Raw genomic sequence first — 115,343 nt, forward strand, 5'->3', positions numbered from 1 at the left:
TAGGTGTAGGGGCTGGCGGGGTTGGTCTTCTGGTACTCGCGGGCCAGTTCGCCGATGATCTTGGTCGCGCCCTGATCTTCGTTCTGGACGGACAGGAACGTGACGGGGGCCGCGAGGGTGGTGCCGAGGACGAGCAGGGCGGACAGGGCAGCGGTGCGGGTGGTCATGGTGAACTCCTGGGTGAAAAACAGACAGGCGAAGCCATCCGTGCTGGAACCTCCAGACGGTGACGGGACGGGGTACGGGTTCAGGCGCGGTTCATGGCGTCGGCCTTGATCACCCCCCCGGTGTCGAAGGCATGCTGGATCGCCAGACTGGCCGCTCCCTGCGCCCAGGGCGTGAAGTCCTCACGGTCCCACGGCACGGTCTCGAAGGGCAGGTCGGCGGCCAGGCCGTCGAAGGCGAGCGCGGTCAGGGTGTCCTGCATGGGCTGGAAGTAGGCGTGCCCGAGGGCGGCGCCCTCACCGCCCACCACGATGAGTTCAGGATTGAGGGCATTGACGAGGTACGACAGGTGCAGTCCGAGCAGTTCGCCTGCTGCCCTGAAGACGCTCCGGGCGTCGGGGTCGCCGCTGCTGGCGAGCGCCGTGAGGGCCTCGATGGTCAGGCCGGTCCGGTCCGGGTGCAGCTGAGAATACTGGTCGAGCAGCGCCGGGAACGCCGTGTACGCCTCCAGGCACCCGTGGCGTCCGCAGCTGCACGGGCGGCCTCCCGGCACGATGACGTTGTGTCCGAATTCGCCCGCACCGCCGTTCCGTCCCCGGTACACCTCGCCGTTCACCACGAAGGCGGCGCCCAGGCCGCGGCCCACGGCGACCGTGATGAAATTGGTGGCCTGCCTGCCGTGTCCGAACAGACGTTGCGCGGCGGCAAAGCCGTTGACGTCGTTGTCGACCCAGGTGGGCAGGCCGGTCTGCTCCCGGACGAGGTCGGCGATCCGGACGTCGTGCCAGCCGAGCAGCGGCGCGTGAACGGCCATTCCGTGCCGCGCGTCGATCACGCCGGACAGACCGATCCCGATGCCGATCACGTCGGTGGGTGAGGTGCTGGCACTGCGGCAGAGCGTGCCGCAGATGGCGGCGATCTGAGCGGCGACGCCTTCCGGGGTCTTGGATGTCAGCGTCTCGCTGAGATGGCCGTGCACGCGGGTGGCGAGGTCGGTGAGGACGGCGTCGATCCTGTCTTCGCGCAGTTTCAGGCCGATGGCGAAGTGGGCGTCGTAGGCGATGTCGAGGTAGATGGGGCGGCGGCCTCCGGTCAGGCCCGCTGCTCCGACGCTGGTTTCGGTCAGCAGGCGGTCCTCGATCAGTTCTGCCGTGACGCCGGTGATGGAGGCGGGGCTGAGACCGGTGAGTTCGACGAGTCTGGTGCGGCTGGTGGGGCCGAGGCGGCGCAGGTGGTACAGGATGTTGCGGCGGTTGAGCGCTCGGAGTGCGCTTGGGTCTCCCTTGGAGATCATGATGTCCCTCGCAGTTGGTTTATTTACCTTGTGAAGTAACCAGAGCGTAACAGGTTCCCGGGAACAGGTCAACACCAGGAACAGACAGGGCCGCGGAACGTCCCAGAACCGTCCGGAGGGATGCCCACGAACGGTTGCCGCCTCATCCGGTGTCGGTCCGGTGACAGGGATGGCGGAAAGGGGACCGGCGTCCCTGCCTGTGCAGAACAGCGCCCATGACTGGCACAGCTCCGAAGGAGACTGGTACAGCTCCAGAGGAGAGGACGCCTGCCCGCTGCCATCTCCTCCAGACCGCAGGTGTTGGTGCTCGCAGCCGGGCGGCAGCTTCACGTTCCGCTCGGCTGAACTTGAGGCGTTCAGCTCCATTGGGGATCATCTACCGCAACCGTTCAACGGACCTGCCTGCCTGTTCCGCTGGCAGCACCGCCCGGCGTCGTGTGCCCCAGGCCGCGTCACGCCCTCTGCTGGGGGCCGTGGTCGTCCGGCCCGCCCGACCACGCCGGGAGGTGCACGGTGACGCTCAATCCCCCCCCATCGCGGGCCTGGGCGAGAAGGCGCCCACCGTGCGCTCCCGTGACGGCGCGGGCGAGGGCCAGGCCCAGGCCGGTCCCGCCGCTCCGGCGTGCCCGGGAGTCGTCCACGCGGTAGAAGCGTTCCGTCAGGCGGTGCAGGACGTCACGGGGGACACCCGGACCTTCGTCGGTCACGCGGACCGTGAGGGCGGCGGGCGTGAGGGCCGCGTGCACGTGGACGGCCGTGCCGGACGGCGAGTACTTCAGCGCGTTGTCGATCACGGTGCCCACTGCTCGCCGGACCAGCACGGCGTCCACGTGCACCTGCCCCTCTGCGGGGAACGTGAATGCGAGTCGGATGCCGCGCCGCGCCGCGACCGGCTGGAAGCTCTGCTGCAGCGGCGTCAGCAGTTCGGGCGCGCCGAGCGTGGTCCGGTGAAGACGCAGGTGGCCCGCGTCGGCCAGGGTGAGGGTCAGGAGCGACTCGGCGAGCGATTCGAGCTGATCGACCTGCGAGAACATCGGGGCGAGGTCCCCGGGAACGGCCGTGTAGATGCCGTCCTGCAGGCCCGCCAGCCGCAAACGCAGGGCCGTGATCGGCGTCCGGAGTTCGTGCGCGATCGCGGCGCTCTCGTACTGCCGTTCCTGCTCCAGGTGATGCAGGCGGCCGGCAGTCACGCGCAGGTGGTGGTCCAGCACGTTCAGTTCCCAGATGCCGTACGTCGGCAGGACCTGGGGCGGGGCCGTGAAGCGCCCGGTCGCGAGGGCCTCCAGTCGCCCCGACACGTCCTTCACGTACCGACCGTACCGCCGCGCGAGCAGCAGGGCCACGCCCGACGACAGCAGCAGCAGGGCGAGCAGCACGAAGGTCAGTTCACGGTCCACCACGCCGATCAGTTCAGCGAGCCCGGACCAGAAGTGCTCGCGCAGGCGCTGCCGGACCTCCACGAACTCCTGCTCCGGCAGGTGCGCGAGGACCGTCCCGATCCGCAAGAGCGCCGCGACGATCAGCACGGTGGTCACCGTGCCCAGTACCACGAGGTTCGTGACGGCCAGCCGCACCCACAGGCGTCTATGCCACACGTCCCCTGTCGGACCTTCAGTGGGTGGCATAGCGGTACCCCACGCCGAACACCGTCTCGATCCCGTGGTCCGCGCCCAGCTTGAGGCGCAGGTTGCGGATGTGCACGTCGACGGTGCGTTCCAGCGTGTCGCGCGGCTCGTCGCTCGACGCGAGCAGCAGTTCGGAGCGGCTGAAGACCCGTCCCGGCGCGGAGACGAGCTTGAGCAGCATCGCGAACTCGGTCGGTCTGAGTTCCAGCGTCTGCGTGCCCAGCAGCACGCGGCGACGCTGCACCTGGATGCTCAGGCCGCCGCGCCCGGCGACGTCACCGTTCACGCCGCTGCGCCGCAGGACGGCCTTCACCCGCGACACGAGTTCCTGCGGGTAGAAGGGCTTCGTGACGTAATCGTCCGCGCCGAGCGCGAAGCCTTCCAGCCGGTCCTCCTGCGTGACCCTGGCCGTCAGCGCGATGACGGGCGTGTCGTGCAGCAGCCGGATGGCGCGCAGCACTTCCCAGCCGGACAGGCCCGGCAGCATCAGGTCCAGCACGATCAGCGCGGGCCGCACACGCTCGAAGGCACTCAGGGCGGCAGGCCCGTCGTGCGCGAGTTCCACCCGCAGGTCCGCACGTTCGAGGTACCGACCGACCGTGGCCGCGATGTCCGGCTCGTCCTCCACCACCAGCACCAGGGGCAACATGCCAAGAGCATAGAGGGCCGGTGTTCACAACTTTTGAACACCTCTGCCCCACCGTACCGGGCGGAGGCAACACATGACACCCGATTCACGATCACTCGTTTCGTCCGCACCGAACGTCCCCCGCCCCGAATTCGAACGCCTGGGCGCCTGGGTGGCGCTTCTCGGCATCCTGAGCACCTTCTTCGGCCTGAGCTGGGACATCCAGTGGCACGTCGATGTCGGCCCCGACACCTTCTGGACCGTGCCGCACCTGTTCGTGTACTCGGGCGCGGCCCTGAGCGGCCTGGCGTCCCTGCTGGTCGTGCTGCTGGCCACGGCCCGCGCGTCCAGCGAGGCGGCCCCGCACTGGATCACCATTCTGGGGGGGCGCTTCCGTGGGCCGGTGGGCTTCTTCGTGAGCGGGTTCGGGGCGCTGGCGTTCCTGCTGTTCGGCCTGTTCGACCAGTGGTGGCACCTCGTGTACGGCTTCGACGTGGTGCTCGACTCGCCCCCGCACATCGGTCTGCTGCTCTCGATGGTCGTCACCATGATCGGCGCGGCCCTGATCTTCGTGCAGGGCCGACAGGTGCAGGTGTGGGGCTTTGTGACGAGCCTCGCCGTGAGCGTCGCCTTCGCGCTGCCGGTGTTCTCGCTGATGATGGCGCAGCTGGAGCAGACGTGGGCGTTCCTGGTGTTCCCGGGCCTCTTCATGGGGCTGGCACTGGCGCTGGCGGTGTCGGTCACGCGTCAGGTGCGGTGGGCGCTCGTGCTGACGCTGCTCGTCGCGGCATTCCGGGCCATCAACTGGTACGGCGTTCCGTGGGCGGACACCGTGTACGCCCACGCGCTCGGGTACACGCTGCGCGAGTCGGCGGAAGGGTACGCGTTCGTTCCGGCGCTGGCGCCGCTGCTCTCACCGCTGGTCGGGCTGGTCGTCACGGGCGTCCTGGCGTTCTGGCGGGCGCGGCGCTGGAACGCGCAGATCGGCATGGCGGCCGCGCTGGCCGTCACGGGACCGCTGCTGTTCGTCGGTCATCCCTTCGTGCCCGTGACGCTGGACCCGGTGGTGCTCGCGGTCGGCGCGGCCGTGGCCGGAGCGGCCGGCTGGCTCGGCTGGCAGCTGGGCGTCGTGATCCGCCACGCGAACCCGCGCCTGGAGCGGCGCGGCACGCAGGGCGTCACGTCCGGGACGGTGCGCCCGTGAGGGGGGCACGCCGCAGCGCGCTCGGCGCGTGCGTCCTGCTGGCGCTCACGGTGCCCGCCGCCGCGTCGGCCACCCCGGCCACCCCGGCCACGCCGACCACCCCTGCGGCCACGGCGGTCCGCTTCGCGCCGAACGTCGTGCACACCGAGACCATGCGGGTGGGGGCGAGGGAGGTGTCCGTGCAGTTCACGGGCGACTGGCCGCCCCTGGCGCAGAAATCGCTCGACATCATCTTCGCGCCGGGTCAGGGCACGCGAAACCTGCACGGCAGCTTCAGGGTGCTCGGACCGGACGGCCGGACGGAACTCGCGCAGCCGTACCTGCCGCGTTACCCGCGCGACGCGCGCTACTGGGGTCTGGACTCCACCGCCATTCCCAGCCAGGGACCGCACCGGCTGGTGCTGACGATCGGGCAGGACTCCGGAACCCTGACGTTCCCGGTCGGTCCCGCCCCGGACGGTCCGCCCCGGCCGCTCATCACCCTGATGGCGCTGCTGCCCGCCCTGGGCGTCCTGCTGCTCGCGGTGCGCGCGTGGTGGCGGGTCCGGCCGCTGCGGCACGTCGACGCGAGGCGGCTGTGAAGGGGCGGCTGTGACGGGGCCGCTTCGCGCGGCGGCCCTCGCCCTGACATTCGCGCTGGGCGTGGCGGGCGCGCACATCGTGCCGCTGGACGTGACCGTGTCCCGCGCCGGGGCGGGCATCGACGCCCGGGTCCGCAATCCCGACGGGACCGACCTGAGCGGCGTGCGGCTCGCGTACCGGCTCGGCCGCGACACGGCCCCCGTGCGCTTCGACGAGGTGCGGCCCGGCACGTACCGCTCGGCGGGACCGGTGCAGGTGCGGGCGGCCGGTCCCGTGACCCTGATCGACCGGACCTTCCCGGGCGAGGAGGCGGAGGTGCGCGTGACGACCGCCTGGCCGCCGCCCACGCCCACCTCCGCCAGGATTCCCGCGCGGCCGCTGCGCGGCGTGCCGGTGCAGCTCGGCCCGGAGATGCTGGTGCCGGTCGGGGTGGCCGTGGTGGGCGCCGTGGGGCTCGGGATCGCCGTGCGCCGCTCCGGGCGGCGGGGCGGGACGCCGTGAGTGCCCGGCGTTCTCCGGCCCTGATCCTGCTGCTCGCGTCGCTGCTCGTCGCGTGCGCGCGGCCTGGCACGGCTCCGCTGCAGCTGAGCCGCGTGGACGCCGCCGCCCTCCGCACGGGCGGGACGGCCGACCTGCGGCTGCGTGTCCGGGACGTGAACGGCGCGCCCGTGCAGGCGACGCACCTGACGGCGCACGCCGACATGCTGCACCCCGGCATGCCCAGCGTTCCCGGACGGGTGAGCGCCAACGCGGACGGGACCGTGACCGTGAGCGGGCTGGCGCTCGGCATGGCGGGCGACTGGGTCCTGACGGTCCGTACCGACACGCCCGGAGGTGAACGCGAGGGACAGGTGGCGTTCACCGTCCGCCCGTGACGACCCGCCCCGGCGTCCGCCCGGACCTGCTGCGCCTCCCGCTCGTGCGGGGACTGGTCCGGTGGCGGTATGCGCGCGCGCTGCTGCAGGTGCCGCTGCTGCTGCTGGCCGTGCTGGCCGTGTACGACGGGTTCACCGGTTCGGTCCTGCCGGGCCTGAACGTGGCGACCGTCAGCGTCTGGGTGCACTACCGGGGCCTGCTCGTGATCGCGCTCGCGCTGATGGGCAACCTCTTCTGCGCCGCGTGCCCGCTCATGCTGCTCCGCGCGCCCACGAACTGGCTGCGGCGGCATCTCGGGACGCGCCAGTGGCCCCGCCCACTGCGGAACAGGTACCTCACGCTCGGGCTGACGCTGGCGTTCCTGTACACCTACGAGGCGGCGCAGCTGTGGGCCAGTCCGGGCATCACGGCCGCGCTCATCGTGGGGTACTTCCTGGCGCTCCTCTTGACGGACGCTGTGTTCCCGGCAGGGACCTTCTGCCGGTACGTCTGCCCGCTCGGGAACTTCAACATGCTGCTGAGCGGCGTGTCGCCCACCATGATCCAGGCCCGCGACCCGGACGTGTGCCGCACCTGCACCGGGAAGGAGTGCGTGAACGGCGCACCCTCGCGGCCCACCGGCGGGATCGACGTGCAGGGCCTGCAGGTCCTCCCGATGCTGCAGGCGGCAGGCGAGCACGCCCGGCCCGCCCGGGTCCCCGCACCGACACCCGCATCCGCGTCCCGGCGGCCCGGCTGCGAGACGCGGCTGTACGTGCCGACCATCCGGAGCAACCACGACTGCACCCTCTGCCTGAACTGCGTGCGCGCCTGCCCTCACGACAACGTGGCGCTGGTCCTGCGGTCGCCGCTGCACGAGACGACCCGGCGCCTCCCGAAGCGCGACACGGCCCTCGCCCTGCTCGTCCTGGCATGGGGCGGAATCGTGAACGCCTTCGCCATGACGCCGCCCTTCACGCTCCTGCTGGACCGCCTTTCGGCGTGGCTCGGCAGCATGAACGTGCCGCTGCTGCTCGTCCCGGCCCTGCTGGGCCTGATCGGGGCCGGAGTCGCGGTCAGCGTCCTGGCCGCCCGGCTGGCGCGCGTGTCGTTCCGGCACGCCGGGCCGGTCCTGCTGCCCGCCTCGCTCGCCGTGTGGGGCGGGCACTACCTGTACCACTTCCTGCTGGGTGCGGGCACGCTGTGGCCGGCCGTGAGCGCGGCGCTCGCCCGGCTGGGCCTGCCGCTGCCTGAAGGGCCGCCCGCCTCCGTCCCCGTCGCGGATCAGGCCTTCGTGTGGCAGCTGACCCTCTGCGAGATCGCCCTGGCAGCCGCCCTCTGGAGTGTCCGGGCGCGCGTCCGGACAGCCATGCAGGTGGCAGGCGGGGAGGGCGTGCGCGCGTGGCCGCTGTTCGCGCTGTGCCTGCTGTACGTGGGTCTGGCCGTGTGGGTGTTCTCCCTGCCGATGCAGGTCCGCGCCGGACTCTGAGGCGCGGCCCACTCCGACGAGAAGAAGGTCCCACACTGCGGAAGGAGCGCCTCAGGGGGCCGTACCGACCGGTGTCGCGCGGGCCGGAGGTTCCGGGAGGAAACTCAGGGCGATCAGGGCGAGGCCCGTCCACTGCACGGCGCTGAGCGTGTGGCCCTGCAGCAGGTCGATCGCGATGGCGGTCGCGGGACTCAGGCGCGTGAGCAGGGACACCTGAACCGGCGTGGAGTGCCGGATGGCCCGGAACCACAGGGCGTACGCGAGTGCCGTCGTGACGACGACCAGGTAGGCGAGGAGTGGCCACTGCACGCCGACCGGCAGGGCCGGGACGCCCTCGGTGAGCAGGGCGGCGGGCACGAGCATCAGGCCGCCCCAGGTGAGCTGCCACGCGGTGACGGTCAGCGTGGAGGTGCCGGGCGGCGTGCCGTACCTGCTGCTCAGCACGTATCCGGCGGACGCCGAGGCGACGCTGACGAGCCCGGCGATCACGCCCAGGGGGTCCATGTGTGCCCCTGGTCCGAGGACCAGCAGCGACACGCCGAGCAGGCCGCACAGGGCCGCGCCGAGCACGTGCCGGGTGGGGGTGCGGTGCTGGGCGAGCAGGCCCCAGGCGATGATCAGGAGCGGTCCGACGGCACCGATCGTGGCGGCGACCCCCCCGGTCAGGCGGCTCGCGCTGAGGAAGAGGGTGCTGAAGAACAGCCCGAAATTCAGTGTGCCGAGCAGCAGGCTCTTCCACCACCACGCGCCGCGCGGGAGTTCACGGGCCACGATCAGCAGCAGCAGTCCGGCCAGCAGGGCGCGCAGCATGGCGACCGTGACGGGTCCCAGTGGTGCGAGCTGGCCCAGCACGAGGTAGCTCGTTCCCCAGCTGAGCGGGGCGAGCGCGGCGAGTGTGAGCGGGTGAATACGCTTCATTCCAAAAAATTTTATATCTAAAATATCTGAAGGGCAACCACACGGCCCGCTACACTGCCCGCATGTCCACCCTCGCCCTGCTCGACCGCATCCGGCGTGACTGGAAGGACCGCGAACCGCAGCTGCACACCGCGCCCATGTTGACCTTCATCACGCTGGCCCGTGCCCAGGCCCTGCTCGGGGAGGCCGTCCGCAGCACCGCCGCGCACGCCGGCCTGACCTCTGCCACCCGCGACCTGCTGTTCAGCCTGTACCGGTCCTCCCCGGAGGGCGGCCTCACCGCCGGTGAACTCGCGGCCCTGCTGGCCGTGTCGCCCGCCACCGTCACGGGCAGCACCGACCGCCTCGAAGCGCGCGGGCTGCTCACCCGCACCCTCGACCCGGACGACCGCCGATCGTGGCGCATCGCTCTCACCGCGGCCGGACAGGCACTGGTGCAGGCGCATCTGTCCGAACACCTCGCCTTCGAGGAACGCCTGCTCTCTCCGCTGACGCAGGACGAGATCACGACCCTGGAAACCCTGCTGCGGAAACTCATCCTGCACGCCGAAGCGGAAGGACTCGTCTGAACGGCATTCCGTGCGGGGTGCGTCCCGTCCTGCCGTCCGACGCGTGGACCGTCGCCCTGCACCGGTACCCGGAGGAGATGGATGCGGCAGAGCGGGGCGTGTACGCGGCCTGGGTGGAGGGCACGGTGCGGCGGGGCGCATACCTGGGGTTCCTGGCGGTGACAGGCGCAGCGGGGCAGGAGGTGGTGACGGCGGGCGCGGGCCTGACCCTGCTGGAGTGGGGGCCGAGCCGGGGGGATCCTCAGCCGCTGCGGGCGCGTCTGGTGAACGTGTGGACGCATCCGGAGTGGCGGCGGCGCGGGCTGGCGCGGACGCTGGTGTCGGCGTGCCTGGACGCGGCCGTGGACCGGGGGGTGACGCGGGTGAGTGTGGGGAGCAGCGTGATGGCGCGCGGGCTGTACGAGGGACTGGGGTTCCGCGCGAGCGGGCACGAGCTGGGCGTGCTGCTGCCGGGGGCCGGGGAGCGGACGGGCGGCTGAGCGGGGAGGTGGAGCAGGAGCGGGAAGGGGGGGGCGTCTTGACAGTGGGTGGTGCGGTCCATACACTGGAGTTAATCGCTTAACCCACAACCCGCTTTTCCTCTCAATATCTCCAGGCACACCGTCCTGGAGCGGAGTTTCCCTTGCAGACCCGCAGCAGAATCACCATGGCCGACGTGGCCCGCGAGGCCGGTGTCTCCACCGCCACCGTATCCTTCGTGCTCAACAACACGAAAGCCGTGACGCCCGCCGTGCAGGCCCGCGTCGAGGCGGCCGTGCAGGCGCTCGGGTACCGGCCCTCGCACGCCGCGCAGGCCCTGCGGACGGGACGCAGCCTCGCGCTCGGCCTGATCATCCCCGACCTCACCAACCCCTTCTTCCCGAAACTCGCGCAGGACATCGAACAGGAGGCGCGCACCCGCGGGTACGCGGTGCTGCTCGCCGACTCGCACGACGACCCCGCCCTGCAGCAGGAGCATCTCGGCACGCTTGCCCAGCGCGGCGTGGACGTGCTGCTCGTCGTGCCCGCCGTCGGCACGGACGACACCCTCACGGCCGACGTGCCGCTCATCGCCATCGACCGCGCCGCGGGCGACACGCCCCTCGTGCACAGCGACAAACGCCAGGGCGGGCAGATCGCCGCGCAGCACCTGCTGGACCTCGGGCACCGCGAGTTCGCCGTGCTGGCGGGCCCGTCCCGTCACGGCGGGGTGGGGGAGAGGGTACGCGGCATGCTCGGCACCCTGGAACGCGCGGGCGTACCGGTCCGGAAAGGCCGCATCTACGAGAGCGACTACAGCCTCCTGGCGGGCCGCGAGGGCGCGCGTCACCTGCTGCAGACCGCGCCGGGCTTCACGGCCCTGCTCGCCGCGAACGACACGCTGGCCCTCGGCGCGCTGAGTGCCCTGACCGAGGCGGGCATCACCGTGCCGGGGCAGGTGTCGCTCGTCGGCTTCGACGATATCCCGTGGTCGGCGCTGAGCGCGCCGTCCCTCACCACCGTCCGGCAGGACACGCGGCAGATGGCGCGGCAGGCCATCGAACTCGCGCTGCAGACGGTCAACGCTCCGCAGGTCGCGCCGCTCCCGGTCGGCACGACACTGACGGTGCGCGGATCGACCGCGCCCGTCACCACCCCCGGCCCCCTTCCTCCCGGTCCTCTTCCCGACCCTGGGCACCGTCCACTGGAGAACGCATGAACAGCAGCGCCACCCCACCCGCCCACGCCCGGCAAGTGCCGAGGAACGCGCAGGATGTCCGCCCCCCGAGGGCCGCGTGATCCTGGTCGCCGGCAGTGCCAACATCGACTTCGTGACGCAGGTCGCGCATATCCCCGCGCCGGGCGAGACGGTCCTCGGCGGCGACTACCGCCTCTCGCCGGGCGGGAAGGGCGCGAACCAGGCGGTCGCCTGTGCCCGCGCGGGGCAGCCGGGCGCGGCGGGCGTGACGTTCCTCGGGGCGCTCGGGCACGACGCGTTCGCGGACACCCTGCGCGCGTCCCTGGCGGGCAGCGGCGTGGTCGACCGGACGCTGCTGCTGGACCGGCCGACCGGCGCGGCCTTCATCAGCGTGTCAGGCGCGGGGGAGAACGCCATCACGGTCGCGTCCGGCGCGAACGCCGCGCTGCTGCCGGAGCACCTTCCGTCCCTGCAGGGCGTGACGCACATGGTGCTGCAGCTGGAAGTCCCGCCGCAGACGGTGGACGCGTACGCGGCAGCGGCGCGGGCGGCGGGCGCGCAGGTGATCCTGAACGCCGCCCCGATGCGGGCGCTGAGCGCGGACCTGCTGCGGAACGTGGACCTGCTCGTGGTGAACGAGGGCGAACTGCGGCAGCTGCTGTCCGGGTCGGGCCTGGAGGCAGGCGGACCGGACCTGCACGCGCAGCTCGCAGCGGCGCTGGACCTGGGGCCGTCGGCGGTGCTGGTGACGCTGGGCGAGCGCGGCAGTCTCGCCGCGCGGCGCGTGGAAGGCAGCCTCTCGCTGACCGAGGTGCCGCCGCATCCGGTGCGGGTCGTGGACACCACCGGGGCGGGCGACACGTACGTGGGCGTGCTGGTGTCGGCGCTCAGCGAGGGCCTGCCGCTGGAGCGGGCGATGCGGCGCGCGAGCGTCGGGGCGGCGCTGGCCTGCACCCGCGAGGGCGCGCAGCCGAGCATGCCGCTGCGCGCGGAGATCGAGGCGGCCATGAGTTCACCGTAGCGGAACCGGGCCAGTGTCCCGGTCCACCTGCACAGACACACTACCAGCCCACGCCACAGGGTTAATCGATTAACTCACGCTTTCCATTCCCAGACAGGAGCACCATGAAACACCAAGGACTGCTGCACCCCGAACTGAGCGGCATCGTCGCCGGCATCGGCCACACCCAGACCATCGTGATCGGCGACGTGGGCCTCCCCGTCCCCGACGGTGTCCGCCGCATCGACCTCGCCGTGAGCGCCGGCGTGCCCTCCCTGCTCGACGTGCTGCGCGCCGTGCTCAGCGAACTGATCGTCGAGGGCGTCACCGTCGCCGAGGAGACCCGCCTCTACTCGCCGGATTGGTCCGCGCAGCTCGAACCGCTGCTGCCCGCCCCGCGCCGGGAAGTCCCGCACACCCGCTTCAAGGAACTCGTGCAGGACGCCTACGTGGTCGTCCGCACCGGCGAGGTCACCTCCTACGCCAACGTGATCCTGCACTGCGGCGTGAACTTCTGGGAGGACCCCTACAAGGCCAGCAGCGAAGAGATGGCCGGGCAGCAGGGCAAGGCCCCATGACCGCCCACGCCGTCCACGTCACGCCGCCCACCACGCCGCTCAAGGCGGTGCTGGAAATGCGCGGCATCACCCAGCAGTTCGGCCCGGTGCGCGTGCTGCACGGCATCGACTTCGAGGTCCGGCCCGGCGAGGTGCACGCCCTGCTCGGCGAGAACGGCGCGGGCAAGAGCACCCTGATGAAGATCCTGGCGGGTGTGCACCCGCCCACCGGCGGCAGCATTCACCTCGCGGGCCAGCCGGTACAGTTCCGCAGCGTCGCCGACGCCGCCCACCACGGCGTCCGGATGCTCTTCCAGGAATTGAGCCTCGCGCCGGACCTGAGCGTCGAGGAGAACCTGTACCTCGGGCAGATGAACGCCCTGGTCAGCGACCGCGACCTGAGAACCCGCGTGCAGGCGCACCTGCAGGGCCTGGGCCTGCGTCTCCCGCTCGGCCGTCCCGTGAGCGAACTGAGCGTCGGCGAGCGCCAGATGGCCGCCATCGCCCGCGCCATGCTCGGCGACGCCCGCGTGCTGGTCTTCGACGAACCCACCGCGCCCCTCACCGGGCACGAGATCGGCAAGCTCTTCTCGTTCATCGAGCAGATCCGCGCGCAGAACGTCGGCGTGGTGTACATCTCCCACCACCTCGACGAGGTGTTCCGCATCGCCGACCGTGTCACCGTCCTGCGCGACGGCCGCACCGTCGCCACGAGCGCCACCTCGGACACCAGCAAGGCGCAGGTGATCGAGTGGATGGTGGGCCGCAGCGTCCTCACGGTGTCGCGCGTGAAGGCGGTGGACGGCCCGGTCCGGATGCAGGCCGAGGTGCGCCCGAAGGCGCTCCCGCCCGCCCGGCTGGACCTGCGCGCCGGGGAGATCGTCGGTCTGGTCGGCATCATCGGCAGCGGACGCAACGAGTTCTGCCGGGCGCTGGCGGGCGTGAACGGCGAGAGCACCTGGACCGGCCTGCAGGGCGAAGGCCAATCTCAGGAGGTCCGGAGCCTCGCGGCCGCCCTGAAGTCCGGCATCGGCTTCCTGCCGGAAGACCGCAAGCACGAGGGCGCGGTGCTCGACGGAACCATCGGCGAGAACATCAGCCTCAGCAGCCTCGCGGAAGTGAGCCGCCTCGGCGTGCTCGACGCCCCGCGCGAACGCAGCCTCGTGCAGAGATGGATGAAGGACCTGCACATCCGCCCGCAGAACGCCGCGTACCTCACCGGCTCGCTCTCCGGCGGCAACCAGCAGAAGGTCGTGCTGGGCCGCGTGCTGGCCGCGAAACCGCAGGTGCTGATCCTGGAGGAACCCACGCGCGGCGTGGACATCGGCGCGCGCGAGGAGATCTACGGCGTGATCGCCGACCTCGCCCACACGGGCCTCCCCATCGTGCTGTCGTCCGGCGACGCCGCCGAAGTGGTCGGCCTCGCGCAGCGCATCCTCGTCTTCCAGGACGGCCGGATCGTCCACGAACTCCACGCCCCCACCACCCTCGAGGAGGTGATTGCCCATGTCACTGGCGCAGTCTGATACGCCCCGCACCCGCTGGACGCCCGCCGAGATCTTCTCCCGGTTCGGGCTGTGGATCATCTTCGCGCTGCTGATGATCGTCACGAGCCGCCTCTCGGACAGCTTCCTGACCTTCAGCAACCTCAGCAACGTCGCGCGGCAGATCTCCATCAACGCGCTCCTCGCCTTCGGCATGACGGCCGTGATCCTCACCGGAGGCATCGATCTCTCGGTCGGCGCGCTCGTGGCGCTCGCCGGAGTCAGCAGCGTCATGCTCGACAAGCTCGGCCTCCCGTTCCCCGTCACGTTCCTCGGCACGCTGCTGATCGGCGGCCTCGTCGGCAGTTTCAACGGCCTGATCGCCGCGTACGGCCGGATCGCGCCGTTCATCGTGACGCTGGCCGCCATGACCATCCTGCGCGGCGTGACGCTCACCCTCACGAACGGCTCGCCGCTCACAGGGCTGAGCGACCCCTTCACGGCGCTCGCCAACACCGACTTTCTCGGACTGTCCGTGCCGGTCTGGGTGACGCTGCTCGCCCTGGTCGCCACGTGGTTCCTGCTGCGGCGCACCGCCTGGGGACGCGGCGTGTACGCGCTCGGCAGCAGCGAGAGCGCCACGAGCTTCGCGGGCCTGCCCGTGAATCGCCTCAAAGTCACCGTGTACGCCTTCTCCGGCCTGATGGCGGGCCTCGCCGCGCTGCTCCTCACCTCGCGCCTCAACTCCGCCCAGCCGACCGCCGGGGAGGGCTTCGAACTCGACGCCATCGCCGCCGTGGTGGTGGGCGGCACGCGACTCGCCGGCGGACGTGGCGGCGTGATCGGCACGCTCCTCGGGGCGCTGATCATCGGCGTCCTCAACAACGCCATGAACCTGCTGAACGTCAACCCCTTCTTCCAGATGATCGTCAAGGGGGTGGTGATCCTCGGTGCCCTGCTCCTCGAACGCGTGCTGAACGGCCGCAGAAGTTAACGACCGTCCTCCCCGCATTTCACTCCAGTTCTTCCCCTGCCCTTCACTCAGACCCAGGAGGTCCAATCATGCGTAAGTCCCTGCTCACCCTGTCCCTGCTCGCGTCCTTCAGCTCCGCCCTCGCTGCCACGCCCACCATCGGCCTGAGCATCAGCACCCTCAACAACCCCTTCTTCGTGGACCTGAAGACCGGCGCCGAGACGGCCGCCAAGGGCAAAGCCAACCTGATCGTGCTCGACGCGCAGAACAAGCCCGACAAGCAGGTCAGCGACCTCGAAGACCTCATCACCCGCAAGGTCAGCGTGATCGTCGTGAACGCCACCGACAGCGACGCGATCGTGCCCGCCATCAAGAAAGCCAACGCCGCGCACATCCCGGTCATCACGGTCGACCGCCGCGTGAACGGCGGGCAGCTCGCCTACCACATCGCGTCGGACAACGTCGCGGGCGGCAAGCTCGCCGCGCAGTACATCAGCAAGCTGCTCGGCGGAAAAGGCAACGTCGTCGAACTGCAGGGCATCCCCGGCGAGAGCGGCACCCGTGACCGCGGCGCGGGCTTCAACACCGTCATGAAGGCCACGCCCGGCGTGAAGATCGTGGCCGCGCAGGCCGCCGACTTCGACCGCGCCAAGGGCCTCACCGTGATGGAGAACATCCTGCAGGCGCAACCGAAGATCGACGCGGTCTTCGCGCACAACGACGAGATGATCCTCGGCGCCATGCAGGCCGTCAAGGCCAGCGGCCGCAAGATCATCCTCGTGGGCTTCGACGCCATCGACGACGCCGTCAAGGCCGTCAAGGCCGGCGACATCAATGCCACCGTCGCGCAGCAGCCGAAACTGATCGGCCAGATGGGCATCGAGAAGGCCCTCGGACTGATCAAGACCGGCAAGGTGCCCGCCACCACCCAGAACGTCGTCATTCCCACCAAACTCGTCCTGAAGTAACCGGAGCAGGAAGGGGCGGAACGACCGATGATGGTCGTTCCGCCCCTTCCGCATGCCGTCAACCGGTCTGGTGCACGCTCCGCCCGGCGGAACTCCAGGCGTTCAGCTCCATCCGGGATCAGTAGCGGTGACCGACCACCTGCAGGGTCGCGAGGGCCTGCGTGATGTCCTGCAGGTGCGCGGCGCCGAGGACCAGGTCAGCAGCGGCGTTGTTCTCGTCGAGCCGCGCGGTCTTGCGGCTCCCGGGAATCGGGACGATCCACGGCTTCTGCGCCAGCAGCCACGCGAGCGCCACCTGGGCGGGCGTGGCGTTCAGGTCCTGCCCGACCCGCTGCAACAGCCGGACCACGTCCTGGTTGGCCTGCATCGCCTCGCGCGTGAAGCGCGGGTTGCTGGCGCGGATGTCATTGCTGGCGAACGTCTGGTCCGGCGTGACGGTGCCGGTCAGAAAGCCGCGCCCGAGCGGGCTGTACGGCACGAACCCGATGCCCAGGTCCTCGCAGGCCGCCAGCACGCCGTTGTCCTCCACCTCGCGCCACCACAGGCTGTACTCACTCTGCAGGGCCGCGACAGGCTGCACGGCGTGCGCCCGGCGGATGGTGGCCGCGTCCGACTCCGACAGGCCGAAATGCCGGACCTTGCCCTCCTGGATCAGGTCACGGACGGTGCCCGCCACGTCCTCGACCGGCACCTGCGGGTCAGGGCGGTGCTGGTACAGCAGGTCGATGGTGTCGACCCGCAGGCGTTTCAGGGACGCTTCCGTCACTTCCCGGATGCGTTCCGGACGGCTGTTCGGGCCGTTCTTCGGGCTGGGCTGTCCGTCCGGGCCAGGCTCGAACCCGAACTTCGTGGCGATCACGACGAGGTCCCCGTACCCGGCGAGCGCCTCGCCGACGAGTTCCTCGTTCGTGAAGGGTCCGTACACCTCGGCCGTGTCGAAGAACGTCACGCCGCGCTCCACCGCCGTGCGCAGGAACTGGATCATCTCCTGCCGGTCCCCGACGGGCGCGTCCCCGTAACTCATGCGCATGCAACCCAGACCGATGGCCGAGACGACCAGACCGCTGTTCCCGAGAGTTCTTCGCTGCATGTTCCTTCCTCCTGCTCAAATGGTGGCGGGCCACCCGCATCCCCGTCATGGGGCGGCCGTGCGCGCGGGCGGGACGGACCCCGCCAGTATGGACCTCCCGGCCCCCTGAAGGCAGAGGTGCGCGGCGGGTATGCTCTGAGCGTGCGTCCACTCCTCCCCGCTCGCTGCCTGCGCGCGCTCGGCCTGACTGCGTGCTGGCTGGCCGTCACGGGACTGACGGGCCTGAACGCGGCCCGCGCCCTCACCCCGGCCGACACCCGGGCCGCAGCGGCGCTGGTGGCCGCCTACCCGGCTTTCCTGCAGGGCGTCACGGACAGGGACCTCTTGTGGCGCGACGGGACGCGCATGGCGCTCGCACGCGCCCCGGCCGGAACGTACACGCAGCGGCTGGACGCGCCGGGCCTCCTCGACCAGCTGGACGCCCGGTACCCCGCCTGCTCACCCCTCAGCGCCCCGGCCTTCCTGGCGGACCCGGGGCGCACCCGGTTCACGGCCCTGTTCCAGAAGATGTACGGCGGGACAGCCGCCGCCGTCCGCGCGCACCTGCGGCCCGTGGACTGGCTCGGCCAGACGGTCCTGGTGACGGACGTGAACGGCGCGGCCAGCTCGCTGCGGGCGGTCGCGGCCGAGGTCGCCCGGCACCCGGAGTGGCGCACGTACGCTGTCCCGAGCGCCGGGACGTTCCTGTGGCGCACGGTGGCCGGCACGCCGCGCCGCAGTGTCCACTCGTACGGCGCCGCGATCGACCTGCACACCGCGCACGCTGCGTACTGGGCATGGGACGGGTACCGGGAAGGGGAGAGGGGCGTCCGCTGGCGCAACGCCTTCCCGGTGGGCCTCGTGCAGACCTTCGAGCGGCACGGCTGGATCTGGGGCGGCCGCTGGTACCACTACGACACCATGCACTTCGAGTACCGTCCGGAACTCACGCGGGCCTGCCACTCCTGAATGGCCGGCCCACCCCGGGGCGGCTGGCATCCTGACAACAGGGACCTGACGTCAGGGGCGCCCGGCGAAGAGGCGCAGGTCGTCCACGAATTCCTGCATCTTCAGTTCCGCGGCCGCGCGGCCTGCCTGCCGGATCAGGTCGTACCCGTCCAGCGTGCCGGAGAGCACCGCCTCCTGAATGCGGGTCAGGATGCCCTCGTTGCCCGCGCCGCGCAGCAGGAACTTCAGGGTGGACACGGCGCGCGCCGCCTGCACCTCCACCGGAAGCGCGTAGAATTCCCGTTCCTCCGCCTGCTCCTCGGCAGGCGCCGCCACCTGCGGGACGACAGGCGTGAGCGTTGCCGCGCCGGACCGCGCCTCACGTGACGGGCCGGCGGTACGGGCGGGCAGCACCGTCTGTGCGAGCGGCGCGGCGACCTTCTGCGGAACGTACTTCCCGCCGTCGTCCTTGATGATATCCACCAGCAGGGCCGCACCCTGACGCACCGGGTACCCGGTGCGGATCATGCCCTCAAAGTGCTCCAGCCGCGTGGTGACGTGCAGTTCCCCGTAGTCCTTCAGCAGCTTCACGGCGACACTGCGGGCCACCTGGTGCTGCACGAGCGCCTGCAGCAGCGGGGATTCCAGCACCTGCGGTTCCGGGGACGGGTCGCCCTCGCTGCCGAACACGTACCGCACGGTCGCCTTCGAGCCGCGCCCCTCGTACTCGACCTTCTTCAGGAACTGGCGGCGCAGCAGTTCGTCGTGCGCCTCCTGCAGGTTGCGTTTAATGCGGTACGTTTCCGTCTCGGTGAGCTTGCAGTCCTGCGCCCAGTCGGACACCAGCACCGTGAACTCCTGATGGGGATGGGCGGGATCGTGCTCGTTGTGCTTGCGGCTGCTCAGCAGGCGGTACAGGGCGCGCGCCAGGGGGCGTTTCAGGCTGATCTGGAAGGCGATGTCGAGCGGGTGCGTGTACTCGTTCCGGATGGATTCCGCGACCGGGTCGGCCAGCTGGATGCTGAGCGTCGTTCCGCGGCTGATGCCGCGCACTTCCGGTGTGCTCTGACGGATCTGGCTGATGTAGCTGAACGTCACGCTGGCCCAGCCGTTCGGGCCCTCACCGCGCCGCCGCCATGCCCGGCCGATCACGTACTTCGCGACGGTCAGGCGACGCAGGGAGTTGGTGAGGCGCTCGTAGTTCGCGCCGTTGTCCTCGAAGCCCGCGCGCTGCAGCAGCTGGTACGCGGTGGTGTGCACGTACCCGTCAGTGGGCGCGCCCTGCTCGACGTACATGGTGTTGAGGGCCGTGACGAAGTCCCCGTCCACGCCGTGCGGGACGCCGCCCACCTGTTCCGGCGAAAAGCAGGAGAGTTCTCCGGCGTGTCCGTTCGTGTCGAAGGTCGTCTTCCAGGTGGTGTAGCTGTCCGCGATGCGTTCCTGCGCGCTGATCAGCCCGAGACGGGCGAGGTTGGTTTCGTCGAAGTGGCGGATCTCCCCGCTGGGTTTGGGAGCGGCATTGGACTTGGTGATCCGCTTCGCCATGATGACCGGGAGTATACACATTCCTTTCCCGGAAAACCCGCCGTGTCCACCGGTAGGCCTCGCGCGTGATGTTGATTTTTTAGTGATGTTTAAAAGATGTTCTAAAAGATTGATGATCAACATCAAGGGCGGCGGCGCAAATCGCGATAAACACGCACTTTTCCGGATTTATCCGCCGTGTCCACCGGTATAAACCGCCGTGTCCACCGGTAGTTCGGGGCCAGAAACCGCCGTGTCCACCGGTACAAACCGCCGTGTCCACCGGTAGGGTGTGGAGCAAAACCGCCGTGTCCACCGGTAGTGCCCTGGGAGAAACCGCCGTGTCGACCGGTAGTCGAATCGCAAAAACCGCCGTGTCCACCGGTACTGTTTTTCCAGAAACCGCCGTGTCGACCGGTAGTCGAATCGCAAAAACCGCCGTGTCCACCGGTAGTGCCCTGGGAGAAACCGCCGTGTCCACCGGTACTGTTTTCCCGAAAACCGCCGTGTCGACCGGTAGTCGAATCGCAAAAACCGCCGTGTCCACCGGTATCCGAATCGCAGAAACCGCCGTGTCCACCGGTACACTATGTCTAGACAAATGGCACTCTATAAATGGACTCGCTTTGTCTCTGATCCATAGAAACAGACCACTCAGCAGTTCTGTACCCTTCGTGCGCGCACGCCGTCCGCCATACTGAAATGAAGGACATCCATCCCGTATGCCCACCCGCGACCGTTGATCCGAACCGTCCCGGCCCTGGCGTACCCTCCATGCCGTCCACGCGCTACCGTACCTTCATGACGCTGCCCACCTCGGTCCGTGCGCTGGCTTCCTACCTCCCCTCCTGGCTCGAATACCAGCGCGATCTGGCGCGAATCCCGGGCGTGCAGGTGGCCGTCCGCGTGCACGGCGAACTGCTGGCGTCCTTCGCGCTCGGCGTGGCGAACGAGGCGACCGGCGAGCCCCTCACGCCCGCGCACCTCTTCCGGATCGCGTCGCACTCGAAGACCTTCACCGCCACCGGCGTCTTCCAGCTCATCGAGGACGGCGCGCTGCGGCTCGACGATCCCGCCGGACGCTGGATTCCGGAACTGCACGGCTCCCCCGCCGCCGGACTGACGGTGCGGGAACTGCTCGGCCACCAGTCCGGCATCAACCGTGACGGCGCAGACAGTGACTACTGGCAGCAGACGCACCCCTTCCCGGACCGGGACGCGCTGATCGCACTGTGCCGCGCGGACGCCGTGTTCGCCCCGAACGAGCACTTCAAGTACTCGAACATGGGGTACTCGCTGCTCGGCCTGATCCTCGAAGCGGCGTCCGGACAGTCGTACGCTGAGGTCATGGCCGCCCGTATCACCGGTCCGCTCGGCCTGCGCGACCTCGGGCCGGAACTCCCGGTGGCGCGCGAACCGGAACTCGCGGCCGGGCACAGCGGACGCCTCGCCGGGAACGACGCTCGGCGCGTGCTGCCGTCCACCGACACGCGCGCCATGGCGGCCGCCACCGGCTTCTACGGCACGGCCGAGGACGTGACCGCCTACCTGTCCGCGCACGTGCACGGCCGGACCGAACTGCTCACGGACGCGTCCAAGCGCCTGATGCAGCGCAGGGAATCCGGCATGACCCGCTCCCCGAACCGCTGGTACGGGCTGGGCTTCATTCTCGAAACGGTCGGCGGACGCACGCTCGTCGGGCACTCGGGCGGCTTTCCCGGACACATCACGCAGTCGTGGCTGGACCCTGAAACGGGTCTCGCGGTGGCGGTCCTCACCAACTGCCTCGGCGGGCCCGCCACCGAATGGGCGACGAACCTCGTCCGGCTGATCGACCTGACTGTCAATCCGCCCACCCGGAAGGACGCGGACGCTCCGGAAGTGGACCTGGACAGCTTCACCGGCCGTTTCGCGACGGACTGGGGCGCGTACGACGTGGTGAACCTGAACGGCCGACTCGTGTCGCTCGCCCCGCAGGGCGACCCCGGCATGAGCGTCACGGAACTGACGGTCGTGGACGCGGATACCCTCGCCCCGGCCCCAGAGTCGGGCTTCGGCGCGGTCGGGGAGGCCTACCACTACGAGCGCGACACCTCCGGCCGCACCGTATGGGTCCGGCAGGGCGGAGGTCGGGCCTGGCCCATCGCGGCGTACCGCGAACGGGCGGGCCTCGCTCCGCTGGCCTGAGTCGTCGGGCCTGCCCCGGTGCGGCCCCCACTCAGGGTGCAGAGGCCCACGCGCCATGACCGCCGGGCGCCCGGTCTGCCCGGCACCCCTGGACTTCCGCTTGACCTTGCCCCAGGGGCAGGGCTCAGCATGGGGGCACCTCCGGAGGTTCGACCATGACCCGACCCCTCACCCCGATGACAATCGGCGCGTTCTCCCGCGCCACCCGTCTGAGTGCGAAAGCACTGCGTCTGTACGGTGACCTGGGGCTTCTGACGCCCGCCCAGGTGGACGACCAGACAGGCTACCGCTTCTACCTGCCCGCCCAGCTGGAGACCGCGCGACTCATCGGTCTGCTGCGCGGACTGCACATGCCGCTCACCACCATCCGCGCCGTTCTGGACGCGCCTGTCGGCGCCCGACCCACCCTGGTCCGGGGGTACTGGAACGCGGCCGAGCAGCAACATCATGCCCGCTGCGCGCTCGCCCGGTACGTCCTGACGACCCTCGAAGGAGACACGCCCATGAACGGAACCTTCACCGTCCACACCCGCGAACAGCCTGTTCGGCAGCTCGCGACCCTTCAGCGCCGCGTGTTCCAGCCGGAACTCGACGGCTTTCTGGCGCCCAGCATCGCCCGGTTGACCGGGTTCGTGCCCGCCCGGGGGGCCGCGCTCACCGGACCGCCGTTCGTGATCTACCACGGTGCCGTGACTGCCGACAGTGACGGTCCCGTCGAGGTCTGCGTGCCTTACGAGGGCACCCTGGCGCCCGGCGACGACATCGTCCTGCGTGAGGAGGCCGCACACCACGAGGCGTACGTGACCGTCACGAGGAGGCAGTTCGAGTTTCCTGCCATTCTCGAAGCGTTCGACGTCACCGCGGCGTACGCCGACGCGCACGGCACCCGTGGTCCACTGATCTGCCGTGAGGTCTACCCCTACGACTGGGACGCCGCCGGGCCTGACGATCCGGTCGGAGAGGTCGCCTGGCCGTACGTCCCGGCCTGAAGGCACCCCGCAGGGGCGCAGCGTCAAGGCCGCCCGGCGTCCACCCGGGCGGCCCTGACTCGTGCGTCCTCAGCGCAGCTGTTCGAGGATGGTGGGATCCTGAATCTTACGGTCCTCGGCGAGGAGCAGCACCTTGCTGACGACCTCGGCGGTGCGCGGGTCAGGATCCGCGAACGGCAGGAACACGCGGCCCTGCTGCCCGTTGTGTACGGGAATGATGCACAGGGATCCGCCGGGCTGGCGGTGAACGGTGCCGCTGCCGAGGTGCACGGTGTACTGCGCGTGGTGCCCGTCGATCAGGGCGTGGTCGTGCTGCACGCGGACGTTGCCGAGGTTCAGGAGGCGCAGCGTCTCGCGCAGCAGGGCGGCGCGCATCTCGGTGGTGCTCTGCGTGGCTTCCGGGTCGACGCCGCCGACATGCGCGACGGACACGACGAGGTCGAGGTCGCGCATGGTCTCGCTGAACACGCGGGGCGGCACCTGCGAGAGGATCAGGGGCTCGGTCGCGCCGTGCGGCAGGAAGTACGCGGCGTTCAGCGGGGTGCCCTCGACCTCGTTCGGGGTGCCGTAGCCGAGGCTGGTGTCGATCCAGACGTTGAGGCCCTCGGCATGCCAGGTCTTGCGGACGCCTTCCTCGGGCACCGGTACCCAGCCGCGCGTCTTGAGGAGCGCGGCGGCCTTGCCGGGCTGCACGTGATGGCCGTCGAAGCGCGTGCTGCGTTTCGCGTCCGCTTCGGCCGGGGTGGGCGGGTAGTACTCGCGGAACACCTGCTTGAACGGCTGCGTGACGCCGCGCTCCATGACCTGTGCCTGGAAGGTCGGCCACTGGCGGAGCGTGAACAGGTCGTGCGGGTGCGCGAGGCGCAGGGCGTGATCACCGGTCGGCTGCGGGCCTGCGGGCGTGTCCAGGGTGTCGCCCTGCCACCACCCGGCGTGCTCCTCGTTCATGACCCACACGAGGCTGCGCAGCATCGGCGCGATGACGGGGTGCGCGGCGAGGTCACTCAGTTCCTGCGGCTGCAGGTGGTCGCCGCGGATCATGGCGTCCTCCAGCGCGGCGCGCATGCGGCCCCGCGTGGCGTTCAGTTCCGTGACGCTCTCCCGGAGGGCGATCACCTCCGGCACCTTCTTCAGGGCAGGCGGCAGGGCTTTGAGGGCTTTCTCGCCGCGCCGGACGGTCATGCTGGCCTCCCCGGCGTCCGTGAGGGCGATGCCGAGCGTCACGCCGTCCACGGTGACGGTCTGCGTCCAGTCAGGCGCGGTGCGGGCCTCCATGGCCCACACGAGCCGCTGCGGGTCCGTGTACCCGGCCGTGCGGGCGAGGTTGTGCAGGCCGATGTCGGCCGCGCGGCGCTCGCTCGCCTGACGCTGCGCGCCGAACTGCCGCGCGCCGCGCTGGAACTCGCTGATCACGCGGTAGCGTTCCGTCACGTGACGGGCCGCTACCGCCTTCGCACGTGCCAGCGGCAGCAGGCCCAGGGCGCGCACGGCGTCCTGATTGCGCTTGTCTTGAATACGGCCGCGCAGTTCCGCCTCGTCCAGCTCGCCGAGGACCGCACGGGCGAACGTTTCGGCGCGCTTGTGCCCGCCGCTGCTGCTGGCGTACTTCGCGGCGTCCAGCAGCGCCGCGAACCGCTGCGCGCCCAGCGCCTTGAAGGTCCGCCGGAACCACGCGACGTCCACGGCGCCCTCGGTCAGATCGGCGGCACTCAGGGGGGTGCGTTCGGCGATCTCGGCCTCCCACGCCTGCCGCACGTCCTCCGGGACGCTCCAGTTGCTGTCGCGGGTGTGCGCGTGCAGCCAGTACACGCCGTCCTGCAGGCCGCGCCAGCCGAGCGCGCCGGACACCAGCGGCGCCCACTGCGGCGCGAACATGGCGAGGTCCAGCAGGCGCGCCTCCGGAATTCCGAGCGCCTGCACCTGCGCCTGGAAACGCTGAGGCGTGTCACCGGGCAGTGGGAACGACACGCGGATCAGGTGGCTGAACGTCACGTCGCGGCTCTCGTTGCGGCCCTGATACCCGCGTTTCAGAGAATTTTTACCCAGGGCGGCCAGCAGGCGCAGCGGCAGGTCCGCGCCGTGCGTGCCCTGCAGGGCCAGCGCGGGCAGCGTGGCGGGCGTTTCGAGGTCGCCGCGCGCGAGTTCGACCTCCAGCACCCGGTCCCGCACGGCGTTGACGGCCGTCAGCCAGTCGGGGTGGGTGGGCAGGTCTGCCCTGACGGTCCGGCGCGTGTAGGCGCCCAGGTCCCGGAAGTCGTTACCGGAGGAATACCCCCCTTGTTCCGGGCGTCCCCCGATCAGCTGGTCGAGCAGGTCGTCACGGTTCGCCCAGCCGTGCGCGTACGCGTGCAGCAGCAGGGCCGTGTCCGGCCGCTGGCGCGGCAGGTTCGGGAACGCCTGCCCACGGTACAGGATCAGGTTCCACAGGCGCTGCACCTGCTCCGCCGTCCAGGTGACCCAGGAACCGCGCGGCATCAGGGGGTGCAGCAGGTCGCGGGGGTCCTCGCGCCGCCAGGTGTACTGCGGATCCACGTGCACCCGCACGTCCGTCGGCAGGTACGACAGGGCCGTCTCCCAGGCGTCCAGTGCCATCTCGGTGTCGGTGGGCGTGGCGTGCTGATCGTGCAGGGCGTCCACGATCACGCGCGCGAGATCCGGGTGCGCCAGACGCAATGAGACGAGCGGGCCGAGCGTGCGGTGCAGGGTGCGGCGGCGCAGGTCCTGACGCACCCCGGCGGCGTCCACGGTCGCGCGGTGCTCGGCCAGTTCGTCCTCGTCGGCGTCCTCCAGCAGGTCCTGAAGGCCTTCCGGGTCGAGGCCCAGCAGGTCCAGCACCTCGGCCTCCAGTTCGCTGGCGTCCGGGGTGGCGTCGGAACTGGTGGCTTCAGGGCTGGCGGCGTCGGTGCCGTCCAGTTCGCTCTGCAGTTCGCTTTCGGTGGTGTCGGTGCGGGCGACGAAGTGCGCCAGCGTCCAGCGCATGCGGGTCAGGTCACCGTCCTGCGCGTCCGGGCGGGCATTCCACCACGCCTGCCACAGGTCGTCGAGCGGCATGGGTTGCCCGTCCCGGCCGGGCCGCAGGTGCCAGGGGCTGACGTTGCCGAGCAGTACGGTCTCGCTGCCGTCCCAGCCGACGCCCACCAGTGGTGTCTCGCGGTGCTGGACGATCAGGGCGTCCAGGCTGCGCAGCAGGGCCGCGCCGCGCTGCAATTCCGCCGGGTAGTCCCGCGTGCGCGCCTGCAGGGGCGCGGGGCGGGTCAGGCGGGACGGGTCGAACAGGCCGAGTCCGTCCTGCAGGCTGACCTGTGAGCCGGGGTCCGTCAGCCGCGCGAGCAGGGTTTCCTCGGTGATGTTTTTCGGGCGGAAGTCACCGGGCAGGGCGCCGCCCGTCTCGATCAGGAGTTGCAGGCCCGCCTGCCGCTGGTCGGTGTTCCCGCCGAGCAGGGTGTGGGCGCTCGTCTGCGCCTGGACGGGATCGCTGGCGAGCAGGCGGATCAGGCCGCGGCGCAGGTCGGCACTCCTGCGTTTCAGCAGGGTGTGCACGGCGCCGATCTCGGCGGGATCGGGCGTGAAGTGCGCCATGACGGTCACGGCTTCCTGCGAGACGCTGCTGTTGCGGTCCTGAAGCAGGGTCAGCAGCAGGGCGCGGGCCGGGCCGTCCAGGGGCGCCTTCCCGGCCTGCTCGCCCAGGGCGCGCAGCACGGCCGTCTTGCCGTACACGCTCATGCTGCCCAGGTGCGGGGCGAGGACCGTGAAGGACCGCTCGCCGCGCAGGGCGGGCAGGGCGTCCAGGGCGGAGTCGCGGGCCGGAATCTGCCCCAGCCACGGGAACAGGATCGGGTCGTGCCGCGCCGATTCCGGCAGGCGCAGGGCGTACGCCTCGTACGCTTCGAAGGTGTAGCCGGGGTTCACGCTGCCCCAGCGGTTCAGGATGCCGCCCGCCAGCGCGGCGATGCGCAGGTCCGGGTCACGCAGGAGCGTCAGGCGGTCGTCGTCCGTGAGGAGTTCGGCGGCCAGCAGGTACTGCGCGGCCGCCATGCGTCTCGCTGCGTCGGCGTCCGTGAGCAGCGGGCGGGCGAGGTCGGCGGCGTGCACGGCGTCGCGCATGGCGAGCGTGAACAGCGCCAGGTACGCGTCCACGCCGGACCCTGACGGCACGGCCGCGCGGGCTGCCGCCGGGTCGTCCAGGTAGGCGAGCGCCTGCGTGAGGTGGGCGCGCACCGTCCTGACATCGGTCACGTCGTAGTTCAGCCCGAACCATACGCACGCGGCACGCAGGGTCGCAGCGAAGCGCAGCAGGTCCTCCTGCAGGATCAGGCGCAGGGTGCGGGTGAAGGCGTCCGGGCTGGCCTCGTCCACCGTCTCGAGGATCACCTGACGCAGGCCCTCCTGACGCTGCGCGGCGAGCAGCAGGCCCTCCGCGAGCGTCCAGGCATCCTCACGGGTGCTGGACAGCAGGGCGCCGGGCACGTGGCGGCCCATGCGCGCCACCGGGTGCTGCGTGCCCGCCGTGTCGCGCAGCACGCCGTACACGTCCTCGTTGCCGTCGCTGATCGCCTGACCGAGCAGCAGGCCCAGGCCGTGCGACTGCCAGGCGTTCAGCAGGCCCGCGTGCACCGCGAACCACTCGATGGGCTGTGGGTACTCACGGGTGGCGTTCCAGGCCTGCCACAGCCACGTCTGCGCGTGCGCGGCGGCCAGCCGGTGGCCGGGAGCGCGGAAGGCGCGGCGGGCGTAGCCCTGCGGGTACGGGTGGCGGGTGAGCAGGGCGTCCAGCGTGCGGGCCGCCACGTCCGGGAACTGCGGGAAGAACACGGCCGCGATCATTCGCCGGGTCTCGGGCGTGCTGGCGTGCAGAAGGTCCGTGACGGCTTCCTGTGTCAGCTCGCGCTCCCAGTGATGGTTCGAACTTCGCTGCGACGCCTCGAGAGGCGCGGACAGTTCGGGCGGGAGCGTGCCGAGCCGCTCGTCGAAGCCGGGTTTCCAGGGCTGCTGGAAGGGGCGCAGGGAGTCCTGAACGTCCACGTCAGCCTCCGGCCAGCGCGGTGAGGCGCAGCAGCAGCAGGGTGCTGTCGGGTCGCAGGGTGACGGGTTCGTGGAGGTCGCGGAGTTGGCAGTCGTCCACGAACACGTAGTACAGGCCGTCCCGGAAGGCGGTCAGGGCGGTGCGGACCGCGTCCTGCGGGTCCACGTCGCCGCCGCGTTCCTGCGGGGCGACCGTGACGCGGCCGGTCTGGGCGGCGTCCTGCAGTTCGTGTTCGGTGAGGACGCGCAGCACGCCGACGCTGTCCTGTCGTTCCCGGTAGGCTGCGACCTCGTGCTCGACGAGGTGCGTGAGGAGGCCCGCCAGGGTGTGCGAGTGGTCGGGCAGGTCGACGGGGCGGCGTTCGAAGGGGGTGCGGCGGCCGAGGAGCTTCGTTTCGACGATCATGGGGGACCTCGTTCGTGGAGCGTGAAGTGTGATGCGTTTCACCGTGCAGCCTAGCGGAAATGGATGAGTATGTAAATAGCTAAATAAATGTTCGGGGTTATCCACCGGCGAACTTCCCGCAGCGCCGCCCCTCCCACCAAGGGCCGCGCCCGACCCTGTCACATGAAGCTTCGGTGACGGTCATTGTGGCGCGGTGGCAGTTGCGTCCCCCGGCAAGGCGGAAACTGAACGAGGAAGGCGTCCCAGCACCCGTTCAGCTCCGCCGGAACGCCCATCCACGGGAGGAACGGATGAGTCGCAAATGGGAAGACTGGATCACACTGGTGGCCGGCATGTGGCTGCTCGTCGCCCCGAACGCCCTGGGGTTCGGCAATGTCGCCCGCACGGACGCCATGTGGGTCGGCGCCCTGATCCTGCTCGTCGGTCTGTGGGCCCTGCTGATCCCCGGCTCGCGCGCCGCCGAATGGTCCGCACTGCTGCTCGGCCTCGGCCTGTTCCTGGCGCCCTGGGTCCTGAACTTCAGCGGCCAGGGCACGCCCGCCTGGAACGCCTGGGTGATCGGCGCGCTGGTCGCGGTGCTGTCCGGTGTGGCCCTGCCCGAAGCGTCCAGGCTCGCCCACCCGCTCCGGACGCCCTGAACGGCCCACGCACGACCGGAGCAGACGGGGATGACAGCCCCGTCTGCTCCTTCCTGACATGCTCTGACCGGTTTCTCTTCCGGAACCTGGGCTTCTCTCTTCCAGCCGGGTGGGCAGGAGTCGCCTCCCTGTCTGACCGGAACCCTGATCGGTCCCCGTGCAGTCCATCCTCGCCAGCAGCGCCCTCGCCCGCCAGCGCCTTTGCCGGACCCCCACCCGTCCCGGCCTGATCGCCGACCTGGACGGGGGTCACTCCTTCACGCCGATCCCCTGAAGATTGTGTCCTCCGTGGCTTCCGGTCAGCAGACCTGCACGACAGGCAGGCCCCTCAAGGCCCCGAGTTTCCGCAGACGGTCTGCGACATGGCCCACACCGACCGCGCAGTGGTGGGCGGGGCCCTGGGCGTTCCACGCCTCCACGAAGGCCCGCGCGCCGATGGGGAAGCGGTAGCGGCTGTTGGTGTTGCCGATCTCCAGGATGGGGCCGGGCACACTCTCGCCCTCGGCGACGAGAAGCTTCAGGCCGCCCCCCTCCTCGACCACGGACAGCAGCGTGACGGGGCCGTGCTGCACGCTCATCTCCACGCTGAGGCCCCTCCCCACCTTGCCGTGATACACCTCCAGCGGACGGACCTTCGTGCGGCCCTGCGCGATGCCCGGATGCCCCGGCCCGTCGTGACCCATCAGGACCACGTCGTCACCAAAGTCCAGCGCGTAGTACTCCGTGAACGACCCGCCCACCCCCAGGGTGTCCATGATCTTCATGGCCTGCGCGTTCTTCACCTCGTACTCGCCCGCCACCGGAATGCCGCGCGCCGTGAGCAGCGAGCAGCCCAGGATCACGGAGGTCAGCACGTCCTCGTTCTCACTGCCGGGCGAACCCTCGGCGTAGTACGCCAGATGGGTCAGGTCGTGCCGCTCCACGAAGCGGTCGAGGGCCACGCTGGTGCGCGCCGCCCGCGTCAGTTCCGCCGGATCGCAGTCCGGCTGCACGTCGAACGCACGCCGGAAGTCCTCCACGCGCGCGCGTGCCTCGGCGTCTGGCACCTCGCGCCGCAGCGCACTCAGTTCGTCGGGCTCCAGCACCTCGATGTGCGTCCCGAACTTGATCGCCTGCAGCGTCAGGTCCGAGTAGATGTCCAGCATCCCGTTGTAGTACCGGCCCATCACGCCCAGGCGGCCGTGCGCCATGACGTGCGCCACGCGCGCTGCGTCCAGCCAGCCGTCCACCTCCGCCCACACGTGCGGGTCGCCCTCCAGCACGCCCGTCACCTGATGAAAGGCGATGCCGGCCCGTCTCATCACGTTCGCGATCTCCGGCACCGGGCACGCCGCGCAGTACGCGAGCCAGTCTCCCGTCATCGCCGTGCGGTTCCCGAGCGCACCCAGGCGCGCGTAATCGATGGCCGCCTCGGGCTGCAGGTTTAGGATGACCACGGGCACCCCGGCCCGCTGCACCACCGGCAGCACCGTGCTGGACAGCGCGTACGTGGTCACGTACAGGAACACGAGGTCCACGTCCGCGCGTCTCAGCGCGTGCCCGGCCTCCAGTGCCTTCGGGGGCGTGTCGATCAGGCCGAGGTTCACGACCTCCACGCCAGGCCGGGCGAGCCGCGCGGCCACCCGCGCCACGTAGCCCTTCAATCTCTCCTCCAGGCCCTCGAACTGCGGCCAGTACGTGTCCAGGCCGATGCCGAACAGGCCGACCTTCAGGGGATAAGCGGTCATGGTTCTCCTTGTGGCGGGCCGGCGTTTCCGTGCCCCGCCCTCGGTGCAACGCCTGTGGGCTGTGAGCCGTCCATCTCGCTCACAGCCCACCCCGCAGCGCTCATACGGATTCCGGTGGATTCCGTTCTGTCTTCGGAATCCATCGGACCGCTTGGGCCTGGGCCCGGAGGGCATCTTGCGCTCCCCGGTCCCGACCGCCCCGTTCTAGAAGTTGAACTTGTCGATGTTGGCCTTGTCGAAGGTGTAGGGCGGCCCGACGATGATCTCGCCGTTCTTGCCGACCGTGTACTCGCCGAGCTTCCCGGCCTTGAACTTCTCGCCTTCCTTGCCGGTGATCTGACCGCTGACGAGCGCGGCGGCGGCGTACGTGGCGAGGTAGCCGACGTCCGAGGGGTTCCACAGCTGGAAGGCGGTGACGGTCCCGTCCTTCACGAAGGCGCGCATCTGGTTGGGCGTGCCGAGCCCGGTCAGCATGACCTTGCCCTTCTGCGGGCTGGTGGAGAGGTAGCGCGCGCCGGCGCTGATGCCGACCGTGGTGGGCGAGATGACGCCCTTCAGGTTCGGGTACGCCTGGATGAGGCCCTGCATCTCGGTGAAGGATTTCTGGTCGTCGTCGTTGCCGTACGCGATCTTGACGAGTTTCATGTCCTTGTACCTGGGCAGCTTGAGTTCTTCCTGCATCCACTTGATCCAGGTGTTCTGGTTCGTGGCGTTCGGCGTGGCGGACAGCACGGCGATGTCGCCCTTGTAGCCGATGAGCTTGCCGAGGAGTTGCACCTGCGCGCGCCCGATGCCTTCACTGTTCGCCTGGTTGACGAAGAGCGTACGGCCGGACACGGCCGTGTCGGAGTCCATGGTGACGATCTTCATGCCGCTGGCCTTGGCGCGCGCCAGGTACGGCAGCAGGGCGTTCGCGTCGTTCGCGGCGAGCACCAGGGCGTCCTGCCGCTGGGCGATGGCGGTGTTGATGTAGCTGACCTGGCTGCTGGCACCCGCGTCGGACGGGCCGACGACCTTGACGGTCGCGCCGATCTCCTTGCCGGCCTCGGTGCCGCCGCTCGTCTCGATGACGTTGTACGGGTTGTTGATGTTCTTGGGCAGCAGGGTGATCTTCAGGCCCTTCTTGAGGGCGGGCTGCGCGTAGGCGAGCGTGGCGGCGGAACCGAGGGCGAGCGCGGACAGGAGCAGGGAACGTGATTTCATACGACCTCCAGGTCAGGCGTGAGGGGCGAGGACGGTGAAGCCGGGCCGGGGACTGCAGGTCAGGGTGACACGACTTCCCCCCTGAGGCGGCGACGCTGCCGGGCCGCCTGAGCCCGTGCGATGAGGTTCGGCACGAGAACAGAGCCGATCAGGAGCAGGCCGGTCACGATGGTGAGGATCTCGTTGCTGACGTCCACGATGGTCAGCGCGCCGTTGATCAGGCCGATCAGGAAGACGGCGAGGACCGCGCCGATCACGCTGCCCTTCCCGCCGAAGATGCTGACGCCGCCCAGCAGCACGGCCGCGATCACGCCGAGTTCAAAACCGGTGGCGTTGTCGCCACGGGCACTGGCGAAGCGGAACGTGTACACGACGCCCGCCAGGGCGGACATCAGGCCCGACATCACGAACAGCAGCAGCTTGGTGCGTTCGACGCGCAGGCCCGAGAAGCGCGCGGCGACCTCGTTCGACCCGATGGCGTACAGGCTGCGGCCGAACGGCGTGGCGTGCAGGACCACGGCCGTCAGGACGGCCAGGACCGCGCCGACCGCGATGGGAATGGGGATCAGGGTGCCGGGCACCGTCCCGAAGCCGAAGTTCGTGTACGCCTGCGGGAAGTCCGCGACGGCGCGGTCGCCGAGCAGCACGAAGGCCAGCCCGCGGTACAGGGCGAGCGTGCCGATGGTGACGGCCAGTGACGGCAGGCCCAGCCGCGTGACGAGCAGCCCGTTGAGCAGGCCCGCGAGCCCGCCCGTCATGAAGGCCGCCAGGATCGCGAGCGGCATCGGGACGCCCGCGGCGAACAGCGTGCCCAGGACCGCCGAGCACAGGCCCAGGATGCTGGCCACGGACAGGTCGATCTCGGCCACGATCACGAGCAGCGTCATGGTGAGCGCCATCAGCAGCGTCTCGCTGAAGTTCGCGGTCAGGAACGAGATGTTCTGCCCGGTCAGGAAGTCCTTCGAGAGCAGCCCGCCGCCCAGCAGCGCGACGATCACGAGGACGGTCAGCGTGGTCTCCCAGCCGGGGAGGGTCTTCAGTGCCTTCATTTCCGTGTCCCTCCCTGCTGCGGGGCCGCCTGCAGGCGTTTTGCGGCGCGCTTCGAGACGAGCATGTCCACGCTGATCGCGCCGAGCAGCAGCGCGCCCTGAATGGCCTGCTGGTAGAAGCCGGGGGCGCGCAGCGTCACGAGGGCGCTGCCCATCACGCCCAGCAGCAGCGCGCCGACCCCCGCGCCGAACAGGGTGCCGACCCCGCCCGCGATGCTGACGCCGCCCACCACGGCCGCCGCGATCACCTGCAACTCCAGTCCCGTTCCGGCCGTGGCGTCCACGGTGCCGAACCGCGCGAGGTACAGCACGCCCGCGAGGCCCGCGATGGCGCCGCTCAGGACGAAGCCCGTCATGGTGCGCCGCGTGACGCTGATCCCGGCGAGCACCGCCGCCTCGGCGTTCGAGCCGAGCGCGTAGTACTCGCGCCCGCCGCGCCACGAGCCCAGGTACGCCCCGAAGCCCAGCATGACCACGAACACCAGCAGCACGAGATTCGGGATGCCCAGCACGCTGCCGGTCCCGAAGGTCAGGAACCCGGCCGGGAGATTCGAGGCGTTGATCTGCCCGCCGTGCACGACGGCGTACGTGACGCCCCGGAACACGTACAGCGTGCCGAGCGTGGCGACCAGGGCAGGTACCCGCCCGTAGGCGACGAGCAGGCCGTTCACGGCGCCCAGCCCCGCGCCGAGTGCCAGGCCGAACAGCAGGGCCAGCGGGATCGGCATGCCCGGGTGCGCGGCGAACAGCGAGCCGGTCAGGAAGGCGCTCAGGCCCACCACGCTGCTGATGCTGAGGTCCACGTGCTTCATCAGCAGGACGACAGTCTCGCCGACCACCAGCAGCGCCACGACCGCCACGTTCAGGAACAGGTCGCGGACGCTGCCACTTCCCAGGAACAGCGGGTTGATGGCCGCCGTGCCCAGCGTGACGAGCAGCAGCAGGCCGACCAGTCCGGCCTCGCGGGCCCGCAGCAGGCGGGTGAGCAGGCCCGGCGTGGCTGGGGAGGCCGGGGAAGGCACGGGATCACTTCTGGTCATCACGCTGCACCATCCACGGTGCCCGCCCGCTGGCCGGTCGCGAGGTACATCACGGCCTCCTCGCTGCCCTGCTCTCGGCTGAGTTCCCCGACCAGAGCGCCCTCCCGCATGACGAGGATCCGGTCGGCCATGCCGAGCACCTCCGGCAGGTCGCTGCTGATCATCAGGACCGCGAGGCCCTGCGCGGCGAGCTGCGCGAGCGTGCGGTGCACCTCGGCCTTCGCGCCCACGTCGATGCCGCGCGTGGGCTCGTCCACGATCAGCACGCTGGGGTTCGTGGCGAGCCACTTGGCGAGCACGACCTTCTGCTGGTTCCCGCCCGACAGGCTGCTGGCCGGGTCGCTCAGGCGGTGCGCCTTGAGCTGCAGCCTGGACGTCCATTCCTGCGCGCTGCGGGCCTCGGCCGTGCGGTTCATCAGCAGACCGCCCGTCAGCCGGTTCAGGATCGCGAGGTTCGCGTTGCGTTCGATGCTCATGTCCATCACGAGGCCCTGCGCGCGGCGGTCTTCCGGCACGAGGCCCAGTCCGGCGCTCATCACGGCGCGCGGGTTCCCGGCGGGCAGGACGTGCCCGTTCACCCGGACCTCGCCATCCACGCGGGGGTCCACGCCGAAGATCGCGCGGGCCACCTCGCTGCGGCCCGCGCCGACCAGTCCGGCCAGCCCGACGATCTCGCCGCGGCGCACCTCGAAGCTGACGTCGCGGAACACGCCCGGCTGCGAGAGGCCGCGCACGCTGAGGGCCACCTCGCCCACCACCGCGTCGCCGCGCGGGTACAGGTCGCCCAGGTCGCGGCCCACCATCTGCCGCACCACGATGTCCGTGTCGTAGTCGGTGACGGGTCCGCTGCTCACCCACGTCCCGTCGCGCATGACGGTGACGCGCTGGCACTCCGCGAAGACCTCCTCCAGCCGGTGCGTGATGAACAGCACCGCCGCGCCCCTGGAGCGCAGGGAACGCACCACCCGGAAGAGCCGCTCGGTCTCCTGCAGCGTCAGGGCGGCCGTGGGCTCGTCCATGATCAGCACGCGGGCGTCCAGCGACAGCGCCTTGGCGATCTCCACGAGTTGCTGGTCCGCGATGCTCAGGCCCCGCACGGGCCGCGCCGGGTCGAGCGGCACGCCCAGCTCCGCGAGCAGGCCCGACACGCGCCCCCGCATGGCCCGCACGTCGATCCGCCCGAACGCGCCGCGCGGCTGGCGACCCATCAGGACGTTCTCCGCGACGCTCAGGTCCGGGAACAGCGTCGGTTCCTGGTAGATGATCGCGATCCCCGCGTCCCGCGCGTCGGCCGGCGAGTGGAAGTGCCGCTCCACGCCGCCCATCGTGAGTGTGCCCGTGTCGCGGCGGTGCACGCCTGCCAGGATCTTCACGAAGGTGCTCTTGCCCGCGCCGTTCTCGCCGAGCAGCGCGTGCGCCTCGCCGGGGAAGAGGTCGATGCTCACGTCCCTGAGCGCCTGCACCGGCCCGAAGGACTTGCCTGCACGGGTGAGGGTCAGCAGGGGCTGGACGCGGTCCATGTCGGCTGTCACTCCGGTGCCGCCAGCCACGGGAACAGAACCCGTGACCGATTGCGCCTGCGCGGCAGCGTCCTCGCGGCGACCCGCTCCGCTCGCAGGGCCGTTACTCAAGATGGAACACCTCCTCCAGCTGGAGAAACCCCTGGTCGGGCGTGCCCTGGAGCGCCACGAAGAACGGGGCCATCTCCGCCTGCCAGCGGGCGTTCACGTCGGTGCGTGCCATGCCGTCACGGGCGGCCTGCAGGCTGGGGGTCTCGAAGTAGCCGATCAGCAGGCCGTCCGGGCGCAGGAACAGCGAGTAGTTGTGCCAGCCGGTGTCCCGCAGGGCGGCGAGCATGTCGGGCCAGACGTGGCGGTGGCGGTCCCGGTAGTCGTCCAGGCGGTCGGGGTGCACCTGGAGCTGAAAGCAGACGCGTTGGTGGGGAGTGGACATGGGCCTCCGGGAGCAGCCTGGGGGGCTGCGGCTGGGTTATGGGTCGGGATTGACTGAATCATTCAACACCATCACACAGAACATTGCAAGACCTTGTCACTTTTTGTTGGAGTCGTGTTAGGATCGGGGCATGTCCAACGAAGTCACGGGCCCGCTGCCAGGAAGGCAGCAGGACATCCTGCGGCGTGCCCTCACCCACAACGTCGTCCGCATCAAGGACCTCGCCGCCGAACTCGGCGTGCACGAGATGACCGTCCGCCGCGACATCGACGCCCTGTGCGAACAGGGCCGACTCCAGCGCGTGCACGGCGGCGCGCAGATGCTCGAACGCACCGCCGAGGAACTCTCCCAGACCCTGCGCGCCGGGCAGAACGTCGAAGCCAAGGAACGCATCGCCCGCGCCGCCCTGGGACTCATCCAGGACGGCGACACCGTCGCGCTGGACGCCAGCACCACCAGCCTCGCCCTCGCCCGGCTGCTCCCCACCCGCAAGGTGCAGGCCATCGCCTGCAGCCTCGACGCCGCGAACGTCCTCGCTGCCGGAGGCGTGCCGTTCCTGATGGTCGGCGGGAACTTCCACGCCCCCGCACGCTCCTTCGTGGGTGCGTTCTTTCTCGACACGCTCGCACGGCTCCACCCGGACCTCGTGTTCTTCAGCGCCAAGGGGTACGCGCCCGGCGCGGGCTTCACCGACCCGCACCTCCCGGAGGTCGGCAGCAAGCAGGCCCTGATCCGGTCGGGCAGCAGCGTCGTCGCCCTGCTCGACCACAGCAAGTTCGGCCGCCGCGCCCTGGCGACCATCGCCACGCACGCCGACGTGAACACCCTCATCACCGACGCCGACCCGGGCGACGACACCCGCGCGCAGCTCGACACCGACGACATCCAGCTCATCCTCGCCCCGTAACGGAGACCCCCATGACACGATTGACTGCCCCCCTCGACGCCGCCCTCTCGCGGCAACGCATCGAGACGCCCAGCTGGGGCTACGGCAACAGCGGCACCCGCTTCAAGACCTTCGCCGCTCCCGGCGCGGCCCGGGACGTGTCCGAAAAGATCGACGACGCCGCCGAGGTGCACCGCCTGACCGGCATCGCGCCCAGCGTCGCCCTGCACATCCCCTGGGACGAGGTGGACGACTACGCGGCCCTGGGACAGTACGCGCGGGAACGCGGGGTGAGCATCGGCGCGATCAACCCGAACGTCTTCCAGGACGATGTCTACCGGCTCGGCAGCGTCACGCACCCCGACGAGGCGGTGCGCGAGCAGGCCGTTTCTCACCTGCTGGACTGCGTGGAGGTCATGCGGCAGACCGGCAGCCGCGACCTGTCGCTGTGGTTCGCGGACGGCACCAACTACGCCGGGCAGGACGACCTGCGCCGCCGCAAGCACGCCATGCGCGCCGCCCTGAAGCGCGTCCACGACGCACTCCCCGACGGGGGCCGCATGCTGGTCGAGTACAAGCTCTTCGAGCCCGCGTTCTACGCGACCGACCTGTTCGACTGGGGCGCCGCGTACGCGCACTGCGTCGCCATCGGCGAGAAGGCGCAGGTGCTCGTCGACCTGGGGCACCACGCGCAGGGCGTGAACATCGAGCAGATCGTCGCGTTCCTGCTCGACGAGGGCCGCCTGGGCGGCTTCCACTTCAACGCCCGGCGCTACGCGGACGACGACCTGATCGTCGGCACGGGCAACCCCTTCGAGCTGTTCTGCATCTACGCCGAACTCGTCGCCGCAGGGCACGCGGACGACCAGATCACGCGCCGCACCGCGCAGAACGTCGCGTACATGATCGACCAGAGCCACAACATCGAACCCAAAGTCGAGGCGATGCTGCAGTCGGTGCTGAACTGCCAGGACGCGTACGCCAAGGCCCTCCTGATCGACCGGGACGCGCTGCGGGCCGCGCAGCAGGCGGGGGACGTGCTCGCCGCGCACCGTGCCCTGACCGACGCGTTCCGGACCGACGTGCGGCCCCTGCTGGCCGAGTGGCGGGACGTGCACGGCCTGCCGAGCGACCCCATCGCCGCGCACCGCGCCAGCGGGTACCAGGCGACGGTCGCCCGCGAGCGCGGCACCGCGCAGGGCGGCGGCGGCTACCCCGTCAGGGAGAAGACCCTCACGCGCTGACCTGCCGACCGTCCGCCCTGCCTCTCCCCCCATCCACAGGAGTCCACATCATGACGACCACGCACCTCAAGACGACCATCCAGAACCGCTGGAACGACGCCGACGCGCCCGAAGGGGACGGCCTCGCCTCGCTGACGTACCGCTCGAACCTGCTGGGCGCCGACCGGACACTCGTGAACATCTACGGCGGCAACACCAGCACCAAGAGCGTGGAGAAAGATCACCTCGGGCGGGACGTGACGGTGCTGTGGGTGAAGGGTTCCGGCAGCGACATCGCCAGCATCACCGCCCGCGGCTTCGCGGGCCTGAAGCTCGACGAGGTGCTCCCGCTCTTCGAGCGCCCCGGCATGAGCGACGAGGAGATGACCGCGTACCTCGACCGCACGGCCTTCGAGCCATCGCGCCCCCGGCAGAGCATCGAGACGCTGCTGCACGCCTTCGTGCCCGCCAGGCACGTGGACCACACGCACCCGGACGCGATCATCGCCGTCGCGTGCACGCCGCGCGGCCCGGAGATCATGCGCGAGATCTACGGCGAGCGGGCCGCGTGGGTGGACTACATCCGCCCCGGCTTCACGCTCAGCCAGCAGATCGGCGCGGCCGTGCGCGACAACCCGGGCCTGGAGGCCGTCGTGATGGGCAAGCACGGGCTGGTCACCTGGGGCGACACGTCGAAGGAGAGTTACGAGAAGACCCTGCGGATCATCGGGGAGGCTCAGGCCTACCTGGACGCGCACGCCGACGCTCAGCCCTTCGGTGGAGCGCGGGTGACGGGCGAGACCGAAGGTGCGGACGCGCTGCTCGCCGCCGTGCTGCCGGTGCTGCGCGGCGCCATGAAAGGCGACCGGCCCGTGATCCTGAGCGTGGACACCAGCGCCCCCGTGATGGAGTTCGTGAACTCGAACGCTGCGGCCGGGCTGTCCCAGGTGGGCGCGGCGTGCCCCGATCATCTCGTGCACACCAAACGCGTGCCGCTGTACCTCGACTGGACGCCGCAGCAGGGCCAGGACGCCCTGATCGCGGCGGCAAAGGCGGGTGTAGAGCAGTTCAAGGCCGAGTACGCCGCGTACTTCGAGGAGAACAGGGGAGACGGCGACGTGATGTTCACGCCCGCGCCGCGCGTCGTGCTGATCCCGGGCCTGGGCATGGTGAACAGCGGCCCGGACGCCATGGGCGCCGAGGTCTCGCGGCAGCTGTACACGCGCGCCATTCAGGTCATGAAGTCTGCCAGCAGCCTCGGCGGCTTCGTGAGCCTCTCGGCCGCCGAGAGTTACGCCATCGAGTACTGGCCGCTGGAGCTGTACAAACTCAGCCTCAAGCCCGCCCCGAAGGCCCTGGAGGGGCACGTGGCACTCGTCACGGGCGCGGCGAGCGGCATCGGCCGGGCCATCGCGTCGCGGCTCGCGGCGGACGGCGCGCACATCGTGATCGCCGACCTGAACGCGGACGGCGGGCAGACCGTCGCGGACGATCTCGTGAAGACGAGGGGCTTCCGCCGCGCGACCAGCACCGGCATGAACGTCACCGAGGAGGCCCAGGTCATGGCCGCGTACCGGCACGCCATCCTCACGTACGGCGGCGTGGACATCGCCGTGAACAACGCCGGCATCGCGTCCAGCGCGCCCATCGAGGAGACGAGCCTGGAGATGTGGAACCGCAACCAGAGCATCCTCTCGACCGGGTACTTCCTGGTGGCGCGCGAGGCCTTCAAACTCATGAAATCGCAGGGCACCGGCGGGAACCTCGTGTTCATCGGCAGCAAGAACAGCGTCGCCGCGGGCAAGAACGCCGCCGCGTACAGCACCGCGAAGGCCGCCGAACTGCACCTCGCCCGCTGCCTCGCGGAGGAGGGGGGCGCTTCGGGCATCCGCGTGAACAGCGTGCTGCCGGACGGCATCCTGGCGGGCAGCAGCATCTGGGACGGCAAGTGGCGGGCCGAGCGGGCCGCGACCTACGGCATCGAGCCGGACAAACTGGAGGAGTTCTACCGCAACCGCACGACCCTGAAGGTCAACGTGCTGCCCGAGGACATCGCCGAGGCGACGTACTGGCTGGCGTCCCCGGCGGCCGCGAAGACGACGGGCGGCGTGATCACCGTGGACGGCGGCGTCCCCACCGCGTATGTCCGCTGAGGTGAGCGGCGCATCCACCCGGCACGTCGCCATCGACCTGGGCGCGTCGAGCGGCCGGGTGGCACTGGGCACCGTGCACGGCGGGCAGCTGGAGGTGGAGGTGCTGCACCGCTTCCCGAACGGTGGCGTGCCCGTGAACGGTGGCCTGCAGTGGGACATCCTGGGCCTGTGGCGCGAGGTGCTGCACGGCCTGACGCTGGCCGGGCGGCGCGGCGAGATCGCCAGCGTCGGCGTGAACTCCTGGGCGGTCGATTACGGCCTGCTCGACACGCACGGCGAGCTGCTGAGCGGCGTGCACCACTACCGCTCGCCGCGCCTGGACGGCGTGATGGAGCGTGTCCGCGCAAAGCTGGGCAACGACGCCATCTACCGTGCGACGGGCATCCAGTTCCTGCCGTTCAACACGCTGTACCAGCTGGCCGCCGAGAGACCGGAACGGCTGGCGGAGGCGCAGGTGCTGCTGATGGTGCCGGACCTGCTGCACTTCTGGCTGTGCGGCGCCAAGGTCACCGAACGCACGAACGCCAGCACCACGCAGCTGTACGACCCGCGCACGGGCGACTGGGCGTGGGCACTGGTGGACGCCGCCGGGATCCCCCGCGCGCTGCTGCCGCGCATCGTGGAGCCCGGCACGGACCTGGGCGCGCTGCGGCCCGAGGTGGCGGCCGAGACGGGCCTGACCGGCACGCACGTCATCGCCCCCGCCACGCACGACACCGCGTCCGCCGTGGCCGCCGTGCCCGCGGGCGAGAATCCCGGCTGGGCGTACGTGTCGAGCGGCACGTGGAGCCTCGTGGGGGTGGAATCACCGCGCCCTGTGCTGGGGGGCGCGGCACGCACCATGAACCTCACGAACGAGGCGGGCATCGGCGGCACCACCCGGCTGCTGAAGAACGTGATGGGCCTGTGGATCGTGCAGGAATGCCGCCGCGCGTGGAACGCCGAGTTCGGGGCACTCTACGCGGACGCGGCTGCCCTCCCGGCTGGCGGCTCCGTGTTCGACCCGGACGACGCGCGCTTCCTCGCGCCCGGCACGGACATGCCGGGGCGCGTGCAGGCCGCGTGCCGCGACACCGGCCAGCCCGTGCCCCAGTCACCGCCCGAGATCGTGCGCTGCGTCCTCGACAGCCTCGCGCGCCGCATCGCGGACGTGCTGGACGGCCTGGAGGCGGTGACGGGCACGCCCGTCGACACGCTGTACGTGGTGGGCGGCGGCTCGCAGGGCGACCTGCTCAACCAGCTGACAGCGGACGCGACCGGCCGCCCGGTGGTCGCCGGGCCGGTCGAGGCGACGCTGATCGGCAACCTGCTCGTGCAGGCGCAGGCGGGCGGACACCTGGGCGGCATGCGCCTGCGGGACGTGGTGCGGGCCAGCAGCGACCTCCAGACCTTCACGCCATCCTCAGGCCAGGCCCGTGCGCCGCGCGCCGGAACGCGGCAGACTGGGCGTGGGGTGACGCCTTGAAAATCGACCTGTTCATCACCTGCCTGAACGACGCCCTGTTCCCGAAGACCGGGCAGGCGACGGTATCGCTCCTCGAACGCCTGGGCCACGAGGTGCGCTTCAACGCCGCGCAGACGTGCTGCGGGCAGATGCACCTGAACACCGGCTACCGCGCGGACGCCCTGAGCCTGGTGCGCAAGTTCGTGAACGACTTCCGGGACGCCGAGGTGATCGTCCTGCCGAGCGGCTCGTGCGCCGCCATGCTGCGCGAACTCGCGCCCGACGCCGCCCACTGGGAGGGCGACGAGGCCCTGCGGAGTGAGGTGCTGGAGCTCTCCGGCCGCATCTACGAGCTGAGCGAGTTCCTCGTGAAGAAGCTGGGCGTCGAGGACGTCGGCGCGGCGTACCCGCACCGCGTCACGTATCACCCGACGTGCCACGCCATGCGCTCGCTGCACGTCGGGGACGCGCCCCTGAGACTGCTGCGGAACGTACGCGGCCTGACGCTGCTCCCCCTCCCGCATGCGGACGAGTGCTGCGGGTTCGGCGGCACCTTCAGCGTCAAGAACCCCGACGTGAGCACCGCCATGCTGGCCGACAAGGCCCGCCACATCCTGGAGACCGGCGCGGAGGCCTGCACCGCCGGGGACAACTCCTGCCTGATGCACATCGGCGGGGGGCTCCACCGGTTAAGAAGTGGGGCCAGGACCGTGCACCTCGCGGAGATCCTCGCGAGCACCCCTGGGCAGGTGTGGGCGTGAGCGGCCTGCACCCCGCCCGGCCCTTCCCCGAGGCCGCGAAGTCGGAGGTCAACAACCCGCAGCTCCGGGCGAACCTCCGCAAGGTCACGAATACCATCCGCGAGAAGCGTCTGCGGGCGGTGGGGGAACTGCCGCACTGGGAGGAGTTGCGTGTGCTGGGCGCGGCCACCAAGGACGCCTCGCTGGCGCACCTGAGCGACCGGCTGCTGGAACTGGAGGCGAGCGTCAAAGCGCGCGGCGGGCACGTGCACTGGGCGCGCGACGCGGCCGAGGCGCGCGAGCTCGTGGCGCAGATCGCGCAGGGGCACGGGGTCACGGAGCTCATCAAGGTCAAGAGCATCACGTCCGACGAGATCGAGCTGAACAGGGCGCTGGACGCGCACGGCATCCACGCCATCGAGACGGACCTCGCGGAACTGATCGTGCAGCTGTCGCACGACACGCCGAGCCACATCCTGGTGCCCGCCATCCACCGCAACCGCGCCGAGATCCAGGCGCTGTTCAACCGTGAACTCGGCGACCCGGAGCACCTGTCGGACGACCCCGCCGTGCTGGCCGGGGCGGCGCGGCGCTACCTGCGGCAGAAGTTCCTGACCACGAAGATGGCGGTGTCCGGCGCGAACTTCGCCATCGCCGACACGGGAACCGTGTGCGTGGTGGAATCCGAGGGCAACGGCCGCATGTGCGTGACGCTGCCGGAAGTGCTCGTCAGCATCATGGGCATCGAGAAGGTGCTGGGGACGTGGGAGGACATCTCCGTGTTCATGGAGCTGCTCCCGCGCAGCAGCACGGCGGAGCGCATGAACCCGTACACGTCGTTCTGGAGTGGCGTGACGCCGGGCGACGGCCCTCAGGAATTCCACCTGATCCTGCTCGACAACGGCCGCACCGACGTCCTGGCCGACGAGGTCGGGCGGCAGACGCTGCGCTGCATCCGCTGCTCGGCGTGCCTGAACGTCTGCCCCGTGTACGAGCGGGCGGGCGGCCACGCGTACGGCAGCGTCTACCCCGGCCCGATCGGCGCGATCCTCACGCCGCAGTTGCTGCACATGGACGACAAAAATGCCAACACCCTGCCCGGCGCGTCCAGCCTGTGCGGGGCGTGCTTCGACGCGTGCCCGGTGCGCATCAACATCCCGCAGGTGCTCATCTACCTGCGCGGCGAGGCGAATGGGCACAAGGGCACGACGCTGGAATCCGTGGCGATGGGCGCGGCGCGCTACGCCATGAGCGAGGGCTGGCGCTTCGAGGGCGCCGTGAAGCTCGCCCGGGCCGGGCAGGGGCCGCTCGTGCACGGCGGGCAGATCACGGCCCTGCCGGGCCTGCTGGGCGGGTGGACGCAGAGCCGCGACCTCGCCCCGTTCCCGCCGCAGAGCTTCCGGGAGTGGTGGCGGGAGCGGGAAGCGGAAGGCGCAGGAGGGGAACCGTGAGCAATGCCGAGGCCAGACTGGAGATCCTGACGCGCATCAACCGTGCCGTCCGGGACAGGGACGTGCCGGAACGCCCCGCTTACCCGCGCGCCGAAGGGCAGTCCCGCGCGGACGTGCTGCACACCTTCGAGGACCGCATTCTGGACTACCGCGCTGGCTTCGTGCGCGTGTCGCCGGACGGCGTACGGGAAGCGGTGCGGGCCGCCCTGGGAGACGCGCGCCGCGTGGTCGTCCCGGACGGCCTGGACCCGGCCTGGCTCCCGGACGGCCTGGATGTGCGGCGTGACACCCCACCCCTCACGCACGCGCAGCTGGACGGCGTGGACTCGGTCGTGACGTCGTGCGCGGTCGCCGTGGCGCGCACCGGCACCATCATCCTCGACCACGGCCCTGGCCAGGGCCGCCGCGCGCTGACGCTCGTACCGGACCTGCACGTCTGCGTCATCCATGCCCACCAGATCGTGCCGGACGTGCTGGACGGCGTGCATGCCGTCGCCGGAGCCGTCCGCGCCGGGCGGCCGCTCACGTGGCTGAGTGGCGGCAGCGCCACCAGCGACATCGAACTCGTGCGCGTCGAGGGCGTCCACGGTCCCCGGACCCTGCGCGTCATCGTGGTGGACGGCTGAACAGCCCCCGTATCACGCACCGTCGACGCCGGGCCGGTCGATCCACAGGCGTTTGAGGTCCAGGCGGCCGTACGCGTCGGGGTGCACGTCCCGGATCAGGGGATGCAGCTGACGGCGTTTCACGCGGTGGTACGTCAGGGTCAGCCAGTCGTCCCGCAGCAGCAGGTGCTCCACCGCATCCAGGATGTTCTCGCGTTCCCGGTGCGTGCGCGCGGTGCGGTAGGTGTCCAGGTGCGCGTCCACGTCCCGCAGCAGTGCGGGCGGCAGCAGTTGCCGGAACAGCAGTTGCGGGTGCTGGAGGGCCGAGAGGAACGCGAGGTGCTCGTGCACGCCCGCCACCTCGCCCAGCATGACCATGTCGCCGTCCGTGGGCAGCGGGGACAGGTCGAGGTCGAAGGGGCGCACCTCGACGTGCAGGCCGTGGCGGCGGCAGCGTCCGGCGAGCCACGCGGCTTCCGCCTGCGGTTCCGGCCAGCTGAGCGCGTACAGCACGAGCGGCGCGGCACGGGTGTCCCGCAGGAGGGCGGCCGCGTGCGCCTCCCGGCGTTCCGGGACGCCGCGCGCAGCTGATCGGCGCGGATAGAAGGATGACGCGGGCACGAGCGGGTCCGTGCGGCCCACGTCCCGCCAGTACGCGTGCACGTCGTACAGTTCGTGCACGGCGCGTCTCAGGTGCGGGTCGTGCGTGGCCGGGCGGTGCGCGTTCCAGATCAGGAACTGCACGCCCACCTCCGCCTGCCAGTGCGGCTGCGCCGCAGCGCCCTCCCCCTGCACCTGCACGCTGGTCGGCCCGCCGTGCTGGCGGTCCGGGACGTTCCAGTACTCCACCTCGTCGATCAGGGGGCGGCCCGCGAAGTGCGCGTCGAAGGCCGTGAGCCGCAGTCCCGCCGGAAGGCGCGTGAACCGGAACGCGCCCGTGCCGGTCAGCCGGTCCGGGTGGAACGGCAGGTCGCGCGGCAGGACCAGGGCGGGCGTGTCGCACAGCCGCCACGGCAGGAACGCGTCCCTGCGCGACAGGTGAAGCCTCACCGCGTGCGGCCCGTGCACGCTCACCCGTTCGAGGTCCGGCAGCAGCCACGCCGCGCCGTGCCGCGTCCGGTCGAGCGTGAACTTCACGTCGTGCGCGTCGAGCGTCCGGCCGTGATGGAACTGCACGCCCTTGCGCAGCCAGAAGGTCCACGTCAGGCCGTCCGGCGCCGTGTCCCAGTGGTGCGCGAGGTGCGGCAAGAGTTCGCCGGTCGTGCCGTCCAGCGTCACGAGGGGGTCCATCACCTGCTGCAGCAGGTGCGCCTCGAAGGTGTTCGACGCGAGCAGCGGGTCGAGGCTCCCGAGGTCGCGCGTGACGGCCATGCGCAGCACGTCCAGGCCCGGCGCGGGTTCCGTCAGCCCGAACAGGGCCTGCACCTGCCGCGTGAACACCCAGGCGCGCGGGAAGGGGAGACGCAGGACGCGCGCCACGCCGTCCAGGTTCCGTGCCGCGATCAGGCGCGTCAGGGCCGCCGTCAGGGCCTCCCGCAGCGGCACGGCGAACGTCACGCGGGAGGTGATGCCGCGCCCCCGCCCCGGCAGGTACGCGAGCGTCCCGCCGGCGTGCGCCTGCTGCAGGGTCCGGCGGGCCGTGCGGTCACTGCAGGCCCAGACGGTCCGCACCTCCTGCAGCGTCACCGGGTACGTGTCCCGCTCGCCGTCCCGCGCGAACAGCCACGCCCGCAGCGCCAGGACCGGTTCGTCCGGCCAGGGCTCCACCACGGGCACGGACTGGACGGGCGGGGGCTGAGTGGGCTGGCGCTGCGGCGTCACGGTCCCCCGATTCTGCCACTCGGCGTCCCTCCCGCACGCCGCACCTGCCGACCGGTGGAAAAGGGGTCAGCGGTGACCCACCCTGACACTTTTTCCCTGCGTCGCAGCCCTTCAGACTGACGCGCATGTGGTCCTCCCTGCACCCGAACGTCCGCACGCGCATCACGACCTCATTCCTGTCGCGCCTGGTGGGCGGCGCGGTCTTCCCGTTCATGGCGGTGTACTTCACGGCGCACCTCGGCGCGGGCCGCGCGGCCGTGCTGCTGGCGCTGCTCGTCCTCGCGCAGTTTCTGGCGGGCCTGTACGGCGGCGGGCTGGCGGACGCGTGGGGGAGACGCCGGACCCTGCTGCTCGGCGAGGCGCTGAAGTTCGTGGCGTTCGCCGGGATGCTCACCGCGAACGCGTGGACCCCGCACCCCTGGGCGACCTTCGCGGCGGTCCTGGCCGTGAACGTCGCGTCGGGCCTGCTGAACCCGGCGGCCGAGGCGATGCTGGTGGACGTCAGCACCCCGCAGACGCGCACCTTCATGTACGCCGTGAACTACTGGGCCGTGAACGCCAGTCTGCTCGTCGGGTCACTGCTCGGCGGCTGGCTGTACCGCGACCACTTCCCGCTGCTGCTGGCCCTGATGTGCGGCATGTCCGCCGTCACGTGGTGGCTGTCGTGGGCCCGGATGACCGAGACGCGCGGCGCGGCCGTCACGTCCCGGGCCGCGCCGGGTCTCCTGGCGCTCGGCCGCAGTTACCGGGCGGTGCTGCGCGACCCGGCCTTCCTGCTGTTCACGCTGGGCGGCGTCGCCGTGCTCGGCATCGAGTTCTCCCGCGCGAACTGGGTGGCCGTGCACCTCGCGCAGACCTTCACGCCCACTCCGCTGTTCGGCCTGCCGCTCGACGGCCTCCGGGTCGCGGGCGTCCTCACGGCCGTCAACACGCTGCTGATCGTGGCGTTCACGGCGCCCGTCACGGCCTGGATTGCCGCGCGCGCGCCGCGCCCCACCATGCAGGCGGGCTTCGTGCTGTTTGCGGCAGGCTTCGCGGTCCTCGCGTGCCGCACGGAACTGTGGGTGCTGCTGCTCGGCAGCGTGGTCCTGACGGTCGGTGAACTGCTGTACGTGCCGACCCGGCAGGCACTCCTCGCGGACCTCGTCCCGGAAGACCGGCGCGGCGCGTACCTCGCGGTGAACGGTCAGGTGTTCACGCTCGCCAAATGGGTGGCGACGCTCGGCCTGCCGCTCGGCGCGGTGTGGGGCGCGTCCGGGATGGCTGCCCTGACCTTCGCGCTCGGCCTGCTCGGCGTGCTGTTCAGCCGCCTCGCCCTGCGCGGACCGGCCGGCCTCATAGGCGAGCGCGGCCCGGTGACCGGCCCCGCCTGACCCGCCATGAACGAGCAGAGCGGGCCGCCCCCACCTGGGAGCAGCCCGCTTCCGGCAGTCCTGGTCTTACAGGCCGGCTTTGAGGGTCGTGGCGACCTTGAAGGCGACCTTCTTGCCGGCGGGAATCTGGACCTTCTCGCTCGTGCCGGGCTTCACGCCGGTACGGGCGGCGGTCGCCTTGACGCTGAGCGTGCCCAGGCCGGGCAGGCCGACCGTCTGGCCAGACTTCAGGCTGGTGGCGATGATGTCCAGCACGGCGTCGATGGCCTCGGCGGCTTCCTTCTTGCTCAGGGCCGTCTGGCCCGCGACGAGGTCGACGAGGGCGGTCTTGCCGAGCTTCTCGACTTCGGTGGGCGCGGCGACGGGGGCGGCAACGGCTTTCTTCTTGGAGCTTTTCGTCATGCGAGACAGTGTGCATGAAGAGCCGCAGTTCGGCAAGGGGGGCGTGCGCGGCACGCGGGGTGCGGTCGGGCGACCGCGTACACTGGGCCGGTGCTGCTCGACCAACTGCTGAACCCCGACCCCGCTGCCCTCGCGGCCTTCCTGAACCTGCATCTGCAGGGCCGCACCGGCCTGCTGCAGGTGGCGTGCGAGGCGGAAATCACGTACCACGGCCGGGCCATGAGCCTCGCCCAGGCGGGCGAGTACCTGCTGCTCGTGAAACCCGACGGCAGCGTGCAGGTCCACGGCCCCAGGGGCGTGAAGCCCGTCAACTGGCAGCCGGGCACGGACAGCCTGCACGCGGCCGTGGAGGACGGCGTGTGCGTCCTCACGGCCAGGCGGTCCCGGCCGGACGAGGTGCTGCGCGTGCTGTTCGTCGCGCCGGGCGTCGCGCAGGCGCTCGGCGTGCGGGCCGAGGGCGAATTCCTGCTGGACGGCACGGAGGCGCAGCTGCAGGAGGTGCTGGCCCGCGCGCCACACCTGATCGAGGAGGGCCTCACGGTGCTGGACCGTGAACTGCTCGTCGGGGTGGGCGGCATCGACCTGTACGCGCGCGACGCGGCAGGCCGGTACGTGATCGTGGAACTCAAGCGCGGCAGGGCGGGCCAGGAGGCCGTCCATCAGCTCGGCCGCTACGTGGACGCCGTCCGCACGCAGCTGGGCGGGCAGGTGGCCGTGCGCGGCATCCTGGCGGCCCCGGCGGTCACGGCGCCCGCCCGGACGCGCCTGCACGGGGCGGGCCTGGAGTTCGTGGAGGTCCGGCACCTGCACCTCCCGCAGGACGAACCGCTGCAGGCGGCCCTGTTCGCCTGAACGGACCGGCGTGCCGACTCTCCCGGCCTCGGTGGGCTGAGTCGTGAGAGACTTCGGTCATGAGGGTGATGACGTACCGCGACCTGCAGACCGACCGTGTGAAACGACAGTTCAACAAGGTCAGGGAAGCCATCGAGCGCGACGACTTCCGGACGCCGGACGTCAAGAAACTCGCTCAGGGCATGTACTACCGCGCCAAGCTGGACGACACCAACCGGCTGCTGCTCGCCTTCGTGCGGCATCACGACGAGACGGTGTGCCTGGCGCTGGAGGTCATTCACCAGCACGCCTACCAGAAATCCCGGTTCCTGCGGGGGGCGGCCATCGACGAGAGCAAACTGCCGGACTTCACGGTGCAGGCCGCCGAACGCACCGCCGAGCCGGTCCGGTACCTGCACCCGTCCCGCAACGAATTCCACCTGCTCGACCGTGTCCTGTCTTTCGACGACACGCAGGACGAGGTGTACCGCGCGGCGCTGCCGGTCATCCTGGTCGGGTCGGCCGGGAGCGGCAAGACGGCGTTGACGCTGCAGAAACTCCGTGACCTGCCGGGGCAGGTGCTGTACGTGACGCTCTCGCCGTACCTCGCGCAGAGTGCCGCGGACCTGTACGCCGCGCACGGGTTCGAGAACGAAGCGCAGGACGTGCAGTTCCTGGCGTTCCACGAGTACCTCGAGACGATCCGGGCCGTGCCGGGGCGGCCCGTCACCTTCGAGGACTTCCGCGTGTGGTTCCACCGGCAGACCGACGCGCGCTTCACGGACGCGCACCAGCTGTTCGAGGAGTTCCGTGGCGTGCTGAGCAGCCGCCCGGACGGCGCGCTGGACGAGCAGGCGTACCTCGCGCTGGGTGTACGGCAGTCCATCTATGACCAGTCGGCACGCGCGCAGGTTCACGCGCTGTTCGTGCGGTACCTCGGCTGGATGCGCGAGCGGAACCTGTACGACCCGAGCCTGATCGCGGCGGACCTGCTCCCGCACGTCCAGCCGACCTACGACGCCGTGGTGGTGGACGAGGTGCAGGACCTGACGGCCGCGCAGCTCGCCCTCATCCTGAAGTCCCTGACCACGCCGGGGCAGTTCCTGCTGTGCGGTGACAGCAACCAGATCGTTCACCCGAACTTCTTCTCGTGGTCGGCCGTGAAGTCGCTGCTGTGGCAGGACCCGGCCCTCGCGGACCGGCAGCCGATCAGCCTGCTGCGCGCGAACTTCCGGAACGCTTCGACGGTCACGCGCGTCGCGAACGACCTGCTGAAAGTCAAGCACGCCCGGTTCGGCAGCATCGACCGTGAGAGCACCTTCCTGGTGCAGGCGGTTGCGGACGAGGAGGGCAGCGTCACCTTCCTCCCGGACACGGCGGCCGTCCGGTCGCATCTGGACGCGCAGACGCGCGGCAGTGCCGAGTACGCCGTGCTGGTCCTGCGGGACGAGGACAAGGCCGAAGCCAGACGGCATTTCGGTACGCCGCTCGTGTTCAGCATCCACGAGGCCAAGGGCCTGGAGTACCGGAACATCATCCTGCACAACTTCATCAGCGGGCAGCGCGGCAGTTACGCGCAGATCGCCGAAGGGGTGACGCGCGGCGACCTGCAGACCGAGGAGTTACGGTACAGCCGCGCGCGCGACAAGAGCGACAAGAGCCTCGAACTCTACAAGTTCTACGTGAATGCCCTGTACGTCGCCGTGACCCGCGCCGTGTCGCGCGTCATCCTCATCGAATCCGACACGCGGCACCCGCTGCTCGACCTGCTCGACATCAGGATCGGCGACCAGGCCGAGCAGCTCAAGGTGAAACAGGCGAGCCGAGACGACTGGGAACGCGAGGCGCGCAAGCTCGAACTGCAGGGCAAGGCCGAACAGGCGAGCGACATCCGGCAGCGCGTCCTGCAGCAGAAGCCCGTCCCGTGGGACGTCTGGACGCCCGACACCCTGCGGCACATGGAGGAGGACGTCACCGCGCACCCCGCCGACCCGAAACGCGCGCGTGGCCTGCTGGACTACGCCCTCCTCAACCGTCAGGACCGCCTCCTGGCGACGCTGCGCGACCTGAAGCTCAAACCGGCCGCGTCGTTCCTGCGCAACAACGACAAGGACCGCCGCATTCAGCGTCAGGCGGTGCTCGACAAGTACCGCAGGCCCTTCGAGGCCACGAACCTCAAGGCGGTCCTGAACGACTGCGACCGGTACGGTGTGGACCACCGGACGCCGGCCAACCTCACGCCCCTCATGCTGGCCGCGGAGGTCGGCAACCTGCCTCTCCTGGACGCCCTGCTGGCGCGCGGGGCGGACGTGAACCAGACGGACCTGTTCGGCCGCACCCCCTACCAGCTCGCACTGAACCGGGCCCTCGAGGACGCCGCGTACGCCGAGCGTCTCCTCGGGCCGGTCGACGGGCGCGTGCGACCGGCCGCGCTCGACGTGCTCGTCTCGGGAAAACTCGTGCGGCTCTCGCCGGAGCAGGCGGAGTTCCACCTGCTGAACGTCATGCTCGCCAGCCTCCCCACCTTCCAGTCGGCCCTCACGGACCCCGCCCCGAGCGCGGCGGAACTCGCGCGCCGTCAGGACGGGTACTCCGTGGACTTCCTCCGCCGCAACGTCGACGTGTTCCCGGAACGCGTCCTGCGGGAAGCGCGGCGCAGGCGCACGTACTTCAATCACCTGCTGGCCCGCGCGGAGGTGGACAGCGCGTACGTCCCCGCCCGGCGACTGTGGAAACGCGTCCGGCAGGGTCACTACGTCATCAACCCTGACCTGCAGGTGAAACTGAAGATGACGACCGGCCAGGACAGCACCTGGGTGAACGTCTCCCTGCTGACGGACCCGGTCGTGCGCGCGTGGCTCGCCCCGGACGCCGGGGGCATGCAGGGGGAGGACGGAGACGGGAGGTGGCCGAGCACCCGGGCCGGGTGACGCCCGCAGATGCGTTCCGGGAGTTGGTCGGCGTCCGGTTCAGCGCGTGACGCTGAGCGTGAGCGGCCCGTTCGCGCTCGCCTCCACGCGCGTCACGCGGCCCAGACCGCTCAGGTCCAGCAGGTACTCCTGGCGGTGCGTCATGCGCTCGGAATTGCTGACCTCGAAGGTGCGCGTTCCTCCGGCGGCCGTGACCTTTACCGTCACGGCCTTCACGCCCGCGTCGTTCACGTGCACGCGCGCCACGCCGTCCGTCACGCCCGCCACGTCCAGCGACGCCCGCCCCGTCCCGGACGCCGTACCCGCCACGCTGCCCGCTGAGCGCGCGGCCGCCGTCAGGAAACGCAGGTCGCTCTCGGCCGTATCGTCGCCGCCCAGCAGCGGAATCTGCCAGATCAGCGTCTTCGGGGTGCTGGCCGTGAACGCCGGGTCCAGCAGGTAGTCCTTGAGGCTGGAGTACACGCCCGCCCCGCCGAACGACACGTTGTCGACGCGGGTCCCGAGTTCCTCCTGAAGGAACCCGGCGAAATTCAGGTTCGGCAGGCTGCTGCTCGCACCGACGAGCACCGTGTCGGCCGCCCCGCCCAGCAGGCCCGCCCCTGCTGCCCCGTCGCTCACGAGGTCAGCCGTTCCGTCCGGCCCGCTCAGGGTCAGCGTCCTGAACACTGCCGCCAGAGGACGGCCGTCGCCCGGCGCGAACGGCGTGCGTCCGCCGTTGTGGTCGGCGAACCGGAACTCCAGCGTGTTGCTGCCCGCCTGTGCGTCCAGCGTCCAGCGGCGCGTCACGTTCGCGCCCGGCTGCAGCCCCGACACCGTGTCCAGCGTGCGCCGGCCGAACACCACGTCCACGCGCTGGTCCCGGACGGGATTCTCGAACGCCACGTTCACGGTCACCTGGCCTGCCCTGCGCGCCAGGAACGTGACGCTCGCGACCGGCCCGAAGGCCCAGCGGACGCTGCCCTCACTCCCGCCGAAATTGCCGGGCGCCGCGACCAGACCCTCGTCCGGCCGGGACTGGTAGTCGCCGAAGGTCTCGGGCGGCACGCTCAGACCGCACAGCGCCTGCAGCTGCGCCAGGACCGGCTGCGCCTGCGCCTCGCGCGTCACGGTTCCGGCCCGGACGTTCACGTACGGCGTGCCGCCCGGCGTCCGCCCCGCCTGCCGCAGCGTGTCCGCGACGGCGTGCGCGGCCACCTGCGCGCCCTGTGGCGTCCAGTGGATGTCCTGCCGGAACACGCCCGCGTCCCCCAGCGCGGCGGCGGGCGTGAGCAGGTCGGCCGTGGGGATGCCCGCGGCCCGCAGGTCCCCCACCAGCCCCTGGTAGAAGGCGCGTGCGCCTGCCACGTCGAAGGCCTTCTCGGTGGGGAACGCGGCGTTCAGGTGGCCCGGCACGACGAAGGACCGCGGCGGGACGGGCGCCACCACGAGCTGCACGCCGCGCGCCCTGAGGGCCGCCGCGAGCCGTGCCGCGCCCGGCACGAAGGCGGCGCGCGCCTCCGCCCACGGGCGGGCCGTCCAGCGGCCGGAGAGTTCGTCCCCGTAATAGAACCAGCCGCCCTGCCCCTGGAACATCCAGGCCTTCCGGTCGAGCGTCTGACCGCACGCGGCGGGCACCCCGTCGGCCGGCGTGGACGCGGCGAGCGCGGGAGTGGAGAGGAGGGCGGCAGTCAGGAGGAGTCGGTTCAGGATGGGCATGTCAACCTCGGAAATCAGGGCAGGAAGGGGGGTGTCTGTGTCGTGCGGGCGTTCACTTCAGGGTAGGCTGCACCCACAGGGCCGACCTGTCCTGGCCGTGTCCGAACACGAAGGCGCTGTAGCTCGCCCCGGCGTGCAGGGCCTCGGCGGGGAAGGTCGCGACGGCCTTGCCGTTCCCGAACACGCCGAGCGCGGCACTCACGGCGTTCACGCTCAGGCTCCGCTGCGCGCCAGGTGCCACGTCTCCGAGCAGGGCCGTGCGGCCGTCGGCGGTCGAGAGCGTGGCAGGCGCGTCGCTGAGGTTGTAGAGCGTGAGGCGCGCGCGCGTCAGTCCGGCGGGCGCCTCGGCCTCCAAGGCCGTCAGGTGACCGCCGCGCAGCACCACCGTCTGGTACGCGCCGCCCTGCACGTTCAGCGTCAGGGTGCTGCTCCCGGCGCGCAGGGCGTGCGCGCCCTGCGGCACGACCCGGTACGCGCTCACGGCGGGCGCCTTCGCGGCGGGCGTGAAGGCGCGACCGTCGAGGGTCACGTCGCGGCCCGCGTCGACCGTCACGACGCGGACGAAGGCGGACCCGGCAGGAGGGGCGGGCGCGTACAGGGTCTCCTGCGCGCCCGCGAAACTCAGGCCGGTCAGGAGCAGAAGGGTCAGGGGGGTTCTCATGGGTTCACCTCGGGAAGAACGTGGATTCGGATGTGGGATACGGAGGGAACGGGCGGCGGTCAGGGCATCAGGGGCCTACGGTCCTCGTCCGCCAGCGGGACGGGCAGGAAGCGTTCCGGGATCTCCCACACGAGGACGCGCGGCGGCGCGTCCCGGAAGGCCGGGTCACGCAGGTACGTGCGCAGGCTGCCGCTGAAGTCCGCACCCTCACGGCTCACGTTGACGACCGTGCTGCCCAGCGCCTGCTGCAGCGCGCCGTGGAAGTTCCCGCGCAGGCCGTAACTGCTGCCCGCCAGCACCACCTGCGGCGCGGCGCCGAGCAGGCCCGCACCGAGACTGCCGCCGCTCGCGACCGTGTGCTGCTGCGCCTCGCGGTCTGCGGGGGGACGAAGGCCGTCCGGGGTGTCCTGCAGGCCCATCAGGCGCTGCAGGTCACCGGGCCGCGCGGCCATCGGGTCCGCTGCCGTGACGAAGGTCGCCGCGGGCAGGTCCGGCGCGGCGGCCCGCACGGTCCGGGCGACCGCCGCGGCCGCCGTGCGGGCGCCCGCCTGATTCCAGTGCGTGTCGGTCCTGTAATACTGCGTCTGCGCGCGCGCCGCGGCCGTCATGGGCGTCAGCAGGTCCACCGTGCTCACGCCGCGTGCCCGCAGCAGCGCTTGGAAGGCCCTGTACGTGTCCGTACTCCAGGCGGGCAGGTGCCGTCCCGGCAGGAACGCCTGCTGCACGCGGCTCTTGTTCGGACTGACCGCCACGAGCAGCGTCACGCCGCGCGCCCGCAGCCGCCCCGAGAGGTCCACGATCAGGTCGGCGCGTCTGTGCAGGTCCCGCGCCTCCTGCGGGTGCACCGCGAGTTCGCTGCGCAGGAACAGCCACCCGTCCCGGCCGACCGTCACCTCGTCCGTCCCGCCGCGCACCGCGAGGTACCGCGCGGTGTTCGCCACGCCGACCATCACGGCGCGTCCGGGCAGGTCGGCTTCGAGCCGCGCCTCGGTCATGCGGAAGGTCGTGCCGCTCGCCACGCTGCGCAGGTCGTGCGGAACGGCATGCGCGGCGTCCGGCCTGAGGGCATGCAGTGAGGCCGCCAGACCGAGGAAGGGCAGCAGCAGCATCGTCAGGGCGGACGCGCGGTCCGGACCGTTCAGGGCCAGGGCCGCCGCGAGGGTGGGATGTTCACGCACGCGGCGCAGCAGGGAAGGGGAGGAGGAGGGATTGGTGGTCGTCATGTCGGCCTCAGAACTGGAAGTACAGGAAGGGCGCGTCATGCTGCGCGGCGAGGGTGACGACGGCCAGCAGGAACACCGGAACGCGCGCGTACCCCACACCGTTCAGCACGGCGGGCCGCAGCAGCTGTGGCCGGGCGCGCAGAAGCGGCACGCCGTACACGACGGCCACACCCGCGAGCATCACCGCGAAGCGTTCCGGCGTGAACAGCAGCGACACCGCCGGGGTGAGGGCCGCGCCGTTCGCGCCGAGGAGTCCCCGGTACACCTCCAGGGCGTGCGAGACGCTGTCGCTGCGGAACAGCACGCGGCCCAGGATCACGATCAGCATGACCTTCGGCACGGCGTACCACGCGGGCGGCGGCGGGCGCCGGAAGCGGCGGGCGAGGGCGCGTTCCAGCACCAGGAAGGCCCCGTTCCACATGCCCCACAGCACGAACGTCCAGTTCGCGCCGTGCCACAGGCCGCCCACCGTCATGGTCAGGAACAGGTTCAGCTGCGTGCGGCCCGGCCCGGCCCGGTTCCCGCCGAGCGGAATGTACACGTACTCGCGCAGGAACGCGCCGAGCGAGACGTGCCAGCGCTGCCAGAAGGCCGTCACGGACGTCGCCGTGTACGGGTCGAGGAAGTTCTCGGGGAACACGAAGCCCAGCATCAGCGCCAGCCCGATCGCCATGTGGCTGTACCCCGCGAAATCGAAGAACAGCTGCAGCGTGTACGCGACGCTGCCGAGCCACGCGTCCGCCGCGCTGGGGTGAGCGGCCGTGTACGCGGCGTTCACGAGCGGCGCGAGCGGGTCGGCCAGCAGCACCTTCATGCTCAGGCCCACCATGACGCGCTGCGCGCCCCGCGCGAACTTCTCCGGGGTGTGCGTCCGTTCCCGGAACTGCTCGGCCAGCAGGTGAAAGCGCAGGATCGGTCCGGCCACCAGGTGAGGGAAGAGGCTCACGAACGCCCCGAACTCCACGATGCTGCGCGGCGGTCTGGCCGTCCCGCGGTGCAGGTCCACCAGGTAACTGATCGCGTGGAAGATGTAGAAGGACAGGCCGACCGGCAGCAGCACGTGATTCCACAGGAACGGGTCCAGGCCCAGCGCCTCACGGACGGCGTTGGCGCTGGAGACCGCCATGTTCGCGTACTTGAAATACCCGAGCATCGCGAGGTTGCCGGTCACACCGAGTGTCAGCCACGTCCAGCGGGCGCGGCCGGACGTGCCCATGACGCGCCCACCTACCAGGTACGTGAACACGATCACGCCCACCAGCAGGCCCAGCGCGGCCGGAGCGGCCCAGGCGTAGAACAGCAGGCTGCCGAGCAGGATCGCCCACGAGCGCGCGCGGGCCGGCGTGAGCGCGTAGGCCACCAGGAAGAGCGGCAGGAACAGCAGCAGGAAGATGTAGGAACTGAACACCATACAGGAAACACCTCGTCCGGCCCACAGGACGTTGCCGTTGACGCCCTGACGTTATGGGGGCGGGTGTGTCGCGCGTCTTACAGGGGGCCACCGGCCGGTGCGGCGGGAGGCATGAAGGTCGCGGGCGGCCGTGCGGGCGCGGCTCCGCGCGGGTTTGCATGGCGGGCGTGAGCTGCGCGGCAGGGACGGGCGGCCGGGCGACGCGCCGCCGGACGCGTCCCCGCCCCGCACCTTGAGGCGGGCGGGCGTGTCAGTGTCCTGTCAGGCCGGGCCGTGTACCGTTGCGTCCCTGCCAGCTGAGACGCCGCAGGGACGCTGCGCCGTGAGCTCGTGCGGCCCGCGTGCCGGGCACATGAACGGGGTGAGCTGTGGGCCGGAGTGACAAGGGCGTCAGGTGACGGGCGTACGATCAGGGCATGACCTCTCCCGCCCGTGTCGCGCTGCCGCTGGAGTCGCCGCTGGAACCGGCGGGGCTCAGCATCCTGATCGTGGACGACACGCCGGAAGACGCCGAGCACTACATACGGCTGCTGGGACAGGCGCCGGGCGTGTCGTTCACGTTCCGCCACGCCGAACTCGGCGAGGATGGCCTGCGCCTGCTGCAGGAGCAGGTACCGGACTGCCTGCTGCTCGATTACCATCTCCCGGACATGACGGGCCTGGAGTTCCTGCGCGAGATGCGGGGCCGTTGCCCGGTCATCCTGCTGACCGGCATGGGCGACGAGGCGATCGCCGTCGCGGCGCTGCAAGCGGGCGCGCAGGACTACCTCGTGAAGAGCCAGATCGTCGCGCAGACCTTCGGCCGGGCCGTGCAGCGCGCCCAGGAGAAGTTCCTGCTGGAACGCGCCCTCGACCTCGCGCACACCCGGATGAGTGCGCTGCTGTCCAGCGTTCGAGAGGGCATGGTGGCCCTCTCGCCGGACCTGACAGTGCTGTACCACAACCCGGCTGCCCGCGTCCTGCTGCACTGGGAGAACGGTGAGCGGCTGCCCGCATGGGTCACGGACCTGCCTGTCTTCCGGAGCGGCGTGCAGGACGTCATGCGGGACGAACCCGTGCCGCCCGCCGAGGTGAGGTGCGGCGACACCTGGCTCGAACTGCAGCTGCAGCGGCAGACGGAGGGCCTGACCCTCACCCTGCGCGACGTGACGCAGCGCCGCCTGGAGGTCGAACGCCTGCGCCTGCTGGAGTCGGTGGCCGTCACGGCGCGCGAGGCCGTCGTGATCGCCGAGGCGAATCCCACCCTCGACCCCGGCCCGAAAGTCGTGTACGTGAACCGCGCCTTCACCCGCATGACCGGCTACGCGCCCGAGGACATCGTCGGCCTCACGCCGCGCATCCTGCAGGGTCCGCTCTCGGACCGCCGGACGCTGGACCGCGTCCGGGACCGGCTCGCCCGCTGGCAGACCGTCGACGAGACGCTTCTCAACTACGACAAGAGCGGCAGACCCTTCTGGGTGCACCTGAGCATCACGCCCGTCGCGGACGAGACCGGGTGGTACACGCACTGGGTCAGCGTGCAGCGCGACGTGACCGAGGAGCGCCGCCAGCAGGAACGCGAACGCCTGCGGCGTGAGGTGCTGGAGATGGCAGCGGAATTCCGGCCCGTGCCGGACATCCTCGATGCCGTGTGCCGCAAGCTGGAGATCAGCCTCCCGGAGGTCGTCACGACCGCGTGGCTGCGGTCGGGGGAGACGCTCACGCTCGCCGCGAGCGGCAACGCTGCTCCGTCGGACCTGCGTGAGGCGCTGCGGCGCGGTGCGGGCGTCGTCGTCATCGGCGAAGGTCAGGGCGCCACGGCCCGGGCCGTGCAGGAGCGTACGCTCGTGGTGGTGGAGGACGTGCAGGCGACGCCCGGCGAGCTGCGATCCGGCGCGGCGGGACTGCTCGGGGAGCTCGGTCTGCACGGCGTGTGGAGCGTGCCGATCCTGTCGGCGCAGCCGGGACGTGAACCGTTCGGCGCACTGACCGTCTTCACCTGGCAGTCGCGGCGGCCCCCCACCCCGGAGGAACTCACGGTCCTGCAGGACGCCGCGAGTCTCGCTGCCCTCATCCTGGAGAGCATGACTGCGCACCAGGAAGTCCAGCGGCAGGCGCTGTACGACAGCCTGACCGGCCTGCCGAACCGGTCGCTGTTTCTCGAGCACCTGCAGCGCCAGCTGAATGAAACGCCACGGCACAGGCAGCGCGTCGCGGTCGGCCTGATGGACCTCAACCGCTTCAAGACCATCAACGACACGCTCGGGCACTCTGCCGGGGACGCGCTCCTCGTGCAGGTCGCCGAACGCCTGCGCGCCACGTTCCGGCCGTCCGACATCGTGGCCCGGATGGGCGGCGACGAGTTCACCTTGATGCTGCCGTTCACGAGCGACGTCGAACGTTTCCGGCAGGGCATCGAGGCGCGGCTGCGCGAGTGCTTCACGGCGCCCTTCGTGGTGCAGGGCCAGCAGGTGTTCGTGACAGGCAGCCTCGGCCTTGCCATCACGCCCGACCACGGCCACGACCGCGAGCAACTGCTCAGCGCGGCGGACGTCGCCATGTACGCCGCGAAACGCACCAACCAGGGCCTGCAGGTGTACGACCCGAGCGGCGACGCGCACGACGCGTCCCAGGTCACGCTGGAATCGGACCTCTACCGCGCCCTCGAACGCGGGGAGCTGGAACTGCACTACCAGCCGATCTACCGTGCGGGCAGACGCGAGCTGGTCGGCGCGGAGGCCCTGATCCGCTGGAATCACGCGCGCTGCGGCATGATCAGCCCTGCGAAGTTCATTCCCCTCGCGGAGAGCACCGGTCTGATCGTTCCGATCGGGAGGTGGGTGCTGCGTGAAGCGTGTCGGCAGCTGGTGCGCTGGCGTGAGCGCGCGCCGCACCTCACCCTCAGTGTGAACCTCAGTGCGCGGCAGTTCTGGCAGCCGGAACTCGTGCGGACCGTGCAGGACGCCATGCGGGACATGGGCGCCCCGCCGGAGGGACTGGTGCTTGAGATCACCGAGAGCGTCCTGATGGACGTGCCCGACGCGCAGCAGACGCTCACGCGCCTGAAGGGCCTGGGCGTCCGGCTCAGCCTTGACGACTTCGGGACCGGGTACAGCAGCCTCAGTTACCTGCACCGGTTTCCGCTCGACGCCCTCAAGATCGACCGCTCCTTCGTGATCGGCGTGCGGCCCGAGTCGGACGGGACGGCCGAGACGATCATCCGCAGCGTCATGGTGATGGCGCATTCCCTGAACCTCAGCGTCACCACCGAGGGCATCGAGACGGAGCATCAGGCCCGGTTCATCGAGGACCTGAACGGCGATCTGCTGCAGGGTTTCCTGCTCTCCCGGCCGCTGCCTGTCGCAGCGTTCGGGGCCCTGCTGCCCTGAACGGGTGGGGGGAGGGCAGGTGCGACCGGGGGTCCGTCGCCGTCCTGGCCGCACCCCCAGTCCCGAAAAGATGAGAAATAATGAGGGAACTCACGTTCCGCATCCATCCAGCCTTTATGATGACGGGCGATGAGTGAGCCACTGCGCGTCCTGCTGGTCGATGACAACCCCGCCGACCTCCACCTCGCCGAACTCGCCTTCGAGGAACACCGCGCCGTCGCGCAGGTCGTCACGCGCGACAGCGGCCCCGCCGCCCTCACGTACCTGCGCGACCCGACCACGCCCCTCCCGCACGTCGTGATGCTCGACCTGAACATGCCGATGATGAACGGCTTCGAGGTGCTCGAAGCCATCCGCACCGACCCGCACCTGCAGCACCTGTCGGTCGTGATCCTGTCCACCTCGGACGCCGACAGCGACGTCAAACGCGCCTACAGCATGTTCGCCAGTTCCTACATGCTGAAGCAGGACAGCTTCTCGGACTTCATCGCGCAGATCGACCAGTTCGTCACGTACTGGCGGCAGTGCCAGTTCGCGCACGTCCCGAAATCCTGAACGCGGCGGGGAATGTCTCGGTGCCCTGCCCGGGTGAACGGGGCGCCTCGGCGGGTCGGCACGGGACAGGCGCCCTGGGCTGACCGTGCCCTCGGCGCGAAGCGCGTGAGGCCCACGGCACCCGGCCACGCTCCTCACGCGCGCGACGGGGCCGGACGTGGACGCCCGGTCTTCAGACGGGGCGGGGAGCGGTCTGCGCCTCCGTGACGCGCAGGTCGCTCACCTCGAAGGTGGCGGGGCACTGCACGATCTGCACCCCGTAGGGTGCGAGGCTCAGGGACTCCAGCGTCTCGGCGGGCCGGGCTGCGTCCCGGCCGCCGGGCACGTGCAGGTGCACGTGCTGCGCCGGGTGCATGTTCACGACGTGCAGCAGCCTTGCGCCGTCCACGTCGGACACCGTCACGTCGAGGTGCGCGGGCAGCAGGGCCGTCGGCACGCCCGCAGCGTCCAGCGCGCCCGCCAGCAGCGTCTGCAGCGAACCGTGCGGAAGCTGCGTTCCCAGGTAGTACGCGCGGCCCTGCCCGAAGGCGTGCCGCGTCACGGCCGCACCGCCCGCGAAGTAATCCTCCCCGAAGGTGGCGAGCACCTCGGCCCCGTCCGCGTGCAGCACCTCGCACCACTGCCCGGCGACCGTGCGCTCGCCGGAGTCCGCCCAGGTCACGTGGTTCGTGCCGCCGTCCTGCAGCGGCACCCATTCCTCCACCCACGCGCCCAGCACGTCCTGCAGCAGGCCGGGGTACCCGCCCGGCATGACGTGGTCGTGCTCGTCCACCACGGCGCTGTACGGTCCCATCACGAGCGTCCCGCCGTCCCGCACGTAGGCGCGCAGGCGCTCGCTGTCCGCCCGGCCGAGCAGGTACTGCTGCGGGAGGGTCATCACGTCGTACCGGGAGAGGTCCCCGTCCGGCGGCACGAAGTCCACGTTGACGCCCAGCCCGCGCAGCGCCGCGTACCACGCCTGCACCTGCGGCATGAGCGGCGTTTCGGCCGGCTGGCTCGCCTGCTCCAGCGCCCACCACGACGACCAGTCGAACATCACGCCCACCCGCGCCCGGACGCGCGCGCCCTTCAGGAACCCGAGCGTGCGCAGTTCCTGCCCGAAATCGCGCGCCTCGCGCCACACGCGCGACCGTTCCGGCGGGACGTGTCCCACCATGCCGCTGTGGTACTTCTCGGCGCCCGCCACCGACGCGCGCCACTGGAAGAACATGATGCCGTCCGCGCCGTGCGCGAGCGCCTGATGACTCAGGGCGCGCATCATGCCGGGACGTTTCGGGGCGTTGCGGGCCCGCCAGTTCACGGCGCCCGTCGCCTGCTCCATCAGGATCCAGCGCTGCCCGCCGCGCAGAGAGCGCGTCAGGTCGAAGGCGATGCCCGCCTCCAGGTGCGGCGCGTCGCCCGCCGGGTCCGGGTACGCGTCCAGCGAAGCGACGTCCTCCTCCTGCGCCCACCGGAAGTAATCCAGGCCCTTCAGGAACCCCAGGAAGTTCGTGGTGAGCGGCACGTCCGGCGTCACCTCGCGCAGCGCGTCACGCTCCATCCGGTACAGCGACAGCAGGTTGTCGCTCGAGAAGCGCCGCCAGTCGAGGCCCTGGGAGGGGTTCGTGAAGGTCGGTGCGCGGCGCGGCGGCTGCACCTCCGCCCACGCCCCGTACCGCTGACTCCAGAACGCCGTGCCCCACGCGTGGTTCAGGGCTTCCAGCGTCCCGTACCGCTCGCGCAGCCACGCCTGGAAGGCGGCCGCGCACTGCTCGCAGAAACACTGGTCGATGTGACAGCCGTACTCGTTGCCGACGTGCCACAGCCGCAGGGCCGGGTGCGTCCCGTACCGCGCGGCGATCTCCCGCACGAGCCGGGCGGCCCGCGCGCGGAAGTCCTGATCGCTCGGGCAGTACAGCTGCCGCGCGCCGACCTCCAGCCGCACCCCGTCCGCCGTGACGGGCCGCGACGCCGGGTAGCGCAGCGACAGCCACGGCGGCGGGGACGCGGTGGCCGTCGCGAGGTTCACGCGCACGCCGCCCTCGTGCAGCAGGTCCATCACCTCGTCCAGCCACGCGAAGTCGTACTCGCCCTCACGCGGTTCCAGCTGCGCCCACGAGAAGATCCCCAGCGACACGAGGTTCACGCCCGCCTCCTGCATCAGCCGCACGTCGTCCCGCCACACCTGCGGCGACCACTGCTCCGGGTTGTAGTCTGCGCCGTAGATCAGGCCGTCCTTGAAATCGAATGTCATCAGTCCTTGACCGCCCCGCCGGCAATGCCGGCCACGAATTGACGCTGCAGCGCCAGAAAGAGTGCGAGAAAAGGCACGGTCGCCATCACCGTGCCGACCATGATGCCGCCCCACGAGACGCGCGTCAGGCCGACCAGCGTGCCGAGCGCGACCGGCATGGTGTAACTGTCCTTCTGTGTCAGCACGATCAGCGGCCACAGGTAGTCGTTCCAGCTGCCCAGGAACAGCAGGATCGCCAGCGCCGCGAGGGCCGGACGCACGATCGGCAGCGCGATCTGGGCGTACAGGCGCAGGTCGCCCGCCCCGTCGATGCGCGCGGCGTTCAGCAGGTCGTCCGGCACGGCCGCGAACGCCTGACGCATGTAGAAGATCCCGATGGTGTTCGCGAGCGTGGGGAGCAGCACCGCCCAGTACGTGTTGCTGAGGTGCAGGTCGCGCGCCACCAGGATGAACTGCGGGATGATCGTCACGAAGCTCGGGATGGTGAGCGTCGCCAGGATCAGCCCGAACAGCAGGCCACGGCCCGGGAAGCTGTACTTCGAGAACGCGAAGCCCGCGAGGCTCGTGAACACCATGCTGAGCAGCGTGTAGAGAGTCGAGATGACGACACTGTTCCACAGGGCCCGCAGGAAGTTCGTGTCGGCCTGCAGGCCCCGGAAGTTCTCCAGGAAGGCCCCGCCGAACCATACGGGCGGCGCGGGACTGAAGATGGCACTCTCCGGCTGCGTGCTGAACACCAGCATCAGCCACAGCGGCGCGAGGAACAGCAGCGCGAGCGGCACGAGGCCCGCGTGCAGCCAGAAGCGCGCCGTCCGGTCCCGCGAGCGCCGCGACGGGGCCGCGCCGTCCGTGCGCGGCAGGCTGCGCGCGCTCACCCGTCCCGCCCGAACAGGCGCAGCTGCACGGCGCTGAACACGGCGGCCAGGGCCGCGACGGCGTACGCGATGGCGCTGGAGTACCCGAAGTTGAAGGACTGGAAGCCCTGCTGGTACAGGTACGTGCCGAGCGTCAGGGTGGCGTTGCCGGGACCGCTGCCGGTGATGAGGGACGACTCCGTGAACAGCTGCAGCGTCCCGATCACGCTGAGCACTAGGCAGAACAGCAGGCTGGGCCGCAGCAGCGGCAGCGTGATGCGCCAGAACTGCTGCGCGGGCGTCGCCCCGTCGAGAGAAGCGGCCTCGTACACGTCCTCGCGGATGCCCTGCAGGCCCGCGAGCAGGATGATGGCGTTGTAGCCCGTCCAGCGCCACGTCATGGCCAGGATGATGACCGTCATGGCGGGCACCGGCTGGTTCAGCCAGTCCACGGCGGGCAGGCCCAGGCCCGTCAGGGCGCGGTTCACCATGCCGTAGTCGGTGTTGAACAGCAGGCGGAACACGGCGGAGTACGCGACCGTACCGACCACCAGCGGCGCGAAGAACGCGAAGCGGAAGAGGCCCTGCGCGCGCAGCAGGCGGCTGTTGAGGGCCACGGCGAGCGCGGTGGCGAGCGTCAGCATCAGCGGCACCTGAATCGCCAGGATCACCAGGGTGTTCTGCAGCGCCGTCCGGAACGACTCGTCACTCAGGAGCCGGGACCAGTTGCTCAGCCCCAACGGCGCGGACGGACCGAGCCGCGAGTCCCGGAAGGACATCAGGAAGGAACTGACGATCGGCCACGCCCAGAACGACGCGAAGATCAGCAGGTACGGCAGAATGAACAGATACGGCGCGACCGGCACCCGGGGGCGCCTCGCCGTCCGTGCGGGCAGGCTCGTCATGAATGGACCTCGGTGGGTGGCGTTCCGGCCGGGCGGGGGACAGGGGACGGCAGGGGTGCGGTCCGGACGGCCGTTCCGCGTCCGGCCCGCACCTTCAGTCGCGCGTGGGCGCGCGTCCCGTTATTTCGCGACGGGCAGGCCGGTGGCGCTCGCGATGCGGCGGGCGGCGGCGTCCAGCGCCTCCTGCGCGGTCTTGTACTTGCCGCCGATGAAGTCCGACTGCGTGACGAGCACCACCTGGCGCGCGTCCTGGAAGAACTGCGTGCCGCGCGCCTGCGGGACGTCGCCCAGCGTGTCCAGGATCGTCTGCCAGATCTTCTGGTTGCCCCAGTACGCCTGGCCCTGCGCGACGTAGGGGTCCTTCGAGGCGCTCAGCAGGCTGGGCACGAGGCCCTCGCTCTTCAGCATGGTGACCTGTCCGCCGGTCGTGGCGAGCGCGTTCTGCAGGAAGGCGTACGCGGCGGCCTTGTTCTTGCTGCTGTCGGGGATGGACAGAGCGCTCCCGCCGAGGTTCGCGGCGCGCACGCCGCCGGGTTTGCTGGCGGGCATCGGGTACACGCCCCACTTGCCGCTCAGTTCGGGCGCGTTGGTGCGGATGGTGCCCTCGTACCACGCGCCGTACATGGCGCTGGCGGTCTTGCCGGCCTTGATGTTGGTGATCTGGCCGCCCCAGTCGCCGGTCGTGACGACCTGCGCGTCGTACAGTTTCTTGACGGTGTCGAGCGCCTTGACGCAGCCCGGCTGGTTGACGGTGATCTCGGTGCCGGCGGTGTTGAAGTAGAAGCAGCCGTTCTGGTTGGCGAGCATCCGGAACCACTCGTCGTCCTTGCCGTTGCCGACGGTGCCCATCTTGACCTTGCCGGCGAACTTGGTGTTCAGTTTCCGGCCTGCGGCGATGAAGTCGTCCCAGGTTTTGATGGCGGCGGGGTTGATGCCCGCCTGCTGGTACAGGTCGCGGCGGTAGAACACGGCGACGGGGCCGCTGTCCCAGGGCATGGCGTAGCGTTTGCCGCCCGCCATGAGTTCCGTCCATTTGAAGGCCGGGAACTGCGCGGCGAGCTTGTCGGCCCCGAGGGTGTTGAGGTCGGTGAAGCAGTTCGGGAAGCGTGCCCAGAACACTTCGGCCTCGTTGTTCTCGATGCTGTACACGTCGGGCAGGTCGGTGCCGCCTGCGGCGCAGCCGGCGAGGCCGCGGTCGTAGGTGTTCTGGTTGCCGAGGTCGACGACGTTGACCTTCACGTTCGGGTACTTCTTGTTGAAGCTCGGCACGGTGGACTGCAGGGCCTTGGCGGCGACGTCCCAGGACCAGACGGTGACGGTGCCGCTCAGGTCGGCCTGGGCGGAGGCGGTGCCGGTCAGGGCACTGGCGAGGGCGAGGGTGGCGAGCACGGTGAGCTTGTTCATGGGTCTCCTTGGGCGTGAGAGGGTGTGGGGAGATTCGGGTCGTGAAGTAACCGGTTACTCAGACCGGTCGTTTTGTTCCGACAATTTCAGTAACCGGTTACTCGTCGTATGAACTCCTGATCGTTAGGCACTTGTGCCGCACACCTGACCCCTGGCCACGTGCGGTTTGAAAGTTGAGTGCCTGGAGCATACAGTTGAGTAACCGGTTTCGCAAGGGGGTGCATCATCCGCAAAAAAGCCGCCACCATCTACGACATCGCCCAGGCCGCCCAGGTCTCCGTCGCGACCGTCTCCCGCGTCCTCAACGGCCACACCACCGTCAACGACACGCTCCGGCAGCGCGTCGAACAGGCCATGCACGACCTGCGCTTCCGCCCGAACCGCATCGCGCAGACCCTCTACCACCACCGCTCGCAGACCATCGGCTGCATCCTGCCCGACATCGGCAACCCCTTCTTCTCGCAGCTGTTCCAGCACCTCGAAATGCTCGCCTTCGAGCGCGGCTACACCATGATCATGGGCAACACGCTCAGCACCCGCGCCCTCGAACGCACGTACCTGCAGGCACTCAGCGAACGGCAGGTGGACGGCCTGCTGTACCTCGGCGGTCTCGCCAACGACGCCACCCCCGACCCGGAAGACCTGCGTGCCGTGCAGGATGTCGCCGAACGCCTCCCCGTCGTTGTCGTGAACGGCGACCTGCCCGTGCCCGGCGTGGTCAGCAGCGTCCGCTCCGACGAACGCGGCGGCACGCGCGCCCTCCTCGATCTGCTCCGCGCGCACGGGCACACCCGCGTCGCCTTCCTCGGCGGCCGAAGCGACATCGGCAACACGCTGGAGAAACTGGAGGAGTACCGCGCCGCCTTCCCGGACCTGCCGCCCGACTGGGTGCAGCTGAGCGGCCTGAGCATCGACGCGGGCCGAGGCGCCATGACGGCCCTGCTGCGCCACCCGCAGCGGCCCACCGCCGCCGTGTGCATCAACGACCTCGTCGCGGCGGGCGCCCTCGCCGCCGCGCGCGAGCACGGCCTGACGCTCCCGCGCGACCTGTCCGTCACGGGCTTCGACGACGTGTTCGTCGCGCAGGTCGTCACGCCCACCCTGACGACCGTGAACCACGACGACGCCTCCCTCGCCCGCCACGCCCTCGACGCGCTCACCGGCAGCATCGAAGGAGAGCGGCCCGAACGGCACATCCTGATTCGCAGCAGCCTCGTGACGCGCGGCTCCGTCACCGACGCGCCCACCCTGCACCCCCTGACCGGGAACGCCACCCGCCGCGCCCGCACCGCCCGCTGACGCTGCGGGCGGGTCGTGCGGGTCGCACGGAATGCGTCTGGTCCTTCCGGATGAGTTCATCGGGTCGGAACGAACCGATGGACCCGGATTCGTATCGGTTCGTGTCAGGCGGTCCGGGCCGGGCGGGATTCGGCCCAGTGCACCGCCAGGCCCGCCAGGATGCCCCAGAACGCCGACCCGATCCCGAAGGGCGTCACGCCGCTCAGCGTGACGAGCAGGATGACGGGCGCAGCGAGGCGACCGCTGGCGCTCCCGTGGAAGGCGCCCTGCAGGCTGCTGCCCGTCGCGGCGAGCAGCGCGATCCCCGCGAGGGCCGCGAGCGCCTGCGGCGGCAGGATGCCCATCAGGTGCAGGAAGGTGCCCGCGAACAGTCCGAAGGCGATGTTGAACACGCCCGCCCACACGGCCGCCGTGTAGCGCCGCGCCGGGTCGGGGTTCGCCTCGGGGCCGCTCACGATGTTGGCGAGCAGCGCGCCGAGCGTCAGGTTGTGGCACCCGAAGAACGCCGCGCCGACACTCGCGGCGCCGCAGGCCTGCATGACGGGTCCCGGCGCGGGCTCGTACCCGTTGGCCTTCAGCACCCCGAAGCCCGGCACGAACTGCCCCGTGAAGGCCAGCAGCGTGAGCGGCAGCGCGAGGTTCAGGGTGGCGTGCACGCTGAACGCCGGAAGCACGAACTCCGGGCGGGTCAGCGTGAACGGCACGCTCGCCGGGTGCCACAGGTGCAGCGCGCCGCTCGCGGCGACCGCGACCAGCAGCACGCCCGCCACCGCCCAGCGCGGCGCGACCTGCCGCAGCACGAAGTACGCGATGAGCATCGCGCCGACCAGCACCGGCGTCTGCTGCGACGCCTGCAGGGCACGGAATCCGAAGGGCAGCAGGATCGCGGCGTTGAGCGCGGCGGCGAGCGGCGTGGGGATGGCCTGCACGATCCGCGTGAGTGGCCGGAACGTGCCGAGCAGGATCACCAGCACGGCGGACGTGACGAAGGCCCCGACCGCCTCGCTGAACGGCACGCCCGGCAGGGCCGTCACGAGGAGCGCGATGCCGGGTGTGCTCCACGTGCTGATGATCGGCATGCGGGTCCGCAGGCTGAGGAGGATGCCGGTCACGCCGGTGAACACGGCGTGCGCCCACAGCCACGACATGGCCGTGCCGCTGGAGAGGTGCGCCGCCTGCGCGACCGAATAGATCAGGACGTTCGGTCCGGCCCAGCCGATCAGGATGGCGATCAGACCGCTCAGGACGCTGCTCGGCTGCGTGTCGCGCCAGAATCCCCGTGTGGGGCCGGGCGTGGCGGGGACGGGGTGGACGGTCATGGCTCCAGTGTGGATGCAGGTGGACTGCTGCGCGAGAGGCAATACTGGACCAATTGGACTGCATGCCTTCCCAACTGGCCGGATTGGACTGCTACACTCGGGGTATGGACTCCCCGCACTGGACGGCCCTCCTGAGCGGCTGGCGCGACGCGCCCGGCACCCTCCCGTCCCGCCTCGCGCTGAAGCTCCGCACGCACATCCAGGCGGGCCGCCTCAGCAGCGACGACCCGCTTCCCGCTGAACGCGCCCTCAGTGCCCTGCTCGGCGTGAGCCGCAGCGTCGTTGTCACCACCTACGACGACCTCGCCGCCGGAGGCTGGATCACCCGCAGGCGCGGCAGCGGCACCCGTGTCGCCGCCACCGCCCCCCGCAGGCAGGGCGTCCTCACGCTCCGCACGCCGCTCAACCAGACGCCCACACCCGACCGCGAACTGGACTTCACGCACGCCGTCCCGTACCTCACGCCCGCCCACCGGCAGGAACTCGTCGCCGCCGCACGGGACGCCTTCCAGGAGAGCCTCTACCATCCGCTCGGCCTTCCGGACCTGCGCGCCCTGCTCGCCGACACGTACCGCGCAGAGGGGCTCCCCACCCGCCCCGAGCAGGTCTTCATCACGACCGGCGCGCAGCAGGCCATCTCCCTGACCGCCGGGACGCTCCTGCAACGCGGGGACGCCGCCCTGATGGAGACGCCCACGTACTTCGGGGCCATCGACGTGTTCCGCGCGGCCGGCGCGTCCCTCGTCGGCGTGCCCGTCGGCCCGCACGGCGTGCGGCACGAGGACTTCCTGACGGCCGCCCGCACGCACCACCCGCGCCTCGCGTTCCTCACGCCCACCTTCCAGAACCCCACCGGGACCGTCATGCCCGCCCGGACCCGCCAACTCATCGCGGCGCACGCGCACGACACGGCCCTGCCCGTCATCGAGGACGACACCCTCATCGACCTGGACTTCGGAGACGGTGACGGCCGCCACGTCGTCCCGCCGCGCCTCGCGACGTACGCGCCCGACGCGCCCATCGTGAACGTCGGCTCGCTCAGCAAACTGTACTGGGCGGGCCTGCGCGTCGGCTGGATGCGCGTCCCCGACCTGCTGCACGGCCCGCTGATGCAGGCGAAGACCCTCACGGACTTCGGCGGCAGTCTTCCCGCGCAGCACATCGCCCTGCGGCTCCTGCAGGACCTGCCGCGCCTGCGCCGCGAGCGCCGCGAGCACGTCACGCACGCCCGCGACCTGCTCGCGCACCTGCTGCGCACGCACCTGCCCGGCTGGAGTTTCGACCTGCCGGACGGCGGGCAGTTCCTGTGGGTGCGCCTCCCGACCGAGCACGCCAGTCACTTCACGCACCACGCCGCGCGGCACGGCCTGCGGCTCTTCCCGGGCGCGTCCATGGGCGTCCAGACGCTCCCCGACCATTACCTGCGCCTCCCGTTCACGGTGGACCCCGCCCGCCTCCCGGACGCCGTCGCGAGACTTCAGGCGGCCTGGGCGTCCTTCCAGATGCGCGAGGGAGGCGAGCGCCTCGCCTGACTCCCCCCGCCACGCGCGCCGCACCGTGAGGGCCGCGTCAGCTGCGCTTCATGATCCGGCCCGCCCCGCGTGCTCAAGTGTTCACCCATGACGCGCCGACTCCTGCCCCTGCTCCTCCTGCTCGCCGGTGAGGTGCTGGCCGCCCAGGCCGCCACCGTCCGGCCCGGCGACACCCTGTACCGCGTGTCCGTCCGGACGGGCGTCACCGTCGCGCACCTGCGGCAGTGGAACGCCCTGCAGGGCACCACCATCCATGCCGGGCAGACGCTGCGCCTCACGCCGCCCACCGCCCGCCCTGCCGTCCGGGCCGCGACCACGTTCGCCGCCCCCAGACCTGCACAGCCCCGCACTGCCCAGTCCAGTCCCGCCCGGCCTCACCCTGTCCAGGCCCGCACGTACCGCGTGATGCCCGGCGACACGCTCAGCAGCATCGCCCGCCGCACCGGCACCACCGTCCGCGCCCTCCAGACCGCGAACCGCCTGCGCGGCACCACCCTGCAGCCCGGGCAACGCCTCACCCTGCCCGCCGCCGCCCACGCGCCCGCTGCCCACGCGCCCGCCGCCCCAGCACGGCCCCGCACCACCGAGGTGCGCGTCGTGTACCGCCACGTCCGCGTCACCCTCAAGGACACCGAAGCGGCCCTCGCCCGGCGTTACCACACCACGCCCACCACCCTGCGCGCCCTCAACCACCTCGGCCGGACGTCCGTCCAGCCGGGCATGAAGGTGCTCGTCCCGCAGCGCGTGCCCGTCCCCATCCCGCCCGCACCGCGCGGCGCGGCCGTCACGCACAAGCACCTGCGGCCCCTGAACGTCCCCGTCGAAGTGCTGCACGTCGACCTGCGCCACCGCGGCGTCCTCGTCACGCCCGTCCTCCCCGCGGGCGGACTCGGCAGCGGCGCGCGCGTCAGCACCCTCGCCGCCCGCAGCGGCGCCCGCGCCGTCATCAACGGCGGGTACTTCCACGTCACGTCCTACCAGCCCGCCGGGGACCTCGTCATGCAGGGCCGTCTCCTCACGTGGGGCCGCATCCCCACCGCGCTCGCCATCACGCCCGACAACCGCGCCACCATCGCGCCCAGCACCACCGCCCTCCTGGGAAGGCCGCTCGACGCCACCTGGACCGGCATGGAGACCGTCATCGCGACCGGCCCGCGCATCCTGCGCGCGGGCGAAGTGCAGCGCACCTTCAGCGCCGCGTACCACGACACGGGCGTCTTCCGCCGCGCCGCCCGCAGCGCCGTCGGCCTGAACGGCAACCGCGACCTGGTCTTCGTCAGCACCCGCACGCCCCTCACCGCGCCCGAAATGGGCAAGGTCATGCGGCGACTCGGCCTCCGGGACGCCCTGCTCCTCGACGGCGGCAGCAGCACCGGCATGAGCGTGCAGGGCCACACTCTCCTCGAGAGTGGCCGCAAGCTGAGTTACGGGATCGGCATCTACGCCGACTACCGGGGCCGCCGCTACGCCCGCTGAACCGGGCGCTGCGCCGCTCCGCCGGGTCTCATACGGTTTTGATCCAATTCCAGGGATGGCGGGAACACCACCGCCATCCCATCCATCTCCTCAAAACCGTACTCTTTGACGCTCGCTCCGCTCGGCTGAACTCTATAAGTTCAGCTCAAACCTTTATCAGGGCGCCGTGCCGGACGGTCTGTCCAGGACCGCCGCGACTTCCGAGCCGTCGAGCTTCGGACCGGTCATCGTGCAGTGGAAGCCCACCCGGCGGGAGGTTCCGGAGGCGTTCTTCACGTCCACCGCGCTCACCCATGTCCATGAGGCTGTGGTGCGCGACCACATCGGCGGTGCGCTTTCAGGGACCGCCCTGATCCGTTTCCCGAGCTGGTACTGTGCGCTGGCCCAGCAGCCGTTCCGGACATTGGCCGCCGTGGCAGCCGCCAGTGAATCAGCCGCGTACCCCTCACGGAGTGCGCGTTCGGTCGCTGACTGCTGGTCGGCCGCTGCTCGCCGCGCGGGATCGTTCCAGACGGTGTAGGCCGACAGGCCGAGCGACGTGAGCGCCAGCACGATGCCCACGATCTGCAGCGGGGAAGTCCATCCTGGCGGACGGGACCCCGGTTCCCCTGTGCCCTGGTCCTGTGGTGTACCGATCGACCTCGTCATGCCTCACGGTATACACCTTCGGGCGGCTTTCCGCCGTGTCAACAGTCGCTCCTCCGGCCGTGGGTCGCGACGGCCCGTGCTCGTTTCGCCCCTATCATGGGTGCATGGATGATCCGCGCGTGCTGCTGCCGCTGGCTGGGCTGTCGTTCGGTTCGCCGTCCGGCGCGGCGCGGTCGTCCTTTCCCTGGACGGTCCCGTTCGTCCGTCAGGAGCTTCGCCTGCAGTTCGGGCGCCCGGTCACGCTGTTCGTCGGGGAGAACGGGGCGGGCAAGAGTACCCTGCTGGAAGCGGTGGCCGTGGAGGCCGACCTGCCGAGCGCGGGCAGCGAGGACGTGCAGCGCGATCCGACGCTGTGGGCCGCGCGTGAACTGTCGTCGTGCCTGCGGCTGTCGTGGAACCGGCGGGCGCGCACGGGGTTCTTCCTGCGGGCCGAGGATTTCTTCGGGTACGCGCGCCGCACGCAGACGATGAAGGCCGAGGCCGAAGCGGAACTCGGCCGCATCCGGGCGGTGGACGGGCCGCTGGCCCTGCACGCGCAGCCTCACGCGGGCGCGGTTCACGCGCTGCGGCACCTGTACGGTGAGGGGCTGGACGCGCGGTCGCACGGGGAGGCGTTCCTGCGGCTGTTCGAGGCGAGGGTGCGTGGGGGCGGGCTGTTCATTCTGGACGAGCCCGAGGCGGCCCTGTCGCCGCTGCGGCAGCTGTCCCTGATCTCGCTCGTCCGGGCGGCGGCGGAGCGGGGCGCGCAGTTCCTGATCGCGACGCATTCCCCGGTCCTGCTCGCGTTTCCAGGCGCGCAGATCCTGCATGTGGACGCCGAGGGTGTGCGGGAGGCGCGGTATGACGATCTGGAACACGTGAGGCTCATGCGGGATTTCCTGGCGAATCCGGGGGCGTTCCTGCGGCACCTGTAGCGGCGGGGCTGTATGGGCGGGGATCTGGCCGGGGCGGACTCCGCCGAAATACTTACATATCCATTAAGCGTTGACAACCTGAATTGTCATTGTTAGTGTGGAGGGGTCCGCCCACCCTTCACCCTCCAGGCCGTCAGCCCACCCCCCACCGACCTCACCGCACCCGCTGCGGCGAGCACGCCCCCGTCCACCCCGGCGCGCGAAAGGAGCATCCGATGACCCAGCCCACCACCCCCCACCCCACCATCACCTTCCGCCCCCTGCGCCCCGCCCTGCAGAGTGGCGAGGACCAGTTCCTCGACGTGCTCGTGCGCGTCACGCCGCCCGCCCGCCCGGAAACGCCCACGCCCCGCGCGCCGCTCAACGTGTCGCTCGTCCTCGACCGCAGCGGCAGCATGCAGGGCGAGAAGCTCGACACCGCGAAACGCGTCGCGCTCGCCGTGCTGGACGACCTCGGACCGCTCGACCGATTCAGCGTCGTCACCTTCGACGACGCCGTCCACGTCCTCGTGCCCAGCACCACCGCGCAGAACGCCGCGCACGCCCGCACCCTCATCCGCGGCATCGAGGTGGGCGGCAGCACCGCACTGTTCCCCGCCTGGGTCGAAGGGTCCACGCAGGTCGCCGCGCACCTCGCGCCGGGCGTGCTGAGCCGCGTGCTGCTGCTCAGCGACGGGCAGGCGAACGCGGGCCTCACCGACCCCGCCGCCATCCGCCGTCACGTCGCCCGGCTCGCGGAGCGCGGCGTGAGCACCAGCACCTTCGGGATGGGCGACGACTACGACGAGGAACTCCTCGAAGGCATGGCGAACGCCGGGGACGGCCACGCGTACTACGTGGAGCGCGCGCAGGACCTCTCGGCACTGTTCGCGGCGGAACTGCGCGGCCTCGCCGCACAGTACGGCCGCACCGTCAGCCTCGGCGTGGAACCGAACCCAGGCACCGGCATCCGGCTGCACGACACGCTCAACGACTTCGAGCAGAACGCGCTCGGCCGGGCGCAACTCCCGAACCTGCAGTACGGCGACGCGACCGACGCCGTGGTGCGCCTGCACGTGCCCACCCCCGAGCAGACCACGCTGCTCCCCGTGATGCGCGTGCGCCTCGCCTGGACGGACCCCCTCACGGGACGCCGCAGCATCCTGCGCGCGCAACTGGACCTGCCGGTCCTGCCGCAGGACACGTACGCGGCCATCCCCGAGGACGAGGAGGTCGCGGCCACCGTGACGCGCCTCCTGCTCGCGCGCAGCAAGGCCGACGCGGCCCGCGCCTGGAAGGCCGGGGACCACGGGGCCGCCGCGCACGCCATGACGACCGCGTCCATGCTCGTGGCGTCCGCGCCGCCCTCCGAGTACCTGCAGGACGACATCGCGGAGTTCCGCGTGCTCGAAGCGCACGTGCAGCATGGCGACGAGGCGCGCGCCCGCAAGATCGCGTCCAGTCAGGCATACAGCCGCCGCCGCAGCCGCTGACTTCCCCCGGTCCACCTTGACACGGGCACGCCGCCGACCCTCGGAGGGTCGGCGGCGTGCCCGTGCTTTCAGGCTGCGTGCGGCGGAGCTTCAGCCCAGGGGCGCGACCGGCTCGCCCGGTGCGGCGGGTGCCGGAACCGCGATCAGGTGCGCGAGTGCCAGCGGGATGGCCGCATCCCAGCCCTGCGGGTGGCACGCGGCCGGGTACGGGACGGGCGGGCCGTCCGTGCGCGCGAATCCCGCGAACAGTTCCGGCAGGCGCGCGTCCGTCGCCCAGTTCGCGGCGTCGTACAGGTCACGCGCGACCCTGCGGGCCTCCTGCTCGTAGCCGTAGCGCTCCAGCCCGAGCGCGAAGACCGCCGTGTCGTGCGGCCACACCGACCCGTTGTGGTACGACACCGGGTTGTAGCGGACCTCCTGCGTGCCGAGCGTCCGCAGGCCCCACCCGCTGTACAGTTCCGGCCCGAGCGCGGCCTTCACCACCGCGCCCGCATGTTCGGGCGGAATGACGCCGGTCCACAGCGTGTGCGCCGGGTTGCTCACCAGCACCCGCAGCGGGCGCTTCTGCCCGTCGAGGGCGTGCGCGTAGTACCCGCGTTCCTCCCACCAGAAGTCCGCCTGCACCTTCTCGCGCAGGAGGCGCGCCCGCTCCGTGTACCTCCGGGCGGCCGCCTCGTCGCCCGTCAGGCGCGAGAGCTGCGCGCCCGCCAGGTACGCCGCGTACGCGTACCCCTGCACCTCGATCACGGCCACCGGACCCTCGGCGTCCTGCCCGTCCGCGCCGAAAGTGCTGTCCCCGCTGTCCTTCCAGACCTGATTGCGGATGCCGCCCTCGTGCGGGGTGTACTCGATGAGCAGGTCACCGTCCGGGTCGCCGTCCGTCATCATCCACCCGAGGGCCGCCTGCCAGTTCGGCTGCAGTTCCGCCGCGAGGTCCGGGTGCGTACGGCTCAGCTCCCCGACCAGCCACACGAACAGCGGCGTGGCGTCCGCCGTCCCGAAGTACGGCGTGAACGGCGTCTCGCCGAGCCGCGTGAGTTCGCCGGTGCGTTCCTCGTGCAGGATCTTGCCGGGCGCCTCCAGCGTCCGCGGGTCGTGCCGCTGGCCCTGGTGCGCCGCGAGGTAACGGGCCACGCCGAGCGCGATGTCCGGCCGGTGCGGGAGGACGAGGTGCGCGATGATCAGCGAGTCCCGCCCGAACGGCGCGACGAACCACGGCAGGCCCGCCGCCGGGAACGGCCCCTGCGGCGTGTGGAACAGCAGGCTGCGCAGGTCCTGCAGGCTGCGTTCCAGCACGCGCTGGTCCTGCGCGTCCGGCAGGGTGAGTGGCGGCAGCCACGCGCCGTACTCCCGTGCGAGCGCGTCCGGGTCGGCGGGCCTGGGCGACTCGTCGTCCTGCAGGGCGCGGACCGTGACCGTCAGGTCGAGGGCCGTGCCGTCCGGCGTGCCCGGCACCTCCCACGTGAGGGCCGTGCCGTCCCACGTCCCGGCGGGCGACGCCGTCACCTCGGTGCGGCAGCGCAGGCCGTCCCGCGAGGCGTAACTGAACGTGACGCCGCCGCTGCCGGGCGTGACCAGCACGTCACGGGGCGGCTGCTGCTGCCAGCCGCGCACCTCGAACATGTCCACGAAGTCCGCCGCGAGTTCCAGCCGCAGGGTGTGACGCTCCGGCGTGTACGTCCGGACGACCACGTGGTCCCGCAGGCCGCCCTCGCTGACGGTCAGGTTCCGGCTCAGGCCGGTGTGCATGGTGTACCCGAGGTTCGCGTTCCCGGCCTCCTCGCTCATCCAGAACGGGGCGCGCAGGTGCTGCACGAGCGGCTGGGGCGCCTCGCCGTCCAGCAGCCAGCGGTACGTGCACAGGTGCCGGGTGTCGCGGCGGTAGAAGCCGGACTCGCCGCTGCTCACGGCGTACTGCGCGTCGGCGACGAGGTAGAGTTCGTGTTCCTTGAGGACGGTTCGGGTGCTGAGCATAGGACTCCAGGAGAAGGGGGGGCGCGCCGGGGCGCGGCTCCGGCCCGGGGGAGGGCCGGGGAGAGGCGAGGAGAAGTGGACGACCGGGAGCGGTCAGCCTTTCACGGCGGCGTCCGTGCCGCCACTGACGAAGTACCGCTGGAAGACCACGAACACCACGATGACCGGGATGGCGCTCAGCACCGCGCCCGCCAGGATCAGGGCGTAGTCGCCCTGCCCGCCGTACAGTTCACGGAAGTTGCTGAGGCCGACCGTGAGCGTGAAACTGCTCTGGTCGCGCAGGATCACGAGCGGCCAGAAGAAATCGTTCCACGCGCCCTGGAAGGTCGTGATGGTCAGTGCGATCAGGGCCGGACCGGCCTGCGGCAGCATGACGCGCCAGAAGGTCGTGAAGGGACTCGCGCCGTCGATGCTGGCCGCCTCTTCGAGTTCCTTCGGGAGGCCCTCGAAGAACTGCTTCATCAGGAACACGCCGCCCGCCCCGACGAGGCCCGACACCCACAGCCCCCAGATGTTCAGCAGGCCGAGGTTCTTCAGTACGAGGTAGTTGCTGACGAGCGTCACCTGCGTCGGGACCATCTGCACGAACAGCACCGCCAGGAAGATCAGGCTGCGGCCAGGAAAGCGCAGGCGGGCAAGGGCGTACCCGGCGAGACTGGCGAGCACCACGGAACTCACGACCTTCAGCGCCGCGATCAGGAAGCTGTTCAGCGTCCAGCGCAGGAACAGGCTCTGGCCCGTCTCGACGACGTTCGTCTCCCGGAACGCGCGGCGGTAGTTGTTGAAGGTGTACCCGAGCACGCCGGGCGTGATGTTGCGGAACGCGTAACTGCGCGAGAAGTTCTGAATGTCGCTCGGCGGGAGGGTGGTGGAGGCGAAGCTCTGCCCGCGCTGCACGTCCACCTGCAGCGGCGTGCGTTCCAGCAGCGGGCCGCTCAGCACGTACCGGTCGTCCGCCTGCACGAGCCGGACCGGCTGGTACTCGCTCAGGTCGAAGGCGTGCGACTGCGCTTCGGGCGTGTCGAGCACCACCGGCACCACCCGGCCGTCCTGCAGGCGCGCGCGGAGGTCCGCGCCGTCCGGGGCGCTCAGGACCGCGTCCACCAGCTTCCCGGACGTCCGGGTCAGGGACGGGTACGTGACCGTGACCCGGTAGCGGTCCCCGGCGGGCGTACGGACGGGCGCGCCGAGCGTCACCTGGGCGTAGTCGCTCGCCTGCGCGTACTTCACGTTGCCGACCAGGCTGGTCGGCTGGTACGTGAAGAGCGCCGCGCTCGGCGGGCGGGCCGCCTGCCCCGCGCGGGTGGCGACCGTCACCTCGAACGTCACCCTACGGCCCGGCACGAGACCGCCCTGCCAGCCGTCGCCGCTGCCCGCCACGCCCAGCCGGTACGCGCGGCCGATGGCGGCGGGCGTCAGCTGCGGCACGATCAGGCGCGGGGGGTACTCGTTCGGGTTCTCCTTGACGCTGCTCAGCACGCCCATCAGGAACGGCCCGAGAAAGAACACGCTCATCACGAGCATGAACAGGTACAGCCACCCGGCCCGCGCCCAGCGGCGACGCGCGAGCCAGCGCTCCCGGCCCTGCACCGGCGCGGGGAGGGCCTCACGGACGGCCGTCACGACCCGCTCTCCGGCGCGACGAAGAACCGCCGCTGCACGAACACCAGCGCCAGCGTGATCAGTGCCAGCAGGATTGCGGCGGCCGACGCGAGGTTCACGGGCGCCACGCCGTTCTGGAAGGTGTTGCGGTACACGTAGTACGCGAGCGTCACGATGGTGTTCTGCGGCGCGGCGCTCCCGATGATCGCCACCTGGTCGAACATCTGCAGCGTCCCGATCAGGCCGACCGTCACGACGTAGAACGTCACGGGACGCAGCATCGGCACCGTCACGTTCAGGAACTGCTGCACCGGCGTCGCCCCGTCGATCTCGGCCGCCTCGTACAGCGCGCCCGGCACGCCCTGCAGGCCCGCCAGGAAGAACAGCATCAGGGTCGGGACGGTCGTGAAGACGTTCTGCGCGATGATCACCAGCATCGGCACGCTGATGACCTGCACGCCGCCCACCTGCACCCAGCGGTCCGCGAAGTACTGGTAGTCGAGCGGCACGGCCTCACGCACGTGCAGCACGCCCGTCACCGTCAGGACGGCCGTCACGGCGCCCGCCAGCAGCGCGCTCACCACCAGCAGCGCCGGATCGAGCGCCCTGGCCGGCAGGGAGCGCGAGCGTTCCCAGGCGACCTGCACCGCCTGAATCACCACGAGCAGCAGCAGGAACGCGCCCACCACCGGCAGCGCGGCCCCGAGCTGCGAGAAGAGGTAGTTGGCCGCGCCGCGCCGCTGGAACAGCCACAGGAAGATCAGCGTGATGACCACGCTGGACGTGATGCTCGGCATGTACCACGCGGCCCGGAAGAACGCGAGGCCCCGCAGGCGGCGGTTGAGCACCACCGCCATCAGCAGGGCGAACACCGTCTGCAGCACGGTCGTGATCACCGCGTACAGCAGCGTGTTCGTGAGCGCGCGCCGGAAATTGGTGTCCGAAAGCACGTCCCCGTACGGCTTCAGGCCGATCAGGTGCGGGGTGTTGAAGAGGTTGAAGTCGCTGAACGAGTAATACACGGCGCGCCCGAAGGCGTAGAAGAAGAACACCGCGAGCACCGCCAGGAACGGCATTAGGAACGCGTAGGCCGTCACGGTCGAAGATCCTCTGCTCTGCACGGTCACCTCCCGCCTGAATTCAGGGTGGACACAGACCGATCGGTCCGTTCCGTGGGGACGGCCGACCGGGAAGAAGGAAGGGAACAAGGGGTGGTGCGGGCCAGTCGTTCGCGGCCGGGAAGACCGGGCCTGTGCGGCTGGCCGCGGCGGGTCAGCGGTTCTGGAAGGCGTTCATGTCGCTCTGCGCCTTCCTGAGCGCGTCGGCGGCGCTCTTCTGACCGCTGAGGACGGCGGCGAGCGCGTCGTTGATGGGTTTGCTCCAGTCACTGCCCTGCGGGCCGAACGTGAAGCCCCTGACGTTCCCGTCGGTGCTGCCGTCGAAGATCACCTTGCTGTTCAGGGCGCCCGCGTCGCTGCGCTTGAAGTACGCGCTGCTGCTCAGGGCGCTGCGGCTGGGGATGGCGAGCCCCTGCGACAGGACGTACTCCTGGGCCTGCGCGCTCGTGAGGGCGTTCAGGACCTTCACGGCCGCCGCGCGGTTCCTGGTGCCGGCGTTGATGGCCCAGCCGACCGTATACAGGAAGTTGCCGCGTTTCCCGGTCGCGTCCGCCCTGGGCAGCAGCGCCGTGCCGTACTTGAGGTTGGGGGCGTTGTCTTTCAGGAAGTTCACGATCCAGCCGCCTTCGATGGCGACGGCGACCTTGCCGGTCTGGAAGCAGCCGCCGCCCCAGTCCTTGCTCAGTTCGCTGGGTTGCACGCCGACCTTGTTCCGGGCGAGGCCGGTGTAGTAGTTGAAGGCCGACACGAAGCGCGGGTCGGCGAGGTTGGTGCGGCCCTTGGCGTCGAACTGCGTCCAGCCGGCCGCGTACGCGAACGCACCGAACCGGTCGAAGCTGGGCGGCAGGCACAGGCCGGAGTAGTCGCTGCCCAGCTTGCTTTTCACGTCCGTGAGCTTCTTCGCGAAGGTACTCCAGGTGTCCTGGGCGTTCGGGTACGCGACGCCCGCCTCGTCGAAGAGATCCTTGTTGTACACGACGCTCAAGGTGTTGAAGTCCTTCGCGACGGCGTACAGCTTGCCTTTGCGGGTGAAGGTCCGGTTGAGGCTGCCGATGAACGGGGTGCTGCTCACGAGGCCGTTGAGCGGCAGGACCTTGCCGGTCGCGACGAATCCGTCGAGCGTCTCGCCGGGCAGGTAGAAGACGTCCCCGGCGTTCCCGGCCGCGAGGAGCGTGGTGAGGCCCTTGTTGTAGTCGCCCTGGATCGGTTCGTACACCACGTTGATCTTGTCCCTGGCGAGGGCGGGTTTCACGAAGCGGTTGATGAGGTCGCCGACCACGGCGGGGTCGGTGCCGCCGTATCCGTTGATCTTGACGGTGACGCTCTGGGCGAGCGCGCCGGTGGGCAGGGTGAGGGCGAGCAGGGACAGGGTGAGGCGCGTGACTGGGTTCATGGGGTCTCCGGTGGGTGAAGGAGGGTTCAGGGCCGGGCGGCCGCGACGGTCTGGCCGGGCCGCAACTGCACGGGGATGAATTCGCCGCGGACCGGGTGGCCCGCGAGCGCTTCCTGCACGAGCGTGAGTGCGACCTCGGCGATGCGGGCGATGTCCTGGGCGACGGTGGTGAGCTGAAGCGGGAGCGGCAGTTCGGGCAGCCCGTCGAAGCCGACGACAGACACGTCCCGCGGAACCTGCACGCCCACGTCCGCGAGGGCGGCGGCCGCACCGACCGCCTGTTCGTCCGTCGCGGCGAAGCAGGCGGTGAAGCGCGTTCCGGCCTCCCAGGCGCGCCGCACGGTCCGGTACCCGTCGAGGACGGTGTATCCGCCCGGCAGCGTGTGCACGCGGGCATTCACGCGTTCGGCCACCTCGCGGAATCCGGCCTCGCGGTCCCGGGCGACCTGGCTGTCGCCCGTCCCGAGGAACAGCAGGTCGCGGTGTCCGGCGTCCGTGAGCTGCCGGGTGGCGAGGGCCGCGCCGCCCCGGTCGTCGGGCGCCACCCAGCGGTACTGCGGGTGGTGACCGATCAGCACGACCGGGACGTCACGCTCGGCGAGGATGGCGAGGCGGCGGTCGTGGGGCTTGATGTGCATGAGCACCACGGCGGACGGAAGGTGCGCGGCGTTCCCGAGGTCGCCGTGCAGGTCGAGGAGCTGGACGCCGGCGGGCGCGGTGTGCGCTTCGAGCGCCCGCCTGAACAGCACCTGGTAGGGGCTGAGGAGCGGGTCGCCGGGCAGGGTGGAGAGGCCGAGCGTCTGGCCGGTGCGCCAGGACAGGTGCCGTGCGGCGGGGTCCGGCACGTAGTTCAGGTCCTGCATGACGCGTTCCACCACGGCGCGGGTGCGGCTCGCGACGGTGCTGTGACCGTTGAGGACGCGGCTGACCGTTCCTTTGCTGACTCCGGCAGCGCGGGCGATGTCGTTGATGGTGGTCCTCTGCATGACGGAGCCTCGCTTGGGTGGGGTGGCGGACGGGTCGGTCGGCATGACCGATTGTAACCGGTTACAAAAGCATATGAACAGATTCACCGCCCGGATGCGGAATCTTGTAATCGGTTACAACGCAGCATCCCACCCCAACCCACCCGTGTCAACCCGCCCATCCTCAGCCACCCTTCACACGACGCCCGGACGCGAACAACACCCCGGGCGAACTGGCGCAGCACGAGCGGCCGCGTCAACACGACCGGGTCATACGGTTTCGAGGAGATGGAGGGGAGGTCGGCGCTGGTTCCGTCATCCCTGCAATCGGATCAAAACCGTACTTGTTGGTGCTCGCGGCCGGACGGCGGCTTCGCGTTCCGCCCGGCTGAACTCCAGGCGTTCAGCTCAACACCGTATGAGATCACTGATCAACCTGACGCAGAGGGCGCCGCTGATCAGATGCGTTGATCGACCTCCGCTTTCCCTGCTCGGAGCGACCTGGCGGTCTTCCTGGCCGACAGTTCAGTTCGGCCTCGCACAGCGGCGCGGCGGACTCGGGTCTTTCACCGCGACCGCAACGATACGGTGGTTACCGGATTCCCGCTGACGCAGGCGCCTTCACCGGGGGCAGCCACTCGCCCATCCGCAGGGTCTCGCGCGTCAGGCGACCGTTCGAGACCGTCTGCACGCCGCGCTGGTAGACGCTGAGCACCTGTGCCCCGAATCGGTGGCCGACGTACGCCGAGTGGGGATGCCTCGACTGGAGGTCGTCGGCCCGCAGGGTCCACGGCGCCCGAAGCGAGGCGAGTACCAGGTCGGCGTCCAGGCCCACCTTCAGGCTGCCTTTCCGGTGCGCGATGCCGGCCCGCACAGCCGGGGCGTGGCAGAGCATGCGGGCCAGTTCATGCAGCGGCAGTCCGCGCGCGAGCACGCCTTCACTCAGCAGCAGCGGCAGCAGCACCTGAACGCCGTTGATTCCGCCCCAGGCCCGCCAGATGTCGCTCACCGCCTTGTCCTCTCCCGGGCACGGAGAGTGGTCGCTCGCGAGCACGTTCACCTGTCCGGCCAGCACCTGTTCCCAGAGGCCGTCGGTGGCCTGTCTGGAGCGAAGAGGTGGCGCGCACTTGAATTCCGCGCCGCCCTGGACGAAGTCCTGGTCGGTGAGGAGCAGGTGGTGGGCGCACACCTCGGAGGTGACCGCCTGAGCGTCTCTCTGCGCGTTCAGCACCGCGTCCACCGCTTCCGGGGTACTCAGGTGTACCAGGTGAAGGTCGCAGCCGCTGTGACGGGCGAACAGCAGGGCGCGTCGGACCGCGTCGAGTTCCTGAAGTTCGTCGTGAGCGGTCAGCCAGGCGCGGGCATCGTCCTGCCCGGCGGCCCTCAGGCGTGCGGTGCGGTGAGCGATCAGCGCGGTGTTCTCGGCATGCACCGCCAGCACCGCGTCCAGCGCCGCGATCTGCTGCATGCCGTCGATCAGCAGACCGTCGGGCACGTAGGGAAAACTGGCGTCCGCGGTGTCGAGCATGAACGCCTTGAAGCCAGTCACCCCGCAGCGGTGCAGCGCACCGAGCTCGCTCAGGTTGTCGTCGATCAGGCCACCCCAGAGGGCAAAATCGACCACCGATTTCTGCTCGCCCAGTCCGCGCTTGAGTGCGAAGGCGTCCGGATTCACTGTGGCGGGCACGGCGTTGAGCGGCATATCGACCACCGTCGTCACCCCACCGGCCAGTGCGGCCCGGCTGCCGTGCGCCCAGCCTTCCCAGTGGCCGCGTCCAGGTTCGCTGAAATGCACGTGCAGGTCGACCGCGCCGGGCAGCAGCACCAGCTGGTCGGCCTTCAGGCGGGTCCGCGCCTTCGGCGGGTCGTCACCGATGAAGGCAATGCGGCCGTCCTGAATGCCGAGGCCGGTCTGGAAGGTTCCCTGCGGCAGGACCACCTGTGCGCCCTCGATCAGGGTATCGAGCATACGTCCCTCCTCTGCAGTTCGTTCTGCAGTCGGGACTGGCAGGGAAGCGGACGATCCGCTGCCTTCCCTGCCGGTACGGTCCCGTGAATCAGTCGGACGCGCCGAGGTTGGGGGCCACCTGGGCGGCACTGCGGCGCTCGGCACTGCTCAGGGCGTAGTAGAAGCCGGCCCCGAGGATCAGTCCGGTGAACCAGGCGAAGTTGGCGAGCGCGGAGAGGCCAGGGATGAAGGCGATCAGCAGGCCCATCAGCACGGCGGGCACCAGTGCCCAGATGGCCGTCGTGTTCCAGCCGTTCCGGTACCAGTAGCGGCTCCGGGCATCGGCGATGTACAGCGAGTCGAGGTCGATCTGGCCCCGTTTGACGAGATAGAAGTCGGTCAACAGAATGCCGAACAGCGGCCCGATGAACGCGGCCAGCGCGTCGAGGGTGAAGTGGATGACGGTCGGGTTGTTGAAGAGGTTCCAGGGCGTGATGAACACCGAGGCGACCGCCGCAATGAAGCCGCCGGTGCGCCACGAGATGAACTTGGGCGCGACGTTGCTGAAATCGAAGGCCGGCGACACGAAGTTGGCGACGATATTGATGCCGATGGTGGCGGTGATGAACGTAAATGCACCCAGAACGACCGCGAAGCTGCTGTCGATGCGTGAGACGATGGCGATCGGGTCGGTGATCAGCTTGCCGAACACTGGAATGGTGCCGGAGGTGGTGATGACGGTCACCAGACTGAACAGCAGGAAGTTCACCGGCAGGCCCCAGAAGTTCCCGCGCCGCACCTCGCCTGCACTGCGGGCGTAGCGGCTGAAGTCACCGAAGTTGAGCATCGGACCACTGAAGTAGGACACCACCAGCGCGGTGGCGGTGAGCATCGGGAAGAGGGCGGCCGTGCCGGTATAGCGGACTTCAGCGAGGCTCAGGCTGACGTTGCCGCCCGCCCTGACTGTGATGTAGATGGCCAGGACGAACATCACTGCGTACACGGCGGGCCCGGCGAAGTCGATGAAGCGCTTGATGGCGTTCATGCCGAACCAGAACACCACGGCCTGCAGGACCCACATCAGCATGAAGCCCGTCCAGCCGAGGGCGGAGAGGCCCAGGAAGCTCACCTGCGAGAGCGGCTGGAGTCCGGGAAAGAAGCGCAGCAGCACGATCACCAGGGCGCTCGATGCCAGGAAGGTCTGAATGCCGTACCAGGCCACCGCGATCAGTCCCCGGATGATGGCGGGTACATTGGCGCCGATCACTCCGAACGACAGGCGGCTGGCGACCGGGTACGGCACGCCCGCCTGCTGGCTGGGCCGCGACACCAGATTGCAGAACACGTTTACGATCAGAATACCGAGCAGCAGGGAGATCAGCACCGGAACCGGGCCGATGCCAAGGGCGAACAGGCTGCCCGCGAAGACGTAGCCGCCCACCGAGTGTACGTCGCTCATCCAGAACGCGAAGATGTTGTACCAGGTCCAGGTCTGCGGTCTCAGCGGAGCCAGATCCTGGTTGTAAAGGCGGTCACTGTACTCCGGGCGGCGTTCGAAGGTGGTGCTTCCCGCGCCGTGGTTGCCCGTCCCTGCACTGTCACTGTGTGCCGTCTGCGACATCTCTGCCTCCTGCGGGCCGTTCCCGGCCGGCGGTCTCGCTGCCCACGCGTCTGCGGGCTGTGGTCAGCGTACCAGGGATTGTCAACAATCTCAAGGACGGTCTGCAAAACGTTGCTCAAAAAAATGACAAAATGCAGATATATCTCAATAGCCTGGGAATTTTTTGCCCGAAAGTGACATAATGCGACACGAATGCGGAACCAGTTTCCAACGTCGTCCACGCGGCTGGCGTGCCAGAATGAACCCGCCGATGTGGACAGACCAGACCATCTACGAACACCTCATCCAGACCATCTACGAACAGCGGCTCACGCCGGGCACACGCTTGCCGGAACAGCGGCTGTCCCAGCTGTACGGCGTGGGCCGCGAAACGGTGCGGCGGGCCCTGCTGCGCCTGAGCGAGAAGCGGTACGTCGAATTGACACGAAACGTCGGGGCGCAGGTGGCCCGACCGACAGCGCGGGAGATGCACGACCTCTTCCACGCTCGGCGCGTGATCGAGAACGAGACCATCCGGATCGTGGCCCTCAACGTGACCTCGCAGATCGTCACGGCGCTCGAGAAGGTGCTGGACGAAGAGGCTGCCGCCCACACGCGCGGAGATCAGGCTGGAGCGATCCGGGCCTCAGGCAATCTGCACCTGACGCTGGCGGACTTCGCGGGCAACACGCTGCTCACGGCGACGCTGCGCGAGCTGATCTCACAGAGTTCACTGGCGATCGCGCTGTACAGTCATCTTCCGTTCACAGCGTGCCGCGACCACGACCACCGACAGCTCATCGGCGCAGTCGGAAGAGGAGACTGGCAGGCCGGACAGCGCCTGATGGCCGCACACCTCACCGAGATCGAAGCGCAGCTCTCAGACCTGCCGCTGCCCCAGCCGCAGGTCGATCTCGCTCACGCGCTGCAACTGGAGGGAAGCGTTCCCCGGGTTTCCGTCCCCCGAGGTTGAGTTCCCGACACCTTTCCGAGATACGCTTCGCCCCTGGGTTCAACCACGAAACCCTGCAACCGGGCGCGGAAAGCATTTTCGCCAGGACGTTCACGACTGATCGCCCGCACCAGAAGTGCGCCACGGATGTCACCTCTCTGCCGAGTCGGGAGGCCTGTGACAACCTCTATCGCGGGGGATTCAGTACACGACCAGGAACGGGGAATGCTGGGATAACGTTGTCTGGATAAATTTTTTTGTGATGCTGAAGGCGGAGACGGCGTTGAGTGAACTGTCATGAGACCGAGTACGGACACGTACAGCCGTTGTCAGATGGATCGAGATGCTCTACGACCGCTGCCGTCGTCGCTCTGCGTCGGGTATCAGGCAGCGGCGGCTTTCGGGGAGCAGGGCTGCATCCTGAACTGAGCCTCCACCAACTTCATGACCGACCATCGCGGGACAGGAGGTGCTGAACAGCGTATGCCGACCGGCCATGCAGTGAAGGCCGCCCCTGGACAGGGGCGGCCCTCACTGCCGGATCGGGAATCAGTATCCGTAGTTGAGGTTCACGGTGCCGGTGGTGCTGTTGGCGCCGATGATGAAGACAGGGTCCTGGGAGTGGCAGCCGGTGCAGGAGCGGTACTCGTTCAGCCGTTCGACGTTGTCCACGAAGACCTTGACCCGGACCTGCCAGCGGTAGCGTTTCAGGAACCCGGGGTCATAGGCCGAGGCACTCACCTTGATTTCATCGTCCCCGCCGGACATCAGGTTCGAGACGTTCAGGCGACCGGAGGCGGACGTGCCACTCAGGTTCTTGACGGTGTCGAAGTTCAGTGCGCCGGAGGTTTTCAGGCCGACGGAGGCGTCACCGCCGAGCTCGCTGACCTCGACTTCGACCTTGTGGCGGGGGCTGCAAGTGCGTTTGGTGTAGCTCGTGGTCCGCGTCATGGTGGCGAGTTGGTTGTCCCAGCGGCGCAGGGTGAACGAGAGCGGCTTCAGGGAGGAGAGGGGGACGTTCTGCCCGTCGAAGTAACTGAGCCAGCTTCCGCTGCGGATGACGCTGATGGTCGGATCGGCCAGGCCGCCCCACCCGAAGACGCGGACCACGGCCTCGTTGACGACCTGCTTGTCGTGAGCGCTCGCGGTGAAGCTCCCGCCGGCCTTCTTCTCTTCGTTCTCCCGGTACACGGCCTTGACCGACGCGTCAAGCTCCTGACTGGAGACGTTCGAGCTGAGGGAGAACACCAGCATGCGCCCGAACACCTCGTCGGAGACGTAGGTCGGGAGGTTGGCGGAATCGATCTCGCCGCGGGCCGCGAGGGCGTTCAGGTCATTGACACCGAAGCTGCTGTTGAAGAGCCCCTGGACCGGGGTATTGCCGTTCAGGTCCTGGGCAACCCGGAAGATGCTCTGATTCATCCGTACGAACACGGTGTTGCGGGCGTCGCTGCTGACGTTGCTGAACCTCGTCTGAATGCCGGCGCCCAGAGCATGCACGTCAAGACCCATCTTGACCGCCGCCTCGTTGAGGGACGAGGCCGTGAACGATTCGAAGTACACCGCCGCGCCGGGAAGGGCGTTCTGGCTCTGTGCGGTGCGGATCATGTTTCCGATCTGCGTGTTGACCTCGTTCATGGTGGCCGGGTTGGCGGTGGCCGTCTGACCGGTCGCACTCAGGTACAGGTCCGTGCCTAGCGCGATCGGCTTGCGGAGCGTGGACGGCACGTTGATCGGGTTGAGTGCACCGACCCCGAGGTTCACGTACTGCCCCTGAACCAGGGCCCCCGGATAAAGCATGCTGGAAGGATCGAAGCTCACGAGATCCTCGGGGTTGCTGGTGACGTCGACACGTTCGAGGTCACAGCCCTGGTCAGGCGGCAGCGGCACGGAGTTCTGGCCAGGCGCGCCGTTTGTCCACTGCCCCATCCGGAACAGTTGATTGACGTAATCCTGAGTGTCGTTCGCCGAGGTCGGGACGGTCTGCGCCTGCATTCCACGCTGGGCGGGACCTGATGCCGATATCACCTGGTTGATGTTCGGCAGGCCGGCCGTGAGCGGGGAGACGCCCAGCTGCTGTGCCCGCTGGCGCAGTTCGGACATGGGGGCGAGGCTGGTGGCGGCGGGGAGGTACACGTCGTCCGGTCCAGGCCCGGTCGGCTCACCGCCCCCCCCGCCTCCGCTGCCACAGTCGATAGAGGTGGGATCGCAGGGCTCTTCAGGAAGGACGTACTGCGTGCGGACATTGGCGCTGTCCTTTGCGGATGGCACCGGGGTGGTCCCGCAGGCCGAGAGGGCGACCAGGGCAGTGGAAACCAGGGCGAGACGAAGTCTGAAGTCGATCATGGTGAGCTCCTGTACGAGATGAGGGAAGGGGTGGGATGGCCGGGCCGAAGCCTGGGATGGTTGTACCGGCCGTGCTGGGAATCCTTGAGGAACCTGACGTCCGGGGGCCGGGTTCCCTCGCGGTTCCCCAGTGGTGCTGGGCTGTGCACCGCGTCCCGGTTCTCCGGAAGGAAGACCACCGCTCCGCGTCCGGGGTTCTGTTCCCAGAGGGCGGCTGACGCTCAACGCCAATGACGGACGGTAGACTGCCCGTATCCATGACCCAGGTTTCCAGAGTGCCGGCTGTCCCCCGTGCGTCCCGGTTTGAACGGCCGAGGCCGAGGTTGCTCAGTCGGCTCGCCGAGGCCGTCGACGTCTGTCTGGTGGTGCTGGTCGCGCCGTCCGGGTACGGCAAGACGACCCTGCTCGCGCAGTACGCCCGCAGCACCCCGAGGCGGGTGGCATGGTGCCGGATCGGTGGCGTACACGAAGGTGCGGGAGACGTGGTGTCCCGCCTGGCGGGCCAGCTGCCGGAACTGCACGCGCTGCGGGACCTGGACGTCCGTACGCCGGAGGAGGTGCTGGCCCGCCGCCTGGCCGGGCAACTGGGGACCATGGAGGAAGGCGTCGACCTGATCGTCGACAATGTCGAGGATGAGCGCCTCGCACGCTGGCTGGGCGGTCTGGCGGACCGTCTGGAGGAAGGCCACCGGCTGCTGCTGAGCGGCCACAGCACGGAAGGCCTGCGGGTCGCGCACCGACTGGCGGAGGGCCGCGTCCTGTTGCTCGACACCGACGACTTGGCCTTCGATTCCGAAGAAACACAGGCTTACCTGGAGGGACGGGGAGGAACGCTCAGCGAGGAGCAACTCCGCAGCCTAGCGGGCTGGCCGACTGGTCTCGCGCTGTCCGCAAACGGCGCGCACCGTCATGCGGAGGTGGATGACCTGGTGCTTGAGGCGCTTCAGAGTCTGCCCACGGACCTCCTCGCCGGACTGCCGCACCTGTCGCCTCTCGAACTGTGGAACGAGGGTGACGCTGCCCTCCTCAGCCCGCGCCTTCCCGCCGACTGGCTCAGAACCCTCCTGAAGGCGGGTCTGCCCCTGTCGCCGCTCGGGGGCGGCATGTATCAACCGCACCAGCTGCTGGTGCAGGTGCTGGACCGCCTGCTGCAGCGCGACCCGGCGCTCGCCCGCAGCTGCCGCGCGCTGGCGGCAGGCGTGGCCGAGGCGGCCGGTTCCCTGGAGCGTGCCGCGCAGCTCTACCGCCAGGCGGGCGAACTGCCGGACGCGGTCCGGCTGGCGACCGTCCTCGTGCCCCGCTACCGGGACCGCGGCGAGCACCGCCTCACCCGGGCCCTCCTGGAACCCTTGGTGGAGGTGCCGCTGCCTGCCGCACTGCAGGAACGGCTGGCGTGGGCTCAGATTGAGACGGGCCGCAGCCGGGAAGGGGAGGGGAGATTGCAGGCGCTGCGTGACGAGAACCGCCTCACCCCTGCCGGATTCGCATCACTCGCGACGGTACGCGGTCGACAGGGACACTACGCCGAGCAACTGGCACTTGCCCAGGAAGGCCTCGCACGGACAGGGGACGGCCCGCCGGTCCCGGCCCTGTCGTGGCCGCTGGTGTTCGGTTCGCTGCGGCTGGGGCTGCTGGAGCAGGCGGAAGAGACCGCGTCACGGTTCATCACGCTCGCGGCCCAGGGGGAGGACCCGGTCCGGCTGGCCGAGGCCTGGCAACTGCAGGCGACCGTCTGGCGGCACACGCGCCCCGCTGCCGAGGCGACCGTGCCGCTCCACCGGGCCCGGCGGATCTACGAGGAACTCGGCTGGCACGGCCGGGCGGCCGACCTGCACCTCGACGAACTCGAACTTGCCCTGCGGAACGGCGAGACCGAAGGGGCAGCGGCCCACCTGCGGGCGCTGGAGTCGGTCGTCGGTGCAGAGCGGACGGTTTTCCACGCCCGCAGACTGCGCTTGCTGGGCACGGCCGAGCGGCGCGCAGGCCAGTCCGGGCAGGCCGAGACGTCTCTCCTGCGGGCGCTGGAAGCGACACGTGCCGCGGAACTCAACCTGGAACAGACGGGCCTGCCACTGGAGCTGGCCGATACCCTGCTCCAGCAGGCCCGTCCGGCCGAGGCGGCCGCGTGGCTGCAGGCCGCCTGCCCCGGGACACACCGGGTCCGCCACGCGGTCCTGAAGGCCCTGATGACCGGGGAAGACCTGAACGCGGTCGACCCAGCCCATCTGAACAGCAGCGACGCCGAAACCAGGTTGCGCGCCCACCTGCTGCTGGCGGCCCAGGGCGACCCCGCGCAGCGCAGTCTGGCGCAGGACGAACTGCGCCGGAACCCCCACGCGTCCCACCTGCACGCCGACAGCGCGCTCAACCGTGCCTTGCGGGGTACGCCCGCCGAAGACCTGCTGATTCCCGAGGAACAGGCCCCGGCCGTGAAGAGCGGGCCAGAATGGCACCTCACGCTGCTGACCCTCGGCGACCTGCAGGTTCACCTGAACGGCCAGCCCGTCCAGATCGGGCTGGCCAAGGCCCGTGAACTTCTGGTCTGGCTCGCCATACACGGCTCGGGCTCCCGGGACGAGCTCGTGACGGCCCTCTGGGACGGCTCGGCAGAGGAACGGCACGTCGAGTACTTCCGGGTGGCCGTACGGCGCCTGCGCAGCGCCCTCAAATCCTCCTTGCCCGTCGACCTGGACCCACTCCCGTACGCAGCCGGGCGTTACCGCCTCTCGCCGGCCCTGCACGTGGAGGTGGACGTGCTGTCGACCGCGGGCCTGGACTGGTCACGGCCTTTCCTTCCGGGCGTCGATACCGAATGGGCTCAGGACTACCGGTCCCGGACGGCTCAGCAGGCGGTCACGGCGCTGCTCTCACAGGCGGCGGCGACCACACCAGACGGAGCGGTCCCGCTGTACCGGCAGCTGCTCACCCTGGACCCGCTGCTCGCCCCCGCCCACGAGGGGTTGATTCGGGCACTGCTGGCGACCGGCGACCCGGAGGGCGCCCGCCTCGCGCTCGGCACGTACCGGCGGATGCTGGCGAGCGAGTACGGCGCGCCGCTGCCCGACATCTTCATGGACAGCCTGCCCGCCACGCTCACCGTCTGACCGCCTGCGGATTCCCTGATCGTTCCCAGCCCGCGTGACAGTCTGCAGGCAGAGGTGACCCCATGAACGCAAAGATGACCGTCCTGACCCTGATGCTCGGCTCCCTCCTGGCTGCCTGCGGCACGACCACCCTCCCCGCAGTCCAGGGCAAGGTCGGCACGATGCATGCGCTCGAGGAATGCCACGGGTGCGGCATCCTGCCCTCCACCTCCGGGACCGTCGAGCGCTTCTGGGCCTGGAACGAGCGGCCTGAATTGCTTGACCGTCAGGCCCCGGAATCCGTTTCCCCAGTGTCGGTCGCTTTCTTCCCTACCCCCGTTCAGGCGAAGATTGTCGAGGAGCGGCCCGGCCTGATCCGACTGACCATCGACCCCGACACTCAGGACCTGCAGTTGAAGCCCGGAGACGAGTCGCTGCCGGTCGCGTGCGCCTCCCCGGACACGCTGGACCGGCCGTGGACGCTCGCTCCTGAGGACGGCGGGTGGGACGGACACGCGGTCCAGTTCACCGCGCCGGAACCGGCCGGGAGCCTTGCCCTCCTCTCGGCTGTGGCCAGCGACCAGCTGTGCACGGCCACCTTCGGGCCAGGCTGGCAGGCGTTGACCCAGAACCTCGACCCGATTTTCTGGCGTGCAGGCAGCGCGGCCTGGAGCGTCAGCAGTCAGCAGACCGCCCTCAGATGAACCGCGTCAGTTTACTCTGGCGTGACCTGGCACCGGACGCCCGGGCGATGCTCCAGACGGTCCGGACCTGTCTGGATGCGCAGCCCGAGGGCTGGAACGGCCCGGAAGGCAAGGCGCACGCGGGCCTGCTGATCGACCGCCTCGAGAACGCCTGGGACCAGGAACGGGTGGATCTCGACACCCTCTGGGCCATCCGGGCACTCACCAGCGACTTCGACCTTGCAGGCACCGTCACCTGCCGCGCCGCGCTGGAAACCATTCATGGGCACCTCCGACGCATCGTCGAGCTGACTGCTGACGAACTGGCGATCGACGATTGACCTCCCCTGAGGGAGAGGTCATGGAGAGCGACCCCACATGCATCTCTACGGAAGATGCCTCTTCGTTCGACTCTTCACGGTGAGTGCAAGGCCTCGCTGTGACCTGTACCCGAACCATCAGGCGTGGGGACCGAGGCGCCGTACATCACGGCGGGCGAGACCAATGGGGACCCGGGTTGGTCCGCCCGGGTCTCCATTCGGCTGTGCGGACCGATTTCGGGAAATCAGCCGGGCGGTCCGGTTCCCCGACGCCGTCGTGCCCGGGCTGCGCGGCCTCCGGCCTCACCTGGAGCTTTCACTGCCCGTTCACCACGTTGTTCGGCGTGTTGCCGGTGACGCTGCCGCCCGGCTGCGCATACACGCCGATCCTGGTGTTGAAGACGCCACCGCCGTCGCGGGCCGAGTTGCCGGTCACGCTGCCGCTCTGGATGGTCAGCGTACCGTCGTTCCAGAAACCGCCGCCGTTGCTGCCATCTGCGCGGTTGCCGCTCAAGGTCGCGCCGGACAGCACGAAGGTGGAGGTGGGCGAGGTCTGGTACACGCCGTTGGTTTCCACGCCGCCTCCGTACCACGCTGTGTTGTCGCTGATCGTGCCGCCGCTGGCGGTCATGCTGCTGCCCGAGTACAGGCGCACGCCGCCGCCACCGCCGCCCTGACCGTCGGTGCGGTTCGTCACGGTGTTCCCCGTGATGGTGCCGCCCGTCATGGTGACCGTGCCGCCCACCGTGATCCCACCGCCGGTCTTCACGGCCGCGTTGCCTCTGATCTCACCGCCGGACAGGGTGAAGGCGGCTTCCTTGCTCACTCGGACACCGCCGCCCCCGTCGCTGGTTCCCGTGACCGTGTTCCCGCTCACGCTGCCTCCATCCATGGTCACCTGAGTGGCGCGCCCGATGGTGAAGCCCCCCCCGCTGTTCCCGGCCGTATTCCCGCTGATCCGGGCCGTCCCCCCGATGTGGTAGGCGCGACCGGCATTGGCAAAGTAGATTCCCCCGCCGTTCGTGCGCGCCTGGTTCCCCTCGAACACCCCTCCCGTGATGTCCGTGTCAAACCACGTGACCAGACCGGCTCCACTGTCGGCCGCATTGGCGCGCACGGTTCCGCCGCTGATGCTGCTTCGGGCGTTCAGCCACAGTGCGCCGCCACCACCAACTCCGCCGGTGTCCGTCTGGGCATTGTTCGCGATGGTGCCGCCCGTCAGGCTGAACACGGGCCGGTTCACGTTGGTGCACTGCGCGTCGGCGCAGGTGGACTGCACCGTGACGCCGCCCCCGAAGTACGCGGTCCTGTTCCCACTCACGCTTCCGCCCGACACGGTCAGATTGCCGTTGGTGTAGATGCCGCCGCCAGCGGAGCCGTTCGTGACGGTGCCCACCACCGTGACCGGAAACGTGGTCTGGTTTCCGTCCACCGCTCCGCCGGTGAGCGTGGTGCTGCTGCCCGTGCCGCCGTAAATCCCGCCGCCGCCATAGGCGGCCGTATTGACGTTCACCCGGCCGCCCGCCACCACCAGCTGGCCCTTGTTGAAGATCCCGCCGCCGTAGCCCTGGTCCAGCGTCAGGTCGGCGGGGTCGGCCAGGGTCGCCTCGTTGCCGGTGACCGTGGTGGTGCCAATCAGCGTCAGGGTCGCGCCAGCAGCGTTGTAGATGCCGCCGCCCAGGTTCGCCTTCCCGCCGGTCACGGTCACACCGTCCAGCGTGAGGGTGCCGCGGTTGATCAGGACGCCGCCCGCGGTGAGTAAAGTGGCCTGTGCGTTCAGCTGCGCGCCCCCCTCGGCACGCGGTTGAGACAGGGCCTCCATCCGGGGTGAACCGGCGGACGTGGCGATGCGGGCGGCATTCAGGCTGGCGGGCAGTGCTGCGCCCGTCCCGCCGGTCAGTGTGCCGCCCTGCAGGGTGACGCTGACACCGGCAGCGATGTCCAGGACGCGTCCCTTCCCGGCAGCATCGAGCGTGACACCGGCAGCGATGATGGTGACGTCCCGGGTGATGACCAGGGGACTGAGTAGGTTCAGGGTGCCCGTCTCGGTGAGGCGCAGGGTGTCACCGGGTGCGGCGGCGGCAATCGCGTCGCGCAGGCTCCCTGCACCACTGTCGGTCAGGGCGGTGACGGGCGTGCCGGGCAGGGTGCTGCCGCCACCGCATGCGGCGAGAATCAGGGCGAGTGACACGACGGCCAACGGTCTGCCTTCCCTCATACGATCCCTCCTCCCTCCGGGCGGGACGGTTGGGAGGGATGGCCGCAACCGCCCATACCGAAGGTGGCGACAGCATCCGTCAGGGGCCGTCAATTCGCCGTCAACCCAGGGTCATGCCGCGTTGACGGTGAGACGTTCCGGGTGTCGTGCAGCCGGACGGCGAGATCAGCCAGGATCAGGGGCGGTGCATGGCGCAGTACCGTCTGCCGCAGCGCCGGGGGATGCACCTCATGGCCGACCAGATACCCGCAGTGGAACAACCGCTCCAGGGCGTCCACCACGGTGCCTCTGGGCACCTGAAGCACTCCACCCAGCAGCTCCACGTCCACGGGCGCACCATCATTCACGGCCAGGACACGCAGAATTTCCAGCTCGCGGCCGCCCAGTTGCGTCAGCTGCAGGTGCAGCCGGGCGGCCTCGGCGGCGACCGGCGTCAGGCGTTCAGGCAGGCTGCCCCGCCGGACGGCCTCGTTCAGGACCGGCACGATCAGGCCGGGAAGACCACCGGCGTAGTGGCACAGATGCCCGACCTGAGCGTCGGTCACACCGGGCAGGAATGAAGCACTCAACTCGGCGACCTCGTCGCGGGTCAACGCAGGAATCGGAATGATCACGCCGCGTCCCTGATCGATGCAGCGCAGGACGCTGGCGCGGCACCCGGAGTTCAGGTCACCGGGACGGAACGTATTGACCACGCCCGCCCTGGGGCTCTGGGCCAGCAGCCTGGGGGAGTGCCGGGCCACCACCCGGGTCGAGGCGTCGTCCCAGTGGTGGATGTCGTCTCCCCAGCTGACGAAGGGCTGCTGAAACGCCTCGGCCAGGAGTGGCCGGGCCAGAGGATCCAGGTCACCGGAAAGTCGCACCTCACGCAGCTGAGACAGGTGAGCGACCACCTCGCCGGACGGCACCTCAGGCAGGAACCAGCGCCCGAGATTCAGCCCCTGCTGCAGGTCCCTCAGGGCACGGTAGATGGTGGAGTACGGTCCGTCCCGGTCGGCAGGGTCGCTGGCCACCGGCATGAATTGCCGCCCGCCAAACAGTGAGGCCAGGGCCGCCTGCAGAGCGGTCTTGCCTGTGCCGGGAGCACCGCTCAGGAACACCATCTGGCGACGCTCCACGGCGGCCAGGACATCGTCAAGCACCTGACCGCGTCCGACGAAGGGAGCCGTGTGGGCAGGAGGTGGTTCCTGACTGACTGGGGGGTCCGGACGCGAGAGCGGGCGCGGCACCGGGTCCACCGGCTCCGGGGACAGGCCCACCACGAGCTCGCGTGCGCGTCGGCGCAGTCGCCCGGAGAGCGGCTCGGGATGCAGGAAGGCTGCGCGGCGCAGATGCTCGACATGCTCGCCGAGGAGACGGTCCTCAGTCCGCTGCGCCCACTCCAGCCAGGCCTCGCTGCCCCGGCTCCGCTGGCCCGACAGAAAGCCCCGCCAGTGGGTCAGCAGGGCGCTTGGGTCTTCAGGGACGCACAGCGCGTCCACCCGTACCCGCAGAAGATCCAGTTCCAGGAAACCTGGGCGGCGGCGCAACAGGTCCCCGTGCTCCCCCAGGTCCCGGACCAGCTGATGCACGGCCATACGGAGGTTGTGCAGGGCCCGGTGCGTGGTGGTCTCCCACAGCAGATCTGCCAGCTTCAGCCGTTCGGACGGACCATCCACCGCCAGCACGGCCAGGAGCCGCAGCCCCATGCCGCGGCAGGGAAACGGGACGCCAGCCAGGCGGAGTTGAGGCTCGCCCAGCAGCTGGAGTGTCATGTCCGGCATATCCAAGTGTACCGACCGAAAGCAAAGGGAACAGGGTCAGTCAATAGTTTGTTTTCTCCAGGGAGCGTCGTCTCTCGGGATGGGCTGAAGTGTGGTGGCGCTGGTGCCGCTGCGAGGCGGCAGCCCGAACCACGGGGGTTCATCACGCCGTGCTGGGCGTCTTTCCAGGTACGGGCAGGCGTCTTCCGTCAGGTCAAGGCAGCGGGAGCCGCGATCCTTCTTCGCATGCTGGCAGAAATTTTTGAATCCGGGAACATCCAGCCCGTGTCGACGTTGGCCCCGGGTGCAGGCGTGAATGTCCTCACCTGGACAGGCCCAGGGCACGGTTCAGTTCGCCGGAGAGGGTTCCGCCTCTGCTCACTCCGAAGCCTGCGCTGTCCTGCCAGCTCCAGACGGTCCACGCGAACTGCTGTTCTTCGGCCAGCACCCGCAGGTCGCGCAGCCAGCGCAGACGGTCGGCGGTCGGTGCGGTGTCGTGCACTGCGAACGCGGTGACCAGCACCGGCAGGTTGTACTGGCGCGCCCAGCCGCCCGCCCCCGCAAAGGCCCGGCGCATGGCCGAGGCGTCCCTGGCGGTGTATGGCACGCCCCTGAGGTTCTTCCAGCCGTCGTTGTTCAGGTTGCCCTGTTGAGTGAAGTTCAAAGGGTCGAGGTACTGGAAGCTGTACGTCACGTTGTGGTCCGAGAGGGGACGCAGGTCCTGCATGGAGTCGGCGTCCGCGTAGCAGATGCCGGACACCAGGACCGTCAGCCCAGGTGCGCCCCGGCGGACGGCGGCCACGAAGTCACTCAGGGCCGCGTTCCAGTCGAAGGTGCTGGGTCCGCAGTCGCGGCGGTAGGGGTCCACCGGTTCGTCCATCGGTTCAATCATGGCGCGCGGGAGCTGGGCCGCCGCCAGCCGTGCCGACAGCCGTTCAAGCAGCACGAGGTAGGTGTCGCGCGCGAGACCGCCGAGCAGGACCTGACGCTTGGCTTCGTCTGAGGGTGCGAGGCTCACCACCACCCCAAGGTTGCGCAGCCGCGCTTCCTGCAGGAGGCGGTCCAGGGAGGCCGCAGGCTCAGGGGAGCCCGCCTGGGCGCTGATGAACAGCGCCGGATCCAGCGGCACCCGTACGAAGTCGAAGCCCGCCGCCCGCACCCGCTGCAGGTCGGCCAGCCGAGACGCACCCAGTGGCACGAACGGACCTGCGCTCAGCCAGCCGTCGAGGTTCACGCCGCGTCGCCAGACGTTATGCGTGGCGGTGCCCGCCGTGGTCAGTGCCAGCAGGATCAGGACGGCAAGCGGCAGACCCGGCCGCTTCATCCGGACTTGTTCAGACTGTGGGCATCGGTGGGACGTCCTGGGGCGGCTCGACCGCACAGCTTCGGCTCCCCCCGTTCCCCTGACGCTGCGGCAACCCACTTTCGTCGTTGCGGTGGTTCCAGGGCTGGTCTGAGTGCACCGAATCCCACCCTGCGTATATACGCTCATTTGCGCAAAAGTGCTTGACATTGTGGCGAAACCGAGCGTACAATTTCCCCACAAGGCCAAAAATAATCACAAATGCGCACACGGTTGCCCCTGAGGAGGCTTCATGCTCTACGCCACACGACTCAATTCACTCAAATCCCGGCCTGAGCTCGCCTTCCCGGCCGGACCGATCCACACGGAAGACCTGCTGCGCCGGGCCACGCAGATCCGGGGGCTCAACTCGCTGAGCCTCAACTTTCCTGAACATTTCACGCCCGCCAGCCTCCAAGCCACCCGCCAGATCATTGAGGCGTCGGGGCTCAGTGTGGACAGCCTGAACGTCCGCTACCCGGCTGACACCTTCGGCGACGGCGGATTGACCCATCCGGACGCCGCAGTTCGCCAGGCAGCCATCGACCTGACCTGTCAGGCGCTCGACGCCTGTGCCGAACTTGGCGGCAATCACGTGATCGTCTGGCCCGGCTTCGACGGTTTCGACTACCCTTTCCAGGACAGCTACGCGCGCATGTTCGCGCACACCGTCGAGGGTTTCGCGCAGATCGCGGCGCACAACCCCGCCATGCGGGTCGGCCTGGAATACAAGCCGTGGGAGCCGCGCAAGTATTCGCTGATCGGCAACATGGGTGAAGCCCTGATGGTCGTCCAGGAAATCGGTGCGGACAACCTCGGGGTGGTCCTCGATTACTGTCACGCCCAGATGGCCAACGAACACGCGCCCAAGGCAGCCGCCCTCGCGCTGCGACACCAGAAGCTCTTCGGTGTGCATCTCAACGACGGCTACGGACGACAGGACGACGGTCTGATGGTCGGCACCACCAGCCTGATCACCACCCTGGAACTGCTGGTGCTGCTGGAGCGCGGAAAGTACCCCGGTACCATCTACTTCGATACCTTCCCGGTCCGTGAGGATCCGGTCCGCGAGTGCGAGTGGAACATTCGCATCACCGAGCGTCTGCTCACGCTGGCCCGCGAACTGGCCGCCGATCACAGCATAGGGGCCGGGCACGACGCCTTCAACGTCACCCGGGTGATTGAACGGCTGCTGTTCCCGGAGAAGGTTCATGGCTGAGCATCTGCCGGAGGTGCTGGTCGTGGGGAGCATTCATCTCGACCGGATGATGCAGCTCAGCGCCCTGCCGATGCCGGGCGAGACGGTCATCGCCCGCGAGAGCTGGACGCAACTGGGCGGCAAGGCGGCCAATCAGGCGATGGCGGCCGCCGTCCCGGGCGTGCGGGCCAGCCTGGTGGCCTGCGTCGGTGACGACCACGAGGGCCGCGAGGCGGAACAGACCCTGACGGCACGGGGCGTCCGGACCCTGCTGCAGATCGATGCTGCCCTGCCCACCGGCAGCAGCGCCGCGCTGCTCGACGCGGCAGGCGAGAACGTGGGCGTGATCGTGCCGGGTGCCAACACGGCCCTGCGCGCCTCGGCGCTCGACACGCCGATGAGCGGGGCGACGCCCGCCCTGCTCGTATGTCAGTGGGAAACGCGGTACGACACCCTCCATGCCGTGCTGCAGAAGGCCCGTACGGCAGGCGTGCCGGTCCTGATGAACGCCGCCCCCTGGCAGGACACCTATCGTGACCTGCTTCCCCTGGCCGACCACGTCGTGGTCAACGCCGTCGAGGCGCACGGCTGGACGGGCACCGACCCGCAGACGCGGCCGAACACGCTTCCGTTCGGCCACCCGAGCGTGATCGTCACCCTCGGGGCCGGCGGGGTGCTGCACTACCGTCACGACCGCCTGGACACTGACCTTCCGGCACCCAGCGTCGAGGCACGCTCCACCCACGGGGCGGGCGATCACTTCGTCGGCGTCCTGGCGGCTCAGCTCGCCCAGGGCTCGCCGCCGCCGCAGGCCCTGGAACGCGCCACCGAATCGGCTGCCCACTTCGTTCAGCTGCTCCGGAAGCACCCGCTTCCCCACTCCTGACGTCCACGGCGGTTTCCCGCCTGTCCGCCCCGCCCCGTCCGCTTCTCACCCTGCCCTGGAGGCTTCCATGAACGTGACCCGCCTGTTTGCCCTGACCGCGCTCCTCACCGGTGTCGCCGCAGCCCAGACCTTCTCGCCCGACACCGAGAAGAGCCGCATCGAATCGTCCCAGCTCACGGCCAAGTTCGGACCCGTTCCCAAGCTCAGTGGCGACGTGCAGATCGGCGGCGTGATGAAGGCCCTGTCGAACGAGTACTGGCAACTGCTGCGCACCGGGTACATCAGGGGCGGAGAGAAGTACGGCGTGAAGATCGACGCCCAGGCACCCAGCAACGAGAGCGACCAGATCGGTCAGCTCAGCATGATGAACACCATGATCGGCAAGGGCTACAAGGCGCTGCTGGTGTCCCCGCAGAGCGACGTGAACCTGCTGCCGGGCATTCAGCGGGCCGGCAAGGCCAGCCTGGTCATCAACGTCAACGACGCCGTCGCGCCCTCCGCGCAGCACTTCGTCGGCAACAGCCAGTACGACAACGGCGTGAGCGTCGCGAACCACCTGCTGAAGACCTTCCCGAAGGGCGGCCAGTTCGCTGTGATCGAGGGCCAGGCCGGGGTGTACGCTGCGCGTCAGCGCACGCTGGGCTTCAAGACCACCCTCGCCAAAAACACGGCCATGAAGATCGTGGCGAGCGTGCCGGCCGACTGGGACCGCCAGAAGGCCTTCACCACCGCACGCGACCTGCTGCGCCGCTACCCCGAGCTCAACGCCTTCTACTGCAACAACGACACCATGGCGCTCGGCGTGGTCGAGGCGGTCAAGGCCTCGGGACGCCTCGGCAAGACGCTGGTCTTCGGCACCGACGGCATCAACGCCGCCTACGACAGCATCAAGAAGGGCGAACTGACCGGCACCGTCGATTCCTTCCCGATCCTCACCGGCGAGGTGGCCGTCGAGGTCGCGGTGCGCCTGCTGGGCGGGCAGAAGCTGCCACGGGTGGTCGCCACGCCTCAGGCGCTCGTCATGAAGTCCAACATGGCCCAGTACGAGCAGTTCAGGAAGTAACCCCAGCGAGGCAGGACGGCAGGGCAGCTGCAGTCCTGCCACCGTCCTGCCTGGAAAGGAGAGCTCGACATGACGACACCCCAGCCGACCGCCGCGCCGGTCCCTGAACTGCTCAGCGCGCAGCACATCCACAAGTCGTTCAGCGGGGTGCAGGTGCTGCGGGACGTGCAGTTCACCCTGCGGCCCGGTGAGGTCCACGCGCTGCTGGGCGAGAACGGCGCGGGCAAAAGCACGCTGCTCAAGGTGCTCTTCGGCATCTACACCCCCGAGAGCGGCACGCTGGCGGTGGACGGCCAACCCGTGACGCTGAGCAGTCCACGCGACGCCCAGCATCACGGCATCGCCATGATCCATCAGGAACTCGCCCTCATCCCGGAACTCACGGTGGCGCAGAACGTGCTGCTCGGCAACGAGGGCCACGAGTGGCTGAACTACCGCCGGATGGAGGCCCGCGTCCGGCCGTTCCTGGATCAGGTGGGACTGAACGTGCCGCCCGGCACGCCCGTCAAACGGCTGACCATCGCGCAGCAGCAGATGGTGGAGATCGCCCGCGCGGTGGCCCGCAGGGCCCGGATCATCATCATGGACGAGCCGACCTCCAGCCTCACCACCCACGAGATCGAGGCGCTGTACACGGTGGTGCGCGAACTGACCGCCAGTGGCGTGGGCGTCATCTACGTCAGTCATCACTTCGACGAGATCGAGGCGCTCGCCGACCGGGTGACGGTACTCCGGGACGGCCAGTACATCGGCACGGTGAATCAGCGGGACGTGAACCAGGCGCAGCTGGTGAGCATGATGGTCGGCCGGGAACTGGCCGCGCAGCTGGAACCGCCCGCACGGCAGCCCGGCGAGGTGCGGCTGAATGTCGACGGGCTGTCCCGAGCGGGGGCATTCCAGGACGTGGGTCTGCAGGTCCGGGCAGGAGAGGTCGTCACGCTCGCCGGATTGATCGGCGCGGGCCGGACCGAAGTGCTGCGCGCCATCTACGGTGCCGACACTGCAGGCAGCGGCCGGATCGAGCTGGACGGGCAGACCGTCGACCGGCCGACGCCCGCCGTCATGATGCAGCGCGGCGTCGGCTTCATCGCCGAGGACCGCCGGCAGCAGGGCATCGTGCCCGATGCCACCGTGAGCGTGAACATGATGCTCACGAGCTGGGCCAAAGGCCAGGTGAGCGTGCGCGAGACCGACATGCGCCGCAAGGTCGAGCCGCAGATGCAGCAGCTCGGCATCCGGCCCGCCAATCCCGGCCAGACCATCCGCAGGCTGTCGGGCGGCAACCAGCAGAAGGTCATCCTGGGCCGCTGGCTCTCGGCCGGTTGTCAGCTGCTGCTGATCGACGAACCGACGCGCGGCATCGACGTGGCCAGCAAGGCCGACATCTACGCGCTGATCGACGACCTCGCCCGGCAGGGGGTGGCGATCCTGATGGTGTCGTCGGAACTGCCCGAGGTCCTGAGACTCAGCGACCGAATTCTCGTCATGCGGGAAGGACGCCTCGTCGGCGAACTGCCCCGCGCCCAGGCCAGCGAGGAGCGCATCCTGGCGCTGGCCACAGGAGCACAGAGCGATGCAGAACACCCAACAGCCGTCTAGTCCTGCCCAGCCGCCGTCCCGATCCGTGCAGCGGGTGGCCGTCATCGAGCGGCTCCGTGAGGCCGGCATCCTGGCGATCCTGCTGCTCGGCGCCGTCGCCTTCAGCTTCACCGTGCCGTCGTTCTTCTCGGTCGACAATGCCATCAACGGCATCGGCCTGAGCGCCGCCATCAATACCATCGTCGCGATCGGCCTGACCTATGTGATCATCACGGGCGGCATCGACCTTTCGGTGGGTTCCACTGCCGCCCTGTCGGCCGTGATCGGCGCGGACCTGATGGGCCGGGGCCTGCCGGTGCTGCTCGCGGTGCTGGTGGCGCTGGCGGTGGGGGCAGTGGCCGGGCTGGTCAACGGCCTGCTTGTGACACGGGTTCAGCTCGCGCCGTTCATCGTGACGCTCGGCACCATGACCTTCTACCGGGGACTGGCGCTGTCGTACACCAACGGGCAGCCGATCCTGTCCCTGCCGGACAGCTACAAGGCGGCCCTGGGCGGGACCTTCCTCGGCCTGCCCATTCCGCTCATCGCGGCCCTGGCGCTGGTGGCGGTCTTCACCCTGATCCTGCGCTTCAGCAAGACCGGTCAGTACATTCTCGCCATCGGCGGCAACGCCGAGGCGGTGCGGCTGAGCGGCATCAACGTCAGCCGCTACGTGACGCTGACGTACGTGATCTCGGGTGTGCTGGCGGCCTTCGCGGCGCTGGTTCTCATCGCCCAGCTGGGCGCGGCCGAGCCGATCCTGGGCAACGGCTGGGAGCTGAGCGCCATCGCCGCTTCGGTGGTGGGCGGCACCAGCCTATCGGGCGGCAATGGGAACGTCGTGGGCGCCCTGCTCGGAGCGCTGCTGCTCAGCATGCTGCAGAACGTGCTGACGCTGCTGGGCGTGCAGGCGTTCTATCAGCTGCTCGCCACAGGGCTGATCATCATCGGGGCGATGGTCATCGACCGCTACACGCGGGGGCAGTGACCCGGAAGCGGCCAGCAGGACCGCCGCAGCGCCGACAGCAGGAGGGCCGCGTCCGAGATATTGGACGCGGCCCTCCTGCCGTTCAGACGACCGTGAGGTCCACGCCCGATTCCTTCAGCCAGTTCAGTTTGCGGCTGCCCCGGTCCGTCACGATCTGCTGCACCTGATCCAGGGCGCACACCTGGGTCATGGCCCGCCAGCCGAACTTGCTGTGGTCTGCCAGCAGCATCGTCCGGTGGCTCACCTCGACCGCCAGCTTCTTGACCATCGCCTCCTCGATGACGGCGTTCGAGACGCCCTGTGCGTCCACGGCGTGCGCGCCCATCAGAAAGACGTCCGCCCGCAGGGTGCGCAGCTGCTCTTCACTCCAGGGGCCGGTGATGGAAAAGCTGTTGCTGCGGACCCGGCCGCCCAGCAGCAGGACCTCGGTCGCGCCGACCGCCAGGGCCTGGGCGGCCGGCAGGTCGAGCGCAATGGCCGTGAAGGGCCGCCCGGCCACCCGGCGGGCCACCTCGAGGATGGTGGTCCCCGCATCGAAAATCAGTGTTGATCCGTCGCGGATGTGGGCGGCCACGTATTCGGCAATGGCGATCTTCTCGCTCTGCATGCGGATGGATTTGGCCGCGAATGCCGGCTCCTGGGCGATGCTGCGCTGCACCCGGACGGCGCCGCCGTGCGTCCTCGACAGCAGGCCCCGTTCCGAGAGGTCCTGCAGGTCGCGCCGGATCGTGGCTCCCGATACGCCGACCCGCTCGGCGATGTCCTGCGTGAGCAGCGTCTCGTACTGATCCATCAGCTCAAGAATGCGCGTATGACGCTCTAATGGGAGCATATGCGCAAATGATACACCAATATGATCACCTCAGAGGATTCCCACCGCCAAGACATTCCACACGGGCCGGTCGGTGCACATGGCACGCAGATCGTTGACGACAAGCCCCACATCCCTGGCGGTGACGGACGCCAAGCGCCCCAGAGCAGAGCCGATCACACCGGATCCGGACCGTCCGTCACGAAGCCAGTCCTCAATCGACCGGCAGGAGAAGAAACGAACGGGTTCCGGCAGCGGGCAGGCGTCGCCCGCAGCGCGGTCTCGGACATGCCCGCTGCACTCAGGGTCAGGCGGGCACGCAGGATACGGGCGATCAGGCCACGGCCCTGCTCTTCCGCTTCCCCTCACCTAACCGTGGTCAGGCGTCAGGAAAACGCCCAGCAGATAGGGGTTCCCGGAGGTCTGGCGGTTGAGGTACGGTTCGACCACGGCCATGAGTTCGCGTTGGAGCGCGCGGGCCTCGGCGGGCGGCAGGGTCACGAGATTCCAGCCGGAAAGGATGACGGGAGCATCGTCATCCAGTGGATTCCAGCTCTCGCCGTCCCGCGTGGCGACGTCGTAGAACGGTTCTCCGGAAGGCAGCACCCGCGTCAGGGCGCCCCAGGTTCCGTGCAGTTCGTGCTGCACGGTCCGTGCGAAGTCCCGCTCGAAGCGCTCCAGATGGGCGGCGCGGTTCTGCTGACCGATCTGTTCCAGCGACATGACCGTGAACGGCGTGAAGTACGCGGCGGGTGCGCGGTAGTAGCGGAGGGCGCGGCCAGCCCGGGCTTCCGTCCGCGTCTCGCGCAGCAGGCCGAGATTCAGGAAACGTTGCGTGACCTTGTAGGCAGCGGTCGTGCTCAGGTGCAGCAGCCCAGCGACCTGTGAAACTGTGCGCTCCTGCCCCATGAACGGTGCCAGCAGGCGCAACTGCGTGCGGTCCGTGACCACCTGCGCCGCCCTCAGGTCGGTGAGCACCTCCACCTGAGACGGCGTCGGCAGGCTGCTTCCCTGAAGGTCTGGCATGGAAAGCAGCATAGCTTCTATCGTGAAGCCATGCGATCCCGGACCCCGTTCGTGCTGAGCTTCTGCCTCCTGCTGGGCACCGCTGCCTCGGAGAGGAGTTCCGCCGTCACCGCCCGTTCCCTGACGCTGAACTTCGCCGGAATACCCGCCCGGGCCGAACTTCTCCTGCCTGACCGTCCGGCGAGGGCGCCGCTGGTGCTGCTGATTCAGGGAACCGGTCCAGAGGACATGGACGGCAGTTTCGCGACGTTCGGCGGGCAGGTCACGAACGGTTCGCTCGGCACCCTGGCACACGCCCTGGCCGGGCAGGGGTACGCCGTGATGCGTTTCGACAAACGCTACGCCCGGGAAAGCCTGTCGGCCGAAGGCGCGGTCGCCGCGTACACGGCGTACGGCAAGCTGAGCATGCGGGACCTGTTGAGCGACGCCCGGACAGCGCTGAACGCCGCCGCGGCACAGCCGGACGTGGACGCTTCACGGGTGTACGTGTACGGCTGGAGCGAGGGCAGCGTCATCGCCGCCACCCTCGCCCTCGAGGTCGGCGCGCGCGGACTGATTGTCCAGGGCCCGGTCGCGAACGATTACGCGTCCGTCTTCGCCCGGCAGTTCGGGCGGGTCGGCGTTCCGTACCTGTCCAGGTACGCGCAGGACGGACGGTTGGGCCTGCCCGGACTCCTGTCGTCCTTCGGGGGAAACGGCAGCATGCTCGCAAAGCTGCAGGGCCAGCTGCTGTTCGACCGGACGAGCACGCTGGAGCACCCCGTGCTGAACACTGCCATCGACGTGAACCACGACGGCATGATCGACCTCCAGGCCGAGGCCCTCCCCGCCATGGCCGCGTACGACCGCGCGTCCGTCCCGCAGGACCCCATGTACGCGCCGTCCACGTCCCTCCCGACGCTGGACACGCTCACCTCACAGCTGAAGCTCCCCGTGCTGATCCTCCAGGGAGGCAACGACGCGAACATCGACCCCGCCGACGCGCGAACGTTCGACACCGCCCTGACGAAGGCCGGGAACACGGACCATACCCTGAAGCTCTACCCCGGGCTGGGACACAGCCTCGGGAAGGCCGCGGACGTGACGCAGGACGATTTCGCCCCCATGGAGAAAGGACCGATGAACGACATGGTGAACTGGCTGAACACGCACTGAAACACAATCCGTACAGGCCCGCGCGAAGGGAGTGGGAGGGCACAGCAGCAGTCTGGAAGCACGTGGATCAGTTCACGACCGAACTGCCCTCGCTGATCCCATGGCATGCGTCGTCGCCTCGATCGACGGGGTCTGCGGAGGCACCCCGGCCACGGACTTCGTCGCCCGGTTTCTTCCGGTGCGTGAACGGCGAGACGGGCGATATCTCATGTGTTCGTGGCGCATCACCCCGTGTGTTTCCAGACGGTTGAGGTTCTCCAGCGGTTCACCGTCCTGGAGCTGTGGGCCATGCGGGTGCAGTGGCCCTGAAGTCCATGCTGAAGTGTTCGGTCTCGGGGCGCGCGGTCCCCAGGACCAGTTGCGCGGCCGGGTACCACTCCCCGTTCAGGCTGAACAGGTGCTGGGTGAGGTGTACGTCGTAGGCCAGACTGACGTGACCATCGATGCCCTGGGCAGTGCATGCCAGATGCAGGCGCTGCAGCAGGCGACCGATGCGGATCTGAGTGTCACGGTACCGGGCTGCGCTCTCGTCGGAGTGAAGGTCCAGCTTCGCCGTCAGGTAAAGCCATGCGGCGGGCTGGTTGGACTGTGCGGTGGCTCCTGGAGTCCCGCCCAGGAGCAGCACGGCCGGATCAGGGCATGACGCTGGGACCGGAGCAGGGTTCAGGAGATCGAACCGGTAGATTCCCGGGCGGATTCCGGTGACGGCGCGGGCCACCATCAACAGCGTCGTGTCGTGACCATCTATCCATTCGGACACTTCGCTGATCGCGTTCCGGAGCGCCGTGCCGGAAACAGGGACGTTCCTGAATCCCTCCCCGCTTGACCGGCGTGCCCGGAGCTGCCTGAAGACGGAGGACGCGCCGCCCGGGCAGGGTGTGAGGGTTTCGGGCGAGCTGGAGGAGTGTGGTGCTGCCGGGAGGTTCGCTGCGGCGATCTCCACCTGCCAGGCCAGCGGGCAGGTGGTCAGCCCGGGGACTGCAGGGGAACGGCTGACGGCTCCGGTTCGAACTGGGGCGTTGTGCGTCACCTTGGGGCGTTCTGTGTCGGGCCATTCCAGGGTGACGACCGGGCCTGGCCGTTCGTCACCCGTTGGCTGGATCCAGCGGCTGAAGGCGTCCGGCCATTCCAGGGTGAGGGAGCACCGGGCACCGAGGGCATGTCCGACGATCCCGAGCTGTTCAGCCACCATCCCGAACTCCAGCGTGATCAGGCGGTACCCGAAGTGCTGATATTTCGGCATGGTGTTCCAGCTGGCCGAGGTCAGCAGGACGGTGATCCGTGGCGGGTGTACCGAGTGGTGCGCCGGTCGGTCCGGTCCGGTGAGGGGATCGCCGTACAGGAGGACCGCCAGCTGATGGTGAAGCGGGTCGAAGTGCGAGAGGCCGTCCGGTACTCCGGGGACGCCCTGGTGGGAGACGTACAGCTGCGTGGGGTACAGCGCGCCTCCGGAGCCGACGGGTCGGCGCAGCTCAAGCGTTGTACGGGTGGCGTTCGGGGTCGAGAGGTGAAGCCGACTCACGCCGAAGCTGTAGAACAGCAGATCACTCAGGTCCTGCCGGGTACAGCCTGCGCCCGGCAGCGGCTGAACGCGGGGAGGACAGAGAGGCAGGCGTGGCCCCCCCAGGTAGAGTTTTCCCGCTGCCGTGGTCGTCATCCTGTTCAGGAGGGGTGGCGGTTGCGCGGAGGCGTTCAGGTACGCGGCCAGCACGTCACGGCTCATATGGATTGGCACAGCCTGTGGGAAGGCCTGGCAGGCAGGCGCGGCCAGCCGCTCATGCACGGCCGGAATGGGCCGTCAGGACTGCGGAGGGGTCTTTCCGTACGTCCCACACCGCGACGTGACCGTGCCGACCAGAATGGAGGCGGCGCCACTCCCCGTCTGGCGGAGGTGGTACTGGGTGCGGTGTCTGGCGTGGACCGGGAGTGGAAGCGGCTCATGTGGGTGTCCCCGTCAGGTAGGTGTAGCCGGACGCCAGTTCCACGGCGTTGATGCCGTAACGCTCCTCGACGGCGTTCGATACCAGGTGACACAGGAGCGCCCGTTGGACCGGGCTGAGGCCCAGACGGCTGAACTGCAGGTACTGGACGTTCAGGAGGACGCGGTAGGCGTTGAAGGAGACGTCCTGACTGCGGCGGCGCAGGTTCTCGAAGTTCGCGAGCTCGGTGCGGTGGAAGGCGCTGCGCCGGGACCGTTCCAGTGCCGGGGCCATGTCCTCCCGGTGTAGCGAGAAGTCCTGCGCTTCCCAGCTGAGGTCGATCTCGCCGGATGTCAGGCCCTCCCAGGCGAGCGCGTGCGCTTCGCCCAGGTGACGGCGCCACGCGGTGATCAGATCGTTGCCCTCGCTTCTCTGGAGCGCCCGGTCCAGGCGCCGCGCCAGCTGTTCCCGCTGACGGGTGTACAGGTCGTCGAAACGTGCCCTGACCGTGTCGGGAACGTTGATCAGGAAGATCTCCGCGTGCGAGCGGTAGGAGAGAAAGCCGTTGCTCAGTTCAGTGTCGGGCGCGGTCCGGTCGGCTGTGGCGATCATCAGGTCGAAGCACAGGTCGGTCAGCGGCAGACCACTCGCCACCTGACGGAGGCCACTGAGGATCACCCCGTTGAGGGCCACGCAGGCGTCGTCGATCAGGTTCTCGGTCAGCTGGCTGCCCCTCACGCCCACCGCCCGCTGCCTCGTCCAGGTGTACAGGTGGCCGTGCGGGAGGGGCGGCCAGTACCGGCCCGGGAACTGTTCGTGGTGTGCCAACTGCGGGTAGACCCGCGCGGCCCATTCCCAGTCGAAGGGCGTCAGGGCGGCGTCTGGAAGGTCGCGGAGTGTCCGGGTGATGTCGTCCAGCAGCGGCTGGGGGAACGCCGCTTCACCGTCCAGGACCTGGAGGTGAAGGAGAACGTGGGGGCCGCACGCCCAGTGCCGGGTGACGTAGGCCGGGCGGCCCAGCCGCGCCAGCAGGTTCAGGGCGGGCCGGGTACGGAGCATCAGATCGCTCAGGTCGCCGTAGCTGTGCAGGTGCAGACTTTCCCAGCGCCGGGGAGTCGCGTCAGTGGGCATACCGTTCTCCTTTGATGGTGTGGTGAACGGCCTGCAGGAGGGTCGTCCAGGTCCGCGCCTCGTGCCAGACGCTGAAACCGAGGCGGTTGTGGTGCAGGTGAAGCAGGTCCAGGGCCATCGAGGCGGATTCGGAACCGGGATCGGCCACGTGCCGCTGAATCTCATCTGAGAGGGTCCGGGCGAAGGGATGGGTGCGCGGCTCGGCGCCGGTCAGCAGTTCGGCCGTCCAGCGCCGGAGGGCGGAGTCTTCCGTCCGGGGGAGGGCGTTCATGCCCACTCCGGGCGGCTGGAACGCGTCTCCGGGTGACGCACTCCAGAAACGGGCGGCGTGCGAGAGGGCGTCAAGCAGCGCCTGACCAGACGGTATGACGCGGTGCAGGGTCCAGAGGGCCCCCTGGAGGGCCAGGGAGATGCGGCGGGGAGCAGACCAGTCCGCCTCGTTTACCGCCCCGGCCAGGGCGGAAGACACCCCGAAGACCCGGATCACGGAGGCCGCCCGTTCCGGCCCCCCGAACCGTTCCCATTCCGGACGGTACGCCCACGGGACGACCGTCCCGTCCGGGTGCAGCGGCAGGTCGGACGCCCCGCGCTCCAGCGCCTGCCCCTGTTCGACCAGCTGACGGTACTGTTCGGGAGGCATGGCCCGGCCCGACCGGCCCGCCAGGTACGCCTGCAGCGCACTGGTCAGGTCCCGCTGCAGTGCTCCGGCGTCGGCCGGGTCGGTGGGAAGCAGCCGGACCCGCACGTGCGGTCCGCCTTCCCAGTGGTTCAGGTAGAAGCTGTTCCGAACGCGTCCCGTCGCCTGCCAGTGCCGTAACTGGGGCGCGACCGCACCGGCCACCAGGGGTCCGGTCCCGGCGTGGCTGAACGCGTGCACGCTGATCCAGTCGTGGCCGTCAAGCATACCGGGGCTCCACCACGAACTCGGTCACGTGTGTGCCGTCGACGCTCTGTACCTGTCCACCCCACGCGGCCGGTGAGAGCGGGTCGGGAAGGGCCTCCTCGGCGCACCACACGCTGCCCTGGGTGGGCCGCGGCAGGGTGGCCCAGCTCAGCGGACTGGCGAGGTCCGCAAAGACCGGTTTGCCGAAACCGCCCTCCTGCGCCTGGCGGAGGAACACGTGTGCCGGCAGGTCCTGCAGCCAGGGGGCCGAAGCGACTGCCAGCGCGGAGCGAAAATCCGCCGTGGCGGTCAGCCCGGCCAGCCGTTCGCCCGGAACGGACCAGCGGGCACGCTGGAGCACCACCTGCCCCAGCTGCAGGCGTGGGGAGGGAGCGCCGTCCTGCGGGGGCGGCGTGAGCAGCGGCAGGGCCGGGTCGAGCGGCCCGCCGACCGTCATGGCGGTCAGAAACCGGTAGAACGGCGGCAGGTAACGGGCGCCCAGCATGCCGAGCGGCACGCCCCAGACCGGCCGGTCCAGCGCCGCGGACCACAGGACAGGTCGGGCGGTGGGTGAAGGCACGCTCAGGTGCAGGTCGAGCACGCTCAGGTCCCCGTCGCCCGTCGCCCGGCCGTTCAGCACCACCGCCCGGCTGCGCGCGCAGGCGTGCCGGTTGATGTTCGCGTGAAACTCGCCGGTCAGGTCGAGCAGCGGACGGCCGGTCCTGACCTCCCCGGGCCGCGCGTCCATGATCCAGCGGGCGCGTCCCTGCGTCCGTCCGAACCCCAGCTGAACCGCGTTCAGCACGAAGGAAGGTGCCGGTCCGCCGAGCAACTGACCGTAGAAGGCGTAGGACGGCGAGAAGAGGTCAGCCGGGAGCTCGCCGAGGCAGGCGGTCAGGGCCTGCCGGTCGACTGCGCCCTGTCCGTCGCCGCCCAGCAGTCGGCGGACCTGCCGGATCCCGTCCGCCAGATGGGCCGGTGCCTCCGACATCCACGCGAAACTGCGTTGCTCCGCCGCCCAGGGGTGCCCGTCGACCAGCACGTCCTGGTAAACCTGCACGGCCGGCACCTGCGCGCCCGGGCCGTACCGCCTGCAGAACCACCGGGCGAACTGCAGGCGGTTCCCGAGGGTTCCCTCTGCCAGCGAGTACGCCTGCTGGACGAGCAGCAGGTCGTCCAGGATGGGTCGCCACGCGTCGGCGCACGCCACGGGACGAAGGTCGCTCGCGCCGCTGTCCTCGAAGACCAGGTTGCGTTCGGGAGGAGTCCAGCCGAGACGCCCGAGATCCAGGGCCGTGTAGGTCACCTGGGTCTGCGCCTGGAGGTGCTGCATCTGCCCGGGCCGGTGATCGGGCAGGCTGTTCACGAAGTCGGAGAACACGGCGTCGAGGTCCTGCAGCCAGCCGGACTGCCAGCCTGCAGGCGGCAGCAGTTCCAGCAGGCCCGCGCCCTGCAGGCGCTGCAGGTCCCGCCAGAGGTCCTCGGGCGTCGGGTGCGGGTCGAGCCGCTGCTGGAGGGCTGCGAATGTCAGCGGCCCTCCGCGCATGGCGCCGATCAGGGCGTCCATGCGGTCATTGCGCCGCACGCGGACCACCGGTCCCTTGACCGCCAGAACGACGTGCTGGGCCGGGCTGGTGATGAGGGTCGGGTTGAGATGAATCTCCAGCGCCGGTTCAGGAATGTCCTGACGGCCAGGCGCTGACGTCAGTGCACCCCGGACCTGCAGGTTCAGTTCCTGCCGCACCTGGGCCGTCCACGTTTCGTTGAAGTCGAGCAGCGCGGCGCCCGTTCGCCACTCGCCGGCGCTCATGCTGGTGAAGCGGTTGAAGGGCGTGGGTTTGGTGGCGGCGCGCACCAGGTAGCGCGTGAGTGACGTCAGCACCTGACGCCGGGTCTTGCCCGACATCGGTTCGGCGTGCCAGAACCGTTCCGCGTCGGCCAGCAGGGTCGGGCTGGACAGCAGCAGCGCCGCCCGGATCAGCGCGTTCATGCTCCATTCCCGTACGGCGGCGGCTGCCTCGGCCATTTCACGCTCGAACAGCCTTTCCCCTTCGCCCAGCAGGGTGTGGTACTGCCGCAGGTGCGCGGCGTGCCGGTCGGCCTGGGGTGCCAGGTCGGCCGCGAGTTCCCCCAGTCGCTGCAGGGTCTCGGCACTCCAGCCTTTTTCCGCGGTCCGCCGCTTCAGTCGCAGCAGCAGGCGCCTCTGTTCCTGGTCCGTGGCCTCGCCCACCTGTCGGTGCAGGGCGAGATCCAGCTGCCGGGCACAGTGAGCGAGCTGATCCTGGTGTTCACGGGCCCGGCCGAGGGCCGCGGAGGTGCCTGGCGACCGGGTGACCTGGAGGGCGCTGGTGGGGAGCGCCGTGACGCGCACCACGAACGGGGGAGGCGTGTTCAGCAGGGTCGGCGTGGGATGGGTGGTCATCGGGATCCTCCTGCGGGGAACTCACGGGTGAAGCGAGAGCCTGTGATGGTCATGAGCGAGCCGTGCCGTCGGCTCTCGCCCGAACGCCAGCTGCAGGAGCGGCACGACCGGACCGTCCAGCTCCAGGAGGCGCTGTACCCGTGGTGCGTTGAAGCTGCAACTGGCCCGTCCCGCCCACCCCTGCTGGGCCGCGAGGAGCAGGATCCGCTGCGCGATCAGTCCGGCCTGCAGATGAACGCGCCGGTACGTGCGGGGGGACGGACCGTGGAGGGGCACACACAGGTAGGCCGTGAGTGGCAGGTGCGCGAGCGGCATGTCCGGCTGGACCTCTTCCAGGACCGTTCTCATGAGCGGATCGGCTCGCGGTCCGCCGATCACCGGCGGGCCGTCCCGTGTCAGCCGGTGGTGCTTCAGTCCGTCACGGCCGTTCAGCAGGGCCTCGATCGACACGCTGGCATCGGGTGTCCCGTCGACCACGGGTGCTGGAGCGAGTGCCGGTCTCAGCAGGTCGTCCAGCAGGTCGGGGCGGCCCTGCTCGGCGACCGGCGCGAAAACGGCGAGTCCGGAATGCCGGGCGCGGAGGGTCTGCCGCAATGTACGCGGGACGAGCAGGGGCGGCGTCACGCGTTCAGGCGGGCCCACGTCCCCGTCCGCCCTGCCCGGACCCAGCTGCAGGTGGGTAACCCGGTCGAGCGTCTCCAGCGTCGCCCCGGGAAGCGAGACCGGCCCGCCGTCACGGGTGGGCGGAACCGGCAGGTATGGTGGGACCCTGACCGTGCCTGGCAAGCGGCGCAGCAGCACCAGCGCCACCACGCGCTCATGGTTTCCCATCCCGAGGGCGGCGTTGACCGGTGCGTCCGGGAAATCCCAGACGAGCGACACGTGCCACCCGAGCGCTTCAGCGACGATGCCCAGCTGCGCCGCCTGCATTCCGGCTTCGAGCAGGCCCAGGCGGTACCCGAAATGCCCGTACTGCCCGTGCGTCCGCTGCCAGTCCACGCTGACGGCCGCTCCCGCGAACACCCCGCTCAGCGGACTGCCGAGCTGATCCCGCAGGGCGTGCAGGACAGGACCGCACTGCCAGATCAGCTGATGGTGCAGCGGATCGTAACGGTAACTCCCGGCCCGGAGCGGCCCGGCACGCCCGCCGTCGACGTCCGGGGTCAGCAACGAGATGCGGGCAGGGTACAGGCAGCGGGCGGAAGGGGTCGGCTGATGATGCGGCCAGGTCACGCCGGGACCGATGTCGACCCGGTGAACACCGCCGGAGGCGAACAGCCACCTCGACCACTGCCGGAGGTCCACGCCAGCAGGTTCGGGCTCCAGCGTGAACGGCAACCGTCCGGGCAGGGACCGCCGTTCACCTTGAACGGCCTCCAGGGGCAGAGGGAACGCGGTGCTGGCGATCAGCTCGGACGCCCCGAAGACGGACCGGAACGCGAACATCCGGAAGGCCCCCTCGGTTTCCCGCGTCAGAGCGGCTTCCCGGGCCACAGCGGTGTCCCGGCTCACGGGAACGGGTGCGGGTGACGGTTGAGTGCGCCGCCGACCGATCCGCCGTAGGTCGGGGGAACGCTGTGAAGGCGCGGAAGGTGATGCACCCGCCGGTAGGCGTGCCCGAAGGTCATCGGCAGCAGGCCCGGCACGATCATCTTCACGCATCTCAGGCCGCCTGCCAGGTGTTCGGGCGCGGTCTGATCGACCATCAGCACCTCCAGCCCGGCGCCGGAGAAGCGACGCAGCACCCCCTCCAGATCCTGAAGGAGATCCGGCGCGGCGGTCGGCGCGCGCTCCGCCAGCTCCGTGAGCGTGACCGGTGCGGCTTCGGTGTTCAGGAAGGCCAGCCGGTCGAACGTCTCCGGGAGCCAGTAGAGGGCCGCGTGGTCCTGCATTCGCCTCACCTGAAACGGGTCGTTCAGCTGAGGGAGCAGTGCGGGTCGGCGGTCCGGGTAGGCCCTGCAGGCGTAGGGGATGCCGGGAGCCAGCTCATGCATGGCCCCGTCGAGCGCCGCCACCGGATTCAGGTGCGCCGCTGCGGCATGCAGACTCCCGGGCCGCTGTGGCCGCCCGGAGCGGTCGGTCGCCATCACCCAGACGGCCGGAATCTGCAGGTCGAGCGTCATGTCGAACGCCTGAACCCGGTAGCCGGTCCGGGATTCGATGCGCTCCACACGCCAGCGGGTGGCCGGTGGACAGCTGCCGTGCAGGTCGATGGGCCGCAGCGGCACCTGCCCGTACCAGCTCAGCAGGAACGCGTCCCGTTCGATCAGTTCCAGCAGGCCGTAGAGGGCCGCCTCGGTGAGTGACCGGCCGACAGCGCAACCGTTCGAACTCTCGTACACGAAGGTCGGTCCGCTCTCCTGCGTGCTCAGGCCGTAGTAGGCGGAGTGTTCCGGGACCAGCCTCGCTTCGCCCCCGGTCAGCGAGGACGCCCAGACCCACGTCA

General features: G+C 69.9%; 90 protein-coding genes (2 of these 90 cut by a window edge). 44 read left to right on the forward strand and 46 right to left on the reverse strand.

Annotated features, from left to right (window positions below; all coding sequences use genetic code 11):
- From IEY33_RS04225 to IEY33_RS04240, 4 genes are all read right to left on the reverse strand, one after another.
- A protein-coding gene (locus IEY33_RS04225; protein ID WP_188961031.1) for an ABC transporter substrate-binding protein crosses the window boundary here: on the reverse strand, nucleotides 1–167 show its beginning. The gene continues 1,075 nt to the left of window position 1, outside the view; only the first 167 of its 1,242 coding nucleotides appear in the window; the start codon lies at nucleotides 165–167; the stop codon falls past the left edge of the window.
- A gap of 80 nt (nucleotides 168–247) precedes the next feature.
- Nucleotides 248–1,459: an ROK family protein gene (locus IEY33_RS04230; protein WP_188961032.1), complete on the reverse strand. Its 1,212-nt coding sequence runs from the start codon at nucleotides 1,457–1,459 to the stop codon at nucleotides 248–250.
- A gap of 452 nt (nucleotides 1,460–1,911) precedes the next feature.
- A complete protein-coding gene (locus IEY33_RS04235) occupies nucleotides 1,912–3,054 on the reverse strand; it encodes a sensor histidine kinase (protein WP_188961033.1) in 1,143 nt (380 codons plus the stop codon).
- 16 nt (nucleotides 3,055–3,070) lie between these two features.
- A complete protein-coding gene (locus tag IEY33_RS04240) occupies nucleotides 3,071–3,733 on the reverse strand; it encodes a response regulator transcription factor (RefSeq protein WP_188961034.1) in 663 nt (220 codons plus the stop codon).
- 73 nt (nucleotides 3,734–3,806) lie between these two features.
- Here IEY33_RS04240 and IEY33_RS04245 point away from each other — a divergent pair, with 73 nt between their 5' ends.
- Genes IEY33_RS04245 through IEY33_RS04265 form a run of 5 tightly spaced genes read left to right on the forward strand, consistent with a single transcriptional unit; the run spans nucleotide 3,807 to nucleotide 7,842 of the window.
- The gene (locus IEY33_RS04245; RefSeq protein ID WP_188961035.1) at nucleotides 3,807–4,916 is read left to right on the forward strand and encodes a hypothetical protein; all 1,110 of its coding nucleotides are present in this window, start codon (nucleotides 3,807–3,809) and stop codon (nucleotides 4,914–4,916) included.
- A complete protein-coding gene (locus tag IEY33_RS04250) occupies nucleotides 4,913–5,497 on the forward strand; it encodes a hypothetical protein (RefSeq protein WP_188961036.1) in 585 nt (194 codons plus the stop codon). Before IEY33_RS04245 ends, IEY33_RS04250 begins: the two co-directional genes overlap by 4 nt.
- Nucleotides 5,498–5,507: 10 nt before the next feature.
- Nucleotides 5,508–5,999 (forward strand): hypothetical protein, encoded by a 492-nt coding sequence (locus IEY33_RS04255; protein WP_188961037.1) that lies wholly within the window; start codon nucleotides 5,508–5,510, stop codon nucleotides 5,997–5,999.
- Nucleotides 5,996–6,373: a hypothetical protein gene (locus IEY33_RS04260; RefSeq protein WP_188961038.1), complete on the forward strand. Its 378-nt coding sequence runs from the start codon at nucleotides 5,996–5,998 to the stop codon at nucleotides 6,371–6,373. Before IEY33_RS04255 ends, IEY33_RS04260 begins: the two co-directional genes overlap by 4 nt.
- On the forward strand, nucleotides 6,370–7,842 hold the full coding sequence (locus IEY33_RS04265; RefSeq protein WP_188961039.1) for a 4Fe-4S binding protein: 1,473 nt from the start codon (nucleotides 6,370–6,372) through the stop codon (nucleotides 7,840–7,842). The genes IEY33_RS04260 and IEY33_RS04265 overlap by 4 nt, the downstream gene beginning before the upstream one ends.
- A gap of 51 nt (nucleotides 7,843–7,893) precedes the next feature.
- Here IEY33_RS04265 and IEY33_RS04270 read toward each other — a convergent pair whose 3' ends face one another.
- Nucleotides 7,894–8,760, reverse strand: coding sequence for an EamA family transporter (locus IEY33_RS04270; protein WP_188961040.1), 867 nt, complete (start codon nucleotides 8,758–8,760; stop codon nucleotides 7,894–7,896).
- A 62-nt stretch (nucleotides 8,761–8,822) separates the two neighbouring features.
- Here IEY33_RS04270 and IEY33_RS04275 point away from each other — a divergent pair, with 62 nt between their 5' ends.
- The 8 genes from IEY33_RS04275 to IEY33_RS04310 all read left to right on the forward strand — a co-directional run bounded on the left by IEY33_RS04275 (nucleotide 8,823) and on the right by IEY33_RS04310 (nucleotide 15,968).
- Complete coding sequence (locus IEY33_RS04275; RefSeq protein WP_188961041.1) at nucleotides 8,823–9,329, forward strand: MarR family winged helix-turn-helix transcriptional regulator; 507 nt, start codon at nucleotides 8,823–8,825, stop codon at nucleotides 9,327–9,329.
- Nucleotides 9,330–9,346: 17 nt separating this feature from the next.
- A complete protein-coding gene (locus IEY33_RS04280) occupies nucleotides 9,347–9,808 on the forward strand; it encodes a GNAT family N-acetyltransferase (protein WP_229670759.1) in 462 nt (153 codons plus the stop codon).
- 167 nt (nucleotides 9,809–9,975) lie between these two features.
- Complete coding sequence (locus IEY33_RS04285; RefSeq protein WP_229670760.1) at nucleotides 9,976–11,007, forward strand: LacI family DNA-binding transcriptional regulator; 1,032 nt, start codon at nucleotides 9,976–9,978, stop codon at nucleotides 11,005–11,007.
- Nucleotides 11,008–11,083: 76 nt separating this feature from the next.
- The gene (locus tag IEY33_RS04290; RefSeq protein WP_188961043.1) at nucleotides 11,084–12,007 is read left to right on the forward strand and encodes a ribokinase; all 924 of its coding nucleotides are present in this window, start codon (nucleotides 11,084–11,086) and stop codon (nucleotides 12,005–12,007) included.
- A 104-nt stretch (nucleotides 12,008–12,111) separates the two neighbouring features.
- A complete protein-coding gene (rbsD, locus tag IEY33_RS04295) occupies nucleotides 12,112–12,564 on the forward strand; it encodes a D-ribose pyranase (protein ID WP_188961044.1) in 453 nt (150 codons plus the stop codon).
- Nucleotides 12,561–14,069: a sugar ABC transporter ATP-binding protein gene (locus IEY33_RS04300; RefSeq protein ID WP_188961045.1), complete on the forward strand. Its 1,509-nt coding sequence runs from the start codon at nucleotides 12,561–12,563 to the stop codon at nucleotides 14,067–14,069. The genes rbsD and IEY33_RS04300 overlap by 4 nt, the downstream gene beginning before the upstream one ends.
- Complete coding sequence (locus IEY33_RS04305; RefSeq protein WP_188961046.1) at nucleotides 14,050–15,021, forward strand: ABC transporter permease; 972 nt, start codon at nucleotides 14,050–14,052, stop codon at nucleotides 15,019–15,021. Before IEY33_RS04300 ends, IEY33_RS04305 begins: the two co-directional genes overlap by 20 nt.
- Before the next feature lie 68 nt (nucleotides 15,022–15,089).
- Nucleotides 15,090–15,968 (forward strand): D-ribose ABC transporter substrate-binding protein, encoded by an 879-nt coding sequence (locus IEY33_RS04310; RefSeq protein WP_188961047.1) that lies wholly within the window; start codon nucleotides 15,090–15,092, stop codon nucleotides 15,966–15,968.
- A 118-nt stretch (nucleotides 15,969–16,086) separates the two neighbouring features.
- Here the strand turns inward: IEY33_RS04310 and IEY33_RS04315 are convergent, their stop codons facing one another.
- Nucleotides 16,087–17,058: an aldo/keto reductase gene (locus IEY33_RS04315; protein WP_188961048.1), complete on the reverse strand. Its 972-nt coding sequence runs from the start codon at nucleotides 17,056–17,058 to the stop codon at nucleotides 16,087–16,089.
- A gap of 141 nt (nucleotides 17,059–17,199) precedes the next feature.
- Here IEY33_RS04315 and IEY33_RS04320 point away from each other — a divergent pair, with 141 nt between their 5' ends.
- Complete coding sequence (locus tag IEY33_RS04320; RefSeq protein WP_188961049.1) at nucleotides 17,200–18,006, forward strand: M15 family metallopeptidase; 807 nt, start codon at nucleotides 17,200–17,202, stop codon at nucleotides 18,004–18,006.
- Between the two features lie 51 nt (nucleotides 18,007–18,057).
- Here IEY33_RS04320 and IEY33_RS04325 read toward each other — a convergent pair whose 3' ends face one another.
- Nucleotides 18,058–19,530, reverse strand: coding sequence for a replication initiator protein A (locus tag IEY33_RS04325; protein ID WP_188961050.1), 1,473 nt, complete (start codon nucleotides 19,528–19,530; stop codon nucleotides 18,058–18,060).
- A 780-nt stretch (nucleotides 19,531–20,310) separates the two neighbouring features.
- Between IEY33_RS04325 and IEY33_RS04330 the strand changes: the two genes are divergently transcribed.
- Nucleotides 20,311–21,696, forward strand: a complete 1,386-nt coding sequence (locus IEY33_RS04330; RefSeq protein WP_188961051.1) for a serine hydrolase domain-containing protein — start codon at nucleotides 20,311–20,313, stop codon at nucleotides 21,694–21,696.
- 155 nt (nucleotides 21,697–21,851) lie between these two features.
- Nucleotides 21,852–22,685, forward strand: a complete 834-nt coding sequence (locus IEY33_RS04335) for a MerR family transcriptional regulator (protein WP_188961052.1) — start codon at nucleotides 21,852–21,854, stop codon at nucleotides 22,683–22,685.
- Between the two features lie 69 nt (nucleotides 22,686–22,754).
- Here the strand turns inward: IEY33_RS04335 and IEY33_RS04340 are convergent, their stop codons facing one another.
- Both IEY33_RS04340 and IEY33_RS19190 read right to left on the reverse strand, forming a co-directional pair.
- Entirely contained in the window at nucleotides 22,755–27,707 is a 4,953-nt protein-coding gene (locus tag IEY33_RS04340) for a DUF4132 domain-containing protein (RefSeq protein WP_188961053.1), read from the reverse strand.
- A gap of 1 nt (nucleotide 27,708) precedes the next feature.
- On the reverse strand, nucleotides 27,709–28,113 hold the full coding sequence (locus IEY33_RS19190) for a hypothetical protein (protein ID WP_229670761.1): 405 nt from the start codon (nucleotides 28,111–28,113) through the stop codon (nucleotides 27,709–27,711).
- A 290-nt stretch (nucleotides 28,114–28,403) separates the two neighbouring features.
- On the opposite strand from IEY33_RS19190, the gene IEY33_RS04350 reads away from it, so the two are divergent.
- Nucleotides 28,404–28,751 carry an SPW repeat domain-containing protein gene (locus IEY33_RS04350; RefSeq protein ID WP_188961054.1) on the forward strand — a complete coding sequence of 116 codons (348 nt, stop codon included), beginning with the start codon at nucleotides 28,404–28,406 and terminating at the stop codon, nucleotides 28,749–28,751.
- A gap of 299 nt (nucleotides 28,752–29,050) precedes the next feature.
- Here the strand turns inward: IEY33_RS04350 and IEY33_RS04355 are convergent, their stop codons facing one another.
- The 6 genes from IEY33_RS04355 to IEY33_RS04380 form a co-directional block, all read right to left on the reverse strand.
- Nucleotides 29,051–30,478 carry an arabinose isomerase gene (locus tag IEY33_RS04355; RefSeq protein ID WP_188961055.1) on the reverse strand — a complete coding sequence of 476 codons (1,428 nt, stop codon included), beginning with the start codon at nucleotides 30,476–30,478 and terminating at the stop codon, nucleotides 29,051–29,053.
- A gap of 204 nt (nucleotides 30,479–30,682) precedes the next feature.
- Nucleotides 30,683–31,681: a rhamnose ABC transporter substrate-binding protein gene (rhaS, locus tag IEY33_RS04360; protein ID WP_188961056.1), complete on the reverse strand. Its 999-nt coding sequence runs from the start codon at nucleotides 31,679–31,681 to the stop codon at nucleotides 30,683–30,685.
- A 59-nt stretch (nucleotides 31,682–31,740) separates the two neighbouring features.
- On the reverse strand, nucleotides 31,741–32,730 hold the full coding sequence (locus IEY33_RS04365; RefSeq protein ID WP_188961057.1) for an ABC transporter permease: 990 nt from the start codon (nucleotides 32,728–32,730) through the stop codon (nucleotides 31,741–31,743).
- Nucleotides 32,727–33,752 carry an ABC transporter permease gene (locus tag IEY33_RS04370; RefSeq protein ID WP_229670762.1) on the reverse strand — a complete coding sequence of 342 codons (1,026 nt, stop codon included), beginning with the start codon at nucleotides 33,750–33,752 and terminating at the stop codon, nucleotides 32,727–32,729. The genes IEY33_RS04365 and IEY33_RS04370 overlap by 4 nt, the downstream gene beginning before the upstream one ends.
- A gap of 17 nt (nucleotides 33,753–33,769) precedes the next feature.
- Complete coding sequence (locus IEY33_RS04375) at nucleotides 33,770–35,290, reverse strand: sugar ABC transporter ATP-binding protein (protein WP_188961059.1); 1,521 nt, start codon at nucleotides 35,288–35,290, stop codon at nucleotides 33,770–33,772.
- Nucleotides 35,291–35,393: 103 nt separating this feature from the next.
- A complete protein-coding gene (locus IEY33_RS04380; RefSeq protein WP_188961060.1) occupies nucleotides 35,394–35,723 on the reverse strand; it encodes an L-rhamnose mutarotase in 330 nt (109 codons plus the stop codon).
- A 130-nt stretch (nucleotides 35,724–35,853) separates the two neighbouring features.
- On the opposite strand from IEY33_RS04380, the gene IEY33_RS04385 reads away from it, so the two are divergent.
- From IEY33_RS04385 to IEY33_RS04415, 7 genes are read left to right on the forward strand one after another with little or no spacing between them, the layout of a single operon-like run.
- Nucleotides 35,854–36,630: a DeoR/GlpR family DNA-binding transcription regulator gene (locus IEY33_RS04385; protein ID WP_188961061.1), complete on the forward strand. Its 777-nt coding sequence runs from the start codon at nucleotides 35,854–35,856 to the stop codon at nucleotides 36,628–36,630.
- An 11-nt stretch (nucleotides 36,631–36,641) separates the two neighbouring features.
- On the forward strand, nucleotides 36,642–37,853 hold the full coding sequence (gene rhaI / locus IEY33_RS04390) for an L-rhamnose isomerase (protein ID WP_188961062.1): 1,212 nt from the start codon (nucleotides 36,642–36,644) through the stop codon (nucleotides 37,851–37,853).
- Nucleotides 37,854–37,903: 50 nt separating this feature from the next.
- A complete protein-coding gene (locus IEY33_RS04395; protein WP_188961063.1) occupies nucleotides 37,904–39,985 on the forward strand; it encodes a bifunctional aldolase/short-chain dehydrogenase in 2,082 nt (693 codons plus the stop codon).
- The gene (locus IEY33_RS04400) at nucleotides 39,975–41,450 is read left to right on the forward strand and encodes a rhamnulokinase (protein WP_188961064.1); all 1,476 of its coding nucleotides are present in this window, start codon (nucleotides 39,975–39,977) and stop codon (nucleotides 41,448–41,450) included. Before IEY33_RS04395 ends, IEY33_RS04400 begins: the two co-directional genes overlap by 11 nt.
- Complete coding sequence (locus tag IEY33_RS04405; RefSeq protein ID WP_188961065.1) at nucleotides 41,447–42,190, forward strand: (Fe-S)-binding protein; 744 nt, start codon at nucleotides 41,447–41,449, stop codon at nucleotides 42,188–42,190. The genes IEY33_RS04400 and IEY33_RS04405 overlap by 4 nt, the downstream gene beginning before the upstream one ends.
- Nucleotides 42,187–43,620, forward strand: coding sequence for a lactate utilization protein B (locus IEY33_RS04410; RefSeq protein ID WP_229670763.1), 1,434 nt, complete (start codon nucleotides 42,187–42,189; stop codon nucleotides 43,618–43,620). Before IEY33_RS04405 ends, IEY33_RS04410 begins: the two co-directional genes overlap by 4 nt.
- Nucleotides 43,617–44,246 carry a LutC/YkgG family protein gene (locus IEY33_RS04415; RefSeq protein ID WP_188961067.1) on the forward strand — a complete coding sequence of 210 codons (630 nt, stop codon included), beginning with the start codon at nucleotides 43,617–43,619 and terminating at the stop codon, nucleotides 44,244–44,246. The genes IEY33_RS04410 and IEY33_RS04415 overlap by 4 nt, the downstream gene beginning before the upstream one ends.
- A 12-nt stretch (nucleotides 44,247–44,258) precedes the next feature.
- Here the strand turns inward: IEY33_RS04415 and IEY33_RS04420 are convergent, their stop codons facing one another.
- On the reverse strand, nucleotides 44,259–46,046 hold the full coding sequence (locus IEY33_RS04420) for an ABC transporter substrate-binding protein (RefSeq protein WP_229670764.1): 1,788 nt from the start codon (nucleotides 46,044–46,046) through the stop codon (nucleotides 44,259–44,261).
- Nucleotides 46,047–46,171: 125 nt separating this feature from the next.
- On the opposite strand from IEY33_RS04420, the gene IEY33_RS04425 reads away from it, so the two are divergent.
- Nucleotides 46,172–47,419: an MDR family MFS transporter gene (locus IEY33_RS04425; protein ID WP_188961068.1), complete on the forward strand. Its 1,248-nt coding sequence runs from the start codon at nucleotides 46,172–46,174 to the stop codon at nucleotides 47,417–47,419.
- Between the two features lie 66 nt (nucleotides 47,420–47,485).
- Here IEY33_RS04425 and IEY33_RS04430 read toward each other — a convergent pair whose 3' ends face one another.
- Nucleotides 47,486–47,821 carry an HU family DNA-binding protein gene (locus IEY33_RS04430; RefSeq protein ID WP_188961069.1) on the reverse strand — a complete coding sequence of 112 codons (336 nt, stop codon included), beginning with the start codon at nucleotides 47,819–47,821 and terminating at the stop codon, nucleotides 47,486–47,488.
- Nucleotides 47,822–47,911: 90 nt separating this feature from the next.
- Between IEY33_RS04430 and nucS the strand changes: the two genes are divergently transcribed.
- Nucleotides 47,912–48,673 carry an endonuclease NucS gene (gene nucS, locus IEY33_RS04435; RefSeq protein WP_188961070.1) on the forward strand — a complete coding sequence of 254 codons (762 nt, stop codon included), beginning with the start codon at nucleotides 47,912–47,914 and terminating at the stop codon, nucleotides 48,671–48,673.
- Nucleotides 48,674–48,732: 59 nt separating this feature from the next.
- A complete protein-coding gene (locus tag IEY33_RS04440) occupies nucleotides 48,733–51,582 on the forward strand; it encodes an ankyrin repeat domain-containing protein (RefSeq protein WP_188961071.1) in 2,850 nt (949 codons plus the stop codon).
- Nucleotides 51,583–51,621: 39 nt separating this feature from the next.
- Here IEY33_RS04440 and IEY33_RS19195 read toward each other — a convergent pair whose 3' ends face one another.
- The 4 genes from IEY33_RS19195 to IEY33_RS04460 are packed head-to-tail and all read right to left on the reverse strand — an operon-like array spanning nucleotide 51,622 to nucleotide 56,572.
- Nucleotides 51,622–53,277 carry an alginate O-acetyltransferase AlgX-related protein gene (locus IEY33_RS19195; RefSeq protein WP_229670765.1) on the reverse strand — a complete coding sequence of 552 codons (1,656 nt, stop codon included), beginning with the start codon at nucleotides 53,275–53,277 and terminating at the stop codon, nucleotides 51,622–51,624.
- Nucleotides 53,278–53,329: 52 nt separating this feature from the next.
- Nucleotides 53,330–53,938: an alginate O-acetyltransferase AlgF gene (locus tag IEY33_RS04450; RefSeq protein ID WP_188961072.1), complete on the reverse strand. Its 609-nt coding sequence runs from the start codon at nucleotides 53,936–53,938 to the stop codon at nucleotides 53,330–53,332.
- Between the two features lie 59 nt (nucleotides 53,939–53,997).
- Nucleotides 53,998–55,161 (reverse strand): alginate O-acetyltransferase AlgX-related protein, encoded by a 1,164-nt coding sequence (locus tag IEY33_RS04455; protein ID WP_188961073.1) that lies wholly within the window; start codon nucleotides 55,159–55,161, stop codon nucleotides 53,998–54,000.
- Between the two features lie 7 nt (nucleotides 55,162–55,168).
- Nucleotides 55,169–56,572: an MBOAT family O-acyltransferase gene (locus tag IEY33_RS04460; RefSeq protein WP_188961074.1), complete on the reverse strand. Its 1,404-nt coding sequence runs from the start codon at nucleotides 56,570–56,572 to the stop codon at nucleotides 55,169–55,171.
- 416 nt (nucleotides 56,573–56,988) lie between these two features.
- On the opposite strand from IEY33_RS04460, the gene IEY33_RS04465 reads away from it, so the two are divergent.
- Complete coding sequence (locus tag IEY33_RS04465) at nucleotides 56,989–59,940, forward strand: EAL domain-containing protein (RefSeq protein ID WP_188961075.1); 2,952 nt, start codon at nucleotides 56,989–56,991, stop codon at nucleotides 59,938–59,940.
- 129 nt (nucleotides 59,941–60,069) lie between these two features.
- The gene (locus IEY33_RS04470; protein WP_188961076.1) at nucleotides 60,070–60,495 is read left to right on the forward strand and encodes a response regulator; all 426 of its coding nucleotides are present in this window, start codon (nucleotides 60,070–60,072) and stop codon (nucleotides 60,493–60,495) included.
- 172 nt (nucleotides 60,496–60,667) lie between these two features.
- Here IEY33_RS04470 and IEY33_RS04475 read toward each other — a convergent pair whose 3' ends face one another.
- The 4 genes from IEY33_RS04475 to IEY33_RS04490 all read right to left on the reverse strand — a co-directional run bounded on the left by IEY33_RS04475 (nucleotide 60,668) and on the right by IEY33_RS04490 (nucleotide 65,891).
- Nucleotides 60,668–62,728, reverse strand: coding sequence for a beta-galactosidase (locus IEY33_RS04475; RefSeq protein ID WP_188961077.1), 2,061 nt, complete (start codon nucleotides 62,726–62,728; stop codon nucleotides 60,668–60,670).
- A complete protein-coding gene (locus tag IEY33_RS04480) occupies nucleotides 62,728–63,603 on the reverse strand; it encodes a carbohydrate ABC transporter permease (protein ID WP_229670766.1) in 876 nt (291 codons plus the stop codon). The genes IEY33_RS04475 and IEY33_RS04480 overlap by 1 nt, the downstream gene beginning before the upstream one ends.
- Complete coding sequence (locus tag IEY33_RS04485) at nucleotides 63,600–64,487, reverse strand: carbohydrate ABC transporter permease (protein WP_188961078.1); 888 nt, start codon at nucleotides 64,485–64,487, stop codon at nucleotides 63,600–63,602. The genes IEY33_RS04480 and IEY33_RS04485 overlap by 4 nt, the downstream gene beginning before the upstream one ends.
- Before the next feature lie 120 nt (nucleotides 64,488–64,607).
- Nucleotides 64,608–65,891 (reverse strand): ABC transporter substrate-binding protein, encoded by a 1,284-nt coding sequence (locus IEY33_RS04490; protein ID WP_188961079.1) that lies wholly within the window; start codon nucleotides 65,889–65,891, stop codon nucleotides 64,608–64,610.
- A 255-nt stretch (nucleotides 65,892–66,146) separates the two neighbouring features.
- Between IEY33_RS04490 and IEY33_RS04500 the strand changes: the two genes are divergently transcribed.
- On the forward strand, nucleotides 66,147–67,190 hold the full coding sequence (locus tag IEY33_RS04500; protein ID WP_268238811.1) for a LacI family DNA-binding transcriptional regulator: 1,044 nt from the start codon (nucleotides 66,147–66,149) through the stop codon (nucleotides 67,188–67,190).
- 104 nt (nucleotides 67,191–67,294) lie between these two features.
- On the opposite strand, the gene IEY33_RS04505 is transcribed toward IEY33_RS04500, so the two are convergent.
- Complete coding sequence (locus IEY33_RS04505; protein ID WP_188961081.1) at nucleotides 67,295–68,509, reverse strand: benzoate/H(+) symporter BenE family transporter; 1,215 nt, start codon at nucleotides 68,507–68,509, stop codon at nucleotides 67,295–67,297.
- A gap of 104 nt (nucleotides 68,510–68,613) precedes the next feature.
- Between IEY33_RS04505 and IEY33_RS04510 the strand changes: the two genes are divergently transcribed.
- Together IEY33_RS04510 and IEY33_RS04515 are read left to right on the forward strand one after the other, a co-directional pair.
- Nucleotides 68,614–70,041, forward strand: coding sequence for an aminotransferase-like domain-containing protein (locus IEY33_RS04510; RefSeq protein WP_188961082.1), 1,428 nt, complete (start codon nucleotides 68,614–68,616; stop codon nucleotides 70,039–70,041).
- Nucleotides 70,042–70,128: 87 nt separating this feature from the next.
- The gene (locus IEY33_RS04515; protein ID WP_188961083.1) at nucleotides 70,129–71,517 is read left to right on the forward strand and encodes a LysM peptidoglycan-binding domain-containing protein; all 1,389 of its coding nucleotides are present in this window, start codon (nucleotides 70,129–70,131) and stop codon (nucleotides 71,515–71,517) included.
- Between the two features lie 156 nt (nucleotides 71,518–71,673).
- Here IEY33_RS04515 and IEY33_RS04520 read toward each other — a convergent pair whose 3' ends face one another.
- Nucleotides 71,674–72,078 (reverse strand): hypothetical protein, encoded by a 405-nt coding sequence (locus IEY33_RS04520; protein WP_188961084.1) that lies wholly within the window; start codon nucleotides 72,076–72,078, stop codon nucleotides 71,674–71,676.
- 191 nt (nucleotides 72,079–72,269) lie between these two features.
- Here IEY33_RS04520 and IEY33_RS04525 point away from each other — a divergent pair, with 191 nt between their 5' ends.
- Nucleotides 72,270–73,079: an AAA family ATPase gene (locus tag IEY33_RS04525; protein ID WP_188961085.1), complete on the forward strand. Its 810-nt coding sequence runs from the start codon at nucleotides 72,270–72,272 to the stop codon at nucleotides 73,077–73,079.
- Nucleotides 73,080–73,294: 215 nt separating this feature from the next.
- Nucleotides 73,295–74,551 (forward strand): vWA domain-containing protein, encoded by a 1,257-nt coding sequence (locus IEY33_RS04530; RefSeq protein ID WP_188961086.1) that lies wholly within the window; start codon nucleotides 73,295–73,297, stop codon nucleotides 74,549–74,551.
- 90 nt (nucleotides 74,552–74,641) lie between these two features.
- Here the strand turns inward: IEY33_RS04530 and IEY33_RS04535 are convergent, their stop codons facing one another.
- From IEY33_RS04535 to IEY33_RS04565, 7 genes are all read right to left on the reverse strand, one after another.
- A complete protein-coding gene (locus IEY33_RS04535) occupies nucleotides 74,642–76,525 on the reverse strand; it encodes an amylo-alpha-1,6-glucosidase (protein WP_188961087.1) in 1,884 nt (627 codons plus the stop codon).
- A gap of 93 nt (nucleotides 76,526–76,618) precedes the next feature.
- Nucleotides 76,619–78,148, reverse strand: a complete 1,530-nt coding sequence (locus IEY33_RS04540; RefSeq protein ID WP_229670767.1) for a carbohydrate ABC transporter permease — start codon at nucleotides 78,146–78,148, stop codon at nucleotides 76,619–76,621.
- Entirely contained in the window at nucleotides 78,145–79,224 is a 1,080-nt protein-coding gene (locus IEY33_RS04545; protein ID WP_229670768.1) for a carbohydrate ABC transporter permease, read from the reverse strand. The genes IEY33_RS04540 and IEY33_RS04545 overlap by 4 nt, the downstream gene beginning before the upstream one ends.
- Nucleotides 79,225–79,399: 175 nt before the next feature.
- The gene (locus tag IEY33_RS04550; protein WP_188961088.1) at nucleotides 79,400–80,638 is read right to left on the reverse strand and encodes an ABC transporter substrate-binding protein; all 1,239 of its coding nucleotides are present in this window, start codon (nucleotides 80,636–80,638) and stop codon (nucleotides 79,400–79,402) included.
- 26 nt (nucleotides 80,639–80,664) lie between these two features.
- Nucleotides 80,665–81,669 (reverse strand): LacI family DNA-binding transcriptional regulator, encoded by a 1,005-nt coding sequence (locus tag IEY33_RS04555; protein ID WP_229670769.1) that lies wholly within the window; start codon nucleotides 81,667–81,669, stop codon nucleotides 80,665–80,667.
- Between the two features lie 526 nt (nucleotides 81,670–82,195).
- The gene (gene allB / locus IEY33_RS04560; RefSeq protein WP_188961089.1) at nucleotides 82,196–83,572 is read right to left on the reverse strand and encodes an allantoinase AllB; all 1,377 of its coding nucleotides are present in this window, start codon (nucleotides 83,570–83,572) and stop codon (nucleotides 82,196–82,198) included.
- 88 nt (nucleotides 83,573–83,660) lie between these two features.
- Nucleotides 83,661–85,172, reverse strand: a complete 1,512-nt coding sequence (locus tag IEY33_RS04565) for an NCS1 family nucleobase:cation symporter-1 (RefSeq protein ID WP_188961090.1) — start codon at nucleotides 85,170–85,172, stop codon at nucleotides 83,661–83,663.
- A gap of 238 nt (nucleotides 85,173–85,410) precedes the next feature.
- Between IEY33_RS04565 and IEY33_RS04570 the strand changes: the two genes are divergently transcribed.
- Nucleotides 85,411–86,124 carry a GntR family transcriptional regulator gene (locus IEY33_RS04570; protein ID WP_188961091.1) on the forward strand — a complete coding sequence of 238 codons (714 nt, stop codon included), beginning with the start codon at nucleotides 85,411–85,413 and terminating at the stop codon, nucleotides 86,122–86,124.
- A gap of 528 nt (nucleotides 86,125–86,652) precedes the next feature.
- Here the strand turns inward: IEY33_RS04570 and IEY33_RS04575 are convergent.
- Nucleotides 86,653–88,239, reverse strand: a complete 1,587-nt coding sequence (locus IEY33_RS04575) for a thiol-activated cytolysin family protein (RefSeq protein WP_188961092.1) — start codon at nucleotides 88,237–88,239, stop codon at nucleotides 86,653–86,655.
- A gap of 533 nt (nucleotides 88,240–88,772) precedes the next feature.
- On the opposite strand from IEY33_RS04575, the gene IEY33_RS04580 reads away from it, so the two are divergent.
- From IEY33_RS04580 to IEY33_RS04590, 3 genes are all read left to right on the forward strand, one after another.
- Nucleotides 88,773–91,553 (forward strand): AfsR/SARP family transcriptional regulator, encoded by a 2,781-nt coding sequence (locus IEY33_RS04580; protein ID WP_188961093.1) that lies wholly within the window; start codon nucleotides 88,773–88,775, stop codon nucleotides 91,551–91,553.
- A gap of 74 nt (nucleotides 91,554–91,627) precedes the next feature.
- Nucleotides 91,628–92,236, forward strand: coding sequence for a hypothetical protein (locus IEY33_RS04585; protein WP_188961094.1), 609 nt, complete (start codon nucleotides 91,628–91,630; stop codon nucleotides 92,234–92,236).
- The gene (locus IEY33_RS04590; protein ID WP_188961095.1) at nucleotides 92,233–92,556 is read left to right on the forward strand and encodes a hypothetical protein; all 324 of its coding nucleotides are present in this window, start codon (nucleotides 92,233–92,235) and stop codon (nucleotides 92,554–92,556) included. The genes IEY33_RS04585 and IEY33_RS04590 overlap by 4 nt, the downstream gene beginning before the upstream one ends.
- 295 nt (nucleotides 92,557–92,851) lie before the next feature.
- On the opposite strand, the gene IEY33_RS04595 is transcribed toward IEY33_RS04590, so the two are convergent.
- The 3 genes from IEY33_RS04595 to IEY33_RS04605 all read right to left on the reverse strand — a co-directional run bounded on the left by IEY33_RS04595 (nucleotide 92,852) and on the right by IEY33_RS04605 (nucleotide 97,819).
- Complete coding sequence (locus IEY33_RS04595; protein ID WP_188961096.1) at nucleotides 92,852–94,726, reverse strand: beta strand repeat-containing protein; 1,875 nt, start codon at nucleotides 94,724–94,726, stop codon at nucleotides 92,852–92,854.
- 116 nt (nucleotides 94,727–94,842) lie between these two features.
- Nucleotides 94,843–96,507, reverse strand: coding sequence for an AAA family ATPase (locus tag IEY33_RS04600; RefSeq protein ID WP_188961097.1), 1,665 nt, complete (start codon nucleotides 96,505–96,507; stop codon nucleotides 94,843–94,845).
- A gap of 310 nt (nucleotides 96,508–96,817) precedes the next feature.
- On the reverse strand, nucleotides 96,818–97,819 hold the full coding sequence (locus IEY33_RS04605; RefSeq protein WP_188961098.1) for a glycoside hydrolase family 5 protein: 1,002 nt from the start codon (nucleotides 97,817–97,819) through the stop codon (nucleotides 96,818–96,820).
- A gap of 271 nt (nucleotides 97,820–98,090) precedes the next feature.
- On the opposite strand from IEY33_RS04605, the gene IEY33_RS04610 reads away from it, so the two are divergent.
- The 5 genes from IEY33_RS04610 (at nucleotide 98,091) to IEY33_RS04630 (ending at nucleotide 103,550) form a co-directional block, all read left to right on the forward strand.
- Entirely contained in the window at nucleotides 98,091–99,056 is a 966-nt protein-coding gene (locus IEY33_RS04610; protein ID WP_188961099.1) for a sugar phosphate isomerase/epimerase family protein, read from the forward strand.
- Nucleotides 99,049–99,921 carry a PfkB family carbohydrate kinase gene (locus IEY33_RS04615; RefSeq protein WP_188961100.1) on the forward strand — a complete coding sequence of 291 codons (873 nt, stop codon included), beginning with the start codon at nucleotides 99,049–99,051 and terminating at the stop codon, nucleotides 99,919–99,921. The genes IEY33_RS04610 and IEY33_RS04615 overlap by 8 nt, the downstream gene beginning before the upstream one ends.
- Before the next feature lie 67 nt (nucleotides 99,922–99,988).
- The gene (locus tag IEY33_RS04620; RefSeq protein WP_188961101.1) at nucleotides 99,989–100,984 is read left to right on the forward strand and encodes a sugar ABC transporter substrate-binding protein; all 996 of its coding nucleotides are present in this window, start codon (nucleotides 99,989–99,991) and stop codon (nucleotides 100,982–100,984) included.
- A gap of 69 nt (nucleotides 100,985–101,053) precedes the next feature.
- Nucleotides 101,054–102,583 (forward strand): sugar ABC transporter ATP-binding protein, encoded by a 1,530-nt coding sequence (locus IEY33_RS04625; RefSeq protein ID WP_229670770.1) that lies wholly within the window; start codon nucleotides 101,054–101,056, stop codon nucleotides 102,581–102,583.
- Nucleotides 102,558–103,550 carry an ABC transporter permease gene (locus IEY33_RS04630; RefSeq protein WP_229670771.1) on the forward strand — a complete coding sequence of 331 codons (993 nt, stop codon included), beginning with the start codon at nucleotides 102,558–102,560 and terminating at the stop codon, nucleotides 103,548–103,550. Before IEY33_RS04625 ends, IEY33_RS04630 begins: the two co-directional genes overlap by 26 nt.
- Before the next feature lie 82 nt (nucleotides 103,551–103,632).
- Here IEY33_RS04630 and IEY33_RS04635 read toward each other — a convergent pair whose 3' ends face one another.
- Nucleotides 103,633–104,382, reverse strand: coding sequence for a DeoR/GlpR family DNA-binding transcription regulator (locus IEY33_RS04635; RefSeq protein ID WP_188961102.1), 750 nt, complete (start codon nucleotides 104,380–104,382; stop codon nucleotides 103,633–103,635).
- A gap of 348 nt (nucleotides 104,383–104,730) precedes the next feature.
- Nucleotides 104,731–105,387 (reverse strand): hypothetical protein, encoded by a 657-nt coding sequence (locus tag IEY33_RS04640; RefSeq protein WP_229670773.1) that lies wholly within the window; start codon nucleotides 105,385–105,387, stop codon nucleotides 104,731–104,733.
- Between the two features lie 30 nt (nucleotides 105,388–105,417).
- Between IEY33_RS04640 and IEY33_RS04645 the strand changes: the two genes are divergently transcribed.
- A complete protein-coding gene (locus IEY33_RS04645) occupies nucleotides 105,418–106,542 on the forward strand; it encodes an alpha/beta hydrolase family protein (RefSeq protein WP_188961103.1) in 1,125 nt (374 codons plus the stop codon).
- A gap of 265 nt (nucleotides 106,543–106,807) precedes the next feature.
- Here IEY33_RS04645 and IEY33_RS04650 read toward each other — a convergent pair whose 3' ends face one another.
- The 6 genes from IEY33_RS04650 to IEY33_RS04675 form a co-directional block, all read right to left on the reverse strand.
- A complete protein-coding gene (locus IEY33_RS04650) occupies nucleotides 106,808–108,253 on the reverse strand; it encodes a SagB family peptide dehydrogenase (protein WP_188961104.1) in 1,446 nt (481 codons plus the stop codon).
- 226 nt (nucleotides 108,254–108,479) lie between these two features.
- Nucleotides 108,480–109,592, reverse strand: a complete 1,113-nt coding sequence (locus tag IEY33_RS04655; RefSeq protein WP_188961105.1) for a lantibiotic dehydratase C-terminal domain-containing protein — start codon at nucleotides 109,590–109,592, stop codon at nucleotides 108,480–108,482.
- Complete coding sequence (locus IEY33_RS04660) at nucleotides 109,582–110,496, reverse strand: lantibiotic dehydratase C-terminal domain-containing protein (protein ID WP_188961106.1); 915 nt, start codon at nucleotides 110,494–110,496, stop codon at nucleotides 109,582–109,584. The genes IEY33_RS04655 and IEY33_RS04660 overlap by 11 nt, the downstream gene beginning before the upstream one ends.
- Nucleotides 110,489–112,897 carry a lantibiotic dehydratase gene (locus IEY33_RS04665; protein ID WP_188961107.1) on the reverse strand — a complete coding sequence of 803 codons (2,409 nt, stop codon included), beginning with the start codon at nucleotides 112,895–112,897 and terminating at the stop codon, nucleotides 110,489–110,491. The genes IEY33_RS04660 and IEY33_RS04665 overlap by 8 nt, the downstream gene beginning before the upstream one ends.
- A gap of 21 nt (nucleotides 112,898–112,918) precedes the next feature.
- Entirely contained in the window at nucleotides 112,919–114,067 is a 1,149-nt protein-coding gene (locus IEY33_RS04670; RefSeq protein ID WP_188961108.1) for a nitroreductase family protein, read from the reverse strand.
- Nucleotides 114,068–114,405: 338 nt separating this feature from the next.
- Nucleotides 114,406–115,343: the 3' portion of a TOMM precursor leader peptide-binding protein gene (locus tag IEY33_RS04675; protein WP_188961109.1), read on the reverse strand. 835 nt of this gene lie beyond the right edge of the window; 938 of the gene's 1,773 nt are visible here — the last part of the coding sequence; its start codon lies beyond the right edge, outside the window; it ends in the stop codon at nucleotides 114,406–114,408.

This window comes from Deinococcus aquiradiocola, assembly GCF_014646915.1.
GTDB lineage: Bacteria > Deinococcota > Deinococci > Deinococcales > Deinococcaceae > Deinococcus > Deinococcus aquiradiocola.

What these genes read in the sequence shown, in the direction of transcription:
- IEY33_RS04380 (WP_188961060.1), bottom strand. Translation starts at nt 35,723, where the DNA reads ATGTCCACTCCCCACCAACGCGTCTGCTTTCAGCTCCAGGTGCACCCC.
- IEY33_RS04285 (WP_229670760.1), top strand. Translation starts at nt 9,976, where the DNA reads ATGGCCGACGTGGCCCGCGAGGCCGGTGTCTCCACCGCCACCGTATCC.
- IEY33_RS04485 (WP_188961078.1), bottom strand. Translation starts at nt 64,487, where the DNA reads ATGACGAGCCTGCCCGCACGGACGGCGAGGCGCCCCCGGGTGCCGGTC.
- IEY33_RS04615 (WP_188961100.1), top strand. Translation starts at nt 99,049, where the DNA reads ATGGCTGAGCATCTGCCGGAGGTGCTGGTCGTGGGGAGCATTCATCTC.
- IEY33_RS04330 (WP_188961051.1), top strand. Translation starts at nt 20,311, where the DNA reads ATGACGCTGCCCACCTCGGTCCGTGCGCTGGCTTCCTACCTCCCCTCC.
- IEY33_RS04645 (WP_188961103.1), top strand. Translation starts at nt 105,418, where the DNA reads ATGCGATCCCGGACCCCGTTCGTGCTGAGCTTCTGCCTCCTGCTGGGC.
- IEY33_RS04305 (WP_188961046.1), top strand. Translation starts at nt 14,050, where the DNA reads ATGTCACTGGCGCAGTCTGATACGCCCCGCACCCGCTGGACGCCCGCC.
- IEY33_RS04430 (WP_188961069.1), bottom strand. Translation starts at nt 47,821, where the DNA reads ATGACGAAAAGCTCCAAGAAGAAAGCCGTTGCCGCCCCCGTCGCCGCG.
- IEY33_RS04475 (WP_188961077.1), bottom strand. Translation starts at nt 62,728, where the DNA reads ATGACATTCGATTTCAAGGACGGCCTGATCTACGGCGCAGACTACAAC.
- IEY33_RS04440 (WP_188961071.1), top strand. Translation starts at nt 48,733, where the DNA reads ATGAGGGTGATGACGTACCGCGACCTGCAGACCGACCGTGTGAAACGA.
- IEY33_RS04375 (WP_188961059.1), bottom strand. Translation starts at nt 35,290, where the DNA reads ATGGACCGCGTCCAGCCCCTGCTGACCCTCACCCGTGCAGGCAAGTCC.
- IEY33_RS04530 (WP_188961086.1), top strand. Translation starts at nt 73,295, where the DNA reads ATGACCCAGCCCACCACCCCCCACCCCACCATCACCTTCCGCCCCCTG.
- IEY33_RS04470 (WP_188961076.1), top strand. Translation starts at nt 60,070, where the DNA reads ATGAGTGAGCCACTGCGCGTCCTGCTGGTCGATGACAACCCCGCCGAC.
- IEY33_RS04535 (WP_188961087.1), bottom strand. Translation starts at nt 76,525, where the DNA reads ATGCTCAGCACCCGAACCGTCCTCAAGGAACACGAACTCTACCTCGTC.
- IEY33_RS04665 (WP_188961107.1), bottom strand. Translation starts at nt 112,897, where the DNA reads ATGACCACCCATCCCACGCCGACCCTGCTGAACACGCCTCCCCCGTTC.
- IEY33_RS04620 (WP_188961101.1), top strand. Translation starts at nt 99,989, where the DNA reads ATGAACGTGACCCGCCTGTTTGCCCTGACCGCGCTCCTCACCGGTGTC.
- IEY33_RS19190 (WP_229670761.1), bottom strand. Translation starts at nt 28,113, where the DNA reads ATGATCGTCGAAACGAAGCTCCTCGGCCGCCGCACCCCCTTCGAACGC.
- IEY33_RS04625 (WP_229670770.1), top strand. Translation starts at nt 101,054, where the DNA reads ATGACGACACCCCAGCCGACCGCCGCGCCGGTCCCTGAACTGCTCAGC.
- IEY33_RS04555 (WP_229670769.1), bottom strand. Translation starts at nt 81,669, where the DNA reads ATGCCGACCGACCCGTCCGCCACCCCACCCAAGCGAGGCTCCGTCATG.
- rbsD (WP_188961044.1), top strand. Translation starts at nt 12,112, where the DNA reads ATGAAACACCAAGGACTGCTGCACCCCGAACTGAGCGGCATCGTCGCC.
- IEY33_RS04365 (WP_188961057.1), bottom strand. Translation starts at nt 32,730, where the DNA reads ATGAAGGCACTGAAGACCCTCCCCGGCTGGGAGACCACGCTGACCGTC.
- IEY33_RS04335 (WP_188961052.1), top strand. Translation starts at nt 21,852, where the DNA reads ATGACCCGACCCCTCACCCCGATGACAATCGGCGCGTTCTCCCGCGCC.
- IEY33_RS04590 (WP_188961095.1), top strand. Translation starts at nt 92,233, where the DNA reads ATGAACCGCGTCAGTTTACTCTGGCGTGACCTGGCACCGGACGCCCGG.
- IEY33_RS04585 (WP_188961094.1), top strand. Translation starts at nt 91,628, where the DNA reads ATGACCGTCCTGACCCTGATGCTCGGCTCCCTCCTGGCTGCCTGCGGC.
- IEY33_RS04465 (WP_188961075.1), top strand. Translation starts at nt 56,989, where the DNA reads ATGACCTCTCCCGCCCGTGTCGCGCTGCCGCTGGAGTCGCCGCTGGAA.
- IEY33_RS04655 (WP_188961105.1), bottom strand. Translation starts at nt 109,592, where the DNA reads ATGCCCACTGACGCGACTCCCCGGCGCTGGGAAAGTCTGCACCTGCAC.
- IEY33_RS04450 (WP_188961072.1), bottom strand. Translation starts at nt 53,938, where the DNA reads ATGAGAACCCCCCTGACCCTTCTGCTCCTGACCGGCCTGAGTTTCGCG.
- IEY33_RS04630 (WP_229670771.1), top strand. Translation starts at nt 102,558, where the DNA reads ATGCAGAACACCCAACAGCCGTCTAGTCCTGCCCAGCCGCCGTCCCGA.
- IEY33_RS04510 (WP_188961082.1), top strand. Translation starts at nt 68,614, where the DNA reads ATGGACTCCCCGCACTGGACGGCCCTCCTGAGCGGCTGGCGCGACGCG.
- IEY33_RS04310 (WP_188961047.1), top strand. Translation starts at nt 15,090, where the DNA reads ATGCGTAAGTCCCTGCTCACCCTGTCCCTGCTCGCGTCCTTCAGCTCC.
- IEY33_RS04565 (WP_188961090.1), bottom strand. Translation starts at nt 85,172, where the DNA reads ATGTCGCAGACGGCACACAGTGACAGTGCAGGGACGGGCAACCACGGC.
- IEY33_RS04570 (WP_188961091.1), top strand. Translation starts at nt 85,411, where the DNA reads ATGAACCCGCCGATGTGGACAGACCAGACCATCTACGAACACCTCATC.
- IEY33_RS04640 (WP_229670773.1), bottom strand. Translation starts at nt 105,387, where the DNA reads ATGCCAGACCTTCAGGGAAGCAGCCTGCCGACGCCGTCTCAGGTGGAG.
- IEY33_RS04245 (WP_188961035.1), top strand. Translation starts at nt 3,807, where the DNA reads ATGACACCCGATTCACGATCACTCGTTTCGTCCGCACCGAACGTCCCC.
- allB (WP_188961089.1), bottom strand. Translation starts at nt 83,572, where the DNA reads ATGCTCGATACCCTGATCGAGGGCGCACAGGTGGTCCTGCCGCAGGGA.
- IEY33_RS04525 (WP_188961085.1), top strand. Translation starts at nt 72,270, where the DNA reads ATGGATGATCCGCGCGTGCTGCTGCCGCTGGCTGGGCTGTCGTTCGGT.
- IEY33_RS04635 (WP_188961102.1), bottom strand. Translation starts at nt 104,382, where the DNA reads ATGCTCCCATTAGAGCGTCATACGCGCATTCTTGAGCTGATGGATCAG.
- IEY33_RS04270 (WP_188961040.1), bottom strand. Translation starts at nt 8,760, where the DNA reads ATGAAGCGTATTCACCCGCTCACACTCGCCGCGCTCGCCCCGCTCAGC.
- IEY33_RS04300 (WP_188961045.1), top strand. Translation starts at nt 12,561, where the DNA reads ATGACCGCCCACGCCGTCCACGTCACGCCGCCCACCACGCCGCTCAAG.
- IEY33_RS04395 (WP_188961063.1), top strand. Translation starts at nt 37,904, where the DNA reads ATGACGACCACGCACCTCAAGACGACCATCCAGAACCGCTGGAACGAC.
- IEY33_RS04325 (WP_188961050.1), bottom strand. Translation starts at nt 19,530, where the DNA reads ATGGCGAAGCGGATCACCAAGTCCAATGCCGCTCCCAAACCCAGCGGG.
- rhaS (WP_188961056.1), bottom strand. Translation starts at nt 31,681, where the DNA reads ATGAAATCACGTTCCCTGCTCCTGTCCGCGCTCGCCCTCGGTTCCGCC.
- IEY33_RS04400 (WP_188961064.1), top strand. Translation starts at nt 39,975, where the DNA reads ATGTCCGCTGAGGTGAGCGGCGCATCCACCCGGCACGTCGCCATCGAC.
- IEY33_RS04240 (WP_188961034.1), bottom strand. Translation starts at nt 3,733, where the DNA reads ATGTTGCCCCTGGTGCTGGTGGTGGAGGACGAGCCGGACATCGCGGCC.
- IEY33_RS04230 (WP_188961032.1), bottom strand. Translation starts at nt 1,459, where the DNA reads ATGATCTCCAAGGGAGACCCAAGCGCACTCCGAGCGCTCAACCGCCGC.
- IEY33_RS04460 (WP_188961074.1), bottom strand. Translation starts at nt 56,572, where the DNA reads ATGGTGTTCAGTTCCTACATCTTCCTGCTGCTGTTCCTGCCGCTCTTC.
- rhaI (WP_188961062.1), top strand. Translation starts at nt 36,642, where the DNA reads ATGACACGATTGACTGCCCCCCTCGACGCCGCCCTCTCGCGGCAACGC.
- IEY33_RS04425 (WP_188961068.1), top strand. Translation starts at nt 46,172, where the DNA reads ATGTGGTCCTCCCTGCACCCGAACGTCCGCACGCGCATCACGACCTCA.
- IEY33_RS04610 (WP_188961099.1), top strand. Translation starts at nt 98,091, where the DNA reads ATGCTCTACGCCACACGACTCAATTCACTCAAATCCCGGCCTGAGCTC.
- IEY33_RS04605 (WP_188961098.1), bottom strand. Translation starts at nt 97,819, where the DNA reads ATGAAGCGGCCGGGTCTGCCGCTTGCCGTCCTGATCCTGCTGGCACTG.
- IEY33_RS04550 (WP_188961088.1), bottom strand. Translation starts at nt 80,638, where the DNA reads ATGAACCCAGTCACGCGCCTCACCCTGTCCCTGCTCGCCCTCACCCTG.
- IEY33_RS04505 (WP_188961081.1), bottom strand. Translation starts at nt 68,509, where the DNA reads ATGACCGTCCACCCCGTCCCCGCCACGCCCGGCCCCACACGGGGATTC.
- IEY33_RS04275 (WP_188961041.1), top strand. Translation starts at nt 8,823, where the DNA reads ATGTCCACCCTCGCCCTGCTCGACCGCATCCGGCGTGACTGGAAGGAC.
- IEY33_RS04455 (WP_188961073.1), bottom strand. Translation starts at nt 55,161, where the DNA reads ATGACGACCACCAATCCCTCCTCCTCCCCTTCCCTGCTGCGCCGCGTG.
- IEY33_RS04515 (WP_188961083.1), top strand. Translation starts at nt 70,129, where the DNA reads ATGACGCGCCGACTCCTGCCCCTGCTCCTCCTGCTCGCCGGTGAGGTG.
- IEY33_RS04660 (WP_188961106.1), bottom strand. Translation starts at nt 110,496, where the DNA reads ATGCTTGACGGCCACGACTGGATCAGCGTGCACGCGTTCAGCCACGCC.
- IEY33_RS04355 (WP_188961055.1), bottom strand. Translation starts at nt 30,478, where the DNA reads ATGACCGCTTATCCCCTGAAGGTCGGCCTGTTCGGCATCGGCCTGGAC.
- IEY33_RS04490 (WP_188961079.1), bottom strand. Translation starts at nt 65,891, where the DNA reads ATGAACAAGCTCACCGTGCTCGCCACCCTCGCCCTCGCCAGTGCCCTG.
- IEY33_RS19195 (WP_229670765.1), bottom strand. Translation starts at nt 53,277, where the DNA reads ATGCCCATCCTGAACCGACTCCTCCTGACTGCCGCCCTCCTCTCCACT.
- IEY33_RS04385 (WP_188961061.1), top strand. Translation starts at nt 35,854, where the DNA reads ATGTCCAACGAAGTCACGGGCCCGCTGCCAGGAAGGCAGCAGGACATC.
- IEY33_RS04600 (WP_188961097.1), bottom strand. Translation starts at nt 96,507, where the DNA reads ATGACACTCCAGCTGCTGGGCGAGCCTCAACTCCGCCTGGCTGGCGTC.
- IEY33_RS04350 (WP_188961054.1), top strand. Translation starts at nt 28,404, where the DNA reads ATGAGTCGCAAATGGGAAGACTGGATCACACTGGTGGCCGGCATGTGG.
- IEY33_RS04315 (WP_188961048.1), bottom strand. Translation starts at nt 17,058, where the DNA reads ATGCAGCGAAGAACTCTCGGGAACAGCGGTCTGGTCGTCTCGGCCATC.